The following is a 115,343-nucleotide window of genomic DNA, read 5'->3' as shown; positions in this document are numbered from 1 at the left end:
CCGTTGTGCATGATCACCCAGGCGGCGATGCCGGCAATGACGAATTCAAGCGCCAGCCGTGCCTTGCCGGAAAAGCCGAGATGCGACTGTTTGGTCACCTTCAGATAGTCGTCATAGAAGCCGATCGAGCCGAAGCCCAGCGTCACCAGCAGCACCACCCAGACATAGATGCTCGACAGGTTCGCCCATAGCAGCGACGACCCGATGATGCCCGACAGGATCATCAGCCCACCCATGGTCGGGGTACCGGCCTTCTTGAAATGCGTCTGCGGCCCGTCGGCGCGGATCGGCTGGCCCTTGCCTTGCCGCAACCGCAGCGAATTGATGATGGTCGGTCCGAAGATGAAGACGATGAGTGCCGAGGTGATCAGCGCTCCGCCGGTGCGGAAGGTGATGTAGCGGAAGACATTGAAGACCGAGATCTTGTCCGCAAAATCGACGAGCAGTGTGAACATGCGCTTATCGTCCCCCGACCTAGGTCTGTTTGCTTGTCGTTTGAGCCGGGAACTTGCCCAGCAGCGCATCGACCAGTTTTGCAAAACCGATGCCCTTCGACGATTTGATCATGACCACGTCGCCCGGCTTCAGCGCGGCAAGCAGCACCGGCTTCAGTTCCTCGACGCCGGCGCGGTATTCCGTCTTGATTTCGCCTGGCAGCCTCTCGGCCAGCGCCCGCATTTCCGGCCCGCCGAGAAAGACTGTCTGCGTCCCGGTGCCGACGATGAGATCGGCAAGGGCGGCATGCAGCTTGGCCGAATGGTCGCCGAGTTCCAGCATGTCGCCGAGGACGGCGATGCGGCGCCCCTCGCCTGTCACCGGCGTCGCATTGAGCAGCGCCATGGCGGCGCCCATCGACGCCGGGTTGGCGTTGTAACTCTCGTCGATCAGCGTGATCGGCCCGCCGGGGTGGCGTAGCACATGGCGCTTGCCACGGCCGCGCTCGGCCGAAAGATCGGCCAGCGCCAGCGCCGCTCTGTCGAGATCGGCGCCGACCAGATGCGCCGCACCCAGCACCGCCAGCACGTTCTGCACCATGTGGCGGCCGGGCGCACCGACCCGGGCCGTCACCTCGTGGCCGCCGATCCTGGCGGTGATGTCGGAATGGTCGGCATAGAGCTCGCATTTGACCAGCCTGAAGGTCGAGCGCGCATTCTCGCCGAAGCCGTACACGTGCTCGACTCCGGCGGCATGCGCCATCTTGTCCAGAAGCTTCCAGCGCCCATCGTCGCGATTGAGGACGGCTGCGCCGTCAGGCTCCAGGCCTTCGAATATCTCGGCCTTGGCCCTGGCGATCTCATCGAGATTGCGGAAGAAGCCAAGATGCGCCGCCGCGATCATGGTGACGATGGCGACATGCGGCCTCACCATCTTGACCAGTGGCCGGATTTCGTCGGGATGGTTCATGCCGATTTCGAACACGGCATAGTCGCAATCGACCGGCATCCGCGCCAGCGTCAGCGGCACCCCCCAGTGATTGTTGAAGGACTGCGCCGAGGCATGCACCTTGCCGACCGCCGACAGGACGTGGCGCAGCGCTTCCTTTGTGGTGGTCTTGCCGGCCGAACCGGTCACCGCGATGATCTTGGCCTCCGAGCGGGCGCGCGCAGCGACACCAAGCTTCTCAAGTGCCGCCAGCACGTCTTCGACGACGATGATCGGTGCCGTCAGCCGACCGAGCGACGGCAGCTTGCCTTCCGCCACCACCAGCACGCCGGCGCCGGCCTTGATGGCGGCAGTGGCGAAGTCATGACCGTCCATCACCTCGCCCTTGATGGCGAAGAAGGCGTCGCCCGGTTGCAGGCTGCGGCTGTCGATCGAAATACCGGATATGCCTTCCGGCATCGGCCCGAGCGGCCGGCCGTCCATGCCGGCAACCAGCGCCTCGGAGGTCCACAGCAAGCTCATGCGGCACGCTCCCGCAGCGCCGCGCGGACTTCCTCATGATCTGAGAAATGCAGCGTTTCGGTGCCGATCGTCTGGCCTTCCTCGTGGCCCTTGCCGGCCACGATCAGCGTGTCGCCGGCATGCAGCATGGCGACCGCCTCGTGGATCGCCTGGCGCCGGTCACCGATTTCGATGGCGTCTGGCGCGGCGGCAAGAATAGCGGCGCGGATCGTTTCCGGCACTTCCGAGCGCGGATTGTCGTCGGTGACGATGACGACATCGGCGAGCCGCGTCGCGATCTCGCCCATGATCGGCCGCTTGCCGCGGTCGCGGTCGCCGCCGCAGCCAAACACCACGATGACGCGACCGGTGGTGAACGGGCGCACCGAGGCCAGCACGTTTTCCAGCGCATCGGGCTTGTGAGCGTAGTCGACATAGACCGGCGCGCCGTTGGTGGTGGTGCCGACAAGGTCGAGCCGGCCCGGCGCGCCCTTCAGTTTCTCCAATGCCAGCAAGGCTTTGGCGACAGGTGTTCCAGTGGAAATGGCAAGCCCCGCGGAAACCAGCGCGTTCGATATCTGGAAATCGCCGGCGAGCGGCAAGTCGACCTCGTAGAGCGCGCCGCCGGCCTCGACCTCGGCGCGCTGGCGATGGCGCTCGTGCTCGACCCGCTTCAGCTTGAGGAAATCGCCATGGCGGCCAACCGTCAGCACGTCCAGCCCGGCAGCCTGCGCCGCCTGGATCGTCGGCGCCGACCACGGATCGTCGGCGAAAATGACGGCCGGCGCGCCTTTCGGCAGCAACGTGTCGAACAGGCGCAATTTGGCGCGGTGGTAGTCCTCGACGGTCGGATGATAGTCCATATGGTCGCGGCCGAGATTGGTGAAGCCGCCTGCCGCCAGCTTGACGCCGTCGAGGCGGCGCTGGTCGAGCCCATGGCTGGAGGCTTCCATCGAGGCGTGGGTGACGCCGGCATCCGCCAATTCCTTGAGCAGCTGGTGCAAGGCGACCGGATCGGGTGTCGTCAACGAGCCATACTCGTTGCGACCCGGCGCCACCACGCCGGTGGTGCCGATCGAAGCGGCGGCATAGCCGGCCTGCTCCCAGATCTGCCTGGTGAAGGCGGCGACCGATGTCTTGCCGCTGGTGCCGGTCACCGCGACCATGGTCTCAGGCTGCTTGCCGAAATAGCGGGCCGCGCTCAGCGCCAGCGCCAGGCGCGGATCATCGACCGCCAGCACTGGAACCGGCAACCCGGCGATGGCGCTGCCTGCGACGATTGCGGCGGCGCCACGCCGGGCAGCGTCGGCGGCATAGGTGGCGCCATCCGCCTTGGTACCGGCGAGCGCGAAGAAGACGACCCCGGGCTTTACCTGGCGGGAATCCGACGAAATCCCGGTAACCTCCAGATCGGCGGAAGCTGTTCCTTCGACTGGCAGGATACCGGCTAGATCTCTGAGCTTCATCGAGTCCCGTTCACCACAACAAAATAGCGCGCAGTTGCCGGCGCGCCCCAAGAATCACTGATAGGAAACCAGCGTTGCACCATTTTCATGGCTGAAATCTGGCTTCACGCCAAGCATGGCCGCTGATCGCTTGATGATATTGCCGGCGATAACCCCTGCATTCGCGGCCGCGACGTCGGTCATGCCAGGCTTTTCCGGGTGCGGGGCGTCGGCGATCGTAAACACGAGGTATTGCGGATCGTCCATCGGGAAAGCGGCGACGAAGGTATTGAAGTTCAATTCCTTCGAGTAGCGGCCATTGATGACCTTCTCGGCTGTTCCGGTCTTGCCACCAACGCGGTAGCCGGGGACCCTGGCGTTTCTGGCCGAGCCCTTCTCGGCGTTGAGCGTATAGAGGTAGCGCATGCCATCGACCGTCTTTTCGCTGACCACCTTCTTGGCCACCGCCATCGCTTCTTCCTGAGTGCGGACCAGGAAGGTAGGATTCATCAGGAAGCCACCATTCATCAGCGCCGCGCAGCCGACAGCCGCTTGCAGCGGCGTCGTCGACACGCCATGGCCGAACGCGATGGTGAACGAATTGACCTGTTTCCAGACCTTCGGTTCAGTCGGACGGGCGACTTCCGGCAGTTCGGTCTGCATCTTGTCCAAGATTCCAAGGCGATGCAGGAATTCGCGGTGCCCCTCGATGCCGACCATCTCGGCCTCCCTGGCCGACCCGATGTTGGACGAATAGAGGAACACCTCCGGCAATGACAGCACACGGTTCTTGCCGTGGAAATCGTGAATGGCCTGATGGCCGACCCGGATCGGATGCGAAGCGTCGAAGCGGCTCGCCATCGTCGCCTTGCCGGAATCGAGCGCCATGGCCGAGGTGAAACTCTTGAAGGTCGAGCCCATCTCATAGAGCCCCGCCGACATCCGATTCAGCCGGTCCTTTTCCTGTGCATTGTAAGGATTGTTCGGATCGAAATCCGGCACCGAGGCCATCGCCACCACTTCGCCGGTCTTGACGTTGAGCACAACGGCGCCAGCGCCCATGGCGCGATAGCGCTCCAGGCCGGCGGCGATCTCGTCGCGCACCACATGCTGGACGCGCAGATCGATCGAAAGCCTCACCGGCTTCAGATCCTTGGCCACCGCCAGGCCCGATGCCTGCAAGTCGCTCAAGCCCTGCTCATCGACATATTTCTCCATGCCGGAGATGCCCTGGTTGTCGATGTTGGTGAGCCCGACAACGTAGGACGAGGTCTCGCCGCTCGGATAGAAGCGGCGCTTTTCGGTGCGGAAGCCGAAACCGGGAATACCGAGCTGCATGATGTCGGACTGCTGCTTGGGCGTCAGCTGCCGCTGCAGCCAGACGAAGCCGGCGCCGCTTTTGAGCTTGTGGTAGGTCTGCTCGTAGTCGATCTCCGGCAGCACCGTCGACAGCTTCTCGATCGCCTCGTCGGCATCGACGATGCGCCGCGGCTCGGCGAACAGCGAGGCCGTCTTGATGTCCGTCGCCAGCACTTCGCCGTTGCGATCGACAATGTCGGGCCGCGATGCCGTCACCCGGCTCTGCGGGCCGCCCGACATGTCGGGGGTCTGGAAGCCGAGATAGACCAGCCGCCCGGAAATGGTCGCGAAGATGCCGAAGAACACCGCCATCGTCATCACGATGCGCGTCCTGCCCTTGCCGCCGGTCGCCTTGCGGGCGCCCTCGACCACGATCGATCCGCCTTCACCGGCCTTGGTGCTGCGCTTCAGCAGTTTGCCGATCATTGGGCGATGCCTCCGGTCACAACGGGATCCTTGCCGTCCGGGGACGCCTTGTCGGAATTGTCGGCCATGCCGCCCTCGCGTCCTTTGAGGATGTCCTGAATGTCCAGGGCTTTGGCCGGCAGGTCGCCGATGCCGACGATCTGGCGGGCGCTGACCGGCTGGAGTTCGAGCTGCGACTTGTAGAGGTCGGCCAGCTTCTGCAGCCGCGACGGCTGGGTGAGCAGGCTCCAGTCGGCCTTGAGCAGGTCGATCGTGTCCTCCTCATAGCGGATCTGCTCATGGATCTTCTGCACCGCTGCCAATTGTTCCTCGGCTTCGCGCTTGGTCTTGTAGGTAAGGGCCGCCGCCGAAACCATGACGGCGATCAGGACGATGTCGCTGGTACGAAACACGTGCTTACCTCTCCCCCGGCCGGTCGATGCCGGGAAGTTTTGGAAGGCCGAAGATCGAAAAGTCGCTGTTGCGGGCCGGTGCCTCGGTGCGGATGGCCGCGCGCAGCCGGGCCGAACGGGCGCGCGGGTTGGCTGCGACCTCGGCATCGCCGGCAGTCACGCCGCCGCCCGCCTTGCGGAAGGTCGCGGTGCGCGCCTGCGCCTCTGGCATATGGCGCGAGCCGGTCACGGCGTCGGCGCGATCGGCGATGAAGCGCTTGACGATGCGGTCTTCCAGCGAATGGAACGTCACCACGGCGAGCCGCCCGCCCGGCTTCAGCGCGCGTTCGGCGGCCAACAAGGCCTTCGCCAGTTCGCCAAGCTCGTCATTGACGAAGATGCGCAACGCCTGGAAGACGCGCGTGGCCGGATGGATCTTGTCCTTTGGTGCGCGGCCGACATGTGTCTCGATGGCGTCGGCCAGTTCCAGCGTGCGCTCGAATGGCCGCTTTTCGCGGCGAGCCTCGATCATGCGGGCAATACGGCCGGCGTGACGCTCCTCGCCGAGGAAGCCGAAGATGCGCGCGAGATCGCCCGGCTTGAAGGAATTGACGACATCGGCGGCGCTCAGGCCCGCTTGCGCCATGCGCATGTCGAGCGGCCCGTCGGCACGGAACGAGAACCCGCGTTCGGCCTGGTCGAGCTGCATCGACGACACGCCGATGTCGAGCACGACGCCGTCGGCGCTCTCGACATGCTCGTCCAGCGTCGAGAATGGCGCCTGCACCAACCTCAATCGGCCACCGGATTGCGCCTCGAGATCGCGCCCAGCGGCGATGGCATCCGGATCGCGGTCGATCGCCACGACGGAAGCGCCCGTCGCCAGAATTGCCTTGGTGTAGCCGCCGGCGCCGAACGTGCCGTCGATGATGGTGTCGCCCTCCACCGGCGCCAGCGCTTCGAGCACTTCGCCAAGGAGGACCGGAATGTGGCGGGCCGATCCGCCAACGGCGTGAAGGTCATCGCCGTGGCCCACCATCATTCCGGTCGCTCCCCAGGCTTCGTCCCCTGCCGAAGCTGCAAAAGCCGGGCACGCGCCTGCGCCCCATAGGCAGCTAGCCGTCCCGGCTCCCAGATCTGAAAGAAATTGCCGCGCCCGACAAAGGCCACCTCCGCCGAAATGCCGGTATGCTCGCGAATGAAATCGCTCATCGTGATGCGGCCGTCCTGGTCGAGCTTCAGGAAGGCGCCATCGCCATGGCAGAAGAACGACATGTCGTCCGCCGTCTGCAGGAAGGGATCTTCGAGCGCGATGCGCTCCTCGTAGCGGTCGAGCAGGTCGAGCCCCCCGACATCCATCGCCGGCTGGTCGAGGCAGCGCAGCCCATAGAGCTCCGAATAGCCGCGCTTCTGCACGACGGCACGGAAATGCGCCGGAACGGAAACTCGCCCCTTCGCATCGATCCTGCTCACCGTATTTGACAGAAACCGGTCCATTGAACGTCACAGCCGCTTGCGCCGCCGCACCCCTCTCCATCTTGTCGCACGCGCCGCCGCAACGCGCTCCCTGCCCCGTGTCAGCCTCGTCCATAAGGGCAAAAACCGGCAAACGCGCAGCCGCCGCGGCTGCCCGATTGGCGTACGCTTTACCCTGACGCGGAACGAAGGCTTGAGTATCGAAATGGGATATCATGGGGCACTATGGGCGTCAACGGGAATGGGTTCACAAACACGCGCGTCGCGACCAATGAAAGCAGCCTTGACGGCACGTCTCGTCTTTATGGTCCATTAAGCCTAACGAAGCGTTTAGACCCGCCTGGCCCAACCGGACGCGCCTTGCCGCAAGCCACCGCCCGGCATAGCGTCTCGCCGCATCTCGTCGGTCACCAAGAGGGTCTGAGAATCGATGTCTGAAACAGCGAACGCACGCGCTGCGGCACTTCCCCATCTGCGCGACAGGGGGTTCGCCAAGGGTGATCCGATCCCGCTGCCGCTGACCATGGCCGCGATCTATCACACCCCCGGCGACGCCAACGGTTTCGATGAGTATGGCCGCTTCAGCAACCCGACATGGGATGCGGTCGAACATATGCTGGCGCATCTGGAAGGTGCGCCCTGCGTCGCCTTTCCGTCCGGGATGGCTGCAATCTGTTCGGTGTTTTTCGGCCTGCTTAAAGCCGGCGACCGTATCCTGCTGCCTGCGGACGGCTACCACACGACAAGGGCCCTGGCCGACCGCTTCCTGAAGCCGTTTGGCGTCACCTACGATATGAGGCCGACTTCGACCTTCCTCGACGGTGGCTTTGAAGGTTACCGCCTTGCCTTCGTCGAAACCCCAGCCAACCCGGGACTGGACATCTGCGATATCGCGGCCGTTGCAAAAGCCGCTCACATGGCCGGTGCGCTCCTTGCCGTCGACAACACGACGATGACGCCCTTCGGACAGCGCCCGCTCGACCATGGCGCTGATATAGTCGTTGCCGCCGACACCAAGGCACCCAATGGCCATTCCGACGTTCTGTTCGGCCATGTCGCCAGCCGCAATGCCGATATCATCGCCGCCGTGACCGGCTGGCGAGAAATCTCCGGCAGCATTCCCGGGCCGTTCGAGGCATGGCTGGTGCATCGCGGCCTCGAAACGCTGGATGTGCGCTTCGACCGCATGTGCTCTTCGGCGGAAGTGATCGCACGGCGGCTGAAGAGCCACCCGGCAATCAGCGGCCTGCGTTTTCCCGGACTGGAGAGCGACTCTTCGCACAACCTTGCCTGCGCCCAGATGGAGCGCTTCGGCTTTCTCATCTCTTTCGAGCTTGCCTCTGAAGACAAGGCCGAGGATTTCATCAACAACTGCGATCTGATGCAGGCCGCAACATCCTTTGGCGGCGTCCATAGCTCCGCCGAACGCCGATCTAAGAGAGGCGATGCGGTTGCCGCCGGTTTCGTTCGCCTCTCGGTCGGTTGTGAGCCGGTGGAAGAGCTCTGGAAGGCGATCGAGGCGTCGCTGGACAAGATCAGCGGCTGACCGGGCGATCACGAACCGAGGTCGTCGGCTTCGATCCTGCGTTTGCCGTGCAGCACGCGGATGATTTCGATCGCGTCGTCACCGACCCGGTACAGAGTGAGGTAGTCGCCGACCACCAAATGACGGATGCCGGGCGAGATATCGTCGCGCGGCGCGCCTGAGAAAGGATCGGTAGCCCAGTTGCTGCCACCGTGCCTCGATGCGATCGAGCAACCGGTCGGCTGCAGCCTCGCTGCGTGCAATATGAAGCCAGATCGCGATCAGATCGTCTTCCGCGCGCGTTCCGAGCGACGGGCAGCAAATTCATGCTGCGTCGTCAGATCGCAAGCGCCTCCGCGCCTCAGCCTTGATGTCATCCATCGATGCAAATCGTCCCGGCCCGCTGTCGATCCCCTCCTGCACCAGCTTGCGCAACTTCCTCGACCGTGTAGCCATGCAGATCGCGCCGGTCCTTCCATTGCCGGAGCGCATCGCCGATCACCTCGCTCGCCGAAGCGTATTCGCCGGCCGCGACCACATCGTCCACCGCCTGCGCCAGTTCCGGCGACAGCGTGATGCTGCGTTTGTCGACCTGTCCCATGATAAGGCTGCTGATGCCGTTCGCTGGCGCATGGTACGATTTAATCGCACCAACTTCAAGCAACCGGTAGGCTCCCGCTACGACGGTAAGTAACTGAATAGCTTGAATCGGCAGGCGCGCCCGAGGGCGCAACCTGCTGATCTCAAAGACTTCTTTTCGATGTCGTGGAGAGAATTGCCAGCTGGCCTGTAAGCCGGGTTCTGTATGGCCCTCGCCCCGTGCGAGGCGAGAGCGTGGCGGCCATTCATCTTGGGCGCATGTTGCCATACGCCTCACGCAACCTACCCGGACGGTGAGCCGGAAACAGCCCTCGAGGGTTTCCCCTCGCACCGCCCCTATTCGGTCTTGCTCCCGGTGGGGTTTACCGTGCCGCTCCTGTTGCCAGTCGCGCGGTGGGCTCTTACCCCACCCTTTCACCCTTGCCACGATTAGATCGTGGCGGTTTGCTTTCTGTGGCACTTTCCCTGGGGTCGCCCCCGCCGGCCATTAACCGGCACCGTGTTTCCATGGAGCCCGGACTTTCCTCACCCGCGGCCTTTCGGCTGTTGCGGGTGCGGCCGCCCGGCCAGCTGGCAAGGCGTATAAAGGGGTTCACGCTCGAAAACGCAAACGAAAAAGCCGGCCGCTCCGGCCGGCTCCACGCAACCAGTCGGCTAAAGCGCCGCCATCTGCACCTTGACCTTGCTGCAATAGGCGGCCGACACCGGGTTCATCCGCGTTGCGGCGTGGCCTGCGTTATATTTCAGGATCGTGCCGCAGGTGCTGCCGCCGCCGAGGTCCTGCGCCATGGCGAGGTACTTCATCCCGTATTTGATGTTGGTGTCCGGGTCGAAGAGGCCCTTTGCCGAACCGTTGTAGCCCATCATCCGCGCCGTCGCCGGCTTGATCTGCATCAGGCCGATCTCGCCGGCGCTGCCGACCATGTTCGGCCGGTAGTTGCTCTCGATGCTGATGACTGCGTGAGCGAGCGAAACCGGTACGCCGTAGCTCGCGGCATAGCGCGCGACGATCGCCGAATACTGACCGCCGCCGGCCACTGCTGCCGTCGACGCAGCCGCGTTCCTGAGGTCGATCGACGCCGTTGTCGCCATGTCCAAGGTCTTGCGGCCGCGCTTCGTCTGCCTCTTGGCGGATTTCTTCGGCTTGGCAAAACTTGCCTTTTCCATTTTCACGGGAGACCGCTTCGTGGCCTTGGCGTCTTGGCCTGCCTTGCTGGGTTTTGCGGATACCGCGACGAGCCCTTGATCAGCCCGAGGGCTGGCATTCGCGGCACCGAAGGCAAAAGTCATTACGCCGGCAGCAACAGCTGCCGTTAAAACGGTCAATTTCTGCATGTGATCCTGTTCTGTCTGAACCGCGTAAAGGTGTTCACGCAGCAACGCTTAATCAATATCGGAACATCCGGGGGGCTGGGGGTCCGACAACTTGCACGCCAGCCGTTTGAAGCTCGAATTGGTGCCAAACAAGGCCAGGCAAGTCACTTTGAGTGACAGCTTGTAACTTAAGGACTGGAATGAGTACCTTGGGAACAGCTTCCCCCGAGATCAAGACCTTACGGAAGCAAGCAGCCTTTCTAGCGTCCGCTGTGTCGAGCCATCGGCAACACCATCCACTTTGCGCGGCCGGAAATGTCGCTGAAACGCTTCGACGACAATCTCCGTCTGCCGGTCGAAAATGCCTGATATCTCGACGCCATAGCCATAGAGCGCCAGCATCGACTGCAACGCCTCGACATCGGCGCCGGTGTCTCGGGTCTTGAGCACGGCCCCTCGCCTGACGGGTGCGGCCGCCACGAGATGGCCGACGCCGGCCGCAAACAGCGTCCGCCATGGAAACTTCTCGCCCGGATCGATCTTGCGCCCCGGCGCCACGTCGGAATGCGCCAGCACTCGCTCGGCGGCAATCGAGTGCCGACCTGCGATCCCGGCGCACAAGCCGATCACCGCATCGATCTGCCCTCTGGGAAAGCCGGGATAGCCCAGCGAATGTCCCGGATTGACGATCTCGATGCCTATCGAACAGGAATTGATGTCGGCGCGTCCGAACCACGAGCTCTTGCCGGCGTGCCAGGCGCGATCGCTTTCCCTGACCATCTGCACGATGTCGCCATTCTCATGCACAAGATAGTGCGACGAGACCTCGCTGGCCGGATCGCACAGCCATGCTTCGGCGCCGGTGCCGGTCGCCATTCCAGTGTAATGCAGCACGATCATGTCGGGCCGGAGCGTGTCGCGCCGCGGACCGAAATTCGGCGATACCCTGACCTCGGCGCTAGGCTCGTCGGGCAGGAAGCCGCTCATGCGTGCCGCAGGCCCCGCTCGATCATCTCATAGGCGGCGTTGATCGCCGCCACCCTGGTCGTTGCGATCTTGATGAACTCCTGCGGCAGGCCGCGCGCGATCAGCCGGTCCGGATGATTGTCGGAGACCAGCTTGCGATAACGCTTCCTGACCTCTTCGAACGGCTTGCCGCGCTCGATGCCGAGCACGACATAGGGATCACCTGCGCCGAGATTGACGTGGCGCGCCATGATGCTCTCGTAATGGGCCTCGTCGATGCGGAAAATCTCGGCGATACGATGCAGGAAGTGGCCTTCGCGCTCATGCACCAGCCCATCGGCCTTGGCGATGTGGAACAGACCGTCGAGTATGTCTTCCAGCATCACGCAGTTGGAATGGCCCGAGCCGCACAGTTGCGCCATCCGCTCGGCATAGGTTTCGAAACCGGCCACGTCGCGCTGGGCGAGATCGAACAGCCGCGCCACATTGCGCGTCTCCTTCGGCGGGACCTCGAATATTTCCTGGAACGCGCGCACCTCGTCCTGGGTCACGATGCCATCGGCCTTGGCCATCTTGGCCGACAGCGCGATCATCGCCACCGAGAAGGCGACACGCCGGCGCAGGTCGGCGTCGCCGGAGAATACCGTGCGCACGGCCTCAACGACGTCGGCAACGCCCGACGAGGTTGAGGATGAAACGCGCGTGATGAACTCGCCAAGGCGATCCCAAATCGACATGGCCTGCTTCTTAGGGCCACGGCCCCTTGCTATCAAGCCGGGACAGTGCCGCAGCCTTGGCGCAACCGATCGGCCTGACGCCGAGGGGATGTAGTCACGACGCGCAGACAATATGAGAAAGGCCAGCGTGAAGCCGGCCTTCCTCAATCATCACACGAGTACTGCTTTGTTGACTACTGCGCGGGCGCAGGAGCTGGTGTTGCCGGAGCCGGCTCGGCAGGCTTCTCGGGTGTGATGCTCTTGGTGGTTGAGTTATCGGTTGCCGGAGGCGTTGCGGCCGGCGGCGTGGCTTCCGGCGTCGCCGGCTTCATCGGCTGCTCGGCGGCCGGCGGATTGGTGCTCTGGGTGGTGGTGTTGTCCGTACCGCTGTCGCTGCAGGCAGCAACGCCGAGCAACGCCAAAGCGGAAACGGACGCAAGAATGAGCTTTTTCATAACATCTCTCCTTCACTACACGTTCACGTTGCGGTGAACGGTCGAAGGGGAATGCATCAGACGGCCATGAGTTTCGTAACGTTGCGTTTCCGTATGTAATATCATCTGGCCCGTTTGCGATTGCCCGTCAGACAACGGCGAACTAACAGGATGTGTTGAACAAATCGAACTGAAACTGCTGGGAGCTGCCATGACCGCGACGTGGGATTTCTGGATCGATCGCGGCGGTACCTTCACCGACGTCATCGGCCGCGACCCACAAGGCGGGCTGCATCCGCGCAAGCTTCTCTCCGAAAATCCCGAAGCCTATGCCGATGCCGCTATCCAGGGCATTCGCGACCTTCTCGGCCTGTCCTCCGGCGGCGCAATCCCGCCGGGCCTGATCGGCGACATCAAGATGGGCACCACCGTCGCCACCAACGCCCTTCTGGAGCGCAAGGGCGACCGGGTGCTGCTCCTCATCACCAAGGGGTTTCGCGACGCGCTGAAGATCGCCTATCAGGCGCGGCCGGACATCTTCGCCAAGGAGATCATCCTTCCCGAACAGCTCTATGAGCGCGTCATCGAGATCAACGAGCGCGTGCGCGCCGATGGCAGCATCGAACGGCTACTCGACATCGCCGCTTGCCGGCCGGCGATCGAGCAGGCGAAAGCCGATGGCATCGACGCCGTGGCCATCGTCTTCATGCATGCCTGGAAATACCCCGACCACGAGAAGGCGGTGGCAAAAGTCTGCCGAAAGCTCGGCTTCGGCCAGGTTTCCGTCAGCCATGAGGTGTCGCCTCTGATCAAGCTGGTCGGCCGCGGCGACACCGCCGTGGTCGACGCCTATCTGTCGCCGATCCTGTCGAGATATGTGCAGATTGTGGCGGGGGAATTGGGCGCGGCGCCCGGCCAATCTCCCCACCTCATGTTCATGATGTCCTCTGGCGGGCTGACCGCCGCCGACATGTTCCAGGGCAAGGACGCGCTGCTATCCGGGCCAGCGGGCGGCGTTGTCGGCATGGTCGAGACGGCGAAGCTTGCCGGCTTCGGCAAGGTCATCGGTTTCGACATGGGCGGCACCTCCACCGATGTCGCCCACTATGACGGCGAGTATGAGCGTGCCTTCGACACCGAGGTCGCCGGCGTGCGGATCCGCGCGCCGATGATGCGTATCCACACTGTCGCCGCCGGCGGCGGCTCGATCCTCCACTACGAGGCCGGCCGTTTCCGCGCCGGACCCGATTCCGCCGGCGCCAACCCCGGCCCGGCCGCCTATCGCCGCGGCGGACCGCTGGCCGTCACCGACGCCAATGTCATGCTGGGCAAGCTGCAGCCCGATTTCTTTCCGAAGATATTTGGTCCCGCCCAGGACCAGCCGCTCGACGTCGAGACGGTGCGCGAAAAATTCACCGCACTGGCCGCCGAAATCGGCGACGGCCGCACGCCCGAGGCTGTCGCCGAAGGGTTCGTCACCATCGCCGTGGAAAACATGGCCAATGCCATCAAGAAGATTTCCGTCCAGCGCGGCTACGACGTCACCGAATATCTGCTCAATTGCTTCGGTGGCGCCGGCGGCCAGCATGCTTGCCTGGTTGCCGACGCGCTCGGCATGGAAGCGGTGCTGATCCATCCCTTTTCCGGCCTGCTGTCGGCCTATGGCATTGGCCTGTCCTCGGTTTTTGCCTCGCGCCAACAGGCGCTGCTGAAGCCGCTGGCGGAAGAGTCCAGAACCGAGATCGGCAACCTGATCGCCACCTTGAAAAAGGCCGTCATCGCCGAATTCGCAGTGCAAGGCATCGCCGAGGACATGGTTGCCGCGAAGCCGGTACTGCACATTCGATATGACGGCACCGACACGACACTGCCGGTGAATTTCGAGGAAGACTCGATTTTCAAGGCCAAGCGCGATTTCGAAATTGCCCACAAGGCGCAGTTCGGTTTCGTCTATGACAACAAGCCGATGATTGTCGAGACCGTCGGCGTCGAGGGCACAGACACCGGCGGCACGGAACGCGACGAAACCGATTCAGCGGTCGAAGATATCGCCGCAAGTCCCTCGGAGGTTGGAAAAATCTTTTCCGACGGCATCTGGCGTGACGCCGACATCCTCCGCCGCGAAGGGCTCAAGCCCGGGCATAGAATTGCCGGTCCTGCGCTGATCATCGAGCCGAACCAGACCATCGTCGTCGAGCCGGGCTGGCAGGCCGAGATCACCGCCAAGAATCATGTGCTGTTGCGCCGCGTCGAGGAGAAGCAGCGGCAGGCAGCGCTCGGCACCGAGGCCGATCCGGTGATGCTGGAAGTCTTCAACAATCTGTTCATGTCGATCGCCGAGCAGATGGGCGTGACGCTGCAGAACACCGCCTATTCCGTCAACATCAAGGAGCGGCTGGATTTCTCCTGCGCCGTCTTCGACCACAACGGCGCGCTGGTCGCCAATGCGCCGCACATGCCGGTGCATCTAGGCTCCATGGATCGTTCGGTCGAAACCATCATCCGGCTGAATTCCGGCGACATCCACCCCGGCGACGTCTTTGCCCTCAACGCCCCCTACAATGGCGGCACCCATTTGCCCGATATCACCGTGGTGACGCCGGTTTTCGACGACGCTCAGCAGAAAATCCTGTTTTGGGCCGCCTCGCGTGGCCACCACGCCGATATCGGCGGCACGGCGCCCGGCTCGATGACGCCGCTCGCCACAACGGTCGACGAGGAAGGCGTGCTGTTCGACAATTTCCGCATTGTCGATCGCGGCCGCTTCCGCGAGAAGGAACTGGAAACGCTGCTCACCGACCACCGGTGGCCGGCCCGCAATCCGCACCAGAACATCGCCGACCTCAAGGCGCAGATCGCCGCCAACGAGAAAGGCGTCGCGGAACTGCGCAAGATGGTCGCGCATTTCGGCCTCGATGTCGTCGAAGCCTATATGGGCCATGTCCAGGACAACGCCGCCGAGAGCGTGCGCCGCGTGCTGGAGCGGCTGCCGGACGCTTCCGAATATGAATATCCGACCGATACCGGCCAGCTCATCAAGGTGAAGATCACGGTGGATCGGCAACGGCGCGAGGCGACTGTCGACTTCACCGGCACGTCGCCGGTCATGAAGAACAATTTCAATGCGCCCGAGCCGGTTGCCCGCGCGGCGGTCCTCTATGCCTTCCGCGTCATGGTCGAAGACATGATCCCGATGAATGCCGGCTGTTTGCGGCCAATCAACATCATCATTCCCGACGGCTGCATGCTCAAACCCGCCTACCCTGCCGCCGTCGTGGCCGGCAATGTCGAGACCTCGCAGCACGTCACCAATGCGCTGTTCGGCGCCATGGGCGCCATGGCCAACGCGCAAGGCACCATGAACAACCTGACCTTCGGCAACAAGCACTACCAGTATTACGAGACGATCTGTTCCGGCTCGCCCGCTGGCAAAATGAACTCAGGCCGCGGCTTCGCCGGCACTTCCGGCGTCCACACCCATATGACCAATTCGCGCCTCACCGACCCGGAAGTGCTGGAACTGCGCTTTCCCGTGCTGCTCGAGGATTTCCACATTCGGGAAGGTTCCGGCGGCAAGGGCAGATGGAGCGCCGGCGACGGCACAAAGCGCACCATCCGTTTCCTCGAGAAGATGGAATGCGCGATCCTGTCCTCGCATCGCAACCGCCCGCCGCAAGGCTTGGACGGTGGCGGCGACGGCGAAGTCGGCTCGACCAAGGTCCGCCGCAAGGACGGCGCGATCGACCTGTTGAAAGCCTGCGACCAGACCGTGCTTCAGGCCGGCGACGCCGTCATCCTGACGACGCCGACGCCGGGCGGGTTTGGCAAGGCCTGAAGCTACGTCAACAGGCTGTCACTGGCCTGTCATGACCCTGCGCTACCCGCTTGCGCCAAAGCAAATGGGGAATCACCTTGCCATGACGGACGTTTCCGCAGATCTGGTTTTTCGCCGCGGCAAGGAAGTTGGAAAGGCCGTCTACCAGAACCGCCCGCTGTCGAAAGCCGGCATCTCGGAGCGGCTGTTCGCCTTCCTGTTTTCCGGCCTCGTCTACCCGCAGATCTGGGAGGACCCCGATGTCGACATGGAGGCGATGCAGCTTGGCCAGGGCCATCGCGTCGTCACCATCGCCTCCGGCGGCTGCAACATCCTCGCCTACCTGACCCGTTCGCCAGCACAAATTGACGCCGTCGACCTCAATGCAGCGCATATCGCGTTGAACCGCATGAAGCTGGAGGCCATGCGCCACCTGCCTTCGCAGGGCGACCTGTTTCGCTTCTTCGGCGCCGCCGACACCAGCCACAATTCGCAAGCCTACGACCGTTTCATCGCGCCGCATCTCGACCCGGTCAGCCGTCACTACTGGGAGCGGCGCAACTGGCGCGGCCGCCGGCGCATCGCCGTCTTCGACCGCAATTTCTACCAGACCGGCCTGCTCGGCCTGTTCATCGCCATGGGCCACCGCACGGCAAAGTTCTTCGGTGTCGATCCTGCCGGCATCATGCAGGCCCGTAACATCGGCGAGCAGCGCCGCTTCTTCAACGAGAAACTGGCGCCGGTCTTCGACAAGCCGCTGCTGAAATGGGCGACGTCGCGCAAAGCCTCGCTGTTCGGCCTCGGCATTCCGCCGGCGCAGTATGATTCGCTGATCACGTCGGGTGACGGCACCATGGCCAGTGTGCTCAAGGCCCGGCTGGAAAAGCTCGCTTGCGATTTTCCGCTGGAGAACAACTACTTCGCCTGGCAGGCCTTCGCCCGCCGCTATCCGAATCCCGGCGAGGCCGCCCTGCCCGCCTATCTCGAAAAGCGGAATTACGAAGCCATCCGCGGCAATGTCGACCGCGTCGCCATCCACCATGCCAATCTGATCGAGTTCCTTGCCGGCAAGGATGCAGGCGCGGTCGACCGCTTCATCCTGCTCGATGCGCAGGACTGGATGACCGACGACCAGCTCAATGCGCTATGGTCCGAAATCACCCGCACCGCGTCGGCCGGCGCCCGCGTCATCTTCCGCACCGCGGCCGAGCCCAGCCTGTTGCCCGGCCGGGTTTCCAGCTCGCTGCTCGACCAGTGGAATTATCAGGACGAGGCGTCGCGCGAATTCTCGGCCCGTGACCGTTCGGCCATCTATGGCGGCTTCCATCTCTATGAGAAGCGCGCAGCATGAGCACCACCGAGCTGCCGGCCAGCCATGCCGAACTGATGGACGGCGTCTACCGCTGGCAGCGCCACATCTACGACCTGACCCGCAAATACTATTTGCTCGGCCGCGACCTGATGATCTCTGGGCTCGACGTACCGGCCGGCGGCACCGTGCTTGAACTCGGCTGCGGCACCGGCCGCAACATCATCCTGGCCGCCCGCCGCTATCCCGACGCCCGCTTCTTCGGCCTCGATATTTCGGCCGAGATGCTGGAGACGGCCGGCACTGCCATTGCCCGCGAAGGCCTGTCGGGCCGCGTCACGCTGGCGAGGGGCGACGCCACCGATTTCGACACAGACTCGCTTTACGGTGTCGAACGGTTCGACCGCATCTTCGTCTCCTATTCGCTGTCGATGATCCCTGGCTGGGAAAAGACGGTGTCGGCGGCACTTGCTGCGCTGTTATCGAATGGTTCGCTGCATATCGTCGATTTCGGCCAGCAGGAAGGCCTGCCGGGTTGGTTCCGGGCATTGCTGCGCGGCTGGCTCAAGAAGTTCCATGTCGCGCCGCGCTCAACCCTGCGCGAGGTCCTGGAATCGGAATCTCGTCGAGCCGGCGCAAGCTTCCGTTTCCGCACGCTTTATCGCGGCTATGCGTGGCTGGCCGTGATCGGGCCGCGTCCGTAGAAGCTAATGTAGCGCGGCCACCAGAGCCCCGACCATCGCCTGAGGGCGGTAGCCGAGCTTGGCCGGCGTCAGCCCGAGCCGCACCACCACCAGTTGCTCCGAGGGAATGATGGTCACCGTCTGCCCGTCATGGCCTTCCATCCAGTAGGTGTCCTTGGGCAGGCCCGCCGCCACGCCAGCGCCGGGCTTTTTCTCGTCGCCCGGTGCCTCGATCCACAACTGGCCCTTGCCGTAGACTTTCGAGGCCGGCGCCGGCTCCCGCATCCAGTCGACGAAGCCGGCCGGCAGCACCTGGTTGCCGTTCCACACGCCACGTTGCAGCAGGAACTGGCCGAAGCGAGCCCAGTCACGCGCCGTGGCATAGAGATAGGACGAGCCGACGAAGGTGCCCTGTTCATCGGTCTCGAGCACCGCGCTGTGCATGCCGAGCGGCTCGAACAGCGCCGTTCGTGGCCACGTCAGCGCCTTGCCCTTGTCGCCCATCGCATCCTGCCAGAGGCGCGACAGCATCACCGCCGTGCCGCTCGAATAGGTAAACACTTTGCCGACCTCGGCCACCAGCGGCTTGGCTTCGGCGAAGCCTGCCATGTCGGGTTCGAGGTAGAGCATGCGCGTGACGTCGGCAACGTCGCCATAGTCCTCGTTGAACTCCAGTCCGCTCGACATCGCCATCATGTCGGCAAGGCTGATCGCGGCGCGGCCGTCCGCCTTCCATGGCGAGAACAGGCCTTTGTTGTCGACCGCCATCTTGCCGTCCTTGACCAGCGTGCCGACGATCGCGGCGTTCACCGTCTTGGTCATCGACCAGCCGAGCATCGGCGTCTTTGCCGAGAATCCCGCGCCATAGCGCTCGGCGACGACGCGGCCATTCTTGACCACCACCACCGCACGCATGCCGGTGCCGGTCAGCGCCGCATCGTCGAGCAGCTTGGCAATCACCGGGTCCTGTGATGGCTCGACCCGCTCGCCCTCCGGCCACAGCGCGTCCTGGCTGACCGCCGACGGTTCGGCATAGACCGCCGTCCGTCGCGCCTTGCCGACATCGCCATCGGGAACCGAGGCGCAGCCCAGCCCATCACGGGCGACAGCGAGGCTCTTGCCAAGGAAGCCGAGCAGGCCCGCCGAGACCGTTCCCCTGTTCTTGTCCACCGAGACCCGCATCAGCCGCAGCAGCGGGTGCCCAGGCGCCTGCACGTCGACCGCGAGCACCTCATTGGCGTCGCGACCGGCGATGAAGACGTTCGAGCAGACAATCTTGGCCGAATAGCCCGAACCGACACGGATCAATTCCGGCGGTGCGATGTAGAGCCAGGCGAAGAGCGCGGCGATCGCCAGCACGACCAGGCCAAGCAGCCATCTGACGATCTTGGCGACGGTCCGCATTTGTTTCCTCCCAGGCCCCTGCCTGACGCTTATGTCATCGATTTGCCGCCATTGCTTCCGCAAATCGCAGTGCTTGTCGAGCGCCGTCAACCTGATATCAACCATGTTCGGCGATCAATGCATGTCGCCCAAAACTGCGCAGCGGTTTTGGGACAACGACATGCACGAAAGCGAAGATACCGGGCGATGCTGTGGGGCGATCGCTCGTCGGGGGCCAGACCAAGCGCCGGCCATCAGTGCACAGACCCATCAGCGACCGGCTGAATCCGGCTCGGGAGTTGCGATGCGCCGTCTTGCGGGCCTCATCATGCTTACACTGCTTAGCGCCTGCTCGACGGTGGACGATCTCTCGCCGCTGTCGCCGTCTGCGTCCAGCAGCCCGACGACGGTTGCCGTGCGCGCGCCGCGCTTCGCCGATTCCAAGCCGCATGAATGGGACAGCGGCGCGCCGTGGAACTATGCCGTCCACGGCACCGATGTGTCCAAATACCAGACATCGGTCGACTGGCCGGCTGCCAAGGCCAGCGGCATCTCCTTCGCCTTCATCAAGGCGACCGAGGGCGGCGACCGCTTCGATGAATATTTCAACGAACACTGGGCCCGCACGAAAGCCGCCGGCGTTCCGCGCGCGGCCTACCACTTCTACTACTTCTGCACGCCCGCCGCCCAGCAGGCGCGCTGGTTCATCCAGAACGTCCCGGTCGATCGCTCGGCGATGCCGCCGGTCCTCGACATGGAGTGGAACCCGAAGTCGCCAACCTGCAGGTTGCGTCCCGATGCCGCCACGGTGCGCTCGGAGATGACCACCTTCCTCGAAATCGTCGAACGGCACTACGGCAAGAAGCCGATCATCTACACCTCGGTCGACTTCTTCGACGACAACCAGCTATCGACCTTCCGCGGCTATCCCTACTGGCTGCGATCCGTCGCCGGCCATCCGCGCGAAAAATACGGCAGTCACCCCTTCACCTTCTGGCAATACACCGGAACCGGCGTCGTTCCGGGCATGACCGGCAAGTCCGACATCAACGTCTTCAACGGCAGCGAAGCTGCGTGGAACAAGTGGTTGCGGCAGAACACCCGTTGAGCCCGGTTCAACGGCAACGAAGTCGCCTGGAAAAGGGGGCTGTGGCAGAACACCCGTTGACCCCCGGTTTAACCGCAGCGAAGCAGAGCAGTATAAGGGGCTGCGGCAGAACACCGTTGACACCGGGCCTGCCGCTTGCTTTTCGACACAGCCGGCGGCAAAGAGTGCAACCGGCCGTAATCAAGGGCGTTGGGGCTTCCGAGGGGGGGCACGACAAATGCCCTCATTCGTTCGAAAGGAAGCTGATGCGACTGCGTTCCCAAGCCCTCGCGGCGCTATTCTTGTGCGCCACGGCCTTGCCGGCGATGGCGCAGGAATGTGGCGGCGACTTCGAAGCCTGGAAACAGGGCGTAGCGGCGGAAGCCAAGTCGGCTGGTGTCGGTGCAGTGGGTCTGGACGCGCTGGAGGATGCCACCATCGACGACAAGGTCCTGGCGCGCGACCGCGCCCAGGGCGTCTTCACCCAGACCTTCACCGAATTTTCCAATCGCATGATCTCGGCCTACCGGCTGAAGCAGGGCGCGGCGAACATGAAGAAATACGCCGATGTCTTCGCCCGTGCCGACCAGCAATTCGGCGTCCAGGCACCGATCATCGCCGCCTTCTGGGCACTGGAGACCGATTTCGGCGCCGTGCAGGGCGATTTCCACACGCTGAGCGCCCTGGTGACGCTGTCCCATGATTGCCGTCGCCCGCAACTGTTTCGGCCTCAGCTTGTGCCACTTCTGGAATTGATCGATCGCGGCGTCGTGCCGGCCGATGTCAGGGGTGCCTGGGCCGGTGAGATCGGCCAGACGCAGATCCTGCCTTCCGACTATCTGGCGCGCGGCGTCGACGGCGATGGCGACGGAAAGGTCGACCTGCGCGGCAACGTACCGGATGTGATCATGACCACCGCCAACAAGGTGCTGTCGCGTGGCTGGAAACGTGACGAGCCCTGGATCCAGGAAGTCCGCGTGCCCGACGACATGCCGTGGGACCAGACCGGGCGCACCAACAAGCTGCCGCTGACGCAATGGGCGCAATGGGGCGTCACCTACCCCAGCGGCGCCCCGTTGGTCGACAATGGTCTGAAAGCGGGCCTCGCGCTGCCGATGGGCCGCAAGGGGCCAGCCTTCCTCACCTACGACAATTTCGACGTCTATCTCGAATGGAACCAGTCCTTCACCTACGCGCTGACCGCTGCCAACCTCGCCGCCAGGCTGGCGGGCGCGCCACAGTTCGATCCGCGCAATCCCGAGACCGGCCTCAACAACGAGCAACTGAAGGCGTTGCAGACCAGGCTGGAAGCCAGGGGCTACGATGTCGGCACGGTCGACGGCATCCTCGGCACCAACACCCGCGAAGCCATCCGCAAGGAGCAGATGCGCCTTGGCCTGCCTGTGGACGGCTGGCCGACGCCGGAGCTTTTGGCGAGGCTCTAGTGAGTGCGAATAGTAAGTAGTGAATAGAAGGGCTGCTTCTACTCACCACCTCACTAATTCGCCATCGTCTCCAAACTCGCAAACCCTTGCGGCGCGTCGCCTTCGTCGAACGGCGTCGTCACCTCGACGAAGGTGTCGGGGTAAAAGCCGTTGAAGCGGGTCCTGAGCGACAGCGAATAGGCGCCGATATGGCCGATCTCGATCCAGTCGCCGGTGTCGACCGTTTCAGGCAACCAGAACGGCCGCGACAGGATGTCGACGGAATCGCATGTCGCGCCGCAGACCTTGAACGGCACGATGTTCTTTTCCTCCCCATTGCGCGAGCGGATCGCCGGATCGGGGATGAAACGCGCCGGCAGCGTGATCTTGCCGGTCCAGGAGTCCGACAGCGACGCCCAGATGCCGTCATTGATGTAGAGCCGCTTGCCCTTGCGCAAGAGCACCCGCACGATCAGCGACAGGCAGCGCGCCACGATCACCCTGCCCGGCTCGGCCACCAGCGGTATCTGGTCGAATTGGTATTCCTTGAGGTCGCCGGAAAGCCGCGACATGATCTGGCCGAGCGACGGCATCTCGATGTGCTTGCGGTTGGGATCATGCCCATACTCGGCCGGAAAGCCGCCGCCGACATCGAGCCCGGCAATGTCGAAGGTCAGGCGGTTGCGCACCCAGTCGGCCGAGGCCAGCGCCCGCTCATAGGTATCGGGATCCTCGATCTGGCTGCCGACATGGAAACACAGGCCGACCTTGTAGCCAGTGCGGTTCAGCCGCTCCGCCAGCTCGACCGCATAGGCCGGCCCGGCGCCGAACTTCTTCGACAGTTCGTAGGCGGCAAGCCCCTTGGTCTGCACCCGCACGAAAACGGCTATCGCGCCCGGATCGATGTCAAGCGCCCGCACCACCCGTGTCAGCTTTGTGATCTCGTCCTCATGGTCGAGCGAAATGACACGGATGGCGTACTTCTCCAGCGCCAGCTTGATGTCCGACTGCGCCTTGACCGGGTGCATGTAGAGCATCTCGGCATCGGGTGAGACCGCGCGCACGGCGGCGAACTCGCCTGGCGAGGCAACATCGAAAGCAGTGACGCCGGCCTCAACCAGCGCCTTGAGTACGATCGGCTCGCCATTGGTCTTGACCGCATAGGCGGTCTTGCCGGGGAACATGCCCATGAACTGCCTGGCATCCGCCATCAGCACCTGCGGGCGGAAGCAATAGACCGGATCGTCCGGGCGAAGCGCCAGTGCCGCCTCGCGGGCATTCTCGAATCGCTGCATGGACGAATCCTCATGTCGGCTGCGCACAATTAATCCAAGCTAGCGGCTAATGAAAACAATTCTGTGTCTCGTGGCACTGACGCAGCTGCGCTAGGTCCAAGTGGCAGAGTTTGCCATCAGTCAGGTTTCGGGTGGCCCTTGTCGCCAGACCCGATATGCGTTCTGGCTGACCGGCTGGCATTCAGGCCATCTGGGGAGGACGATTGACATGGCAATGGCCGCGACATCAGCGCCACGCGGGCCGATGGTGCTCAAGGACTGGGGACAGCTCCTGCTGCTCGGTGCGATCTGGGGTGGCTCGTTCTTCTTTGCCCGCATCGCGGTGGCGGAACTTCATCCGCTGGTGCTGGTGCTGTTTCGCGTCGCCATCGCGGCGATCGCGCTGCAGCTCTATCTCGCCATTCGCGGACCGTCTTTCCGCCTCGCGCTTCCCCATGCCGGCCTGTTCTTCCTGCTGGCATTGACCAACAATGTCGTCCCTTTCTCGCTGATCTTCGCCGGCCAGACCCAGCTTGGCGCCGGCGTCGCCTCGGTGCTCAACGCAACGACGCCGTTCTGGACTTTGATCCTCGCCAACGCGCTGACATCAGACGAAAAGCTCTCCTGGAACAAGCTGGCCGGCATTGCGCTCGGCGTCGCCGGCACGGCGGTGATGATTGGCCCCGGCCTGCTTGCCGGGCTCGGCGGCCCGGTCTGGGCCAAGTTCGCGCTGATCGGCGCTTCGCTTTCCTATGGCGTGGCGCTGATGGTCGCCCGCCGCTTCAAAGGCGTCCCCTCGCCGGTCATCGCCACCGGACAATTGACCGCCTCGACCATCATCATGATCCCGATCGTGCTCTTCACTTATGGCCCTGCCGGTCTGTTCTCCGCCTCGCCTCCGGTCTGGGCGGCGGTGCTGGCGCTGGCGCTTTTGTCCACCGCCTTCGCCTACATCCTCTATTTCAACCTCGTCGCCTCGGCCGGCGCCACCAATGCCTCGCTGGTCACGCTCATCGTGCCGGCAAGCGCCATGCTGCTCGGCTTCCTGTTCCTCGGCGAACGGCTCGAACTGTTCGAAATCGGCGGCGTGGTGCTGATCGCACTTGGCCTCGTCACCATCGACGGGCGGCTGTTCGGAAGGCGTTAGAGCGCCGCGGTAGCGCTGCCATGACACGATAGTGACACATCGCCGCCACATTTTGTTCACAGGTCTGAAGCGGGTTTTTGCCGAAGAGTTTCAATGCCTAACGGCAAAAGGCGGGTCGCAAATCTGGCAATCACGTCGCAATGCAGCACATTTTTCGCTTGCCTGTGGCACAAATGAACCTAGTCTCTCAGACATAGCTCTTTAAGAGGAGGCTATGTCATGGGACTTACGAGGCCTATCAACGCATTGATGATCTGTGCTGCGTTCGCCTTCATCGGAGCCCTCATTATGGGCTTTCTTCCCTGACCCGCCAAGACGGGGAAGACCAGCACCACATAGTCGAAACCATCGAAAAAGGCCGGGTTTTTACCCGGCCTTTTTGCATTTCGGAAGCTCTTTGACGCAATTCCGAACGGGGAATTGCTCTAAGCCGCAGCCGAACCCGTCGCCTCGGCTTCGTGTGAGCGGATGCCGATCATGTGGCAGATGGCAAATACCAGATCGGCTCGGTTCATCGTGTAGAAATGGAAATCCCCGACCCCGCGCTCGACCAGGTCCATGACCTGTTCGGCCGCCACCGCCGATGCCACCAGCGCGTGCGTCTGCGGATCCCGGTCAAGGCCCTCGAACCGCTCCGCCAGCCAGCCGGGCACATGCGCGCCTGCCCTCGCGGAAAAGTTTGCGACCTGCTTGAAACTGTGAACCGGCTGGATGCCCGGCACGATGGGGATGTAGATGCCGGCGCGGCGGACGCGCTCGACATAGCGCTCGTAGAGATCATTGTCGAAGAAGAACTGGGTGATGGCGCGCGTCGCACCATTGTCGACCTTGCGTTTCAGCATCTCGATGTCGGTGGCGAAATCGGGGCTCTGCGGGTGCTTTTCCGGATAAGCCGCGACGGAGATGTCGAAATCCGCGATCTTCTTGAGTCCGGCGACCAGTTCCGCACCATTCTCGTAGCCACCGGGATGCGGGCGATAGGGTTCGCCGACACCCGAGGCCGGATCGCCGCGCAGCGCCACGAACCGGTTGATGCCGATCGACTTATAGTCCTGGATGACCGCGTCGACCTCGTCGCGCGTTGCACCGACGCAGGTCAGATGCGCCGCGGCCGGAATACCGGTTTCCGTCAGGATGCGCTTTACCGTGCGGGCGGTGCGCTCACGCGTCGAGCCGCCGGCGCCATAGGTCACCGAGACGAATTTCGGCTTCAGCGGCTCCAGCCGGGTCACCGTGTCCCACAGCCGTGCCTCCATCTCGTCGGTCTTGGGCGGGAAGAACTCGAAGGAAACCCGGACCTTGTCGCCAATGTCGGGGCGGCGGGAAAAGCGGAACTGGTTCATCAGGCAATTTCCCTTATCTGCCTTGTGTCGTTGGAAGGATCGGCGATCAGCAGGCGCCGGTCGCGCCCAAGCCAGAGTTTTACAGTGAGCCTGGCTTCGTTGCCGCCGCGTGGCTCGAACTCCTGGCTGTCTTCGAGATCGAGGCCGGCTTCCGCAAACCAGTCGGCGATCTGCCGGTCGGAAAAGCCGAGCCGCATATGCGCGTGTTCGTCGCGCAGGAATTCCAGCGTGTGCGGCGCGAAGTCGACGATGACCAGCCGCCCGGCCGGCCGCAAAAGCCGCGCCGCCTCGTGGATGGCGCGCGCGGGATCGTCGAGATAGTGCAGCACCTGGTGGATGGTGACGAGATCGAAGGCATCGCGCTCGACCGGCGGCGCGAAGATGTCACCCTGCCGCACCTGAGCATTCGAAACGCCTGCCTTGTCGAGATTGGCACGCGCCACGGTCAGCATCTCGCGCGACATGTCGATGCCGACGCCGCGCCGGTATAGCGGCGAAAAGATTTCGAGCAGGCGCCCGGTGCCGGTGCCGAGGTCCAGCATCGACTGGAACGGCCGCTTGCCGACCAGCTTCAGCATCGCGGCTTCGACGGCGCGGTCCGGCACATGCAGCGAGCGGATATGGTCCCAGCTTGCCGCATTCACCGAAAAATACTCGGCTGCCCGGTCCTGCCGCTTGCGTTTGACCGAGCCCAGCCGCTCGAGATCGCGCTCGACCTGCGGGTCGGCGCCGCGAATGCTGGAAACCAGCCCCATGACGAAGCCGCGCGCGGAATCCGCATCAGACAGGCGAAAGAAGGCCCACGACCCTTCCTGGTAGCGGCCGATTAGCCCGGCCTCCAGCAGCAGCTTGAGGTGCCGCGAAACGCGCGGCTGCGATTGACCGAGAATTTCGGTAAGATCGGAAACGGTGAGGTCGCCGCGCGACAACAGTGCCAATATGCGCAGGCGGCTGGATTCGGCCGCCGCCTTCAATGTGTCCACCATGGTGTCGAGCGAGACATGCATCAGAGTATTCTCTTTGAAAAAGATATAAACATATGTTTATGTCGATTTTCGCATCCTTGCAAGCGCTATGTCGCTTCCGGACAAGAAAATGCCGCTTGCGTGATCCCTTGGTGCATCTCGCCCAAAAGTGTGTAGCGGTTTTGGGGCAACGACATGCACGTCCAAAGATGCGAGGGCGCAATGACCGGACCACGTGAGATGTTCGAGGCGCGCGACGGCGAGCAGAAGCTGGAAAACGATCCGGCACTGATGCCGGCCGACGGCGGCATCGTCTTCATCGGCCGCATCACCTCGCCATGGACGACACGGGAGACCTGCCCCAAGAACATGCGCGCCGCGCGCGAGACCGGGCAGCCGGCCGTGGTGACCATCGACGCGCCCTATCGCAGTGGCCTGCAGGGGCTGGAGCGCGCCAGCCACATCATCATCCTGTCCTGGATGCATCATGCGCCGCGGACTCTGATTGTGCAGAAACCTCGCCATGCGGCTGAAGCAAAAGGCGTATTCGGCCTGCGCTCCCCTGCCCGACCGAACCCGGTCGGCCTGCATGTGGCAAAACTCGTCGGGCTCGACATCGGCACCGGCCGCCTCGATCTCGACGCCATCGACGTGCTCGATGGCACGCCGGTCATCGACATAAAACCCTACTTCGCCTCGACCGATGCCTTCGCCGAGGCGACCATTGAAGGGCGCGACGAGCCCAATCGGATTCGGCGATGAGAACAGCGCCGACCGGCCGCCGCCGCGCCATCGCCAAGGCGCTGACAGCACTGCTGCCGCTGGCGCCCTATGCCGACATGGAGAAGATCCGCGCGGATGCCGGCTCGGTTCACATGAAGACGTTGCCACCGACCATCGCCGTGTGGTTGGCGACCATTGCCCACATCCGCCACGTGCACACCGATTATGAAAAACTGCTGGGCGAAGGCTATGACCGCGACTCGGCGCGTTTCTTCGTCATCGAACAGACCAACATCATGCTCACCCGCTGGCGAGCCACGCGACTGCTCGATGCCGACGACGAGGAGGAATGAGGCAGAGCCTGTTATTGCCGCGTCAGCACGGCGACCGCATTGTAGGGCTGGCCGTCCGCCTGGCCGGTCCATGTCCAGGACAGATTTCCCTTGAAAAACCTGACGGTGACGTTGCCGCCGTCGATGCACTTGTCCTGACCGTAAGTGATGCTCTCATGGTATTCCGCTGATGTCTCGTCGCTGGACGTCTGGGACAGGGATCCGCCGCAGCCAAGTGACGGATAGTCGATCGATGCGCCGCTATCATTGATCGTCATAGCGATCGACCAGTCGGCACCGGTGGCCCCGGCCGGGCTCTGGTGGCCGCTGCCGACCCAGGTGCCGCTCAGCGTCGGCGCATTCACCGCGCAAGGCACGTTTTGGAAGATCGGCGTCAATTCGCTGCCGGTTTTCTCGCAGCGATAGGTCTGGCCGCTCTGGCACAGTTCCTCGCCTTCGCGCGCGCATTGGGCACTGGCTTGGCCTGTGGCGGCGAAAATCATCATGGCTGCGATGACGGTCCCGAACCTGCCCATGTCCCCTCCCGGTCAGAGCCCGCAACATAGGGCAATTCCAGTCCAATGTATCGGCCGGATCGCCATCGAGGACGAACGGCGCCTGTCGGCTGGCTCTATGCCTTCCGCGTGGCGCCGATAGCCTGCTGATCCCGCCTTGTGCGAGAGGACGCCCCGATGCGCCAGACGATCGCAAGACCGAATGAGAAGCCACTGCCAACGGTCAGCGACAGCCACGTAGACCCGCATTCCTATCCCGACGGGGTTGCCTTCCTCGACGGCCAGTACCTGCCGATGTCGCAAGCCAAGGTCTCGGTGTTGGACTGGGGTTTTCTGCATTCCGACGCTACCTACGACACCGTGCATGTCTGGAACGGCCGCTTCTTCCGCCTCGACCTGCATCTCGACCGTTTCTTCAGCGGGCTGGAAAAGCTGCGCATGACGATCCCCTTCGACCGTGAACGCGTGACCGAAATCCTGCACAATTGCGTGGCGTTGTCGGGACATCGCAGCGCCTATGTCGAAATGCTGTGCACGCGCGGCGCCTCGCCGACCTTCAGCCGCGACCCACGGCAGGCGGTCAACCGCTTCATGGCGTTCGCGGTGCCGTTCGGCTCGGTCGCCAATGCCGAGCAGTTGCAGCGCGGCCTGCGTGTCGCCATCAGCGACAAGGTGCGTATCCCGCCGGCCTCGATCGACCCGGCGATCAAGAATTACCACTGGCTCGATCTGGTGCGCGGCCTCTATGATGCCTATGACCGCGGCGCCGAGACCGCGCTGATTCTCGATTTTAGCGGCAATGTCGCCGAGGGCCCGGGCTTCAACGTCTTCTGCGTCAAGAACGGCAAACTGTCGACGCCGGCCATTGGCGTGCTGCCCGGCATCACCCGGCGCACCGTCTTCGATCTCTGCGCTGAACAAGGTCTCGCCGCCGTTGCCACCGATGTCAGTGTCGCCGCTTTGCGCGAAGCTGACGAGGTCTTCATCACCTCGACCGCCGGCGGCATCATGCCGGTGACGGAGATCGACGGCGACCGGATCGCGGGCGGCAAGGTCGGGCCGATCACCCGCCGCCTGATGGCGCTCTATTGGCAAAAACACGACGACCCGGCATGGTCGAGCCCGGTGCAATACCCCTGATCAACAAGGCGGCTTGTTCAAAAAGATATCCTTCGCCTCTGGAAAAACGCGCGATCGTCCGTATATGCCCGAAAGCGGAGAAGCCTCCGCTTTCACACGAAATCACGCCCGCAGGGGCAAGGACTCCACATCATGACAAACAAGGTTTGGTTCATCACTGGATCGTCGAAGGGCTTTGGCCGCGTCTGGGCCGAGGCTGCACTCGCCCGTGGCGATCGCGTCGCCGCGACCGCCCGCGATGCCGGCACGCTCGCCGATCTCGTCGAGAAGTATGGCGACAATATCGCCGCGATAAAGCTCGACGTCACCGACAAGACGGCCGTCGACGCCGCGATCACCGAGGCGCACAAGCGCTTTGGCCGGCTCGATATCGTCATCAACAATGCCGGCTATGGCCATTTCGGCGCCATCGAGGAAGTCAGCGAACAGGAAGCCCGCGACCAGATCGAAACCAATGTCTTGGGCGCCCTATGGGTCACCCAGGCCGCGCTGCCGATCATGCGGGCGCAGCGCTCCGGCCACATCATCCAGATCTCGTCGATCGGCGGCGTCAATGCCTTTGCCTCGCTTGGCCTCTACCATGCCTCGAAATGGGCGCTGGAGGCCTTCAGCCAGTCGCTCGGCATCGAGGTCGCGGAGTTCGGCATCCATGTGACACTGGTCGAACCGGGCGGCTTCTCCACCGACTGGGCCGGGCCGTCGGCCAAGGTCTCCAAGCCGATCGAGGCCTATGCGCCCGCCCGCGCCAAGATGGCCGAGCGCCGCGCCAATTCGGTCGCCGGCGATCCCGAGGCCACCGGACCGGCGATGCTGGCCATTGTCGATGCCGCCGAACCGCCACTGCGCGTGTTCTTCGGCGATGGCGGCCTGCCGATGATCAAGCAGGAATACGCCAACCGCATCGCCACCTGGGAAAAGTGGGACGACGTTTCCATCATGGCGCAGGGCGCGAAGAAGAACCGCAAAGCCTGAGGCCAGTTCGGAGATATCGCTACGCCGCCTCGGCGGCGTAGCCCCTACCCTATGCGGCATTTCAATACGGGCGAGAGTCTAGCTCAGATAGATCCACTGCTCGGGCACCCGCACCGATATCTCTTCGCCGGCCTTGATCGTTCCCGGCTTCTCGACCCAGGCGACGAGGCCGCGCAGCCGCTTCGCCGATTTCGGGAACAGCAGCGCGCCGGCCTCGATGTCGGCCATCCCGGCATGCTCGGCGATCGATCGGCCGGCGATGCGGCAAGGTCCGTTCTGCGCGTCGACCTTGATGGTGACGCCGTCCTTGAAGAACAGCAGCGTGCCGGCCGGCAGCATAGACAGACGCGGCACACCTTCGATCAAAAGATTGGCGCCGATCCACTCCGGCTTGATCTCGGCCAGGCCCATCCGGTCGGCAACGATGGCCAGCTCGTCCGCCGCCACGACCGACAATTGCCGCTCGTTGCGCATTTCGGTGCCTCGCGGATACCAGGGCTCGCGCCCGCCGGAGCGCCGTGTCGCGCCGGCGTGGAAATCACCTGATATGCCATCGAAGCTCAGCCGCAACGCGTCGACCGGGCGCGTCTCGAAATGATCCGACGGCGCCAGATAAAGCGCGGCCACCTTGGCGACCAGCTTACGCGCCGGGACGATTTCGACAGGCTTTTCAGCCTCGGGGAAGAGATCCAGCATCGGCTTCATTCCTTGGATGATGCGCCTGTTTTTGCCCTTCGATTGCGAACGCCGCAAGAGCGGTTTGGGCCAAAGTGCGCAACTCTTCGACCGAAGCGCCGTCGCGCGCCTGGATCGACATGCCGTTCATGACGCCGGTCAGGTATTTGGCGAAGCCCTCGACGGCGAGGCCGTCCGGTAGGTCACCGATTGCCCGGCCCTTGGCCAGCCGCTCGGCGATCGCCGCTTCACTTGCCTTGCGATAGGCCTTGAGTTCATCGGCAATGGCTTGCGCCTGCGGCGAGGCGGCGAGCGCACCGCTGACGAACAGACAGCCACCCGGCTTGCCGGGTCTGGAATAGGCCTCCGCCGCGCCGAGCAGCAACCGCCGGATCGCCTCCCCCGTCGGCACCGGCGCGCTCAGCGCCTCCAGCGCAAAGCCGATCTCGGTCTGGTGGTAGCGCGTCAGCGCCTTGCGGAACAAACTCTCCTTGTCGGTGAAGGCGTTGTAGATCTGCGGCGGCGTCAGCCCCATCGCCTCGCGCAGCATGGCCAGCGACGTCGCCTCATAGCCATGCTCCCAAAACAGATGCATCGCCGCATCCAGCGCCCGATCGAGGTCGAACGCGCGTGGCCGGCCGCCCCGAGGCTTTTCCAAATTATCCATGTGATCGATACGAAACCTATTGACTCACCTTCTCCGCATAACGTAACAATTGATACGAAACATGGCAAGCCGGAACACATGTCTGCCGTCTTGCCATGGAAACCAGCGAAAAAGGAGAGCCAAATGCCAATCACCGTGACCGCGCCCGAAGGCGTACTGACACCGGCGGGAGAGCGCGAGATCCTGCCGCGTCTGAGTGCCGCCCTCATCGAAGCCTCCGGCGCCACAGGCAATGCGTTCTTCACAGCGATCGTCGGCGGCACGGTCCACGTCCTGCCGCTGCATCGCATCTATGCCGGAGGTGCCAACCGGCCGGTGGTCATGGTCGAACTGAAGCTGCCGAACATCGGCCTTGGTTCGATCGAAGCCCGAAATGCGTTCATCAATGCGGCCGCCGGGATTGTCGCCGCGCTCTGCGTGCCCGGCCACCGGCCTGAAAACACCTGGATCAACATCGTCAATGCGCCCGACGGCGGCTGGGGTATCGGCAGTCGGCAATATTCAGGCGAAGCACTTGTCGCTGCCGCGACCGCCGCCGCGCAGTGATCTGGCGGCCGCGATGAACAGTAGCGAACCGATGCGGCTCTCACCTTCGCTGTTCTTCACCACCAATTGCGAGCCGGCACTGGCCTTCTACGAACAGTGCGGTCTTGGCCGGGCGACTATCCTGCTGCGCTGGGGCGACAACACCATGCCGGTGCGGACCGAAGCCATGCGCGGAAAGGTGTTGCATGCGCGATTCGAAGGTCCGGGCGTTCTGTTTCATGCCTCGGACAATGACGATGCCGAGCCGATGAAAGGCTCCGCCCTTTGCCTGGAATTCGACAGCCTGTCGGCGATGCGGCAGCTTTTCGCCCGCATGGCCGCGGGCGGCCGGATCACCGTCCCTATGGCGCGGCAATATTGGGGAACCAGCTTCGGCATGCTGGTCGACGCCTTTGGCGTGCAATGGATGTTCAGCTGTCCCAATGAATGAGGTCCGGCGCGGATCACGATCTTCTTACCTGAAAGTGGAACCAGTCCACGCAACGCCGCATTGCTGCCGCGCCGCGCCGGCTTCATGGTGACGCCAGACCAAGTCTGCGGAGGTTCTTATGCGTCCCGGGACAGCAATCGCGCTGCTTTGGCTGATCTGGGTGGTGACCTGGGCCGCCGCCGCGCTCTGGGCCGACCCTGCCCAGAAACGCGCCGGGTTCAGGGTGGAGGTTCGCTATCGGATTCTCTGGCTGGTCGGCGCGGCGTTGCTGTTCATTCCAGCGCACGGCTATGAAGGCCGACTCAGGTTGTGGATGCCGAACTTCGCCGAGGCATGGATTTGTGTCGTCCTGATCGCCATCGGCATCGCCTTTGCCTGGTGGGCGCGCCTGCATCTCGGCAGGCTGTGGTCAGGCACCATTACCGCCAAGGCCGGACACCACGTCGTCGACACCGGCCCCTATAGGCTGGTCCGGCATCCGATCTACACCGGACTGCTGGTGGCGATCCTGGCCACAATGGCGGCAAAAGGTACGGTTTGGGGCATTGTCGGAACCGCTTTGCTCATCATCGGCATCGTGACGAAGGCAAAACTCGAGGAACACTTCATGCGCGGCGAACTGGGCAGCGCCTATGACAACTATGCCAGGCAGGTGCCGATGCTGGTGCCGTTCGCGCCAGCCCGATACGGCAGGTGAGCGCCGTCTCAGCCTGATTTTCTTGCCGCACTGCTTTGCTGGAAGTGTTCGACAGCGCCATCGATTTTAACCCAATCATGTTTCGACTGCTCAAAAACCGACCTGACGGGGGGCGGGTAGTTCGGGTCTGCCAGCGCGCCGACCGCAACGCCGATGAAAGACGGCAGCTTGTCGGCCTTCCAATAGATCGTCGATCCGCAGTCTGGACAGAAGTAGGTGTGGACTTTGCCGCCGCTTGCTGCGTCGCGAGTGAACTCTTTCGCGGTTCCGGAGATGGCAACGGCGTCGACCGGATAAAAGGCGCCGACGCCAAATGGCGCGCCAGTCCTGCGTTGGCAGTCAAGACAATGACAGGCGACGACCAGTTTTGATGGTCCTGGAAGCGTGAGCGTCAGAGCACCGCAACTGCATCGGGCATCACTCATTGCAAAACTTCCTTTTTCAGAAGCGTTGATTTCAAACCGAGACACTCCCGAACGTGGGGAGCTGTTGAGATCGAGGTCAGGCTGAGGGGAATAGAAGATCGGCGCGAAGCGACTGGAATGGTGGATTCCGGGAACCGCAACGGGGCGCGCTTTGGGGTGCGGGAGCACCGAATCCGCAGGCCGGCTGAATATCGAATGCCCGAGTCTACAGCATTCTGAGAAGCGCACCGCCTATCGAATATCCGGCGCCAAACGCGCAGATCAAGCCGAAATCCCCGGGCTTCATATCGGCATGGTTCTCCGACAGCGCCACGATCGCGCCGGCGCCCGCCGTGTTGCCCAGCCGCTCCAGCACCATCGGCGCGCGATCGTGGTCGACCTCATGGCCGAACGACAGTTTCAGGATCATGGCGTTCATGCGCGCATTGGCCTGATGCAGCCAGAAGCGCCGGACTGCCTGCGGCGTCAGCCCATGCTCGGCGAGGAATTCGACGATGAATTTGTGCCCGGCGACGGTGACTTCCTTGAACACCTTGTTGCCGACCTGCTTGATCAGGTTTCCCTCCAGATTGATCATGTAAGGATCATCCTGGGCGGTGCGGGTGTGGTAGCCCAGATTGGTGCGGATGTTGTTCGACATCTGCGTCCAGGTACGCGTTTCCAGCACCTCGAAGCGGCCCGGCCGCTTCTCGCCTTGCGCCAGCCCTTCGACCACCATCGACACCGAGGCGTCGCCGAAGATGAAATGCGTCTGCCGGTCGCGGAAATTGAGATGGCCGGTGATGATCTCGGGCGTCGTCACCAGAATGCGCTTGTGCGCGCCAGACCGCACCAAGCTGACGGCGATGTGCAAGGCAGCAGCAGCCGAAGAGCAACCAAGCCCCATGTCGAATCCGGCGCCCCTGGTGCCAAGCGCCGCCTGCATTTCGATGGCGATCGCCGGATAGGGCCGCTGATGATGCGAGGCCGAGCAGATCACCAGGTCGATATCGGACGGCTTCAGCCCGGCATGGTCGAGAGCCTTTCGCGCCGAGGCAATGCCGAACTCGGCCTGAAGCGACAGCGCGTCATCGGCCCGTGCCGGAATGCGCGGCGCCATGCGGGTCGGGTCGAGAATGCCTTCGCGCTCGATCACGTGGCGTGTGCGTACGCCCGAGGCGTGGACGATGAAGTCGCTGTCCGATTTCGCCAGCGGCGGCTCGTCGGTGCCCTGGCGGCGCGCGTTCTCCATGTCGACCCAGGCATTGAAGCTGGAGACCAGTTCTTCATTGCTGATCTTGGGTTCGGGTATTTCAACGCCAATGCCGCTGATGATGACGCGATGCATGTGTCCAGTCCGTCCCATCCGCAGGCGCTGCGGGCTTCATGTGGGCGCCGAAACGCTCGGGCGCAACACTTTTCTCACCGAGGCGGTTGACGCCGGCTTAAATCTGACTTCACCAGGCGCACAGCTTGGTGTTGGTCTGCGGGTTGTTCCAGCAGGCGCCGTCGTCGCGACTGCGCACGAACTGTCCCGGCAGCGGCACATTGCGGCGGCCGAGATTGACATAGCCATAGGCAAAGCCCGGCCCGTCGATCTCCAGGACATAGGTCGGGTAGCCCGGCGCCGAGATGCGGAAGCTGCCCGCGTCGTCGATCGCCCTGTAGCTGCATGAGAAATAGCCGTCATCGCTGGTATAGCAACGCGCCCGCTTGGCCTCCGCCGAGATCGAGAACGCCAGAAGCACTGCCGCGCACACGCCGCCGCCGAAAAGCATCTTTTTCAGTGTCATCACCCACCCCTGCCATGGGCCATCGTGACCCCAACGCGATGAAATGCGCACGGCGGCGAAACCGGGTCAAGCGGCCGCAACTGGCGCGACAATCAGGCCCGCTTGGCGACGATGAAGATGCGCGGAAAGCGCAAAAGCACCTTGCCGTTCGCCGTCTGCGGATAGGCCTTGGCGATCTTCGCCGTGTAGCTGTCGAGGAACATTTTGCGCTCGTCCGCCTCGAGCGGATCGAGGAACGGTTTCAACCCGGTCGATTTCACCCATTCAACGATCGCCTCTGCGTCGGCAAGCGGATGGTTGTAGATGGTGTGCCAGATGTCCAGCCGATCGCTGAGCGGCGACAACAGATCATAATAGAACGAAACCGGCGGCAGCGGAGCGCGCGCCGCACCCTTGATCTTGTCGGCAAACGGCATTTCGGCCGCGGTCGCCCGCATCAGGCGATGCGAGTCCTCGTCCATATTGTCGGGCATCTGGACGGCGAGCGCGCCGCCGGGGGCCAAAAAACCCATCAGCCGCTGGAAGACCGCCGGATGCTCGGGCAGCCACTGGAACACCGCGTTGGCGAAGATCACATCGACCGGCACTGCCGGCTGCCATTTGGAGGCATCTGCAAGGTCAAAGGTGACGTCAGGCAGGCGCGCCCTCGCCTTCTCGATCATGTCGGGCGACGTGTCGAAGCCGCTCACCTGCGCATCCGGCCAGCGCTCGACAAGCAGCTCGGTCGAGTTGCCCGGACCACATCCGATGTCGACGACCCGGCGCGGGAAATCCACCGGTACCTGCGCCGCGAGATCACGCGCGGGTCGCGTGCGCTCGTCCTCGAATTTCAGATATTGGGCGGCGGACCAATCAGCCATGTGAGCTCCTCATGTCGCTTGAGAATTCGCCGCCGAAAAACCCTTACCGCGTCAGCCTCTTGTAGGTCATGCGGTGCGGGTTGACGGCATCCGGCCCGAGGCGGCGGATCTTGTCCTGCTCGTAATCCTCGAAATTGCCCTCGAACCATTCGACATGGCTGTCGCCCTCGAAGGCGAGGATATGCGTCGCCAGGCGATCGAGGAACATGCGATCGTGCGAGATGATGACCGCGCAGCCGCCAAAATTCTCCAGCGCGTCTTCGAGCGCCGCCAGCGTTTCCGTATCGAGGTCGTTGGTCGGTTCGTCGAGCAGCAGCACGTTGCCGCCGGTCTTCAGCATCTTGGCCAGATGCACGCGGTTGCGCTGGCCGCCGGAGAGGTTGCCGACCTTCTGCTGCTGGTCGCCGCCCCGGAAGTTGAACGACGCGCAATAGGCGCGCGTATTGGCTTCGAACTTGCCGAGCTTGACCACTTCGGCGCCGCCGGAAATCTCTTCCCAAACCGTCTTTGACGGATCGAGCGCATCGCGGCTTTGGTCGACATAGCCGAGCTTGACCGTCTCGCCGACGCGGACCGTGCCGGCATCCGGCTTTTCCTGGCCGGTGATCATGCGGAACAGCGTCGTCTTGCCGGCGCCGTTCGGGCCGATGACGCCAACGATGCCGCCGGGCGGCAGCTTGAATTCCAGGCCGTCGATCAGCAGCGTGTCGCCAAAGCCCTTCGACAGGCCGTCGACCTCGATCACCACATTGCCGAGCCGCTCGCCATGCGGGATGACGATCTGCGTGTCCGTCGGCCGCCGCTTGTCGGCTGCATCCAGGAGATCCTGGAATGCCTGGATACGCGCCTTGGACTTGGTCTGGCGGGCCTTGGGGCTCGACTGGATCCACTCGCGCTCGCGGCCGATGGCGCGCTGGCGGGCATCGTCTTCGCGGCCTTCCTGCTTGAGGCGCTTGGCCTTGGCTTCGAGATACTTGGTGTAGTTGCCCTCGTAGGGGATGCCGCGGCCGCGGTCGAGTTCCAGGATCCAGCCGGTGACATTGTCGAGGAAGTAGCGATCGTGGGTGATGATCATCACTGCGCCGGGGTAAGCGCGCAGATGCTTTTCCAGCCACGCCGTGGTCTCGGCGTCGAGATGGTTGGTCGGTTCGTCGAGCAGTAGCAGGTCGGGCTGGCGCAGCAAGAGCTGACAGAGCGCGACACGGCGGCGCTCGCCGCCCGACAGCTTGGTGACGTCGGCGTCCTTGGGCGGGCAGCCCAGTGCTTCCATCGCCATCTCGACCTGCTGTTCGAGGTCCCAAAGGTTCAGCCGGTCCATCTCGTCCTGGAGCTTGGCCGACTCGTCGGCCGTCTCGTCGGAATAGTTCATCATCAGTTCATTGTAGCGTTCGATGATGGCGGTCTTGGCTGCGACGCCTTCCATGATGTTCTCGAACACGGTCTTCTTCGGATCGAGCGCCGGCTCCTGCGCCAAATAGCCGACGGTGGCGCCTTCGGCGAGCCACGCCTCGCCGTTCCACTCCTTGTCGAGCCCGGCCATGATCTTGAGGATCGTCGACTTGCCGGCGCCGTTAGGGCCGAGAATGCCGATCTTGGCATCTGGATAGAAGGACAGATGGATGTTCTCGAGCACCTTCTTGGTGCCATAGGCCTTGTTGAGGCCGGCCATGTGATAGATGAACTGGCGTGCCACGCGCGCTTTCCCWGAAAAACTGACTGGCCCAGAGAAACTGACTGGATTTGTCAAATTGAATGGAGGTTGGCCGCTATGTAGGCGATGCGGCGGCGAACGGCAATCGCTTTTGCCGCTTCTGGCCGGTCACACGCGGAAGTGTCCGCCAGGCCTGAAGTTTTCCGCTGGGGGCCGGACGCGATGAAAGCTCCGGTTAACCCTTCGGCGTCAAAACAGGATCGGGTGGAATCGCCGGCTTGTCGCGATTCAGGAGAAAGATCGGATCGACGGCATTGCTGAACAGTTTCCTGCTCCTTGCCGAAGCGGTCGTCTACTTCAGCGTCATGGTGACGCTTTTCCACTTCAGGAAGCGCATCGGCCTCGGCGTCTTTGTCTGCGCGCTTGGCGTCATGCACTTCCTCGAGACCTACCTCGCCAGCGTCTTTTACGTCGCATTGCCGTTCGGCATGGTCTCGCCGGGCTCGGCGGTGCTGTTTTCTGGCAAGCTGGTCATGCTTTTGCTGCTCTACATGAAGGAGGACGCCGCTACCGTCCGTCAGCCGATCTATGGCCTGCTGCTTGGCAATGCGCTGATGATCGGGCTGGTGCTGCTGTTGCGCCTGCATGCCATCGCCCCGCTGTCCGATGGCAGGCTCCCCGACATCGGTTTCATCGATGAGATGGGCTGGCTGATGGTGTGGGGCACGACGCTGCTGTTCGTCGACGCCATCCTGATCATCCTGCTTTATGAAAAGCTCGGGCGATACCTGCGCAAGGCACAGTTCGCGCGCATCCTGATTTCGGTCGCCTGCGTGCTCACCTTCGACCAGGCGGGGTTCTTCACTGCGTTGCATTTCGTCGCCGGCGCGCCGATCGCAGTGTTTTTCGGCGGTTGGTTTGCCAAGATGGTCGCCGCGCTGACCTACAGCACCATGCTCGTGGCCTATCTCAGATGGTTCGAAGAACGCCAGATCGCGCTACCGCGTGGACTGACCGACATCTTCGACACGCTGACCTATCGCGAGCGCTACGAAGCGCTGGTCGAACATGTCGGCCGTGACGGCCTGACCGGCCTGCTGCACAGGGGGCGCTTCGACAGCGATGGTGAAGCCGCCGTTCAGGTCAGCCTGCAAACGGCGAAGCCGCTCAGCCTTCTGATCATCGACGTCGACCATTTCAAGTCGATCAACGACCGTTTCGGCCATGCCGAAGGCGACAAGGTGCTGAAAGCCGTTGCGACCCTGCTTGGCGAGGCGGCAAGCGCGGAAGACAAGGTGTTCCGGATCGGTGGCGAGGAATTCGCCGTCCTCAGTTCGCGTCCGCACTCGGTCGCCAGGCTGTTCGGCGAGAGCATTCGCTATGCGGTCAAGGCCTCCGCCAACACCAGCCGCTTCGACCTGACCGTCAGCGCCGGCGTCTCCAGCGTCGGCGAAACGACGCGCTGCCTTGCCGATCTGTTCGCGCTCGCCGACCAGCGTCTCTACAAGGCCAAGTCGACCGGACGCGATCGCGTCGTTGGCGAGCCGGACGGCTACGAGGCCGATGCCGCCGTTGCATGGACCAAATCCGCTCAGATCTAGAGCACGGTCCCGTGAAGCTTACGACGACTTTTTCTGCCGCCGAATGCCGGCCAAAGTAGAAACCGCCATCAGCGCGATCGCCAGCCATTTCAGCGCGGTGATGACCGGTCCGGCTTCGATGTCATAGGCTATGAACAGCAGTATGCCTGGCACCAGCAGGCCGCACATGATCAGCATGATGCGATTGATCTGCCAGGACACTCTTGAGGCTAGCGCCTCGTCGCCGGGCGCAGCGACAAGCGCCACACGCACCGCCCTGCTGGCCGCCAGCACTGCCGAGAGGCGCATCGAAATCGGCAGGCCAAGACCGATGATGAGGAAAGCGCAGGCCGCCAGCAGCAGCGAAAACTTCAGCGCGCTGGTCTCGGCCGGTACGGGGAACAGCACTGTCGCCAGCGGCAGGAAGACGCCGATAATGCCGAGCGCAGCAATGGTGATGAAGATCACCGCATTGACGATCGTGAACAGCTGGTAGGTGCCGGCGCCGATCGGTTCGGAGAGCGTCCGCATGCGCGCCCATTCGGAGTCTGTATAGGAAAAACCCGGCCATTCCATGCGCCCGTCGCTGATCGCGACCATGCCCTTGGCCCAGAAGGCCAGCCGCGCCAGCGCGCTGCTCGTCATGCCAACCATTGAGACCCCCGCCCGAATGATGCTCGGCGCAGCATAGCACCACGACGAGGCAAGGCGACAGTCCGGCGTCGGCGTTCAGCCAGTGCTTACTGGAACCCGATCGCGTCAACGGTGCCGGTCGGGCACCCGGCCTTGTTGGTCGGCACCGAAGCCAGCAAGAGGTCCTTGAGCGAGCTGTCGGGCCCGATCGGGCCGGCAAGGCCGAGCGTCAGTTCGCCGATCAGCCGCCTCCCGCTCGAAGGATCGATGACGCAGGAGACGCGCACCCGGTCCCCTGCCCCAGCGCCAAAGGCGCTGTCGAAGGCGCCGCGGATCTGGTCCGCCGTCAGCTTGCCGCCGATGTTCTTGGCAAAGAGATCGCGCACCGGCGAGCTGTTCACCGCGCGCATCAAATTGAGCGCGTCGGAGAAATAGTCCTGCTGGCTCTTGCCGTAGCAGGTGCCGTGCTTGATCCATTCATGCCGCTCGAGATGGGAAGCGGTACCCGGCATCACCTGGTCGAGTTCCGTGCGGGTGCTGGCATCCAGATTGACCGGTGGCAGGTCCTTCCAGTGGGCCGGATTGTCATTGGCCTTGTCGCTCGCTGTCGCCTGGCAATAGAAATTGCCGTTCGGCTGCGGCCACAGCCCGTGCAAGGTGAAATGCGTAGCGTCGAAATCGCCGGCGCTCTGCGCCTTGCATTCGGTCTTGCTCGACTTGGTCTCGCAGAAAGCCGGCTGCCAGCTCAGCGCGAAGACATATTCAGGCTTTCCCGACGCCGCCGGCTTGCCTTGCCCGCCAGGTGCTGCCGGCACCGTCGCGGCGCTGCTGCCGGAGACGTGGCCGCAGCTGACCTTCACCCAGCGACGCTCCGGATCGGCGCCCGGCACCAGGATGAGATAATGCGTCGGTGCATCCTTGTTACCGGCAAGCAGCTGGTAGCTCTGTCCGGCATCGGTCGACACATTGCCGGGATTCTTGCCATTCTTGATGGCTTGCGTTGCCGGACAGGCCGCATCGGCGACGAAGGTGCCCCTCATCTTGACGTCGGCACGCGCCGCACCGGCCAGCGAGGCCGCCAGCATGGCCAATCCGAAAACAACACCAATGCGCATAGGAATCCCCGGCTGAAGAAAGTGGGCGACAGACTGCCGCTGTCTCCATGTCAGAATTGCGATATTTTGCTGGCCAAAGGCAAGAAACATCGTCGCGGAAAGTCAGGCACGGCGGATTGACGCAAAACCGGTGCCGGCGCAAACAAAGCCGGCGCCACGATGGCGGTCAGAACCAGGAGACCGAGCGGCATGTCATTCAGCCAGCAGCGCGTGGTTCGCTCGCCGACGGGTGCCGACCTCAATCTCTTCGTCAGGCAGGCCGATGGCAGGCCGCGTGCCGTCGTGCAGATCAATCACGGGCTGGCAGAGCACGCCGCGCGCTATGGCCGCTTCGCCGATTTTCTTGGCCCGCGCGGCTACCACGTCTATGTCCACGACCATCGCGGCCATGGCGCCACCAAGGCGCCCGATGCGCCACTCGGCAAATTCGCCGACCAGGATGGCTCAGCCAAGGTGATCGCCGATGTCGGCGCCGTCCATGATCTCATCGCCCGCGAACAGCCGAACTTGCCGGTCATCCTTTTTGGCCATTCGATGGGTGCGTCCGTGGCGCTGAACTTCCTGTTGCACCACTCGCCACGCGTTCATGCGGCCGCGATCTGGAACGGCAACTTCTCGCAAGGCCTGCTCGGCCAGCTGGCCCTGGGCATTCTTGGCTGGGAACGGATGCGGCTGGGCTCGGATGTCCCATCGCGCCTGCTGCCGAAACTTACCTTCCGGGCCTGGGGCAAGGCCGTGCCCAATCACCGCACGCTGTTCGACTGGCTGTCGCGCGACGAGGCTGAGGTGGCGAAGTACATTGCCGATCCGCTCTGCGGCTGGGATGCCTCGGTGTCGATGTGGCGCGACGTCGTCGGCATGGCGCTGAATGGTGGCAGGGACGCCGGCTTTGCCGGCATCAGGCGCGATCTCCCCGTAAACATCGTCGGTGGCGAGAAGGATCCCGCTTCGGATTACGGCAAAGGGATCACTCATCTTGCCAATCGCATGCGCAAGATGGGGTTTTCGAATCTGGTTTCAAAGGTTTACGCCGACACCCGCCACGAAAGCCTGAACGAGGTCAACCGCGACATCATCATGGACGATTTCGCGGCCTGGGCCGACGGGGTGCTAAAATGAGAACCTGGCCAAAGCGGTGCCAATCCGCGTCGAACTGGCACTTGGCCYATTGCAAGGGCCGTGACAGCCACCGCCGGGCTTGATAGAGGCTCTGCTTTCGCAGCAATCAAAGTGATTGCAGCAACCACGGTGATTTATGGCCGAACCCCCGCTGAAAGGCGTCCGCGTCGTCGAACTCGCCCGCATCCTTGCCGGGCCCTGGGCCGGGCAATTGCTGGCCGATCTCGGCGCCGATGTCATCAAGGTCGAGAGCCCCGATGGCGGCGACGACACCCGCAAATGGGGCCCGCCCTTCGTCATGGGCAAGGACGGCGAGAACCTGTCGGCCGCATATTACCATTCCTGCAATCGCGGCAAGCGCTCCATTGCCATCGACTTCTCGACGCCCGAGGGTGCCGAGACGGTGCGCCGGCTGGTCGCGACGTCGGATGTGCTGATCGAGAACTTCAAGCTCGGCGGCCTCAAGAAATATGGCCTCGACTACGACAGCCTGAAGACGATCAACCCTCGCCTCGTCTACTGCTCGATCACCGGCTTCGGCCAGGATGGTCCCTACGCGCCGCGCGCCGGCTATGATTTCATCATCCAGGCAATGGCCGGCATGATGTCGATCACCGGCGAGGTCGGCCGCGAGCCGCAAAAGGCCGGCGTCGCCATCTCCGACATCTTCACCGGCCTTTATTCGGTCATCGCCATCCAGGCGGCATTACGCCATGCCGAACAGACCGGTGACGGCCAGCACATCGACATGGCGCTTTTCGACACCCAGATCTCGGCGCTCGGCAACCAGAACCTCAACTATCTCGTTTCCGGCAAGTCGCCGGTGCAGATGGGCAATGCGCATATGAACATCGCGCCTTACGAGGTGGTTCCGGTCAGGGATGGCCATATCATCCTGGCGGTCGGCAATGACGGCCAGTTCGTTAAATTCTGTGCCGCCGTCGGGCTCGACGATTTGCCCGCAAATCCCGACTTCGCCACCAACCCTGCCCGCGTCACCAACCGGGTCAAGCTGCGCGAGCACATGATCGAGGCGCTGAAGATTTTTGATCGCGACCCGCTGCTGGCAAAGCTGGAGGCGGCCAGCGTGCCGGCGAGCCCGATCAACACGATCGGCCAGATGTTTGCCGACCCGCAGACCATCGCACGCGGCATGCGGCTCGACCTTGACGACGGCCAGGGCAATCTTCTGCCATCGGTGCGCGCACCGATGGTGATGTCCGGCACGCCGCTCGTCTATGAGCGTCCCTCGCCGCGCCTTGGCGAGCACACGCAAGAAATCCTTGCCGAACTGGAGAAGTCTGGACAATGAAGACTGGCGGACAACTGATCGTCGACGCACTCGAAGCCAACGGCACCGACCGCATCTATTGCGTGCCTGGCGAATCGTACCTGGCGGTGCTCGACGCGCTGCACGATTCAGCGATCCGCACCATCGTCTGCCGCCAGGAAGGCGGCGCCGCCATGATGGCCGATTGCCATGGCCGCCTGACTGGCAAGCCCGGTATCTGCTTCGTCACCCGCGGGCCCGGCGCCACCAACGCGTCCGCCGGCATCCACATCGCCATGCAGGATTCGGTTCCCGTCATCCTGTTCATCGGCCAGGTCGCCAGCCACGCCAAGGAGCGCGAGGCCTTCCAGGAAGTCGACTACAAGCGTTTCTTCGGCGACATCGCCAAATGGGTGGTCGAGATCGACGATGCCTCGCGCATCCCGGAATTCGTCACCCGCGCCTTCGCGGTGGCGACATCGGGCCGCCCCGGCCCGGTGGTCATCTCGCTTCCCGAAGACATGCTGACCAGTGTCGTCGAAGCGCCCATCGCCTTGCCGCACACATCGGTCGAAACCCGGCCTGGCGAAGCCGAACTCGACGCGCTGGAGGCATTGCTGGCCAAGGCCAAGCGGCCATTCGTCATCCTCGGCGGCACCCGCTGGGATGCCGAGGCCGTGCCGCAGATGCGCACGATCGCCGAAGCGTGGTCGCTGCCGGTCGGCTGTTCCTTCCGCCGCCAGATGCTGTTCGACCATCTGCATCCGAACTATGCCGGCGATGTCGGCATCGGCATCAATCCGAAGCTGGCCACCGCGATCAAGCAGGCCGATCTCGTGCTGCTGATCGGCGGCCGCATGGGCGAAATGCCGTCGTCCGACTACACGCTGCTGAAAAGCCCCTACCCCGACCAGACGCTGGTCCATGTCCATGCCGATGCCGGCGAACTCGGCCGCGTCTACCGGCCGACACTGGCAATCAACGCCTCGCCTTCGGCCTTCGTTCAAGCCTTCGCCAAGCGCGGGCCGGCCGCCGCGCCCGTCTGGGCAGCCGAGACGCCAAAGCTGCATGCGGCCTATCTCGACTGGTCGACGCCGCCGGAGAGCGGTCCCGGCCCGGTCCAGATGGGGCCGATCATGAACTACCTCGAAAAGGTGTTGCCCGACGACGCCATCCTCACCAACGGCGCCGGCAATTACGCCACCTGGGTGCATCGCTTCCACCGCTCGCGCCGCTTCGCCACGCAGGCAGCCCCGACGTCAGGCTCGATGGGCTATGGCACCCCTGCCGCGGTCGCCGCCAAAGGGCTGTTCCCGGATCGCATGGTGGTTGCCTTTGCCGGCGACGGCTGCTTCCTGATGAACGGGCAGGAGTTCGCCACCGCCGTCCAGTATGACCTGTCGATCATCGTCGTCGTCGTCAACAATGGCATCTACGGCACCATCCGCATGCATCAGGAGCGCGAATATCCCGGCCGCGTCGTTGCCACGGATCTCAAGAACCCCGACTTTGCGGCCTTGGCCCGCGCCTATGGCGGCCATGGCGAGACTGTCGAGAAGACCGCGGATTTCGCTTCCGCCTTCGAGCGTGCCCGCGCCAGCGGCAAACCGGCGATCGTCGAGATCAGGCTCGACCCCGAGGCGATCACGCCGACCCGGACGATGACCCAGATCCGCGACAAGGCCTGAGCACCAACGGCATGGGTCGAACAGCGTCGCGTCCCCTCCATCCTACCGGACGGAGGGGACGCTGTTCCTTAAGTTCGAGGTAATTCAGTCCCCCAGTCCCCCGGGGCGACGTTATCCTACTTCGCCTTTTCGATCTGGCCGCGGATCTCACCGTCCTTGTTGGCGGCGGTGTGGACGTTGACGTAGTATTTGCCGGCCTCGAGGTCAGCGGCCTGCGCATCGGTCAACGTCTCCGATCCCTTGATCGGGCTCTTGAGCTTTTTGAACGGGATGACGGGTCCGGCGTTTTCACCCATCGCCGCCGGGCCGTGAATGTGCGCGGCCGTCGCCGGCCCGCTGAGACCGGAATATTTGACGTTCCAGCTGAGCTTCTTCTTGGCCGTATCGAACGTAAGAGTGGCCGTGCCTTTGCCCTTCGTTGTGACGGGCGGGCTCTGCTGGCCGCCATCGAGCGTCGCAGTGAACTTTTCCGTGTCGGCCAAGGCCGGCGAGACAAGGAAGATAGAAACAGTGACGGCAAGTGCCGAAACGATCGGCGAAATGGACTGCATGCGCATTTTAGAAACCTCCGTTGGATGAAACACCCTGCGGCCCCCCAGCGCATGGATACATCACCACAACGATCTACCGGCCAAAAGTATCCTCGGCGCACGCATATGTGATGACGACCGATAAAGAGAGAGGCGGTTGCCCGCCCCTCCTGGGATTATCCAACTCAAAGCTGCGACGGCGCCTCCGCCTCGCTGCCGAGGCGCGCCTCGGAGACGGTCAGACCGCTGCCAGCGCCTGCGTCAGGTCGGCGATCAAATCGTCCGGATGCTCTACACCGATCGACAGCCTGACCGTGGTCTCCAGCACGCCGATACGTTGGCGCACGTCGAAGGGTATCCCCGAATGGGTCATGGCCGCTGGGTGGCTGGCCAGCGATTCCGTTCCGCCGAGGCTTACAGCCAGCTTGAATATCTGCAGGCCGTTGAGAAAGGCGAAAGCCGCCTTCTGTCCGCCGCGTATGTCGAAGGAGAAGGTCGAGCCGGCGCCGCTGCACTGTGCCTTATAGGCGCGGCCGGCCGGCGTATCCTCGCCCAGGAAAGGCAGGTAATGCACCTTCTCGACCTTGGCATGATCGCGCAGGAATTCAGCGACCATGCGCGCATTGTCGTTCGCCCGCTCCATGCGGATCGACAGCGTCTCCAGCGAACGGCCAAGCATCCAGCAGGAATGCGGGTCGAGCTGCGTGCCGATCGCGCCGCGCAGCGCCTTGATCGGTTTGGTGACGGCCTTGCTGCCCATGGCGGCGCCCGCGATCAGGTCGGAATGGCCGCCGACATATTTGGTCAGCGAATAGACGGACACATCGGCGCCGTGTTCGATCGGCCTCTGGAACACCGGACCAAGCAGCGTGTTGTCGCAGACGATGATCGGCGCCGATCCCTGGCTTGCGCCGATCTCGTCGGCGATTTTCCGCATCAGTGCGATGTCGACGAGGCTGTTGGTCGGATTTGACGGCGTCTCGATCAGGATGACCGAGACACGGCCCTTCGCGACTGCAGCGTCGGCTGCCGCGCGCACCGCCGTCTCGTCGACGCCATCGGCGAAGCCGACAGCGCCGATGCCGAAGCCGGAAAGCGTGCGCGTCAAAAGCGTCTCGGTACCACCATAGAGCGGCTGCGAATGCAGGATGACGTCGCTCGGACGAGCATAGGCGAGAAGTGTCGTCGCGATCGCCGACATGCCTGACGAAAACAGGATGCAGGCATCCGTCCCCTCATAGATCGCGAGCCGGTCCTCGACGATCTCACTGTTGGGATGGTTGAAGCGCGAATAGACCAGACCGGACGCCGTACCGCTCGGCGGCTCCTTGCGGCCGGACGTGTAGTCGAAGAAGTCGCGTCCCTCTTCCGCCGACTTGAACACGAATGTCGAGGTCAGGAACACCGGTGGCTTGACCGCGCCCTCCGAAAGCTGCGGATCGAAGCCATAGCTCAGCATCAGCGTCTCCGGATGGAGCTTGTAGTTGCCGATATGGGTTTTCGAGGGGCGTGGCGCGGGCATGGCTTTTTCCTGCTTCTTCGAGGAGTGTCGCACGGCAATTTATGCGATCCCCATCGCGCAGTCCTTGCTATTTTTGGGCGCACATGGCTGCAGCCTCGCAACAAATTGCCGGGAGAGGCCGAAAGTGCAGCAAAAGATAGCCGATGATTTCGACCGCAGGATTCTGCAGGAACTGCAGGCCGACGCCCGCATCACCAACAACGAGCTTGCCGAACGGATAGGCCTGTCGCCGTCGCCCTGTCTGAGGCGGGTGCGGCGGCTGGAGGAGACCGGCGTCATCAGAGGCTACACCACGCTGGTCGATCCGGCCGCCTTCGGCTGGAGCATGGTCGCCATCGCGACCGTCCGGCTCAGCCGTCAGAACGAGGACGAGATCGTCATGTTCGAGGACGCGATCCGCGGCTGGGAAGAGGTGCTGGAATGCCACCTCGTCACCGGTTCGCGCGACTATGTGCTGAAGGTGGTGACTGGCAGCCTCGAACAGTACGAGCGCTTCATCAAGGAAAAGATCGCGCGGCTGAAATGCGTCGCCTCGATCGAGACCAGCTTCGTCATGAACACCATAAAGGAACGGCGCCTCTGACAGAGGCGCCGTTCGTCAATATCAAGATATTGCCGGCTAGGCTTACTTGACCGCCTTGTCGGTGATGGCGGTGGTGTAGGCGCCTTTCGGCTCCTTGGTGATGATCTTCTGGTCGAGCAGCGCCTTGGCGGTGCGCTCGTAGGTCGCGGGATCGAGCTTGCCGTCGGCATTGTCGATCAGCTTGGCGACTTCGCTCATCATCCGCTTCTGGTGGTTCTCGTCCTGGCCGCCACCGTCCATGACGATGCCTGCGGCCTCGTCATTGTTGTCGATGGCGTATTTCCAGCCCTTCATCGATGCGCGCACGAAACGCACCATCTTGTCCTCGAACGCCGGATCCTTGAGCTTGTCTTCCGACGCATAGAGCCCGTCCTCGAGGAGGTCGTTGCCCATCGCCGAATAGTTGAACACGGTCAGCTGTTCCGGCTTGTAGCCGGCGTCGATCAGCTGCCAGTATTCGTTGTAGGTCATGACCGAGATGCAGTCGGCCTGCTTCTGGATCAGCGGCTGCACGTCAAAGCTCTGCTTCAGAACGGTGACGCCATCCGGGCCGCCTTCGGTCTTCAGGCCAAGCTTGTTCATCCAGGCGTAGAACGGATATTCGTTGCCGAAGAACCAGACGCCGAGCGTGTGGCCCTTGAAGTCGGCTTCGGTCTTGATCGGGCCGTCCTTCGGGCAGACCAGTTCCATGCCGGCCTTCTTGAACGGCTGGGCGATGTTGACCAGCGGCACGCCCTTTTCGCGGGCAGCCAGCGCACCACCCATCCAGTCGACGATGACATCGGCGCCGCCGCCGGCGATCACCTGCTCGGGCGCAATGTCGGGACCGCCCGGCTTGATGTCGACGTCGAGACCTTCGGCCTCGTAGAAACCCTTGGCCTTGGCAACATAGTAGCCGGCAAACTGGGCCTGCGTGACCCATTTCAGCTGCAACGTCACCTTGTCGGCGGCCATTGCCTGGAAAGCGGCTAGCGACATTGCGCCGGCCAGGACAGGAATAATCAGTCTTTTCATCTTTTTACCCTCTGAAGTTAGTACCCTTAAACCCACCGCCCTATCCACCACGGACAGAGGGATGCCAAAACGTGACGGCTCTTTCGACAAGAGCGACCACACCATAAAAGACCGAACCCGCAAGTGCTGCAACTGCGATTTCGGCCCAGACCATGTCGATGTTCATCCGCCCGACCTCGGTCGAGATGCGGAAGCCCATGCCGACGACAGGCGTACCGAAGAACTCGGCGACGATGGCGCCGATCAGCGCCAGCGTCGAGTTGATCTTCAGCGCATTGAAGATGAAGGGCGCTGCTGCCGGCAGCCGGAGTTTCAGCAGCGTCTGCCAGTAGCCCGATGCGTAGGTGCGCATCAGGTCGCGCTCCATATGGCCGGACGCGGCGAGCCCAGCCACCGTGTTCACCAGCATCGGGAAGAAGGTCATGATGATGACGACGGCCGCCTTGGATTGCCAATCGAAGCCGAACCACATGACCATGATTGGGGCGACGCCGATGATCGGCAGCGCCGAGACCATGTTGCCGATCGGCAAGAGCCCGCGGCGCAGGAACGGTACGCGATCGGCGAGGATCGCGGTGATGAAGCCGGCACCGCTGCCCACGACATACCCGAAGATCACCGCCTTGAAGATCGTCTGCCGGACATCGGCGCCGAGCACCGGCAGCGAGTTGGCGATCCGCGCGCCGATGGCGCTTGGCGGCGGCAAAAGGATGAAGGGAATGCCGGCGCCCCGCGTCACGGCTTCCCAGATGATCAGGATCCAGGCGCCGAAAATGGCGGGGATGATCAGGCGCAGCGCGCTCCGGGCCCAGTTCGCCATCGGGCGAAGCTCCGACAGGACGGCGACGCAGCGCCAGCCGAGCAGCCAGGCAGCAGTGAGCAGCAAAAAGTACGGCGCCAGTGCCGTGCCTTCAAAACCGGTTATGCCCGATATCAGCAACCATGCGACGAGGTGGGCGCCGGCAAACAGCACCACCGCCTCTGCAAGGGGCGGAATCCTGGTCATCGAGATCAGCGCCGCCAGCACGGCCAGGCCGAAGATCAAGCCCTTCGTTGTGAGGTAGGGGTAGTTGAAGCTGACTGCCGGGTCGGCAAGCGCTGCCGCTTCGGGCTTCGACATCGCGCCGAGCGCCACAGCGATCAGGCACAGTGCGATGGCGAGCACCGCTTGCCACGAGGGTTTCAGCCAGTTCATGCCGGCCTCCCGCCCATGGCGCGGTCGACGATGCGCCCAGCTATGCCGACCACCATGACAAGTAGTGCGGCCACCACCGAACCTGCGACCAGCGCCGACCAGATGTCGATAGACTGGCTGTAATAGGCGCCGGCCAGTAGCTTGGCACCGATGCCGGCGACCGCACCGGTCGGCAGTTCGCCGACGATGGCACCGACCAGGCTCGCCGCCACGGCCACCTTCATCGATGTGAACAGGAACGGCACCGAGGCCGGCACGCGCAACTTCCAGAAGGTCTGCGACGCGCTGGCATTGTAGGTGTGCATCAGGTCTAGATGCATGATCTCCGGCGAGCGCAGGCCCTTCACCATGCCCACGGTCACCGGGAAGAACGACAGATAGGTCGAGATCATCGCCTTCGGGATGAGCCCGGTGATGCCGACCGCCGCCAGCACGACGATGATCATCGGCGCCACCGCCAGGATGGGAATGGTCTGCGAGGCGATGATCCACGGCATCAGGCTGCGGTCTAGCGTCGCCACATGCACGATGCCGACGGCGATGATAATGCCGAGCCCCGTGCCGAAAGCAAAGCCAAGCAGCGTCGACGACAGTGTCACCCAGGCATTGTAGACGAGGCTGCGGCTCGACGTGACGGGGCGCAGAAAGGTATTCTCGAAGAAATTGACCGCCACCTGATGTGGCGCCGGCAGCGTCGGCTTCGGCTGCGACAGCGTCTTGCCGATGAATTCGCTCAAGGCAGGGGTTTCACCGGCGCGCCGGTCGAGATCGCGCTGGAACGGCGTGTTGAGGATAACGGCGAAAACGTACCAGAGCACGACCACGCCAGCGAGGATCGAGGTCACCGGAACGAGCTTGTCGCGGAAGCTGTCCATCTAGCGCACCGCCTCAATCTTCATAGCTGTGCCCTGCCCGCAGACCATCCCGGACGCGGGCTGCGATCGCCAGGAATTCCGGCGTCTCGCGGATGTGGAGCGGCCGCTCCTTCGGCAGCRTCGATTCGATGACATCAGTAACGCGGCCCGGACGTGGCGACATGACGACGATGCGTGTCGACAGATACACGGCTTCGGGAATGGAGTGGGTGACGAAGCAGATGGTCTTGTTGGTGCGTCCCCACAGTTCCAGCAATTGCTTGTTGAGGTGGTCGCGCACGATCTCGTCCAGCGCGCCGAATGGCTCGTCCATCAACAGAAGGTCGGCGTCGAAGGCCAGGGCCCGGGCGATTGACGCGCGCTGCTGCATGCCGCCAGAAAGCTGCCAGGGATATTTCTTCTCGAAACCTGAGAGGTTGACGAGGTCGAGCGTGCGATTGATGCGCTCCGCCTGCTCCGCCTTGGACAGGCCCATGATCTCCAGCGGCAGCCCCACATTGCGCTCGATGGTGCGCCACGGAAACAGCGCCGCGGCCTGGAAGACATAGCCATAGGCGCGTTTCTCACGCGCCTGTTCGGGCGTCATGCCGTTGACCGAAATCGTCCCCGAGGTTGGCTTCTCCAGATCGGCGATGACGCGCAGCAAGGTGGTCTTGCCGCAGCCCGACGGCCCGATGAAGGAGACGAACTCACCCTTGCCGATGGTCAGGTCGACATTGGACAGCGCCTCCACCGGCCCGTCATTGGTCTGGAACGTCAGTCCGAGTTGGCTTGCCGCGACGACGGCTGGCGAAATCCCCGTCATCGCTTGCTGCCTGCCTGTTCCCGCCACAGCGGCGCCGACCGGAATCCGATTGCTTTTATTGTGATGTTGTTTTCCACTCGCCCCTGTCCCATTGGCCCCAGTCCCACTAATTTTGTCCCGCTCAATCGACGCCCGGAGTTTCCCCGATGTCGCCCACTTGTCATCTTATCCGCCCTGAAACCACTTATGAAGGCAAGCAGGGATTGACCTATTTTGCCGGCATCGCCACGGAAACCGTCGGTTCCTCCGGCATCTGCATGCACATACTGACGATGCCGCCCGGCGCCCGCGCCAAGGCGCACATGCACGAGAACCATGAAACGGCGATCTACGTGCTCTCCGGCGAAGTCCATACCTGGTATGGCGACCGGCTGGAGCACCATATCGTCGTCAAGGCCGGCGACCTCTTCTACATTCCGGCCGGCGTGCCGCATCTGCCGGCCAATCTCAGCGGCGCCCCGTCTTCTGCCGTCATTGCCCGCACCGATCCCAACGAACAGGAAAGCGTCGTCCTGCTGCCGGAACTGGATGCGCTGGTCGCTTGAAGCCGATGGGAACTTGATTGTCATCGGCACCGGGAGACTTCCCCCATGACATTACCGTCCGCATCGGTGATCTCCAGCTTCTTGGCGCTCTTGGGGCTTTGCTTGACGGTGAACTCTGCCGGCGACTGCCCATCCTCGCCTTCGGCCTCGCATTGCGCCTTGATGACCAGAGAACCGTCCGATTTCGCCTGCTTGTCGGTAAAGGTGCAGGCGCTTGCCACGGTGACCAGATCCGTGTCCGTCAGCAGCAGCATGTCCTCGGCATAGACTTCCTGGCCGTTCTTGTTGATGCTGCCGGACTTGTTGCCATAGGGCTCGGACAGATCAATCCCCTTTGCCGAAGCCTGACCGGCAGCCAGCACGAGCGCCATTGCAACAGACAGACCAAAACCGCGCATGCCAACGCCCCAAGTCACGAACATGATTGCAGCGGCCCCATTTCTTCAAGGCCCGGAATGGAGACGAAGAAACCATCCTCCCCCTTGTTGGTGACCACGATTGTTTCGATCGTCGTCCCCGCCTCGCCCTCGGCGGAACAGGTCGAAGTCAGCGATTGGGCGCCCAGCACCGACGTCAATTGCTGCGCGAACCGGCAGCCGCTGCCATAGGTCTCGATGCCCTCGGCGGTCAGCACGATATAGGCATCGCTGTCCTGATAGCCGGCCTTGACGCCGGCGCAGCCGACATCATTGCCCCAGGAGCCGGCCAGCACGCCGCTCGCTGATGCCGGACCAGCGACAACTGCCGCCAGGACCAACGAAATGAGCGCGGCCGAGCGCGCCAAGCTCAAACCCCGGTCGCCGGGATGCCGGTGCGTTCGACCTTGCGCGGCGCGGAAATTTCCTTCCACGTCGACAGCGCCCGGTTGACCGCCGCGTTCGGCTCGCGGGCCACAAACTCGCCGTGCCCCGGCTTGGCCTTGACCTCAGCCTCCTGGATCGACAATTCGCCGCGCGAGAACACGAAGCGCGGCAGGCCGGTCACCTCGAACCCTTCGAAGACATTGTAGTCGATGACAGATTGCTGCTTCTTCGACGAGATCTTCTTCTTGCGTTTCGGATCCCAGACGACGATGTCGGCGTCAGCACCTTCGACGATGGCGCCCTTCTTCGGGTACATGTTGAGGATCTTGGCGATGTTGGTCGAGGTCACGGCGACGAACTCGTTCATCGTCAGCCGGCCGGTGTTGACGCCTGTGGTCCACAGCACCGGCATGCGATCCTCAAGCCCGCCGGTGCCGTTCGGGATTTTGGTGAAATCACCGACGCCGTTGCGTTTCTGCTTGGTTGTGAAGGCGCAATGGTCGGTCGCCACCACCTGCAGCGATCCCGCCTGCAGGCCGGCCCACAGCGAATCCTGGTGCAATTTGTTGCGGAAGGGCGGGCTCATGACGCGGCGCGCCGCATGGTCCCAGTCCTTGTTGAAATACTCGCTCTCGTCGAGCGTCAGGTGCTGGATCAGCGGCTCGCCGAACACTCGCATGCCCTTCTGCCGGGCCCGGCGGATCGCCTCGTGGCTCTGCTCACAGGAGACATGCACGACGTAGAGCGGCACGCCTGCCATGTCGGCGATCATGATGGCGCGGTTGGTCGCCTCGCCTTCCACTTCCGGAGGCCGCGAATAGGCGTGACCCTCGGGGCCATTGTTGCCGGCCGCCAAAAGCTTCTGCGACAGGGCGGCAACCACGTCGCCATTCTCGGCATGAACCAGCGGCAGCGCGCCAAGGTCGGCGCAGCGCTGGAACGACGCATACATCTCGTCGTCGTCGACCATCAGCGCGCCCTTGTAGGCCATGAAATGCTTGAACGACGTGATGCCCTTGTCGACGACGGTGGCCATCTCGTCGAACACCTGCTTGCCCCACCAGGTGATCGCCATGTGGAAGGAATAGTCGCAGGATGCTTTCGAGGTTTTGTTGTCCCACATCTGCAAGGCTTCCAGCAGCGACTGCTGCGGCGCCGGCAGGCAGAAATCGACCACCATTGTGGTGCCGCCGGCAAGCGCCGCGCGTGTGCCGGATTCGAAATCATCGGCCGAATAGGTGCCCATGAACGGCATTTCGAGATGGGTATGCGGATCGATGCCGCCCGGCATGACATAGCAGCCGGTGGCATCGAATTCGTGGTCGCCATGCAGGTCCGAACCGATGGCGACGATCTTGCCGTGCTTGACCAGCACATCGGCCTTCCACGTGCGGTCGGCAGTGACGATGGTGCCGTTCTTGATGACTTTGGTCATTTTCTTGTTCCCTTGTTCTCTTCGCGCTTCTTTGCGAGCGGCGTTTGGAATGCGGATTTGAGGCTCACTCCACGATGACAGCCGTCTCCACCACGGCATGGAACAGCACGTCGGCACCAGCCGACGCCCATTCCTTGGAGATGTCCTCGGCCTCGTTGTGGCTGAGCCCGTCGACGCAAGGGCACATCACCATCGCGGTCGGCGCAACGCGATTGATCCAGCAGGCATCGTGGCCGGCGCCGGAGACGATGTTGCGGTGCGTATAGCCGAGGCGTTCGGCGGCATCGCGGATCGCCTTGACGCAGCCGGCGTCGAAGGTGACCGGGTCGAAAGCGCCGACCTGCTCGATCTTGTACTGGATGTCGAGCGCCTCGCAGATCGTGTCGATGCCTTCGCGGATGCGGCCGTCCATCGCATCCAGCACTTCCTTTTCGGGCGAGCGGATGTCAATGGTGAAGACGGTGCGGCCGGCGATGATGTTGCGCGAGTTGGGAAACACCTCCATATGGCCGACCGCGCCGACGGCGTCGGGCTGGTAGTCCATGGCGATCTCGTGCACCAGTTCGATCACTCGCGCCATGCCGAGCCCGGCATTGCGGCGCTTCGGCATTGGCGTCGAGCCGGTATGCGCCTCCTTGCCGGTCAGCGTCACCTGCAGCCACTTCAGCCCTTGCCCGTGGGTGACGACACCGATGTCGATGCCCTCGTCCTCGAGGATCGGTCCCTGCTCGATATGGAGTTCGAAGAAGGCATGGATCTTGCGGTCGCCGACCTTCTCGGCACCCTTCCAGCCGATGCGTTCAAGCTCCTCGCCGAATTTCTTGCCTTGCTTGTCTGTATGCTCATAGACATCGGCCTGGTCGAGCACACCGGCAAACACGCCGGATGCCATCATTGCCGGGGCAAAGCGCGCGCCTTCCTCATTCGTCCAGTTGGTGACGACGATCGGATGTTTGGTCTTGATGCCGAGATCGTTGAGCGACCGCACCACTTCAAGCCCGCCCAGCACGCCGAGCACGCCGTCATACTTGCCGCCGGTCGGCTGCGTATCGAGATGGCTGCCGACATAGACCGGCGGCAGGCTGGGATCGGCGCCTTCGCGGCGGGCAAACATCGTGCCCATCTCGTCGACGCCCATTTCGAGCCCGGCCGCATCGCACCAGCGCTTGAACAGATGCCGGCCCTCGCCGTCCTCGTCGGTCACGGTCTGGCGATTGTTGCCGCCGGCAATGCCGGGGCCGATCTTCGCCATCTCCATTATCGAATCCCACAAGCGGTCTGAATTGATTCGCAGATTCTCGCCGGGTGCGGCCATGCCAAGTCCTCTCATTTCATGTCCTGGACGGGCGGCGGTTCCCGTCGCCACCCGTCCAGGTATAAGCAGATTAGTCTATCGAGCGTAGAACATCCCGCACGTGGTCGATCAATTCGCTGATCTGGCCCTTAGTGATGATCAGCGGCGGCGACAGCGCGATGATGTCGCCGGTGGTGCGGATCAGAGCGCCGCGCTCGAACGCCTTGACGAAGGCCGAGAAGGCCCGCTTGGTCGGCTGGCCGGCGATCGGCGCCAGCTCGATCGCGCCGATCAGGCCGATGTTCCTGATATCGATGACGTTCGGCTCGCCCTTCAGCGAATGCAGTGCGTCTTCCCAATAGGGCGCCAGCTCCTCGCCACGGGTGAGCAGGCCCTCTTCCTTGTAGGTATCGAGCGTGCCCAGGGCCGCCGCGCAGGCGATCGGATTGCCCGAATATGTGTAGCCGTGGAAGAACTCGATCATGTGCTCGGGGCCGGTCATGAAGGCGTCGTGGATTTCCTTCTTCACGAACACCGCGCCCATCGGGATGACGCCGTTGGAGACGCCCTTGGCGGTGGTCATGATGTCGGGCGTGACGCCGAAATAGTCGGCGGCGAACGGTGTGCCGAGACGGCCGAAGCCGGTGATGACCTCGTCGAAGATCAAAAGGATGCCGTGCTTAGTGCAGATTTCGCGCAGCTTCTGCAGATAGCCCTTGGGCGGCAGGATCACACCGGTGGAACCGGCGACCGGCTCGACAATGACGGCGGCGATGGTCGAGGCGTCATGCAGGGCGACGATACGCTCAAGCTCGTTGGCCAGTTCCGCGCCATGCTCCGGCACGCCTTTGGTGAATGCGTTCTTCTCGGGCAGATGCGTGTGCGCCATGTGGTCGACGCCGCCGAGTAGCGTGCCGAACATCTTGCGATTGGAGACGATGCCGCCGACCGAGATGCCGCCGAAGTTGACGCCGTGATAGCCGCGCTCGCGGCCGATCAGACGGGTGCGCGAGCCCTCGCCCTTGGCGCGGTGATAGGCGATCGCCATCTTGAGCGCCGTTTCGACCGATTCCGAGCCGGAATTGGTGAAGAAGACATGGTCCATGCCCTTGGGCGCGAGGTCGACCAGGCGGTTGGCCAGTTCGAAGACGATCGGATGGCCCATCTGGAAGGCCGGCGCGTAGTCGAGCTCGGCGGCCTGATGCTGGATGGCCTCGGTGATCTTCGGCCGGCAGTGGCCGGCGTTGACGCACCACAGACCCGCGGTGCCGTCCAGCACCTTGCGGCCATCGCTGGTGGTGTAATGCATGTCCTTGGCGGACACCATCATGCGCGGTGCCTGCTTGAACTGCCGGTTTGCCGTGAATGGCATCCAGAATGCACTGAGATCGTTCGGCGTGACTTTCAGCCGGTTGGACATGACCAAGACTTCCCCTTGTAACTTGTTTCGGTGCGCCCAACGCTTGGTCTTCGTTGCGATTTCGTGCTACGCAAATTTTTGACCGATTGGACAAACGTTAGCACCGCCCTGTCGGCGGTCAAGGGATTACTAGCGGAAATGCGGCACATGAAGTGCGTTCCACAGGCCAAGGAAAAACTGGTCCAGAGAATTGGTCCAGATGACCTTGAACGCGAGGTTTGGCAAAGCGGGAGCTGGCAACGGTGACCACCAGCACGGACGCCCCTCGCCGCACCCGCATACAGCAGGAAAAGCGCGAACTCATCCTGGAGGCGGCGCTCGAGGTTTTCTCCACCAACGGCTTTCGCGGCTCGACCATCGACCAGATAGCCGAAGCCGCCGGCATGTCGAAGCCGAACCTGCTATATTATTTCCGCCGCAAGGAGGACATCCACGAGACGCTGATGCAGCGGCTCCTCGACACCTGGCTGGCGCCGCTGCGCGAGCTGGACGACATCGGCGATCCCATGACCGAATTGCGCAACTACATCAGGCGCAAGCTGGAAATGGCGCGCGATTTTCCGCGTGAGAGCCGGCTGTTCGCCAATGAGATCCTGCAAGGGGCGCCGCGCATCATGCCGCTGCTGGCGGGTGAACTGAAAACGCTGGTCGATGAAAAAGCCGCCGTCATCAAGAGCTGGATGCGCGCCGGCAAGATCGCCAGGACCGACCCCTGGCATCTGATCTTCTCGATCTGGGCAACGACGCAGCACTATGCCGATTTCGACGTCCAGGTCCGAGCCGTGCTCGGCCCCGACCGCGGCGGCGATGGCCGTTTCGAGGATGCCGCCCGTTTTCTGGAGCAATTGTTCCTCGACGGGCTGAAGCCGAAAAACTAACTTTCGGCGCTTATCAGGCGCTGCGCCGTTCGGCCGGCAGCGCATCCAGCAATGTCTGCAGCTTTGCGATCGAGTTCTGCTCGGCAAGCGGCGTGTAGACGATCAGCTTCATGTCGGAGCCGTCGCCCACCGACAAGCTCATATGCTCGAACGTCATGCCGCCAGCGCTTGGATGCCTGACATGCTTCACCCCCGACAATCGGTGCGCCACGTCGCGCTGCGGCCACCAGGCGCGAAACTCCGGGCTTGAGCGCGTCATCAACTCGATCAGCCGCTCGAAATCCGGATCGCCGACATATCTGGCGCTTGCAGCCCGGAACGAGGCCAGCACGATGCGCGCCAGTTGCTCCCAGTCGACCAGCAGCCGCCGGTGGTGCGGATTGGTGAAGACCATGTGGACGATGTTGCGGGCATCCCCCTCCAGCAGACCATAGTCGCCGAACACCGCCACCGCCGCCGGATTCCAGGCCAGCACATCCCAGCGCCGACCGACGACATAGGCCGGCTGCAGCACCAGGCTTTGCAGCATGTGCAGCAAGGGGCCGTCGACCTTTTCCGGCGCCACGGCGCGACGCTCCGGCTGCTGGCGGCCGGCGAGGATGAACAGATGCTGTTTTTCGGCGGCATCGAGGCGCAGCGCCTCGGCAAGCGCCGTCAGCACCTCGACCGAGGGCCTGACCTCCCGCCCCTGCTCCAGCCATGTGTACCAGGTCGTGCCGACGCCGGCGATCATCGCTACCTCCTCGCGCCGCAGCCCGGGCGTGCGCCGCCTGAGGCCGGTGGCAATGCCKGTGGCCGCYGGCGTCAGCCTTTCGCGGCGCGAGCGCAGGAAAGCGCCCAACTCGCGCCGGCGGCTGTCTTCGGCGGAGTGCGTGGGAGCAGAGTGAGGTTGGGATTCCATGAGGCTAATATAGCAGTATTGATACCAGGATAAAGTTTGAACTGTTTGACGCGCGCTGGCTGTCCCATCTTCCGTTCAGAGCAACAGAACGGAGGCTCCGAACATGGAACTCAAAGACAAGACAATCCTCGTCACCGGGTCGACCGACGGCGTCGGCCGCGTCGTCGCGCAAAGGCTCGGCGCTGATGGCGCCAGCGTGCTGGTGCATGGCCGCGATGCGACGCGCGGTAAGGCGACCGTCGCCGACATCGAAGCCGCCGGCGGCAAGGCCGAGCTGCTGGTCGCCGACCTCTCCTCGCTGGCCGAGGTGCGCCGTCTCGCCGAAGCCGTGCGCGCCAGGACGGACCGGCTCGACATCCTCATCAACAATGCCGGCATCGGCACCGCAGGCCAAGGTGCCAAAAGGCAGGTCAGCGCCGACGGCTACGAACTGCGCTTTGCCGTCAACTATCTCGCCGGTTTCCTGCTGACATCGGAACTTCTGCCATTGCTCAAGGCGAGCGCGCCGGCGCGCATCGTCAATGTCGCCTCGGCCGGGCAGCAGGCGATCGACTTCGGCGATGTCATGCTGACCCGCAGCTACGACGGCGTGCGCGCCTATTGCCAGAGCAAGCTGGCGCAGGTCCTGTTCACCGTCGACCTTGCGCAGGAGCTGAAAGGGACAGGCGTTACCGTCAACGCGCTGCATCCGGCCAGCTACATGAACACCACCATGGTCCGCCAGGCAGGCGTCACGCCATGGAGTTCGGTCGAAACCGGCGCCGACGCCATCCTCAACCTCGCGACCTCATCGGCGCTGGAAGGACTGAGCGGCCTCTATTTCGACGGCCTGCGGGAATCCCGCGCCGACGCCCAGGCCTACGACGCCAAGGCAAGACAACAGTTGCGAGCCTTGAGCCTCGACCTCGTCGGCCTCGCCTCCCCAACATCGAAGGAACAGCACTCATGACCACGACAATCCAGCACACCGTCGTCATCGACGGCTCGTCCGGCATCGGCCTGGCGACGGCGCGCAAGCTGATTGGCCCCGGCATGAAGGTGACCATCACCGGGCGCAACCAGGATAGGCTCAACGGCGCGTGGAAGAGCCTCGGCGGGGCCGTCGAAAAGGCTGCCTTCGATGCCTCGAAGCCGGACGAAGTCAGCCAGTTCTTCGAACGCCTCGGCCCCTTCGATCACCTGGTCCTGGCGGCCAGCGGCGGCAAGGGCCTTGGCCCCTTCCAAACGCTCGACCTGACCGACATTGGCAGCGGCGTCGACGAGAAAGTCCGCCCGCAACTGTCATGCCTGCAGGCCGCCTTGCCGACGCTGAACAAGAGCGGATCGGCCACCTTCATCTCGGCAGTCTCGGCTCAGCTCGCGACGCCGGGCGTCGCCGGGATCGCCGCCATCAACGGCATGCTTTTGACCGTCGTGCCGATCCTGGCCGTGGAGCTGAGGCCGCTGCGCGTCAATGTCGTGGCGCCTGGCGTCATCGACACGCCCTGGTGGGATTTTCTGGCCGAGGAGCAGCGGCAGGCGCTCTTTGCCGAATATGCCGGCAAGACCCCGGTCGGCCGCATCGGCCGCGCCGACGACGTCGCCGACGCAATTGCCTTTCTCGTCTCCAACGGCTTCATGACCGGTCAGGTGCTGACCTGCGACGGCGGCCTGCGATTTGCGGCTTGATCCATATCGCCCCAAGCCCCGGTTACGCCCCTCGGCTGGATCTAAAGTTGACCCCTCAGCCAGGCGAGCGTTTCGGCAACGCCGTCAAGGCCGTACCGTGCGGCGGTATGGGCGGGTGGTTTGACCCGTATCGATATGCCGCCGGCATCGTTGACGGCTTCGAAGCCGTTTTCGTCTGGCGTGTCGTCGCCCAGGAAGACCGGGCGGCGGCCTGTGAAGGGCGCTATGCCCATGAACCGCCGGATCGCGGCACCCTTGGCTGCCTCGAGCGGCAACAGTTCCACGCCGGCATTGCCGGCAACCACCCGGTAGCCCTCGGGCAGGCTGGCCAGCGCCTGCTCCACAAGCTGCGTCGCGCGCGGAAGCAAATGCGGGGCAGCGCGCGTGTGGATGGCCAGCACCCGGCCCTTGCGTTCGATATAGGCTTGCCCACGACCGAGCTCGGCCTCAATCTCGTCGGCAAGGGCCGCAATATCCGCCGGCTCTCCAGCGACTTCGACTTGGTCATCCGGCAGGAGCCTGTGTTCCAGGCCATAAAGCCCGGCCGCGCGCAGCTTCAAAGGCTGAAAAAGCTCATCCACGGCCGCAACCGTGCGGCCCGTGATAACAGCCAATGCCCCGTTTAACTTGTGATCCAGGCCTTGCAGCAAAGAGCGAAGGTCGGCGCTGACCGAGACGGCGTCCGGGTGTTCGGCATGTTCCAGCAGGGTGCCGTCAATGTCGAGGAACAGCGCCCATTCGCCGGCCAGCACAGTCTGTGGCTTTCGCAAAGTCTCGCTCATGACATTGCCAGCCGTTTGCGCTCGAACATGGAAACGACATTGTCGGCACTCGGAGGCTGTCGGTCGCCAGTGCCGGTTGCCCGATCGACGTCACCGCGCTTGCGCAAGCGTGCCGCATCCAGAAGCATGCTGCCGGCCCAACGATAGACGTTGTTGTCGCGGACCATCTGCCGCATCGGCCGCATGCGCTCGCGCTGCTCATCAGGCGTCATCGTCAGCGCCTGCAGCAGGGCCTCGCTCATCATGGCGGCATCGTAGGGGTTGACGATCAGGGCCTCCAGCAATTCGCGCGAGGCACCGGCGAATGTGCTGAGCATCAAGACGCCCTGTTCGTCGTTGCGCGCCGCAACGAATTCCTTTGCGACCAGGTTCATGCCGTCATGCAGGCTGGTGACCATGCAGATGTCGGCGGCACGATAGATCTCATAGATCTGTTCCTGCGTGTGATGTTCGGCCACCATGATCACCGGCCTGTAGCCGTCGCTGCCATAGCGCTCGTTGAGCTCTTCGGCATAACGGTGGCATTCGTCGTGGAGCTGCCTGTAGGCCGGGAGCGTGCCGCGGCTCGGTGCCGCGATCTGCAGAAAGACCAGCTTTCCGATCCATTCCGGGTATCGCTTGAACAATTCGTCCAGCGCTTGAAAGCGATCCAGGATGCCCTTGGTGTAGTCGAGACGCTCGACGCCGACGCCCAACTTCACATCCGCTTTCAATCCGAACCTGGCGCGCAGGCGGGCACGGCAGTCATCGACATCAGGCAATCTTGCCAGGAGGTCCGCCGGCCACTCTATCGAGATGGGATAGGCGTGCACCAGCGTCGTCTGCCCGCCATAGGAGATGGCCGCATCCGCCCGCTCGATGCGGCTTTCCAGGAAGCGATCGACACTCTCGGTGAAATTGTTGGCATGGAACTGGGTGTGGAAACCGATGATCGAGCTGCCGAGCAGCCCTTCGAGGATGCGCTCACGCCATGGACAAATGCTGTAGACTTCCGAGTTCGGCCACGGGATGTGCCAGAAGGTGATGACGATCGCCTCGGGCAGGCGCTCGCGGATCATCCGCGGCAGCAGCGCGAAGTGATAGTCCTGGACCAGCACGATCGGCCGCTCGTTGCGTGCTTCGGCCACCACCGTATCGGCGAACTTCCGGTTGACGGCTTCATAGGCCTCCCAGTCCGAGGCGCGAAAGATCGGCCGGGTGAAGGCGATATGGCAAAGCGGCCACAGGCCCTCATTGGCAAAGCCGAGATAGTAGCCCTGATGCTCCTCCTCCGTCAGCCAGACCCGGCGCAGCGTGTAGGACGGATTGCCGGGCGGCACCTGGACCCGGTCGTCCTCGTCGACCATGAGACGGTCTGCGGTGCCGCCGCCATAGGCTATCCAGGTGCCGGCGCAGGCGCGGGTGATCGGCTCCAGCGCCGAAACCAGCCCGCTGGCCGGCACGAGCAGTTCGACGCCATTGCCTCTGACGTTGTGGATGTATGGTTCGCGGTTGGAGACCACGATGACCTGCGCATCGGGCAGATCGTCAGCCAGGATCTTGCGCAATGTCTCGGGCGACCACGTCACCAGGGCGGCATCGGCTGATTGGCCGTTCTTTTCGAACTCCCGTATCACCTTGCGCGCCGCTTCCGCGGCCACGTCCTCGCCGGCTGGATGTGCAACCGTTGGAGGGTGGCTGCGGCGTTGCCGCGATATGGAGAAGAAAACGGCAAGAGCGGAAAGACAAAGGCTCGCGAGGATCAGAACCCAGAGCAGGTCCGCACCATAATCTGTCATTGGAATGCCAACTCACCTCAGGCCGTTCGGCGGCCTTTTTTGTTCGTGTTTCCGACTAGAAACTATCCGCCGGCAACCTGGTCGGCGCCCGGACCTGTATTGTGCAACGCACAAGGCAGCGATCGGTTCCAGCCAATCTGGATCGGATCATGTTCTGACGATGAGCGGCACAAGGCCTTCATGCCGGTCGGCCAGGAAAGCGACGACCCGGTCGCCGACACGCTGGAACGTGAGATCGACCACCCTTTCGCCGACGCCCAGATGTCGCAGCGTGAGTGTGTCGATGCCGATCGGCAGCCTCGGACGGGTGACGCGGATTTCGCCATCCCAGCCATCGATTTCCAGGCCGAGGCAGGCCTGCATCAGCATGAAGGCGGATCCCGCCGACCACGCTTGCGGCAGGCAAGCGACGGGATAGGCGATCGGTGCTTCGCCCGGCGCGCGGGTAAAGCCGCAGAACAGTTCCGGCAACCGCATGTTGAAATGGACAGCGGATTCGAACGTACCGCTCATCAGGCGCACCACGCTGTCGCGCTCGCCATAGCGCGCCAGCCCGGCGCCGCACATGGCGGTGTCATGCGGCCAGATCGAGCCATTGTGGTACGACATCGGGTTGAAGAACACGGCATCGTCGGCAAGCGTCCTCAGCCCCCAGCCGGAATGGAAGGAGGCGGAAAGCAGCTGATCGGCGACCATTTGCGCCCGCGCCGGCTCCGGAAGCCCGACAAGGAGGAGATGGCCCGCATTCGAGGTTCGCACCTTGCAGGGCTCGCCGGCACCGTCGATCGCAAGGGCATAGAAGCCGAGGTCGTCGAGCCAGAAATCGCGTTCCACCGCCGCCCGAATGGCCTCGGCGAGGCTGTCCCAGTGATCGGCTCTCTCGTCCTCGCCACGGCGACGGGCAAGCGCCGCCAGCCCCCGGAAGGCGGCAAAGACATAGCCTTGCACCTCGACCAGCGCGATCGGACCCTTGGGGATACGGCCATCGGCATGAAAGACGGAATCGAAGCTGTCCTTCCAGCCCTGGTTGGCGAGGCCGGACTCGGCAGCCCGCTGGTAGGTCACGAATCCGGTCTCGCGGCCCGCCTCCTCCGTCCATTCGGCCGCCGCGCATAGCGACGGCCACAGGCTGTCGATGAACGCCATGTCGCCAGTACGATCTGCATAGGCACAGGCGAGATGGATGTAGAGCGGCGTCGTATCGACGCCGCCATAGTAGCGACCGAATGGAAGCTCCCGCAGCGCCGCCATCTCGCCCTTGCGGGTCTCGTGCATGATCTTGCCCGGCTGCGAATCGCTGAACGGCGACGTCTCCGTCGCCTGATGCTGGGCCAGGAAGGCCAGCACCCCCCGCGCCAGGCCGGGATTGAGCCACAGCATCTGCAGCGCCGAGATGACGCCGTCACGGCCGAACGCCGTCGAGAACCAGGGGATGCCGGCATAGGGATAGGGTCCGGTCGCAAGCTCGGTGGTCAGCAGCGCGACATCGGCGCGGGCGCGCTCGACCCAGTCGTTGAAGACGCGACCGGAACTGTGCACCGTCGCGCCATGGCGGCGCTTGGCCCGCATGCCAAAGCGGGCCCGGGCGGCTGCGGCGCGGAAACGGTCACGATCGGGCGCATCCGCCACCTCGGAACCGACCTCGACATAGAGCACACTGCTGCTGCGCTTGGTCACCGCAAGCAAGAAATCGGCGCGGTCGGCTGTCAGTTGATCCGGTGCCTGCGAGAACGAAATCGCCGATGCGCGCGCCAGTCCGTCCAAGCCGTCGTAGCGCAGCAGGACGGACGTCGCATCCATCTCGGCCACATGCGTCATGCCGCGCCGCAGCCGTGTCGAGCCGCGCACTTCGAACATGTCACGGAAATCAGCAGCAAAGTGCAGAGAAACGCCGATCGTCGAGGTTTCCCGGCTGTAATTGGAAAGGGTGATGCGTTCGAACAGTCTGTCCTGCCAGAGCAGCCGGACGCGTTCGACATGAATTGCGCCCTGCGGAATGTCGCGACCGCTGGCGCTGAGCATCGGCAGATTGGTCAGGTTGGTGGTGAACAGCACATTGTCCTGGCTGAGCGAGGCGCCAAGCAGCGATGTCTGCCTGCCGCCGACGGTCAGCCGGAACTCGGACAGCACCCGTGTGTCGTCGCGGAAAAAACCGTCGCCGGCGCCGCGTATATCGCCATAGGCATCGGCAACCGCAAAGCAGTCGCCCTGTTTGAGCGCAAACAGCCGGTGCGGCTCACGAGGCGCTGTCGCGTCGAGCGAGGCAAGCGCGACGGCGGGATCGAGCTGGCGCTCATCGAGTTGGGCCATTCGTCACAAATCCCTGTCGTTTCATTCCCATAGATCGAGCGCGTCGCTGCTCACGACGCCTTCGCCTCGCTCGGGACACCGAGCAGGCGCGCATAGGCTGCCAAATAGTCGCCGGCCATTCTTCTGGCGGAAAACCGCTTTTCGAAGACGCCCCTCACCTTTCGCCTGTCGAGCTGCAGCAAGTCCGGCACCGCGGCGACCGCGCCATCCAACGAATCCGCGATAAAGCCGGTGACGCCTTGATCGATGATCTCGGGCAGCGCGCCGCAATTCCAGGCGATCACCGGCGTGCCGCAGGCCATTGCCTCGATGGCGGCAAGGCCGAACGGCTCCGGCCAGTCGATCGGGAACAGCAGGCCGGCCGCGTTGCCGAGAAATTCCGCCTTCTGGTCCTCCTCGATCTCGCCGACATAGTCGATGCGATCGCCGTCGATCAAAGGCTCGACCACTTCGTGGAAATAGGCTCGGTCGTCGTCGCCAATCTTTGCCGCAAGCTTCAGCTTGAGCCCGGAGCGCAAGGCGATCTCGATGGCGCGATCCGGGCGCTTGTCGCGTGAAAACCGACCGAGGAAGGCAAGATAGGGTTCTTGCGCCTTCGTCTCGAACGTCGGTTCGTAAATACCGGTCGGCAGTCCGTGGTGGATCGTTGCCAGCCAGTTGGCCCTGGCAAGGCCTGTCTTCTGGCTGCGCGAAATGGAAATCATCGGGAAGCGCGGGAAACGCTCATAGGCCGGCGCCAGGTCGACATAGTCCAGCCTGCCATGCGGTGTCGTCACCGTCCTCTCCGCCATGTCCTCGAAGAAGGAAAAGTGCAGGAAATGGCTGAGGTGGAAGTGGATGACGTCAAACTCTCGCGCCCGTCTTCGCACCTCGGCAAGCATCGAAAGATGCGCCGCAATCTCGGATTTGAGCGGGCGCAGATCGAGGCGAAGCGCGCATTCCCTGCCGGCGACCAGCTTCGCGGAGGTCTGGCTGTCGCCACTGGCAAACAGGGTCACCTCATGGCCAAGGTCAACCAGCGCTTCGGTCAGGTACGAGACGATGCGTTCGGTGCCACCATAAAGTCTGGGCGGCACCGATTCAAAAAGCGGCGCGACATGGGCAATTTTCATATTTCGTCCCGGGATGCTCGGCATACAGGTGCGAAATGCATCAGCGGCTCGATTGGTTCCGATATAACATCGATGCCGTCGGAGGCGACGAGCGGCTGCGGGTCGAATGCCATGCCACGCAGGCAGTGGCTGCGATCACATGAAACCAGGATTGCGGGGCAAATACTGAGACCAATCGCCAAGATCCCGCGTCGACATCAGAACCATGGGAAGCGTGATGCGCATCCCATGCTCGACGGCGGTGCTCAGAGCTGTTTGCGTCGTGCCAGGCAGAAACGCCGACACCTGCGAAGAGCCAATCTCCGCGGCGAGAGTCAGTGCGGTTCTGAAGGCAGCGTCGAGCTGATCCGGCCGCACGACCGCAAGTGGCCCGATGTGGCCGTTGGTGCCTATGTAGACGTAGCCGACGCAGTCCTCCCCGGCATGGAGAACGACACCCCTCGTCTGCTCGTCGTTGATCAAATACCGATGGTGCTTTTCGCGTGATACGCCCAGGGCCCGATCGTCAATATAGGCAAGGCTATGCAGGTGCGAAGCTGTTTCCCTCAGAGGCACACTGCGGAGCTGCCCGGCCTTCAATCGACCTTTCAGGACATCCTGCGCAACGCTGAGATTGTAGATCGGGAATCGCGGGAACAGTCCGTGCCTGATGTAGAGACCTTGCGATACGGTGTTGAAGCTGAAGGTGATCAAAGCCTTGTTGGTCGCTCCCGACTGCCGCGCATGCTCCAGCGTTCGTTTCAACAGTTGATTGCCGATCCCGCTGCCCTGATGACTGGAAGAAACGAACAGCTGCGCGAGAAACCACAAATCCCCGCAGACCCAACTCCAGGCGAAGCCGAGGATTTCACCGGCGTCTTCCGCCACCCACAAGCCAGCGGCGTCGTCGTTCAAGGAAAACAATTGAAAATTGGTCGGGCGCGGCACGGCTATGGGGCCAAAGCCATGGCGCTCGGTCAAATCGTTGATGCTGGCAACGACAAGCTCGTCAGCTCGTTTCAGATCTTGCGCGCCGGCAGGTCGATACACGACTGACACGGGGCCACTCCTTGACAAGAAGCCGCCGGCGCACGTTAGAGCGTCCGGTGCCGAAGTCAAACAGCACCGCCGTTACCTGCAATCCCCGTCGTCTGTCGATCTTTCTGCGGGAAAACCTGATCGCTTGTTCTTTTCCTAGACAGACTGTGCGATCAGCGTCAGAAAACCACCGCTCAGTGCGACATTGCCGACGAAGCCGTTGATGCGCGACGCCCGGTCCGGGCCCTGATGATCCCAGAAATTGTGGAACATCGGCGTTGCAACAATTAGGAACACGACCAGCACCGCACAGGCAATTGCGATCCAGAAGCCCGCCATTACCAACACGCCGGCAATGATCTGCAGGACAACGCCGGCCCATAGCGCCAACCGCGCCTGCGGCACGCCGCGCGCGGCCATCAGATGGGTCAGGAAGGCCGCGTTCTGGATGTTTCGCAGGCCGGCGAAGACGAAGGCGCCGCCGAGCAACAACCGGCCGAGAAACAACAAGCTCGAAGGCAAATCGATCGGCATCAAACTCCCCCTTCAAAACAGTTGGAGCGCCGCCTCCTCGACGGCGCTCCAAGACAAAACCTGTCAATCAGGCAGCCTTGGCCGCCGCCACTGGATGAATGGCGTGGAACGGGATGCAGAGCCGGTTCCAGGTGTTGATCATGCCGAGCGCGACCGACAGCTTGACCAGTTCCTCTTCCGAGAAATGCTGGAGCGTCTTTGCATAGAGTTCGTCCGACACGCCATGGTCAGCGATCAGGGTAACGGCCTCGGTCCAGGCGAAGGCGGCGCGCTCACGCTCGGAAAACAGCGGCGATTCCTTCCAGGCCGAAACCAGATAGAGCCGTTGCTCGCTCTCGCCGTCGCGCCTGGCCTCGCGGCTGTGCATCTCGACGCAGTACGAGCAGCCATTGATCTGCGATGCACGCAATTTGATCAGGTGCAGCAGGCCCACCTCAAGCCCGCATTCGTCGACCGCCTTGTTGAGCGCCGACACCGCCTTCATGATCTCCGGCGCCTTGGCGAAAAATTGCAGCCTCTGTTTCATCTTGATGTCCTTTACGCTTGCTTGGTTGAACTGGATTTCTGAGGCCTCTGATGGCGCGCTACGAAAGCGCAGCCGGCAGCGACCGAACGCGGATCGGCATCGGTCACGTATTCCGCCACGATGTCGGACAGCTTTGCCTCTGCGAGTGCGGCGCGGTAAGCCTTCTCGGCCTTCAGCATCGCGATATTGATGCCGCAGGGTTTGACATAAGCCGAGGCGTCTAGCCTGGTCGGACCGTTGCGGCGGATCTCGCCGCAACGGAAGGCCGGTTCGCGCCCTTCGACGGCCAGCACGATATCGAGCAGCGTTATCCGCTCGGCCGGCCGCGCCAGCCGGTAGCCGCCGGCCGGGCCCGGCACCGATTCCAGGATGCGCGCAGCGCTCAGCATGTTGAGATGCTTCAGGAGGTAGCTCGGCGACAGGCCAAAGGCCTCCGCCAGCGCGGCGCCCGGCATGGTCGCCTCGCCCTCGACGCCGGCCAGCATGGCGGCGCAGTGGATGGCTGCTTCAACGCCTTCGCCCAGCTTCATTGTGTCGATCTCCAATTCATGGATAAGTCTTATCGTGGATAAATTTTATCTGCAATAGAAAAATGAAAAACGGCGCCCGAAAGCGCCGCTTTTTTTCGACGAATGCTGCCCCTACTCCGCCGCCACCTTGGCCATCGGGTTGTTCGGGTGCGTCGTCCAGTTGGCATAGATCGGCGACACCGGCTTGCCGGTGCGCTGGTCCATTGCGCCTGCCGCGAGCGGCTCCATGGTGATGCAGTTCTCGACCGGGCAGACATTGACGCACAGATTGCAGCCGACGCATTCGGCCTCGATCACCTCGAAATGCCGCTTGCCGTCGACCATGCTGGTGATCGCCTGATGCGAAGTGTCCTCGCAGGCGATGTGGCAGCGGCCGCATTGGATGCAGGCGTCCTGGTCGATACGGGCCTTGGCGACATAGTTGAGGTTGAGGTACTGCCAGTCGGTGACGTTTGGCGTGGCGCGGCCGACGATGTCGTCAAGCGAGGCATGGCCCTTCTCGTCCATCCAGTTTTCGAGACCGGCGATCATCTCCTGCACGATCTTGAAGCCGTAGGTCATCGCCGCCGTGCAGACCTGAACATTGCCGGCGCCGAGCGCCATGAATTCGGCCGCGTCGCGCCAGGTGGTGATGCCGCCGATGCCGGAGATTGGCAAGCCGTGGGTTTCGGGATCGCGCGCGATCTCGGCCACCATGTTCATGGCGATGGGCTTCACCGCCGGGCCGCAATAGCCGCCATGCGAACCCTTGCCGTCGATGGTCGGCTGCGGCGCGAAACTGTCAAGGTCGACGCCGGTGATCGAATTGATGGTGTTGATCAGCGACACCGCGTCGGTGCCGCCGGCAAGCGCGGCGCGCGCGGGCTTGCGTACATCGGTGATGTTGGGCGTCAGCTTGGTGATGACCGGCATGCGGGTGTTGGCCTTGCACCAGCGCACCACCATTTCGATATATTCCGGCACCTGGCCGACGGCGGCACCCATGCCACGTTCCGACATGCCGTGCGGACAGCCGAAATTGAGCTCGATGCCATCAGCTTCCGTCTCCTCGACCACTGGCAGGATCGCCTTCCAGCTCTCCTCGACGCACGGCACCATCAGCGAGACGACAATGGCACGGTCGGGCCAGTCCTTCTTGACCTGCTTGATCTCGCGCAGATTGACCTGCAGATCGCGGTCGGTGATCAACTCGATGTTGTTGAGACCGAGCAATCGCCGGTCGGCGCCCCAGATCGCGCCGTAGCGCGGGCCGTTGACGTTGACCACCGGCGGGCCTTCCTCGCCAAGCGTCTTCCAGACAACGCCGCCCCAGCCGGCCTTGAAGGCACGGATGACGTTGTAGGCTTTGTCGGTCGGCGGCGCCGAGGCCAGCCAGAACGGATTGGGCGATTTGATGCCGACGAAATTATTGCGGATGTCTGCCATGACAGGTCCCTTTCAACCGAGACGAAGGAGCAGTTCGACGGGTGCAAGAATGCCGCCTTCAAGTGCGGCGGTGAGATTGGCGATCTTGGTGCGGGCGTCGTCGCCCATGACGAGGCCAACCCCGGGCGGCGGCTTGCTGCCTTCCGCTTGCGCGGCTGCCAGGCGCGCACGCATCGTGGCGAAGAACTCGATGGCAAAGGCGCCGCGCGGCCGCTCGGCGATCACGGAGAACCCGGCGGCGACGGCCGCCGAGCGATAGTCGTCCGGGGTAGCAACGAAGGACATGGTTTCATCAGACGCCCATGGCAGCGGATAGGTCAGCGCGCCGTCCTTCAGCCGCATCACATCGTAGACGGCGAAAACGCCGCCCGGCCGCAGCACGCGGGCAGCTTCGCTCATCAGTCCCGGCTTGTCGGGCAGGTTCATGCCGACATGCAGGATGACCGCCGCATCGAAGCTGGCATCCGCGAATGGCATGTCCAGCGCACTGCCTTGCACGAACCGCGTCTTGCCCGCCATACCGGTTCGCTCGGATAGGCTGGCCGCGATATCGACATAGCTTTGCGTGAGGTCGATGCCGGTAATATCGGCGCCAAAATTGTTGGCGACGAAGCGGGCCGGCCCGCCGACGCCAGACCCGATATCGAGAAGCATTGTCCCCGGCTTCAGCCCCATCTGCCCGACGAGTGCCATGGTCGCGGCGACGCCGCCAATGTGAAATTCGTCGACCGCTTCAAGATCGCTTGCACGCAGATTGGCAACGTCCACGCCGCTATCGGCGAGCGCGGCAATGATCCGCTCCTCCAGGCCCGATATGTCATAGTGACGGGCGATGCCCGGTTCCACCGCGGCCATGATCCTATCCCTGAGCGAGGCTCCTGTGGATACTCTCCGCCGCGTCGCGGCCTTGCGCCACGGCCGAAACGGTGAGGTCGTCGCCGCCGAAGATGCAGTCGCCGCCGGCCCAGACCTTCGCGAGCGAGGTGCGGCCTTCCGCATCGACCTTGATGCGTCCGGCTTCGAGCTCGATCTCGGCACCGCTGCCGTTAAGCGCGGCCGGCACGAAACTCTGGCCGATCGCCTTGAACACCTGGTCGGCGACCAGTGTCAGCCTCTCGCCGGTGCCTGCAAGCTGTTCGCCGTTCATAGCGGTGTATTCGAGTTCGATGGCCGACACCTTGCCGCCTTCGGCAATCACCCGCTTCGGCTGCAGCCAGTGGCGGATGGTGACGCCGTTGGCGGCCGCCAGATCCTGTTCGAACCCGGAGGCGTTCATCTGCTCGTGGCCGCGCCGGTAGCAGATCGTCACTTCCTCGGCGCCAAGCAGCTTCGACTGCACCGCCGCGTCGATCGCCGTCATGCCGCCGCCGATGACGACGACACGCCGGCCGACCGGCAGGCTGGCGAGATCACTGGCCTGGCGCAGCTCGGCAATGAACTCCACCGCATTGGTGACGCCGTCGGCATCCTCGCCATCGGCGCGCAGCGCATTGACGCCGCCAAGGCCCATGCCGAGGAACACGGCATCGTAATTGCGCATCAGGTCGGACAGATGGTAGTCGCGACCAAGTGCCTTGCCGTTTTGAATGTCGATGCCGCCGATGGCGGTGACGTAGTCGACTTCGGCCTGGGCGAAATTGTCGACGCTCTTGTAGGCGGCGATGCCGTATTCGTTGAGCCCGCCGGCCTTCGGCCGCGCTTCCAGGATGGTCACGTCATGGCCGTGGCGGGCGAGCCGATGTGCGGCGGCGAGGCCTGCCGGCCCTGCCCCGACCACGGCGACCGTCTTGCCGGTGGCAGTGGCGCGTTGGTAAAACTGCTTGTTCTCGCTCATCGCGACATCGGTGGCATAGCGCTGCAGGCGGCCGATCTGGACCGGCTTGCCTTCCGCCACCTCACGTACGCAGACCTCCTCGCACAGCGTCTCGGTCGGGCAGACGCGGGCGCACATGCCACCCAGAATGTTCTGGTCGAAGATCGTCTTGGCCGAACCGATCGGATTACCGGTCGATATCTGGCGGATGAACAGCGGAATGTCGATCGAGGTCGGGCATGCATTCATGCACGGCGCGTCGTAGCAGAAATAGCAGCGGTCGGATTCGACCAGTGCCTCGTGGTGATCGAGCGGCGGGTGCAGGTCGGAAAAATTGTCCGCATACTGGTCGGCTCGGAGCCGGCCGCCGGCAATGCCTTCCTTGAACTGGCCTTCTGGCATCGTCAGTTCCCCATGTTTTGTTTTGGGGAAGGCTAGCACGTTTTATTTTTTTATCAATTGGTCAATTTTCGGTGCAAGGCCCTGAAAAGGCTGGATAAAACATGATCTTTTTACTCATGTTATGGCGTTTGCAGTGCGAGCGGATGGCTGGGCTCGACAGCATGGCCATGGATAGCCCGGACCTCGTCCGCGACCAGTTCCTGCAACCGCCACAGATTGCGGTCGTGGATGCCGAACGCTTCGAGATGACTGACCGTGTTGTAGAGATATTCGGCGCCGGACCCGATATGCCCGCAGGCTCTGGCCAGCACGCTCGCCACTTTGTCCAGTGGCTGGTTCAGTGACGTTCCCCTGCCCTTCACGCCAACCCAGAAGCCAAGCGCGCGCAGCGACCCTTGTGCCGTATGCACCGGCAGCCACCTGACCGTGTCGATACTTTCATGGTCGCTGATCTCGCGCCGCAGCAGGCGTTCGATCTGGGCCGGTTTTTCGCCCTCCGGCAAGCGGTAGATGACGCCGTTGCACCGTCCGCCCCGTTCGAGCGCCATCATAAGCCCCGGCTGCTCGGCGCTGCCACGCCAACGCACCATGTCGAGGCAGAAGGACCGGTGCCAGCCAAAGGCCGTGGCGAGTTGCTGCTCGACCGACTCGAACTCCGGCTTCCAGATCAGCGACCCATAGGCGAACACCCATAGCGGCCCCTCGTCGGCTTCATCGGACAGCCGCAAGGCAAGGGGCCGGAAATCCTCGTCTTTCAACTCCGTCCAGCTCGGGTCAGGCCCGGGATCGGCCTCCTCCCGGTGGCACAGTGCGACAAGCTCAGGCGTGAGCGACATCCGGCGCATGAAACGACATCCCCTCTCCACCGCAGAGAAATCGAAAACCGGTGGGCGCGCAACCCCGGGAACGCTTGTCATGGACCGACATTCTTGTTTGCGCGATTGTCGGATTTCCGTCGTGAAGATCGTCCTAGGATGGATCGACCGACGATCGATGCATAACCGGTGAGGAGACCGACCATGCCAAAAACCCCGATGCCCTTTTTCTGGTACGAATTGTTGACCACAGATCTCGACGCCGCCGAGGCGTTCTACACCAAGGTGGTCGGCTGGACTGCGCAGCCTTTCGACAAGGCCCCCGGCATGCCGCGCTACATCGTCATGAATGTCGGCGAGCGTGGCGTCGGCGGGCTGATGACGATGCCCGAGGACGCCGCCAAGATGGGCATGCCGCCCGCCTGGCTCGGCTACATCCATACAAAAGACGTCGATGTCGCGACGGCATCGCTGGAGAAAGCCGGCGGTGCGGTTCACCGGAAGCCCGACGACATTCCGGGCGTCGGCCGCTTTGCCGTCGTCGCCGATCCGCAAGGCGCGACCTTCATGTTCCTGCAGCCGAACGGCCCGGACCAGCCCATCGTGCCGGCCAGCACACCGGGCCATATCGGCTGGCACGAGCTTTACACCTCGGACTGGAAGGCCGCGTTCGATTTCTATTCCGACCAGTTCGGCTGGGCCAATGCCGGCGATTTCGACATGGGCCCGATGGGCACCTACCAGACTTTCACGGCCGGCCCCGAATCCGGCGGCGGCATCATGAACAAGCCGCAGCAGATCCCGGTGCCGGTCTGGCAGTTCTACTTCAATGTTGCGGCCATAGATGCGGCCGCCAAGCGGGTCACCGACAATGGTGGCAAGATCCTGATGGGCCCGATGGAGGTCCCCGGCGGCAGCTGGATCGTGCAATGCCAGGACCCGCAAGGCGCCCATTTCGCATTGATGGCGCCGGTGCGGTAAGAGGCCAGGCCCGGTTTCTCCGCCCCTCTGTCCATCTGGACAGAGGGGCGCTGTCTCGCTGACTCTGGCGCTCTTTGAGAATTACTCGGGCGTCAGCACCGCGACCTTCAGGTCTGCCTTTTTCGCGCCGCTGAACTGGACGGTGGCCGGGCCGGCCGCAAGCTTGAAACGCACGCTCTTGCGGATGCCGGGGCAGGTTTTCACACCGCTATAGCCCACTGACTTCATGGCGTGGCCGTCCTGAATGACATCGATCCAGGCCTCGCCTGACAGACTTATCTGAATGGCGCCCTCGGCCGGCACCTCGACGCTGGCGACGGCACCGAACGTGCCTGATGCGGGGGCATGTTCGGGCGGCAGCGCAAAACCGGCTTTCTCCGCCGGCACCAGTGCCAGATCCGCAGCAGCACCCACCACCAGCGTCGCTCCAGACGGCGTTGCAGGCGCTGCGGCAAACAACGCCTGTTCCCGCGTCACCGGCCATTTGAAGGCCTCGCAGCCGGCATCCTCGGCCATGGCGAAGCTGGTCCCTGCAAGGATTGCGAATAGACTGATGGCGACTTTTTTCATAACCAAGGGAACCCACCTGTTCGGAATGTCCATATTATGGATACAACCATAGCGATACAAATGCAACCCATACGAGAACAATATGAAAGGTCAAACCGGGGAACATTTCCAATCACCGATTGTTGATGGCATGCCATGGGAAGTGAATGGTCCGTTACCCAGCGACAATCTATGGCCGGTCGGGAAGCGACAAATGGAGCCATTTATGAAGCTTTTCGAAAGCCTCGCCAAGTATCAGCCGCAGGCCTTGGGGGTGCTGCGCATCATGACGGCGCTGCAGTTCATCGAGCACGGCAGCCAGAAATTGTTCAATTTTCCCATAAGCGACCAACCCCATACCCTTACCGGGCTGACACTCGCCGCTGGAATTCTCGAATTCGCCGGCGGCATCCTGCTGGCGCTGGGGCTGTTCACCCGCCCGGTCGCGTTCCTGCTGGCCGGCGAAATGGCGATCGCCTATTTCATGGCGCACATGCCGCGCGACTTTTTCCCCGTCAACAACGGCGGAGATTTGGCGATCTCGTTCTGCTTCATCTTCCTCTATCTGGTGTTTGCCGGCGCCGGCGCTTTTGCGTTGGACAACCGCCGTAGCGCCTGACCACCTTGGGAGGGATGCGTGCTCAAGCGCGCATCCTCTCGAAATTGGCATCGAACAGTGGCGCCGGCTGCACGCGCGCCGCATGCCGCTTGCCCAAAAGCTCGATCTCGAAGCCGTCGCTCTCGTCGGCGATCTCCTTCGGCACATAGCCCACGGCGACGGATTGTTTCGAGTGATGCGCGTAGCCACCCGAAGTCACCCAGCCACGCACCGCGCCATCGAACCAGATCGGCTCGTCGCCGATGACATCGGCGTCGTCGGCATCGACGATGAAGGCGCGAAGGCGCAGCTTGCCGCCCTGCTTGCGCTCGGCGAGCGCCGCGGCCTTGCCGATGAAATCCGCATCCTTGCTATACGCAACGAAGCGGTCGAGACCGGCTTCCAGTGGCCCATAGATCGGCCGGTACTCGCGCGCCCATGAACCGTAGTTCTTCTCCAGCCGCAGCGCGTTCAGCGCCCGCGAGCCAAACAGGCCGATGCCGAATTCCTCGCCGGCCGCCATCAGGGCCTGGAATGCAGCGCGCTGATACTCCGGCGCCACCCAGATCTCGTAGCCGAGGTCGCCTGTGTAGCTGACGCGGCCGACCAGGCAAGGCGCCATGCCGATGTCCATTCTTGCAACCGCCATGAAGGGAAACGCGGCGTTGGAGACATCCGCGCGGCTGACCGTGGCCAGCACTTCGCGCGCTCTCGGCCCGGCGATCGCCAGGCCGGTGAGTTTTGGCCCCAGCGCCTCGATGCGAACCGAACCATCGGCAGGCAGGTGCTTCTCGAACCAGCGCATGTGGTATTGCTCGGCGATGCCGGAGCCGGCGAGGAACCAGCCTTCGCTGCCGATATTGGCCAGTGTGAAGTCGCCGATCAGCTTGCCGTCATCCTTCAGCATCGGCGCCAGCGTCATGCGGCCGGGCCTGGGCAGCTTGCAGGCGAGCATCCGGTCGAGCCAGGCGGCCGCCCCCTCGCCCGCCACCTTGTATTTGGCGAAGCTCGAAATCTCTGACAGGCCGACGCCGTCGCGAACGGTCGCGACCTCCCTGGCGACCTGGGTGAAATCGCTCGAGCGGCGCCACGAGAACTCGTCCTTGACACCTTCGGGCGCATACCAGAGCGGCACCTCGAGCCCATAGGCGACGCCCCATTGCGCGCCCTTGGCCGACAGCAGGTCATAGACCGGCGTCGTCTTCAGCGGCCGCCCGGCGGGCAGTTCCTCATTGGGGAAGCGGATCGAAAAGCGCCTGGAATAGTTCTCGCGCACCTTGGCGTTGGTGTAGGCCATCGTCGCCCAGTCGCCATAGCGCGTGACGTCCATCGCCCAGATATCCGCGCCGGGATCGCCCTCGATCATCCAGTTGGACAGCGCCAGGCCGACGCCGCCGCCTTGGCTGAAGCCGGCCATGACTCCACAGGCAACCCAGAAACCCGGCAGGCCGCGCACCGGCCCGACCAGCGGGTTGCCGTCCGGCGCGAAGGTGAAGGGGCCGTTGATGATCTGCTTGATGCCAGTGTTCTGGAACGCCGGGAAATGCCGGAAGCCGACCTCGAGCGACGGCGCGATGCGGTCGATGTCCGGCGCCAGCAATTCATGGCCGAAATTCCACGGCGTCTGGAACTCGGACCACGGCTTGTTGGCCTTCTCATAGGTACCCATCAGCATGCCGCCGCGTTCCTGGCGCAGATAGAGCTCGCCATCGAAATCGACCGCGTGGATGATCTCCGTGCCGGTCTTGGCGTTCCAGGCAGCGACCTCCGGCATGTCCTCGGTGATCAGGTACATATGCTCCATCGCCAGCACCGGCAGTTCGAGCCCGACCATGCGGCCGACCTCGCGCGCCCACAGGCCGCCGGCATTGACGACATGCTCGGCCACCACCTCGCCCTTGTTGGTGATGACGCGCCACATTCCATCGGCGCGCCGCACGATGTCCTCGACCTTGGTGAAGCGCTCGACCTCGGCGCCGAGTTTGCGCGCCGCCTTGGCATAGGCATGGGTCACCCCCGACGGATCGAGATGGCCGTCCTCCTTGTTTCTGACAGCGCCGACGAACTGCTTGGGATCGAGCAGCGGCATCAGTTCGGCCGCCTCGCTGGGCGAGATCTCCTCAAGCTCGATGCCGAGATAGCGCCCCTTGGCGACGACGCCGCGCAGCCAGTCCAGCCGCGCCTCGGTCGCCGCCAGAAGCACACCGCCGGTCAGGTGCACGCCGGTCGCCTGGCCGGAAAGCTCCTCGATCTCCTTGTAGAGGTTGATGGTGTATTTCTGCAGCTTGGCGACGTTGGGGTCGCCATTGATCGTGTGCATGCCGCCGGCCGCGTGCCAGGTCGAGCCTGAGGTCAGCTCGTCACGCTCCAGAAGCACGACGTCGGTCCAGCCATGGCGGGCCAGATGGAACAGTACGGAGCACCCGACGACGCCGCCGCCAATGACCACGACCTTTGCATGCGATTTCATGGATTTTTCTCTGATATCAGTGTGTTGAATGGGTGAGATGAATCGAAACGCAAGGCATCACGGCTCGCCCTGCCCGATCGCTTCGCGCCGCTTGGCCATGTAGGCCTCGAGCGCCTCGCGCACGGCGATATCCATCACCGGCTCGACATAGTCCTCGAGCGCCTTCTTCCACAGCCGCGTCGCCCGCGCCGTGGCGTCGAGGCCACCGGCTTCCTGCCAGGCTTCGTAATTCTGCCAATTGGACAGCATCGGCTGGTAGAAGGCGGTGGCGTAACGCTCGAGCGTATGCGGCTCGCCGAAGAAATGGCCGCCGGTCGGCACCGCGCCCAAAGCCTCGACGGCAAGCTCCGCCTCGTTGACCTCGATCGGGCGCAGGAACTCCATCATGTGCTGGATCATCTCGACATCGATGATGAGCTTCTCGAACGAAGCGGTCAGTCCGCCCTCCTGCCAGCCGGCGGCATGGTAGACGAGATTACCATGGCCGAGCACCGCGCCCCACAGCGCCATCAGCGTCTCATACGCGCCCTGCGCATCGGCGGCGTTGGAGGCGGAACCCGGGGTGGTGCGGTAGGGCAGATTGTAGCGTCGCGCCAACTGCCCCGACGCGATGTTGGCCTTGGTATTCTCCGGCGTGCCGAAGGCCGGCGCGCCCGACTTCATGTCGACATTGGAAGTGAAGGCGCCATACATGACCGGCGCACCGGGGCGCACCAACTGCGTCAGCACCACGCCGAACAGCGCTTCGGCATTCTGTTGCGCCAGCGCGCCGGCCAGCGTCACCGGGCTCATCGCCCCCATCAGCGTGAACGGCGTCACCGCCACCGACTGGCCGAACTCGGCCATGGTCATCAGCCCCTCGGCCATCATCTCGTCAAAGCGGCGCGGCGAGTTGACCGAGATGATGGTGGTGATCCCCGGATCGTCGCGCATCTGGTCCAGCGTCAGCCCGCGCGCAATCGCCATCATCTCGATGCCGTCCAGCGCCCTACCCCTCCCGATCGCCGAGACATGGAAGCTCTTGTCGGTCAGCGTCAGATTGGTGAAATAGGTGTCGAGATGGCGGGAATTCGCCGGCAGTTCCACCGGCGCGCAGACCTGGTTGCCGAGCATGTGGATGCAGTTGAAGTGCTGCGCCAGCCGGGTGAGGTCGGAATAGTCGCGCAGATTGCCGGCGCGGCGGCCGCGTTCCATGTCATGCACATTGGGCGGYCCGGCGACAAGCGTGAAATTGATGGTGTTGCCGCCGAGATGAATGGCGTTGGCCGGATTGCGCGGCGTCAGCACATAGCTGGACTGCGTGGTCTTCAGCGCCTCGGCGACGAGGCCGCGATCGATGCGGACATTCGCCGAGGCATGATCGACGCTGGCGCCGGCCTTCTCGAACAGCGATAGCGCGCGCGGGCTCATCACCTCGATGCCGAAATTCTCCAATATGTGCATCGACGCCTGATGGATCTGCTCGATCTGGTCGGCCGAGAGCATTGCCATTGGCGGATAGGGATTGGTCACGCGCCGGAGCGGCAATTGCGGGATGGCCGATGGCCCCCTGTTGCTGGTGCGCTCGGCGCCGCGCTTGCGTCTTGGTTCGTTCATGCCTGACATCAAAGCCCCGGCAAACCGGGCAAGCTGTCAGAAATACGCCGTTTGCGGACGTGATTTTAGCCACGGCGGCATTTCTGCAGTGTCCGTTTAGGAAAAACGACAAAATGCGTCGTGTTATTGGCAATGGATTTTGTCGAGCAGCTACGCCGGTGAGGCATTAACGAACGTCGCAAGATTCCTTTTATGTTTTCGCCCTATTGCTCCTCCAATGCGTAGTTCGAGTTTTAGTAAAATTGGTGCGGTTTGCGTGCTGCTGGCGCTTTCGGCCTGCGCCACGGCGCCCAGTCATATCAACAATGTCTGCGCCGTCTTCGACCAGAACGATGGCTGGTTCGACAACTGGCAGTCGGCCGCCGAGCACACGCAGCAGAAATACGGCGTGCCGGTCCCCGTGCTGATGGCGACGGTGCGCAAGGAATCCGGCTTCAAGAGCAACGCCCGGCCGCCGCGCACCAAGCTGCTCGGCTTCATTCCATGGAAGCACGTCTCGTCGGCCACCGGCTTCTCGCAGGCACTGGATGGCACCTGGTCGCAATATCAGAGAGAGACTGGCAACTGGGCGGCGCGGCGGACCAAATTTGCCGACGCCGTCGATTTCGTCGGCTGGTATCACTCCAAGACGGCAGACAGCTATGGTGTCGCCCGCAACGACACCTACAATCTCTATCTCGCCTACTATCTCGGCTGGACCGCCTATGGCCGCGGCAACCGCGGCGATGCCGGCGTCCAGGGCTATGCGAGGGCCACCGAAAAGATGGCGCGGGACTATGCGCAGCAACTGAGCCAGTGCGGCAACTGAACGCGCCGCTGCGCTAACTCCGACTGCGCCCGTCAGTTCGGCTTTTTGCCGCGTGGGGGCTTGGGCGTAGGCGCCTCCGAAACACGCGGCGCGTCTTCCGGCACGCCCTCATGCGCGGCGTGTTCCTTGTCGAACTTGATCACCGGCTCCATTTTGGCCAGCACGTCGTCCGCCAGCCAGCACAGGCTCATATGGCCGTCGCCCAGGTTCTTGACCGGCGGCACCTTGGTCTCGCACAGATTGTCCGGCACAAGTTTCTTGTAGCCGCAGCGTGTCTGGAACGGACAGCCCGACGGCGGGTTCATCGCCGAAGGAATGTCGCCCTCCAGCACGATGTGCCGCTTCACCACGCTGGTGTCGGCGATCGGGATCGCCGACAGCAGCGCCTCGGTATAGGGGTGATAGGGCGGCGCGAAGATCTGGTCGGTCGTGCCTTGCTCGACGATGTAGCCGAGATACATCACGACGACACGGTCGGCGATGTAGCGCACGACCGACAGATCGTGGCTGATGAACAGCATCGTCGTCTTGTTCTTGCGCTGGATGTCCATCAAGAGTTCGGTCACCGCCGCCTGCACGGACACGTCGAGCGCCGACACCGGCTCGTCGGCCACCACCACCTTGGCGTCGCCGGCAAAGGCCCGCGCCACGCCGATGCGCTGCTTCTGGCCGCCGGACAACTGGCGCGGCTTGCGGGTCTCGAACGCCCGCGGCAGCTTCACCAGGTCGAGCAGTTCCAGCATGCGCTTGCGGCGGTCGGCAACCGTCTTGCCGACGTTGAATTTCTCCAGCGTGCGGATGATCTGCGAACCGACCGAATGGCTGGGATTGAGCGTGTCGAACGGGTTCTGGAACACCATCTGGATCGACGACACGGTGTCGACGCTGCGCTTCTCGATGCCGGTCGACTGGATTTCCGTATTGCCCAGCGTCACGCTGCCGGAGCTTGCCGTCTCAAGCCCGAGCAGCACCTTGGCCAATGTCGACTTTCCACAGCCGGATTCACCGACGATGGCGACCGTCTCGGATTCGCGCGCCATGAACGAGATCGTCTCGTTGGCCTTGACGACGCGGCCTTCGCTCGAGCCGAACACCTCACTGCCGCCGACCTTGTAGTATTTTCTCAGATCCTCGATCTTGAGCACCGGCGCGCCGGGCACGACGCGCTCATTGACCTTCTTGGCGCCGGGCGGCAGGGCCTCCCAGTCGATCTCGTTGAAACGCACGCAGCGCGAGAAATGGCCTTCGTGGCCCGCGACCTCGATCATCGGGATCTCGGCGGCATTGCAGACGCCCTCGACGAAATGGTGACAGCGCGGGCCGAAATTGCAGCCTTTGGGCCGCTCATGCGGCAGCGGCAGCTGTCCGGGAATCGAGATCAGCGGCCGTGAATTCTTGTCAGCGCCGGGCAGCGGGATCGAGCGGAACAACCCTTGCGTATAGGGATGGCGCATGCGGTCGAACACGTCCTTGATCTTGCCGGTCTCCACCGCCTCGCCCGAATACATCACCGTGATGCGGTCGCAGGTCTCCAGGATGAGACCCAGATTGTGCGACACGAAGATCATCGAGGTGCCGAACTTCTCGCCCAGCCCCTTGACCAGGTCGACGATGCCCGCCTCGACTGTCACGTCGAGCGCCGTCGTCGGCTCGTCCAGCAAAAGCAGCGCCGGCTTCGACAGAAGCGCCATGGCGATGACGATACGCTGCTGCTGACCGCCGGAGAGCTGGTGCGGATAGGAGCGCATCATGCGCTCGGGGTCGGGAAGCTTGACCGAACGCACCATTTCGAGCGCCCGTTTGTAAGCCTCTTCCTTCGACACCTTGTCGTGGATCAGCGGCACTTCCATCAATTGCTGGCCGACCTTCATCGCCGGATTGAGGCTCGCCATCGGTTCCTGGTAGATCATGGCGATCTTGTTCCCGCGGATGGCGCGCAGCTCCTCATCGGAGAGCTCGCCCATGTCCTTGCCCTGGAACTTGATCTTGCCGCCGACGATCTTTCCGATGTTGGAGAGGTCGCGCATGATGCCGAGCGACACGGTCGACTTGCCGCAGCCGGATTCGCCGACGATGCCCATCGCCTCGCCCGGCATGACCGTGCAGGAAAAATCCATGACCGCCGGGATTTCGCCCTTGCGGGTGAAGAAGGAGATCGACAGGTTTTCGATCTCGATGATCGGCCCATTGGTCGGCTTGGCGGGATTTCGAACTGCCTCATTCATGGGTCGCTCCAATCCTTGTTTCAGGCCGGCTCTTCGCTCTTGGGGTTGAAGATCCGTCCATCAGTCTTTCATCGATTGTTCGCGCAGCGAGTCGGCCAACAGGTTCAAGCCCAGCACGAACGACATCAGTGCGATCGTCGGCGGCAGCGCCGGGTGGATGAAGGAGCGCAGCAGGCGGCTGGCGTCCTTGATCGCGGTGCCCCAGTCCGGACTTTCGGGCGCCAGGCCAAGGCCGAAATAACCGAGCGTGCCGAGCAGGATCGTGGTGTAACCGATGCGCAGGCAGGCATCGACGATCAGCGGCCCGCGTGCATTGGGCAGGATCTCCCACAGCATGATGTACCAGGGCGATTCACCCCGCGTCTGTGCCGCCGCCACATAATCGCGCGTCTTGATGTCCATCACCAGGCCGCGCACGATACGAAACACGCCGGGGCTGGAGGCGAACACCACCGCCACGAAGATGTTGAGCTGGTTGGGGTCGATGTGCACGATCTTCAGCGGATCGGCGTCGAACACCAGGCCGGCATAGATCCAGCCACCGACGATCAGGGTGATGCCGAGCAGGATGTAGAGCCGATCGGGCCGGTTCTTGTAGCGCGTCCAGAACAGCACGCTGAAGAAGATGATCGGAAACAGGAAGAACACGCCGGCCATCGCATAGGGGATCGGCGTGTCCATGATGCCCGGCGTCACCAGCAGGTAGAACAGCAGGATCACCGGGAAGGCCAGCACCAGATTGGCCAGGAACGACAGCACTGTGTCGATCTTGCCGCCGTAGTAGCCGGCCGGCAAGCCGAGCGTGATGCCGACCATCAGCGCGAAGCCCGTCGCGGCAGGCGCGATGATCAGTACGATCTGGCTGCCATAGACCATGCGCGAAAACACGTCGCGCGCCAGCTTGTCGCCACCGAACAGATAGGTCAGTCCCGATTGCGGTTCGATGGCGCCCGGCAGCACGTCCTTCATGATCGGGACCTGGGCCAGCGGATCGAAGGGCGAGATGGTCGCGGCGAAGATTGCCGTGAACAGCCAGAACAGGCAGATGCCGACGCCGACTATGCCTACGCCGCTGTCGAACAGCTGGCCGTAGAGCGCCAGCTTCTTCTTGTAGGCGAAGCTCGCTCCCATGACGATGAGGAGCGCGATCCAGACCGGCCAGAAGCGCGACAGCACTTCGAGAACGACGGTGAACGCACTGATGTATTGGATCGGCATCCGCTTCGCCCCCTACTGAACTCTGATACGCGGATTGAGAAACGCGTAGCCGACATCGGAAATGAGCTGCGTGATCAAGACGATGAACACCGAAACCAGCGAGCAGCCGAGCAGCAGGTCGATGTCGTTGTTGCCGGCCGCCTCGACCAGCGTGTAGCCGAAGCCTTGGTAGCGGAACATCACCTCGACGATGACGACGCCAGTGAGCAGCCAGGGAAACTGCAGCATGATGACGGTGAATGGCGCGATCAGCGCATTGCGCAGCGCGTGCTTCACCACCACGCTGCCGAAGGAGAGACCCTTCAATCGGGCGGTCCGGATATATTGCTGCGTCATCACCTCGACCATCGAAGCGCGCGTCATGCGGGCGATGTAGCCGATGCCGTAGATCGCCAGCGTCATGACCGGCAAAGTGAAATTGTAGAAGGTGATGCCCTGGCTGGCCGAKGCCGCCGARCCGTTCAACCAGCCRAGCCAYGAGGCGAAGATGACGGTGAAGATGACGCCCGACACATATTCGGGYGTCGCSGTCGASGCRATCGAGGCCACCGAYAGCACSCGRTCGGTTCGCGACCCTTCGCGCATGCCGGCCAGAATGCCGATCAGCAGCGAGATCGGCACCATTACCGCCAGCACGCAGAGCATCAGGGTGCCGGTCGCGCCAAGGGCGGGAAACAGTTTCGAGGCGACGCTAGCCTTGAATTTGGTAGAGCAGCCGAAATCGCCCTCGAGAACGCCAGCGAAGGTCGGCACGACCGGATCGTTGCAGAAGGAGAAACGCTGCGCCGGCTTGCCGGTCGCCGGGTCGGTCACCGGCTGCTTGGGCACGACGCCCAGCCACTGCCCATAGCGGACGAAGAAGTTCTGCCGGTAGCCATGGTTGACCAGCCAGCTTTCGAGCTGCTCGGCCGAGGTATGCATTTCGGTCTGGCTGATCGCCAGCTTCTTCAGATTGGGTTCAAGGTTGATCAGGAAGAAGACGATCATGGTCAGGCACAGCATCGTCAATGCCATGGTGCCAAGGCGCCTGATAACGAAAGAAAGCATGGCGGTCCCCTGCCGATGGGTTGGGGTTTGAGCCGGCTATGAAAGCCAACCCTGCCGTGACCGGCGGGGCTGGCTGTCAAACAGGCCTTCGGATGCGATCAACCCTGTTTTTGTTGCATGACCTTGCCCGGGAGTCCGCAACTTTTTTGAGAAGCGGACCTACAGGGACGGATGATGCCAACAGCGAGGGAAGGGGCTGATGCCCCCTTCCCCTTGTCCGTGCGATCAAGCCTGGTCGAGCCAGACCTTGCCGTAGTCGCGCTCGAAGGTCGGATGCATCTTGTAGTTCTGCACCGCCTTGACCGAGTGGCTGTAGAGCTTGCGCCAGTACGGCTGGATCAAGATGCCGGAATCCTGCAGGATCTGCTCGATGTCCTTCATCATTTCCTTGCGCTTGGCGGCGTCGGCAACGGCGAGCGCTGCATTGAGCTTGGCGTCCCAGTCGGGGTTCGACCAGGCCGTCTCGTTCCAGGCCTCGCCTGTGCGATAGCCGATCGCAAGCACCTGGACGCCAAGCGGCCGCATGTTCCAGTTGGTCATCGACAGCGGATACTTGGTCCAATCGTTCCAGAACGTCGAGCCAGGCAGCACGGTGCGCTTCACCTTGAGGCCGGCGTCGCGCATCTGGGCGGCGATCGCATCGCCGGTGTTCTTGTGCCAGTCCTCGTCGACGGTGATCAGATCGTGCTCGAAGTCAGCCTGGCCTGCCTCCGCCATCAACGCCTTTGCCTTGGCCGGATCGCGGGCGACCTTCGCAAGCTCGAAATATTCCGGGTGAATCTGGCAGACATGGTGGTTTTCGGCAACGGTGCCGGCATTGCCGTAGCCGAGCTGAAGAACGACATTGTTGTCGACCGCAAGCTGCAACGCGTTGCGCACCTTCTGATCGCCATAGGGCTTGTTGTTGACGTTGGTGCGGCAAACGATGGTCGACGCCGTGACGATTTCCGACTTGACCAGGTCCATGCCGTCAAGGATCGACACATAGTCGGCCGAGGTCTCGAAGTTGGTGTGGACTTCGCCGGCTTCGAAAGCGCTGACCATGGCTGCCGGATCGGTGCCGTAGTCGATGAATTCCAGGCCATCGAGGAACACTTCGCCGTCCCACCACTTGTCGTCGGCACGGCGCTTGTAGACCACCTTCTGGCCGACATCGTAGGAGACGAGTTCGAACGGGCCGGTGCCGATCGGGCAGGATTTGAAATCGCCGCCCTTCTCATCGAAGCTCTTGTGAACGATCAGGCCGGGATAGTCGCACATGTTGGGGATGAGTGCGATATCGGGCTTGGAGAGCTTCAGCACGACCGTGTGGTCGTCCGGCTTGGTGACGGCGCTTTCGTCGAGCTTGTCGTCCTTGACCAGCGAGCCGAGACGGCCGGGCATGGAATTGCCTTCGGCCTTCTTGTCGGCCCAGCGCTTGAGATTGAAGATGACGTCATCGGCGGTGAAGGGGTCGCCATTCGACCAGGTGACGCCCTTGCGCACATGCAGCGTGTACTGCGTGGCGTCGTCGTTCACGTCCCAGCTTTCCAGCAGATAGGGGCGGAACGTGTATTCGGATGTGTACTTGACCAGCGGCTCGAGCGCCTGGCGCTCGGCATTAGCGATTTCCGACCAGTCGGCTTTGCGCGGGTCCTTCGGATCCTTGATCCACTGGGCGATCTTCAGCGTGCCGCCCTTCTTGCCTTTTACCTCTTCGGCCTTCGCCGGCGTCGGGTCGGCGAGGCCGAGCAAGCCGTAAGCCATTGCCGTCGACGCGCCGAACACGCTGGCCATGGCCAGGAATTCGCGGCGATCCACCGTGCCTGCCTTGGCGTCTTCGGCCATGGCCAGGATGTGATCGGGAACGCGATCGCCGTTACTCTTATAAATTGTCATGACTTAACTCCCATTGTTGGCTTTCCGCCTTTTAACATTCCGCATCCAGGCCATGATGTCAAAGCCGGTATGGATTGGAACATGTTAGCGAATGTGCAACTTTGGAAAGCGGGCGGTTCGCGTGATAACGACAGTCTTGGCGCAAAATTGCTACTGCCCGACTGATTCCTCTGGAATCTCGATAGTCGAATAAACTGAGACATTTACTGAAGGCCGAACAGCGCCAGCCTTGGGCCGTCATGGGGCCAAAAGCCCCGTCGAATATCAGTATTCTTTCTCGTAGAAGATGCCGCCCTTGGCCTCGCCGGCATCATTGGCCTCGCCGCGCAGTTTGACGCCGCGCCCGACATTGAGGTCGATGGTCGCCTTGCCGGAACCGGGCTTGTCGCCTTTCTGGATCGTCACGTACGTGCGGTCGTTCAGATACTTGCCCGCCGAAACCGCCGTGCCGCCCTGGTCGTCGGTGGTGACGTCGAGATCGTCGACGCCGATCGCACTGCGCAGGTTTTCAAGCAGCGACGTCGAGCCGCCGACCCCGGCCAGTTGCCCGGCCGCTTCGGCGAGCTGGGCGATCTGCAGCGGCGACAGGTTGGACATCGAGCGCCCGAAGATCAGCTGCGCCAGCACCTCATCCTCGGGCAGCGCCGGCACCGAGGAGAAGGTGAATTTCGGATTGGTCGCCTCACCCGACACCACGATGGTGACGGTGGTGGAGGTCGTCGTCGTTGTCGCCGTCAAATTAAGGTAAGGCACCAGCGAGCCGGAGAAGCCGACCGTGCCTTCGGTGAAGGTCAGCCGCTTGCCGAGAATCGACAGCCGCCCGCGCTGCAGGGTGAAGGTGCCGACCGCTTGCGGCGACGAAGCCGGGCCGGTCAGCCGGAGCGAGCCGCCGAGTTCGGCATCGACGCCCCTGCCCTGGATGAAGATCTGGTTCGGCGCGTTGACCGTGACATCGAGGACGAGGCCGCTGCCGCCGCCACCGCCACTGGTCGTCGGCGGGCGCAGCGCCTTGTCCTGCGCCCGCACGGCACCCGGCGCATTCTTGTGCTTGACGTCGAGTGCCGCAAGCGAACCTGGCAGCCTGTCTGGAACCGTGATCACCGTCTTGGCGAGATTGATGGTGCCGGCAATCACCGGTGCGGAGGTCAGCGGCCCCTTGATCGTCAGGTCGCCGCCGAGATTGGCGGTCACCACCCGGCCGTCCGTATAACGGCCGTCGACCAGCTTGATCGACAGATCGGCCGGAAACCCTTGCGCCGGGTTGATGCCGACCGTGCCGCTGGCCGACAGGCTGCCGCGCGTCGACAGCGTGCCGGTCAGCCGGTTGATCCTTGCGACGCCGCCGGCGATCGATACGTCGGCGGCGATATCGTTGACCGCAAGGCCCGAGCGCGCGTCGACCAGCCGCGCGCCGGAGGTGCTGACCGAGCCGCCGATGACAGGCGATGTCGCCGGACCGCGAACCTGCACATTGACATTTGCCGTTCCAGACAGGGACAGCCCCTGCGCGGCAAGCTTCTGGCTGAGCAGGCCGAACGGCACGGCGCCATTGAAATCGAGCACCAGCGCCGGCGTGCCTGCCGTCGTCACGGTGCCGCCGCCCTTGAGGCCAAGGCCGGCTCCATCACTGACATTGGCGTTGAAGGTCAGCTTGTTGGCGGCGAAGGTGCCGGACGAAGAAACACTCACCGCACCGACACCCGCACCCCGGGTCTGCGACGTCTGCACGCCGGTCGCATCGATGTTGAAGGCAACAGCGGGGCTCGCCGGCGCACCCGTCACCTTGGCTGTGCCCGAGATCGAACCGGCGGCATCGAGGCCCGGCGAGAAACTGTTGGCAAGTGACATCGGCACTCGCGCCAGCGTCGCGTTGATGTCGAGCGCCGTGCCGACCTTGCCGGTCACCGTCGCCGTGCCGCCGCCCAGGTTGAGCACCAGCCGGTCCAGCGTCGTCGTGCCATTGGCAATGCTGACGGTCGAGGCCTGGGCTATGGCCGCCTTGATGCCCTTGACCGTGGCCTGGCCGGAAGCAAGCTCGATGGTGGTCGTGCCGTTGGCCACTTTCACCCGGCCAGCGGCCTGCGCCGGGATGCCTTTTACGGTGGCGCCACCGGAAAAGCCGGTCCAGTCGCCATCGCGCTTCAAATCCACATTTATGCCGCTGATCACGGTGCCGCCTGATGTGACGGTGTCGGCGCGGATCTTTCCGGAAATCACCGGAGCAGCGAGATAATTGGCGATGAGCGCATCGACGGAAACGGCCTTTGCCTGCAGATCGCCGCGCGAGATCGACGCCGTCGCCGCCTTGATCGCGACTTGCGGCGCGGTGCCATTCTTGGAAAAGGCGATGGTGCCACGCACGTCGCCTTCCGCCTTTTCCAGCGCAAGTGCCGCCAGTGGGCCGATATCGGGCAGGTCGAGCGCGATGGTGCCGACCGGCACGAACTTCTCGTCCAGCGCCAGATCGCCGGAGATCCTGTTCTTGCCGAGCGACAGCAGCAGGCCGTTGATGGCGCTTTTGCCATCCGCCGTCGCCAGCACCGCACTGCCTTGCAGCGCCTGGCCGGCCACATTGCCGGTGAGCTGCACATTCGCCGCTGGGTTGGCGGCATCGGCCTTGCCGGTGGCGGTGAGCTTCAGCCCGGTGATCTCGCGCGCGGCCACCAAAAGCCGATCGCTGTCGACCGTTAGCGACAGATCGGGCGCGGTCGCGGGGCCCTGTGCGTTCAAGGCGAAGCCGATGGCGCCCTTGGCGTCTTTCGAGAGCAGCGAGATGTCGCTTAGCGCGCCCTTGATGTCGGCGGCGACCTTGTTGTCGGCAAGGCTTGCCTGCCCCTCGGCAGTCAGTGCACCGGAGGCCAGCTTCAATCCGTCGACATTGACATTGCCCGACGCATCGCGCTTCAGCGCAGCACTCAGTTCCGCGCGTTCGGCAAGCACGCCGCGCACCGCCGCCGGTAGCGCCGCGGAGGCGGCGTCGGCTTTCAAATTGAGCTCGATGGCGCCGTCGGCCAGCGATACCCGGCCGCTAAAGCCGCTGTTCAGCGCATCGCTCGTCACCGAGCCGCTGTCGATGGTGATGGCATCCTTGGCGAGGCTGCCGGCAACCTTGGCCGTGACCTTGCCGGCGATCAGTGGCGCGATGGTTGGGTTGTCGAGGCCAATCTGGTCGGCCGACACTGTACCGGAGATCGGTCCCGTCCGGGCCTTCAGATCGAAAGCATCGGAATGCAGGGCGACAGCGACGCCCTCGACCTTGGTCAGCTTGGTGGCGACCGACGGCAGCGCCGCCGAAATATCGAGCCGCGGCTGCGTGCCCTGCCCCGCTGCCCTTGCCGACAGCGTCTGCAGTTCGAGCCTGATAGGGCTTTCCGCGCTGCCCAGCGTCAGCGGCAGGCTGGTTCCGGCCGAGGCGAGATCGAGGGCAAAATCGCTGGCGCCGTTCGGGTTGAGGGTGCCCGCCGCCTTGCCGGAAATCTTGTCGCCTGTGAGCGTCGCATGATCGAGCACGACGCCGCCGGCCATGGTGTAGCTGCCGGCTGCATCGACGGCGAGCGGCCCGAGCCCGGCCTGCCGGGTCTGGCTGGTTTCGACGCCGGCCAGTTGTGCGTCGAACCGAACCTCGGGCGCAGATGGCGACCCGGTCACTTCAGCGGTTCCGCCGAGCGTGCCCACGGCATCGAGACCGGGCGAAAAATCATTGGCGAGCGCTGCCGGCAGTGCCGAAAATTGCGCCGCGAGATCGAGAGCCTGGCCGGCGGTGCCGGATAGCGTCACCGAGCCGCCACCGACATCGAGCGCCAGTTTTTCGATGCTGGTTGTGCCATTGGCAATGCTCAACGTCGATGGCTGCGCGATAGCGGCCTTGATGCCGCGAACCGTGGCTTCACCCGAAGCGATCTCAATGCTGGTCGTCCCGTCCGCGATCTTGACCCGGCCGGCAGCGGTCGCCGGAATGCCCGATATGGTGGCACCACCGGTAAAATTGGTCCAGTCGCCATCGCGCTTCAGGTCGACGCCGATGCCGCCGATTTCCGTGGTTCCCGAGGTGACGCTGTCGGCCTTGATTGAACCGGCGATCGCCGGCGCCTTGAGATAATTGGCAATCAGCGCATTGACGGTGATTGCCTTGGCCGTCACTTCGCCGCGCGCGATCGCCGTGCTCTTGGCGTCGATAGCCACCGAGGGCGCGTCGCCATCCCTGGCGAAGCGGATGGTGCCGTCGATGTCGCCCGTCACCGCCTGGCCGGCGAGCGCGGCCAATTGGTCGATAGCAGGCGCGGCGAGCGTCAGCGTGCCCAAGGGCATGAATTTGTCATCCAGCGCGAGGTCGCCCGAGACCTTGTTGTCGCCAAGCGAAACCAGGAACCCATTGATCGAACGCTTGCCTTCGCTGGTCACCAGCGCCGCCTTGATGTCCAGCGGCTGGTCGTTGACGGAACCGGTCAGCGAGACATTGGCGGAGGGGCTGGCAATGTCGGCCTTGCCGCTTGCCGTCAGCTTTATGCCCTTCACCGTGCGGCCCGAGGCCGTCAGGCTGTCGCTGTCGGCGGAGACCGTGAAATCCGGCGCCGTCCTGGCGCCGCTTGCCGACAGTGCAAAATCGACGCCGCCGGCCACCGGCACGCCAACCATTGGCGACAGCACCGAAACGTCGCCCAGCTTGCCCTTGATATCGGCCTGGATGTCGGCGCCTTGCGCGCTGGCGGTGCCGCTGGCGCTGAGCGTGCCGGAGGTGAGTGAGATCGAGTTGGCGGCAAAGGATCCCTGCGGATCGCGCGTCGCCGCGGCCGAGAATTTCACCCGGGCGCCGAGCACCGAGGCGATCTGCGGCGGCAAGGCCGTCGCCACCGCATCGGCATTCATCTTGAGCTGCATCGACAGGTCGGCAAGCGCCACCGTGGCGGTCAGCGAGGCGTTGACCGCGTCGGAGCGCAGCGTGCCTTCGTCGATGGCAATGGCGTCCTTGCTGACCGACCCGGCCAGATCGACATTGACCTTGCCGGTGACCAGCGGCGCCAGTGTCGCCACGTCGGTTTTGAGGCCGCCCGCCGCCAGCCTGACGGTGACCGGCCCGGCGCGATTCTGGATATCGAAGCCGTCCGAATGGATCTGCGCCGCCAGATCGTCCAGCCGCGTGCCGCCGGCGACGATCGAAACGAAGGAGGCGCCGATGTCGATGATCGGCGTCTTGCCGTCGCCGAACGCGCGCGCGGTGGCGTTGTTGATCGCCAGCATGATTGGCTGCGCCTTGTTGCCAACGCTGATCACCACAGGCGGGCCCTTGGCGGCGAGTTCGACCGCGAGATCGCTGGCACCGGCAGGATCGACGATGCCGGATGCGGTGCCGTGCACCGCATCGCTGTCGATGCTGGCGCGGTCGACACTGACACCGCCGGCCGATGTGGCGGTGCCGGCGACATCGAAGCTGGTCTTGCCGGCAAACAGCGGCTTCAAATTCTCCGGCAGGAAGCGCGCGAAATCACCGTCGCCCTTGGCCTCGATGTGATTGCCCTTGTCGGTCAGTTGGTGGCGCCCGGTGAGCTGGGTGACGATCTGGCCGTCGACAACGAAGGTCCCGATGCCGCTCCAGTTGGCCAGCGGGCCCGTCCCCGAGACAATGATGTCGACCGGCGGCGTATCAGGCAGATTGAGCAGGTTGGCGATGATGCCGCCCGCCGGCTCCGATGCCTTCAGATCGAGGTCGAGCTTGTTGTCGGCTGGCGCGAAATGGACTTTGGCGTCGACATTGCCTTGCTTGCCGTCATGGCGGGTGACGTTGAGCGTCGTCTCGACCGCCAGCGGCGCGGCGTCGACCTTGAGCATGCCCTTGGCGGCAAGTTCGGCGATGCCGCTGCCGGCCAGATCCTGGCCGAGCGCGATTTCGGGAAGGTCGATCTGCTTGATGTCAAGCGAGACCGGCAGCGTCGTCGTGCCGCCACTCTGCGCCGGCTGCGTGCTGGCCACCGGCAACCGGGCCAGTTCGATGCGTCCGGCGGCGATGCGGTCGGCGCTGAAGCTTTTCGACAGCAGCGCCAGGGGCGACCAGTCGACGGCGACCTTGCGCGCCACCAGCCAGGCGCCTTCACGGTCTTCCAGCACGACATGGTCGACGCTGAGCGCGCCCGACCAGATGCCGTCGATACCGCTGACGGTGATCTTGCGGTCATCGCTCGAGGCCAGCCGCGAAATGATGCCGGCAAGATTGTCGCGTCCGCGCTCGGTCTTGGTCAGCACCACCAGCGCGCCGATCGCCCCGGCGACAGCGATGAGCAGCGTGTAGAGGACAATGCGAAGGATGCGCCTGAATATCTTCATCGCTCAGAACGCCTGTCCGATGCCGGCATAGATGCCGAAATGCGGATCGTCTGGATCTCGATTGAGCGGTATGGCCGCGTCGATGCGCAGCGGCCCGAATGGCGTGACATAGCGCAAGCCGACACCGGCGCCGACTTTGACATCGGAGAAATTGGGCACCGATTTGGTCGACACCGTGCCAGCATCGACGAACGGCACGATACCTATCGTGTCGGTGATGGCGATGCGCATTTCGACCGAGGTCTCGAAGAAAGACAGACCACCGATCGGCTGGCCGGTGAAATCCTTGGGGCCGATGCCTTGATAGGCATAGCCGCGCACCGAACCACCGCCGCCGGAATAGAAGCGCCGGTCGGCTGGTACATTTTCGAGGCTGGTGCCAACTATCGAGCCGACGGCCACACGCTCGGCCAGCACGAACTTCGAAGCCGAATCCAGCGACTGATAGGCTGAACCCTCGCCCTTGAGCTTGAGGAAGGCCGCACCGTTCAGAATGTCGTAGCTCGGCTCGGCATAGGCCAGCACCCGGAAGCCGCCAGTGGGGTTCAGCCGGTTGTCGCGGTTATCGTAGACATACTGCAGCGGAATGCTGGCGATCAGATATTTGTGCTTGCCGAAAGCATCGTGGATTCGCGAATAGTCGAGCGACACTTCCGCCGAAACCGTCTGCTTCTTGGTGAGTTCGTAGGACAGGCCGGTGCTGCCTTTCACGGAGAAATGGTCATAGGCGTCCGGATGCTCGAGCACGGTCTTGAACCTGGCGAAGAACTTCGAGGCGGGCCCGATTACGCCCGGTTTTTCGAACATGATGCCAGCATTGTAGTTGAGCTCGCTGAGGTCGTTGCTGCCGATACCGCTGATGGCCCCTTCGATGCGCAGMTTTTCGGCCCGGCCAAACAGGTTGCGGTGGCCCCAATAGCCCTCCAGGCCGAGGCCATCGGTGTTGGAGAAGGTGCCGCCGACACCGAAATAGCGTGGCTTGCGCTCGCTGACCTGGACGCCGATCGGAATGTTGCCGTCGGCATCGAGCTTGTCGGCTTCCTTGAACGTCACGCTGTTGAACACCTCGAGCGCCAGCAACCGGTCGCGCGCATCGCTGATCTCGTCGGGTGAATATTGCCGGCCGCGCTTGAGGCCGGTCATGTATTCGGTGAAGTCGCGATCGACCTTCTCGGTGCCTTCCACCGTGGTGTCACCATAGCCGGCGACCGGCCCGGCGGCGACCGTCAGCGTCACGTCGAGCGTCGAGGTGGCATGGTCGGCGACGATCTGGCGTTCGGTCACCTTGGCCAGCGGCCTGCCCTCCTGCTTCAGCGCCCGAACGATCAGCGCCTCGGCCTTGAGCACGGCGCCGGACCCGGCGTCACCGCCGGCGATCAGGCCATAATCAGCGCTCATCAGCCCCGCCGCGTCACCCTCCAACCGGATATCGCCGAGAGTGAATTTCGGCCCGCTGGCGATATCGATGACCACAGGTACCGGCTGCGGGCCCTTGAATTCGGCATCTGGCGGCAAATCGTCGAGCGGCTTGCCGTCGATGGTGATGGTGACGACGCCTTCATAGCGGGCATCGGCATAGAGCGCCGCGACCAGCTGCTCACGGTCGCTACGCGCCTTGGCCATCAGCCCGAGCGAGCCGGAAACCGGGTGTTCCTCGTCACTGTTTAGGGCCGAGGCATTTTCGAGCTTCTTGACGAGATCCTTGTCGGCATCTGGCGCGGAAATGGTGACGGCATAGCGCAGGGGGTCGACGATGTCGGCGTCCTCGTCTTTCGACGATCCCCACAGCTTGATGCCGAAAAGCTCGAAAGCAGCAGCATTTCCGGCCTCGGCGACAAGCGCGGTTGAGCAGATCATGGCCAAAAGCAGGGCGCGCGAAAGCACACGCCCTGGCGCGGTACCTCCTGACATCTGCTCTTCATGCGCCGGCATTAAGACAACCTAGAATGAAAACCTAAAATTGGAATGAAGTTCTGAAGCGCTCGTAAAGGGGCCACAATCCAATTGTCTGAAATAGGACGGGCTTGGAATTCACACCTTCTGCGTCGCCGCAAGAAAGCGTGATCCCCTGTCCTATGGAGCTACTACCGGCGATCGGCCGGAAAGGAAACCGTTGGCAGGCGGAACCCTGCCGCGTCCTTGTGTTGACAAGCATGACTGATGCTTGATCATGCCTGGACGTTAGCAGTGTCTGGGAGGGTGTAATGGCAATGCGCGCGGCTCGTGGTCTGTCGATCCTGATTCTTCTCTTTTTTGCCTGGAATGGTGTCGCGCAGGCGGCTGAAGCCCGGCGAATCGCGACATCGGACAATTCCGATTATTTCGGCTTTGATCTCAGGTCCGACCAGAATGTCACGCTCGACCAGTGCAAGACGACATGTCTGGGTGATCCGGTCTGCCGCGCCTTCACCTACAACACCAAGGCCAAATGGTGTTTCCTCAAATCCGACTACAATCAGCTGAAGCCGTTCAACGGTGCGGTCGCCGGCAAGGTCGTCAACATCGATGGCGACCCCGACATCGGCGCGCCGCCGGAACTTGCCTTCTTCCCCAACTGGATGGCCGATCAGGCCCAGCAATACCGCAACAAGCTGTTGGGTCCGGCCTATGTCAAGCCGACGGAAGGGCTGACGGCGCTGACGAATGCCGCCGAACAGTCCATGCTTACCGGCGATCACCGCTCCGCCATGCTGAGATATGAAGGTGCCGTGTCCGTCATGCCCGATGATGGCCAGCTCTGGCTCGCCCTGGCGCGCGCAACGCTGGCCGTGCAGCCTGCCGCCAACACGTCCGAGGCTTCCACTTTGCCGGCAAACGGCACCTCGGCCGCCTTCAACGCCTACAAGCTCTCGCGCACCACCAAGACGCGCGCCGAAGTGCTGGCGCTGCTCGGCAACGGCCTCGACAAGCGCGATCTCTACCGCCCAGCCCTGCAGGCCTATGAGGCCAGCCTTGCGCTGGTCCCCTCGCCGGCGGTCCAGGCCGACTATGCCGATCTGAAGGCCCGCAAGGGTTTCCGCGTCATCGACCACACGGTCGATGCCGACACCAGCGCGCCGCGCATCTGTGCACAATTCTCCGAGGATCTGGTCAAGACCGGCGTCGACTACGCCCAGTTCGTCACCGTCGACAACGCGCCTCCCAAGGGCGTCGAGGCCAAGGACAAGCAGATCTGCGTCGAAGGTCTGGAGCACGGCCAGCATTACGAGGTCACCTTCCGCGCCGGCCTGCCGGCCGCCATCGGCGAGGTAACGGCCGCCCCCGTGGTGCTGTCGATCTATGTGCAGGATCGGGCACCATCGGCCCGCTTCACCGGCGACAGCTTCGTGCTGCCGGCCGGCGCGCGCCGCGGCATTCCGGTCGTCACCGTCAACATGAACGCGGCCGAGATGAAGCTCTACCGTATCGGCGACCGTTCGCTGGCGCAGCTTCTTTCGGGCTATCAGTTCCTCCACCAGCTCGACAGCTATGATATCTCCAACATTTCCGAGCAGATGGGCGAGCCGGTCTGGCACGGCCAGCTCGACATCGCCAATGATCTGAACAAGGAGGTCACCACCTCCTTCCCGGTCGACGAGGCGCTGCCGCAACGCAAGCCCGGCGTCTATGTGCTGACCGCCCAAGCCGTCAACGACAAGAGCGACGACTACAATTCGATGGCCACGCAATGGTTCGTCGTCTCCGACATCGGCCTGTCGACCTATACCGGCCAGGACGGGCTCAATGTCTTTGCCCGTTCGCTGGGCAGCGCCAAGCCGGTCTCGGGCGCCGAACTGACGCTAGTTGCCCGCAACAACGAGGTTCTCGGCACCGCGACCACGGATGCCGACGGCCACGCCGTCTTCAACCCCGGTCTGACGCGAGGCGACGGCGGCATGGTGCCGGCCGTGCTGATGGGCAAGCAGGGCGACAATGATTTCGTCTTCCTCGACATGGGCCGGGCAGGCTTCGACCTGTCCGACCGTGGCGTCACCGGACGCGCGGCGCCCGGCGCGCTCGATGTCTATGCCTGGACCGAGCGCGGCATCTACCGCGCTGGCGAGGATGTTCATGTCGCGGCCCTTGCCCGCGACGGCGCTGCCAAGGCGGTCGAGAACCTGCCGCTGACCTTCATCTTCTCGCGCCCCGACGGCGTCGAGGACCGCCGCATCGTCAGCGACGGCGCATCGGCCGGCGGCCACGCCGTCGACCTGCCGCTCGAGCCCAACGCCATGCGCGGCACCTGGTCGGTGTCGATCTACACCGATCCCAAGCAGCCGGCCGTCGCCAGCCAGATGTTCCTGGTCGAGGATTTCGTACCGGATCGCATCGAATTCGACATGAAGGCCGACAAGCAGGAGATCGCACAGGGCGAAACCGCCAACATCAACATTGACGGCCGCTTCCTGTACGGCGCGCCGGCAGCAGGCCTGGCGCTGGAAGGCGAGTTGACGCTGTCGACGTCCCGCGATTGGGACCGTTTCCAGGGCTTCTCCTTCGGCCTCGCCGATGAGCAGTCGGCCGAACCCACGGTCACCCCTCTCACCGATCTGCCGGTGGTTGGCGATGACGGCAAGGCGACCTTCCCGGTCTCCGTCGAGCAACTGCCCTCGACCACCAAGCTGGTCGACGCCAAGGTGACGGTCCGGATGCGCGAAACCGGCGGACGCGCCATCGAGCGTTCGCTCAACATCGGTATCCGCCCGCAAGGCCATATGATCGGGATCCGTCCGGATTTCGCCGACAATGAAGTGCCGCAGGGCGGCACGGCGAAGTTCAGCCTGATCGCCGTCGATCCGGACGGCAAGCGTGAGGCGCTGAAAGGCGCCCAATGGACGCTGGTCAAGGTCGAACGCAATTACCAGTGGTACCGCTCCAACAACTCGTGGAACTACGAGCCGGTCACTTTCACAAAGTCAATCGCCAACGGCCAGGTCGACCTCAGCGCCGACGGCGACGCTACGGTCTCCGTGCCGGTCGACTGGGGCCAGTACCGCCTCGAGGTCGAGACATCGGATCCCGAGGGACCGGCGACCAGCTACGAGTTCGACGCCGGCTGGTACGTCTCCTCGACCACCACCGAAACGCCTGACGGCCTGGAGATCGCCCTCGACAAGGACACCTATGCCGCTGGCGAAGTGGCCAAGCTCAAGGTCTCGCCGCATTTTGCCGGCGAACTCCTGATCAACATCGGCTCGGACAAGCTGTTGAAGACCGTCACGGCAACCGTGCCGGCCGGCGGCAGCACAGTCGACATCCCGGTCGGTGACGACTGGGGCGCCGGCGCCTATGTCACGGCAACCCTGTTCCGGCCTGGCGACGCGCAGGAATCGCGCATGCCGGCCCGCGCCATCGGCGTGAAGTGGCTGAAGGTCGATCCGGGCTCGAAGAAGCTCGCCGTCACCCTCACGCCGCCGGACAAGACCATGCCGCGCCAGCAGCTGTCGATCCCGGTCGCGGTGGCCGGCGTACAGCCGGGCAGCAACGCCTATGTCATGGTTGCCGCCGTCGATGTCGGCATCCTCAACCTGACCAACTACAAAGCGCCGGATCCGGAAAACTGGTTCTTCGGCCAGCGCATGCTGGGCATGGAAATCCGCGACCTCTACGGTCGCCTGATCGACGGCTCGCTGGGCAACACCGGCAAGCTCAGGACCGGCGGCGACGGCGCCAACATGCAGACGCAAGGCAGCCCGCCGACCGAAAAGCTGGTCGCCTTCTTCTCTGGTCCGGTTCAGCTCGACGCCGACGGCAAGGCTCGGATCGACTTCGACATCCCGCAGTTCAACGGCACCGTGCGCGTCATGGCTGTCGCCTGGACCAAGGAAGCGGTCGGCCATGCCCAGTCCGACGTCATCGTGCGTGATCCGGTGGTCATCACCGCCGGCCTGCCGCGCTTCCTGGCGCCTGGCGACGCCGCAGCCATGCGCCTCGATGTCGCCGACACCGATGGCCCGGCCGGTGACTATGCGCTGTCGATAAACACGACCGGCGACCTGTCGACCGGCGACAAACCTCTGCCTGAGAAGCTGACGCTGGCCAAGGGCAAGCGGCAGACACTGACCGTGCCGCTGATCGCACAGACGGCGGGCAATGCCTCGATCACCATCAAGCTTGCCCATGCCGACGGCACCGCTGTCGAACAGACGCTGTACGTGCCAGTGCGTCCGGCGCAATTGCCGATCACCACCCGCCTGGTCGTCGACCTCAAGGGCAATGGCGGCGCTTTGCGCGTCGACAAGGAGCTCCTGGCGGCAAGCCTGCTCGACGGCGCTTCCGTCAGCGTCGGCGTTTCGCAGGCCGCAGCCTTCGACGTGCCGTCGCTTTTGATGACGCTCGACCGCTACCCCTATGGTTGCGCTGAGCAGACCACCAGCCGCGCCATGCCGCTTCTCTACGTCAATGAATTGGCGTCCGGCATCGGCATGGCCAGTGACCCTGACCTGCACGGCCGCATCCAGGATGCCATCTACAAGGTTCTGAGCTACCAGGCCTCTGCCGGCAGCTTCGGCCTGTGGGGTCCGGGCTCCGGCGACCTCTGGCTCGACGCCTATGTCACCGACTTCCTGACCAGGGCGCGCGAGCAGAAATACGACGTGCCGAGCCTGGCCATGAACCAGGCGCTGAGCAACCTGCAGAACTCGCTCGGCTACGACCAGAGCGTACAGGACCGTGGCAGCGAGATCGCCTACGCCCTCTACGTCCTGGCCCGCAACAAGAAGGCTTCGATCGGCGACCTGCGCTACTATGCCGACACCCAGCTCGAGGCTTTCTCGAGCCCGATGGCGGTTGCCCAGTTGGCGGCGAGCCTGGCGCTCTACGGCGACACGCCGCGCGCTGAAGCGACGTTCAAGACTGCGCTCCAGCTCGCCAAGGCGACAACCGACTATGACTACTACCGCTCCGACTATGGCTCGCCGCTGCGTGACGGCGCGGCGATGCTGGCGCTGGCGGCGGAATCGAAGCCGGTGCCGACGATCGTACCGGAGCTTATCAAGCTGGTGACGAAAGAACGCGCCGAAGCCGATTGGACCACCACCCAGGACGAATCCTGGATGCTGCTGGCGGCCCGCGCATTGAAGGAAGGCAATGATTCGATCACGCTGACCGTCAATGGCGCGCCGCATTCAGGCGGTTATTCCAACCAGATCAACGGCAGCGACCTGGTCGACAGCCCGCTCGCCATCGCCAACACCGGCAAGACCCCGCTGCAGGCCGTCGTCACCACCGTGGCGTCGCCGATCCAGCCGCTGCCGGCCAGCGGCGACGGCTTCACCATCGGCCGAACCTACTACAAGCTCGATGGCACCGAAGCCAACGTCACCGAGGCGACGCAGAACGAACGTTATGTCGTTGTGCTCAAGATCTACGAGCAGAACCGCTGGCCTTCGCGCCTCCTGATCACCGACTTGTTGCCGGCAGGCTTCGAGATCGACAATCCGGGCCTGGTCTCCAGTGCGCAATTGTCGAACTTCTCCTGGCTCGCCCAGACCGACGCGGCCCATCTCGAATTCCGCGACGACCGTTTCGTCGCGGCGTTCAACCCCAATGACGGCGATGGCGACCGCAACATCACGCTGGCCTATGTCGTGCGCGCGGTGACGCCGGGCACCTACGCCCATCCGGCGGCGACGGTGGAGGATATGTACCGGCCGCAATATTCGGCCCGCACCGCCACCGGCATGATGGAGGTCAAGGCGCCGTAAGGCGCCGATGGTGGCGATCATGAACAGAACGATGGCGCCAGCGACATCCCCCCTCTCCCCGTCACCATACGGGGAGAAGGTGCCGGCAGGCGGATGAGGGGCAGCGCCATGCTCTCCAGAAAAGTCCTGCGCCGGGCAGCCGTAACCGCAGCTTCCTGCGCCGGCATCCTTGCCCTTTCCGTCGCCTCCCTCTGGGAACTCGACCGCGCCTTTCCGCCGCCGCTCCCGGCCGAGCTCACGGTCTCGACGGAAGTCCAGGACCGCGACGGCCAGCTGTTGCGCGCCTTCGCCACGCCGGACGGTTATTGGCGGCTCGAAACCAGGCTCGACCAGGTCGACAAGCAGTTCGTCGACATGCTGGTCACCTATGAGGACAAGCGCTTCTGGGACCATGAGGGCGTCGACGTGCTGGCGCTGACCCGAGCCGCCGGCCAGTTCGCCACAAGCGGCCATATCGTCTCCGGCGGCTCGACCCTGTCGATGCAACTCGCCCGACTGATCGAGCCGCGCGAAAGCCGCAGCCTCGGCTCCAAGATCAAGCAGATGCTGCGTGCCATCCAGATCGAGCGGCGGCTGTCCAAGCGCGAGATCCTCGAACGGTACCTGACGCTGGCGCCGTATGGCGGCAATCTGGAAGGCGTGCGCGCCGCCTCGCTGGCCTATTTCGGCAAGGAGCCGAAGCGGCTCACCGTTTCGGAAGCCGCCTTGCTGGTTGCCTTGCCGCAGCTGCCGGAAAAGCGCCGGCCCGACCGCAACCTCCAGATCGCCCACGCCGCTCGCGACCGAGTGCTGACCCGCATGGTCTCCTCCGGTCTGCTCGGCGAGCGCGAGGCGGCGCGTGCCGCCCTCGACGATGTGTCAGGCCTGCGCCGCACCTTGCCGGCGCTCGCCGCGCACGCCGCCTATGCGATGCTGCCCAAGGCCGTGCCCGGCCAACCCGTGCAGCTGACGATCCGCAAGAGCGTCCAGGAAGGGCTGGAGCAGGTCGCCAGGGACGCCGCCACCAAGCTTGGGCCTCGCCTCTCCGTTGCCATGGTGCTGGCCGACGCCCGCACCGGCGACATTCTCGCCGAGGTCGGCTCGGCCAATTTCTTCGATGCCAGCCGCTCCGGCTGGATCGACATGACCAAGATCGTCCGCTCGCCCGGCTCGACGCTGAAGCCGTTCATCTATGGACTTGCCTTTGAGCAGGGCCTGGTGGCGCAGGAAACGCTGATCGACGACAGCCCGGTCGATTTCTCCGGCTACCGGCCGAAGAATTTCGACATGGGCTACCAGGGCGACGTCAGCATCCGCCAAGCGCTGCAGCTGTCGCTCAACGTGCCGGCGATCCGCGTGCTGGACGCGGTCGGGCCAACGCGGCTGATGGCGCGCTTTCGCCAGGCTGGCGTCAGCCCCACGCTGCCGGTCAACGAGTCGCCGGGCCTGGCCATCGGCCTCGGCGGCGTCGGTGTGTCGCTGCGCGATCTCGTCCAGCTCTACACAGGCCTCGCCAATGGCGGCAAGACGCACACGCTGCATGACGGCACCGAGCCGGCCAATGCCGAGCGCACCACCGCCACCATCCTCGACGGTCAGGCCAACTGGCAGATCATCGACATCCTCTCTGGCGTCAAGCCGCCCGAGGGCGCCTCGCAGCGCGGCATCGCCTACAAGACCGGCACCTCCTATGGCTACCGCGACGCCTGGTCGGTTGGCTTCGACGGCCGCTACGTGCTGGGCGTCTGGGTCGGCCGCCCCGACGCCGGCGCGGTTCCCGGCCTCTCCGGCTACGTCTCGGCCGCCCCGATCCTGTTCGAGGGCTTTGTCCGTTCCGGCCTCGCCACCGTGCCCTTGCCGGGCAAGCCTCCCGGCGTCTTCAGTCCCAAACGCGAGGACCTGCCTATGACGCTCGCCCGTTTCGGCACCGGCTCGGACGGCCTGGTGCAGGCGACACCGACCGAACCCGCGCCGACCATCATCTTTCCGCCGGACGGCGCTCGCGTCGACCTCGGCACCAACTCAGCCGCTGCCTCGCCGCTGGTGCTGAAGCTGCAAGGCGGCCGGGCGCCGTTCCGCTGGCTGGCCAACGGCAAGCCGCTGACCGGCATCGACCGCCGCCGCACCGCAACCTGGCAGCCGGATGGCGCCGGCTACTCGACGCTGACCGTGATCGATGCCGCTGGACGCGCAGCAAGCGTGAAAGTGTTCGTCGAGTGAAAGCGTTCCTTGAATAGAATGCGCCAGGCGATTCAGTGCATTGGCTTTTGCGCACTGATGGTGGCGGCTTTCGCTCTGCCGACACATGCCGACACCCTGCCCGCCGGCTTTGTTCACCTCACCGCCATCGACCCTTCGATCCGCCAGGACATCCGTTACGCCGGATCGGGCAATTTCCTGCGCCGCAAGGTGAACGGCTATGAAGCGCCGGCCTGCATCCTCACCGAGCAGGCGGCCAAGGCACTTTCGGACGTCCAGAAGGCGATTGCCGCCAATGGCCTGACGCTGGTCGTGTTCGATTGCTACCGCCCTGCCCGTGCCGTCACCGACATGGGGCAATGGTCGCGAGAGGGCGGGCCGCCCGATCCGCAGTGGTATCCGTGGGTCAAGCGAGGCGACCTCATCGCCAAGGGCTATGTCGGTGAACTGTCCAGCCATTCCCGTGGCTCGACGGTCGATGTCGCCATCGCGCGAGCCGACAGCAGATCCGCCTCGAAACCGGCCTGCGGTGCTGTCGAAGCCGACACGCTCGATTTCGGCACCGGCTTCGACTGCTTTGACCCGATAAGCGAGACCGCACACCGCGGGCTCGCCGGCGAAGCCGCGGTAAACCGCAAGATGCTTCTCGATGCCATGCGCACCGGCGGCTTCAAAAACTATGCGCGCGAATGGTGGCATTTCACGCTGGCAAATGAACCGTTCGCCAAGCAGCGATTCGACTTTCCCGTCACCGCCAGGTGAGACAGCCACCAAACCGGTGGAACTGCTGTTCAGCGACCTGATACTTCAACAAGTTGTTGTATAAATACAACTTAAATTGCCCGTCACTAGTGATTGCCCTGAAATCACGCAGACTCGAATTGCAATTCCCTTCCGCAAGGATACGCATGGCCGCTGGAGGGCTTCCAATGGGTTTTACGTCGGGTTTTGACGTCGTGTTCGTGCGCGACGTCGTTCAACTATGTCCAAAGCGTCGCCGCTCGCTGCTTTTGGGCACGGCGCTCGGCTCGACGCTGGTAGCGCTCTGCGCGTCCCCGTCATTCGCGGCAAACTGCACGCAGCCGGCCTCGCCCTCGCCGATCACGGTCAACGGCGCTGCAACGCCGATCTCGTGCACCAACACCGTCGCACGCAGTGCAACCGTGGCTGGCGACAACGCCATCGGCATTGTGACGACCGGCAATGGCAACATCGTCGACATCACCAACAGCGGGCCGCTGACCACGACTTCGACTTCACTCATTCCGGGGCCGACTTTCTCGCAGTCTACCGGCGCGCGTGGCATCTATGCCGGCACCAACGGCATTGGCGCTGACATCACCATTAACAACACCGGCACCATCAACTCGTACAGCGACAGCATCAAGGCGACCGACGCCGCCACGAGCGGCACCGTTTTCAGCAGCGACACCCACATCACCATCACCAATTCAGGCAACCTGACCGCAGGCCCCAACGCCGAGGGCATCTACGCCAATGCCGGCTACGGGTCCAACAACGTCGTGACGATCAACAACAGTGGCGTCATCCAGACCGGCGCCAGTGCCTCTCAGATCGGCACATCGTCCGGCATATTCGCCACCGTCGACGGCGACAACAGCCAGATCAACATCGCCAACAGTGGCGCCATCAGCACGATCGGCGACACCGCTTCGGGTATCTCGGCGATCGCCAACTACTACAATGGCGACAATGGCAGCATCGTCATCGGCAACAAGGCAACCATCACCACGACGGGCGCCGGCGCCGATGGCATCCTCGCCAAGGCAGGCAATCCGGACCATGGCGGCACGGTGAAGATCACCAACGCCGCCACCGTCAGTGCCGGCAAGATCGGCATCGCCAGCTCTACCTATGGCGCAGGCGGCAACATCACCATCGACAACAAGGGCAATATCACGGCCGGCACAGGCGGCGCCAATGCCTCCGACGGCATTATGGCCGTCGCCTACGGCAGTGACGCGACCATCACCATCACCAATGGTGGTGCCATCGACACGACCGCCGGCGGTCACCGGTCTGTCGGCATCGAGGCGACGGCTGGCTACTACGACTACAGCAACGCGCACATTTCAGTGACCAACACCGCCAGCATCACCACTGGCGCCTATTCCGAAGGCATCCTCGCCCGCTCCTATGGCACCGGCGCCACGGTCACCATCGACAACAGCGGCGCCATCAACGCCGGCTCGCTCGGTATCGTCGCCAACGTCTACGGCGACAGCAGCCAGATCAGCGTCACCAACAGCGGGGCGATCACAACCACGGATCCGAACGCCAATGGTATTACGGCGGTCGCCATTTCCTATGGCAGCAGCGGCGACAGCATTGTCATCGACAACAAGGCCGGCGGCACCATCGACACCAGCACCGGTACGTTCGGCATCTTCGCGCTGACAGGGAGCAACGGCAATACCGACCCCGACAATGGCGGCACCATCACTATTACAAATGCCGCCACGATAAGTTCCGGCCACACCGGCATCGCCGCCATTACCTATGGCAATGGCGGCGACATAACGGTTTCAAACTCGGCCGCGATCACAGCCGGAAAACTGGGCGACAACGGTTCCTACGGCATCCTCGCTGTTGCCATTGGCAGCGACATAGCCATCGATATCACCAACAGCGGCGCCATCGACACGACCGCCGGCGGTCCTAACGCGAGGGGCATCCAGGCCTCGGGCACCTATTCCTCGGCCAGCAACGTGCACATTTCGGTCACCAACAGCGCCAGCATCACCACGGCAGCCAATTCCGAAGGCATATTCGCCCAGGCCTACGGCGACGGCGGCATGGTTACCGTCGAGAACAGCGGCGCCATCAAGACCGGCGACAGCACCTCGACGAACGGTCGTTCGTCCGGCATCGCCGCCAATGTCAATGGCGACAACAGCCAGATCAGCGTCACCAACAGTGGCGCGATCACAACCATCGGCGTCGGTGCGAACGGCATCACCGCGATCGCCAACCTCTATGGCACCTGCAGCTGCCAGGGCCCCCTTTTCCCGGCCACCAGCAACGGCAGCATCGTCATCAGCAACAAGGCTGGCGGCACGATAACCACGACAGGAAGCTATGCGTCGGGCATCTTTGCACAGGCCGGCAACAAGGATCCGTCCGACCCGGGCAATTCCAATCCCGACGATGGCGGCACGATCAACATTACCAATGCCGCCGTCATCAAATCGGGGGGCAAGGGTATCGCCGCCGGCACTTACGGAGCCGGAGGCACCATCAGCGTCACCAACAGCGGCGACATCGCCTCGACGGCCGGCGAAGGCCTCTATGCCAAGTCCATTGGCGACGACAGCAGCATTGCCGTCGCCAATACGGCATTCGTCAATGCCAAGGGCGGCGTTGCCGGGCTGGCTGCCTACACGAGCGGCGCCGGCAGCAACATTGTCATCGGCAACACCGGAAACAATGCGGAGCTGTTCAGCAGCGTGGGCTTCGGCGCAATAGCTGGCGCGACCGGCACATCGAGCACGATCCTCGTCACCAACGATGGCAAGATTCACGGCCAGCTTGGCGGCCTGCAGGTCAGTTCGACCGGCGGTTCCACGGTCACCATCGGCACGTCCGGCTTTGTCGGCGCCAACAACAACCTGGCCATCAAGTCGACCGCCGGAACAACCAGGATCGACGATGCCGGCGTGATTGCCGGTCGCGTCGAATTGAGCGACGCCGGCAATGTCATGAACGTCAATGACACCGGCGTCTTCAGGGCATTCACCGACAGCAAATTCGGCGCCGGTAGCGATACGCTCAACAATAGCGGCACCCTCTACGCATCGGGCAGCTTCTTTGGCTCTCCACCGGGCACCGTCAGCTTCATCGGCCTCGATAGCTTCGTCAACGGCAGCCTGGGCTCCGGAGCCGGCCTGACGACGATGATCGATGGCGTGGCCGGCGACAGACTGACCACCAGCGGCAACTTCACCGGGCAGGGCAATTCGAAGCTCGGCGTCGACGCCAACTTTACCACCGGCGTCGCCGACACTCTGACGATCGGCGGCAATTCGTCCGGTCATACCGGTTTGGTCGTGAATGTCGTCGGCGCCGGCGCGCCGGCGGTCTTCATCCCCGTGGTCACGGTGACCGGAACAACCGCCGACAGCGATTTCGATCTGGCTGGCCCCGTCAATGCCGGCTTCTTCACCTACGGCCTGTTCCTGCAGGGCAACACACACGGCCTGCGTTCCATCGGGCTTGACAATGCCGGTTTCGAACTGCCAGCCGGCGTGACCGGAGCACAGGATGTGTGGCTGGACACGACCGGCTTCTGGCAGGACCGCATGGCGGATCTGCGCACGCAGGAAAGCGGCGTCCACAACGCGGATATGCCGGAGGAAAAACTCGCCGCGCGCATGGGCGGCCTCTGGGCGCGGGCGTCCGGCGATTGGTCAAATCGCGACAGCAGCGCCAGCTTCACCGATCCGGTCTCGCTGCAGGCCGAGACCCTCAACCTCGATCGCAAGCAGCGCACCGGTGCCTTCCTCGGCGGCATCGACATGGGGCTCGAAGGTGTCGCCGGCGCCGATATGCTGTTCGGCGTCATGGGCGGCTATGTCACCTCCAGGCTCGACTTCAAGGCGACGGACGACAGCTGGAACTACAAGGGCGGCACGGTCGGCGCCTATGCCACCTATCTGAATGGCGGCTTCTACCTCGACGGCCTCGTCAAGGCCGACTTCCTCGATGTCGACATCAACGACGTCGGCGGCAAGGCAAGCACCAACGCCACCAATATCGGCGCACGCCTCGACGCCGGCTACCGCGTCGCCATGGGCTGGGGCTTCATCGAACCGCAAGCCAGCCTGGAATGGGTCCGCACCAATATGGATTCCGTATCGCTGTTTGGCGGCGACATCGACTTCCAGAACGGCAGCAGCGGCCGCGCCAGGATCGGCGTGCGCATCGGCACCGATATGCAGATGAACGGCATGACCGTCAGTCCGGACCTGACGCTGAGTGTCTGGAACCATTTCGGCGACAGCAACGCCGTCGACATCAACTTCCCCGGTAGCGCCTTCTCCGCCACCGACAGCGCCGGCAACGGCACGTTCGGCGAGGTCGGCGTCGGCGTGAACGTGGCCAGCGCCAGCAACTGGTCCGGCGTGGTCCGCGGCAGCGTCCGCTTCGGCAACAATTACAGCGCCGGCTCCATTGGCGCGGCACTCCGTTACGGCTGGTAGTCCAGCGGATTGCATCTGAACTTCTTGCGCCGGCCCTCGCGGCCGGCGTAGTCATGACCAGGTCCACCCATGGAGCAAGCGTGAGCACATCCAAGGCCACTGACGAGGCCCCGGCGAGACCGGCTGAAACCCCGCCTGCCGGCCCGGCCGAGCAGCAGACCAACGTCTCGCTGTCGCGCGGCTTCATCAACTGGATGGAGACGGCACAGTGCTCGCTGGCCTTCACCTCCTACCAGACCGGGCAATTGTTCCTGGTCGGCATTACCGGCGACAGGAAGGCCTCCATCCACCAGACCAGTTTCGTCAGGGCCATGGGCGTGACCGTTGCCGCGCAGCGCATTATCCTTGCCTCCGACACGGCGGTGTGGCGGCTGGAAAACATCCTCGGACCCGACCAGGTCGCCAACGCCATTTACGACCGCATGTATATGCCGCGCGCCGCTTCTTACACAGGCGACCTCGACATCCATGAACTGGCTGTGCGCGAAGACGGGCAGATCGTGTTCATCAACACCAAGTTCTCTTGCCTGGCGACGCTGAGCCCGACGCATTCCTTCCGGCCGTTGTGGAAGCCCTCCTTCATCAGCAAGCTGGTGCCTGAGGACCGCTGTCATCTCAATGGTCTCGCCATGCAGAACGGGCGCGCCCGCTATGTCAGCGCGATCAGTCGGTCGGACTCGGTCGGCGGCTGGCGCGACCGCCGCTGGGAAGGCGGCATGATCATCGACATCACCGAGGACAAAGTGGTGGTCGACGATCTGTCGATGCCGCATTCGCCGCGCGTCCATGACGGTGCGCTGTGGGTGCTGGATTCCGGCCGCGGCTTCCTGGTCCGCATCGATCCCGGAACCGGACAGCGGCAGAACATCGCCTTTTGCCCCGGCTTCCTGCGCGGCCTGAGCTTTCATGGCCGCTTTGCCATCGTCACCACGTCGTTGCCGCGCGATGGCCTGTTCAAGGACCTGCCGCTACAAGACAATCTGCAGACGCGCGACGCCGAGCCGCGCTGCGGGCTCTACATCATCGACCTGCATACCGGCGGCATAGCCGAGTGGATCGAGTTGAAGGGACACATCACCGAGCTGTTCGACGTCACCGTCATTGCGGGCTGCCGCTGCCCTTCGTCCGTGCCGCTCAACAGCCCGAACATGGCTTCGCTGATCACCATCGACAGCGAAGGCTGAGCGAATCGGGCCCACCTGCTAAGTCCTTGTCCCGGCCTGTCCAAAGCCTAGATCAAACGTCAGGCAGGCTCGGAATTCGTTCAGCGCAGCCATGAGGAAGAAATTTCTCCGCACAGCGAAATATCGTCGAACATTTTCTTCAGGGGGCCAAAAAAGGCAACATTGAATGCATCTAATTTCTATCAATTCGGTAGATTTGGCGCCGGTTCAACGGAGGCAGAAATGACCAAACCTCATTTCAGGAAACTGCTCGGCGCACTGGTCGCCACATCTGTCCAGTTCGGCACGCTCGGTTTCGCGTTTGCCGACACCACCATCCTCAACGTGTCCTACGATCCGACGCGCGAGCTCTACAAGGCCTATGACGAAGCCTTCGCGGCGCACTGGAAGGCCGAGACCGGCGAGACGGTCACCATCCAGCAATCGCATGGCGGATCGGGTGCCCAGGCCCGCGCCGTGATCGACGGCCTCGACGCCGATGTGGTGACGCTGGCGCTCGAAGGCGACATCAACGCCATCGTCTCCAAGTCGAAGAAGATCAATCCCGACTGGCGCACCAAATTCGAAAACAATTCAGCGCCTTACACCTCGACCATCATCTTCCTTGTCCGCAAGGGAAATCCCAAGGGCATCCATGACTGGAACGACCTGGTCAAGGACGGCACCCAGGTGATCACGCCCAATCCCAAGACCTCCGGCGGCGCGCGCTGGAACTATCTCGCCGCCTGGGCCTACGCCAACGCCAATGATGGTGGCGACGAGGCCAAGACCAAGGAATTCGTCGGCAAGCTCTATGCCAATGCCCCGGTGCTCGACACCGGCGCCCGTGGCTCGACCGTGACCTTCGCGCAAAAGGGCATCGGCGACGTGCTGATTGGCTGGGAAAACGATGCCTATCTGGCGCTCGACGAATTCGGCGCCGACAATTTCGACATCGTCTATCCTCCGACTTCGATCCTGGCCGAGCCGCCGGTGGCGGTGGTGGACGCCAATGTCGACGCCAAGGGCACGCGCAAGGTCGCCGAAGCCTATCTGGGCTGGCTCTATTCCAAGGAAGGCCAGACAATCATCGCCAAGAACCACTATCGTCCGGCCAAGCCCGAACTTGTGGCTCCGGCTGATCTTCCCAAGACACCCGACATCAAGCTGATCTCCATCGACGATCCGCTTTTTGGCGGCTGGAAGAAAGCACAGCCTTATCATTTCGGCGACGGTGGTATATTCGACCAGATCTACAAGCCGGCCCAGTGAGCTAGATCTAGATCAGGACGATATGACCACAGCACCCGCGCAGGCGGGGTGGCGGTTCAGACAGCCGAGTGTCATTCCGGGTTTCGGACTGACGCTCGGCTTCTCGCTTGCCTACCTCACCCTCATCATCCTCATCCCGCTGTCCGGGCTGCTCTGGCGCTCGGCCGCCCTTGGCTGGCCTGAATTCTGGGCCATCGCCACCGATCGCCGCACCATCAAGGCGCTGGAAATCAGCTTCGGCACCGCCTTCATCGCGGCCGCCGTCAACGTCGTCTTCGGCACGCTGGTCGCCTGGGTTCTGGTGCGCTACCGCTTTCCCGGCCGCCGCATCGTCGATGCCATGGTCGACCTGCCCTTCGCGCTGCCGACGGCGGTGGCCGGCATCGCGCTGACCACGCTCTACGCGCCGAACGGCTGGATCGGCAAATTGCTGATGCCGCTCGGCATCAAGGTTGCCTATACGCCGCTCGGCATCGTCATCGCACTGGTTTTCATCGGCCTGCCTTTCGTCGTGCGTACCGTGCAGCCGATCATGGAGGAGATCGACAAGGAGGTTGAGGAAGCCGCAGCCACGCTTGGCGCCAGCCGCTTCCAGATCATCACCCGCATCCTGTTTCCAGGGCTGGCGCCAGCCATCGTCACCGGCTTTTCGCTGGCCTTCGCCCGCGGCGTCGGCGAATACGGCTCGGTCATCTTCATCGCCGGCAACCTGCCCTACAAATCCGAGATCGCGCCGCTGCTGATCGTCATCCGGCTGGAGGAATACAATTATCCGGCCGCGACCGCGATCGCGGCGATCATGCTGGCTCTGTCGTTCGTCATGCTGCTGGTCGTCAATCTCGCGCAGACATGGAGCCGCAAGCGCTATGGCTGATCCCGAGATCAAATCCTACGAGCCGCATCACGAGAGCCAGTCAGCGGCCGTCACGGAAAGCCGCCCGGCGCGCGTGGCGCTGATGACCGTTGCCTTCACCTTCCTCGGCATCTTCCTGCTGCTGCCGCTGATCATCGTCTTCAACGAGGCACTGGCGAAAGGCGTCGGCGCCTATACGCAATCGCTGAGTGATCCCGACGCGCGCTCGGCGATCCGGCTGACGCTGCTTGTCGCAGCGATCTCGGTGCCGCTCAACATCGTCTTCGGCATCTCCGCCGCCTGGGCGATCGCGAAGTTCGAGTTCAAGGGCAAGGCCTTCCTGACCACGCTGATCGACCTGCCCTTCTCGGTCTCGCCGGTCATATCGGGTCTGGTCTATGTGCTTTTGTTCGGCGCCCAGGGGCTGCTCGGCGGCTGGCTGAAGGCGCATGGCATCGTCATCCTGTTTGCCGTGCCGGGCATCGTGCTGGCCACCGTCTTCGTCACCTTTCCCTTCGTCGCCCGCGAACTGATCCCGCTGATGCAGGAACAGGGCAATGGCGACGAGGAGGCAGCCCTGTCGCTCGGCGCCAATGGCTGGCAGACCTTCTGGTACGTGACCTTGCCCAACGTCAAATGGGGGCTGCTCTATGGCGTGCTTCTGTGCAATGCACGTGCCATGGGCGAGTTCGGCGCGGTGTCGGTGGTGTCGGGCCACATACGCGGCCTGACCAACACCATGCCGCTGCATGTCGAAATCCTCTATAACGAGTACAACGCCGTCGGCGCCTTTGCCGTCGCTTCATTGCTTGCGGGCCTGGCGCTCGTCACGCTGGTCTTGAAAACACTTCTCGAGATGCGCTACGGCGCCGAGATCGCCGCGACGCGCGGACACTGATAGAGGGGTTTGCATGGAAGTTCGCGTTGCCAACGTGCGCAAGGAGTTTGACCGGTTTCCGGCGCTTCACGACGTGTCGCTCGACATCAAGTCGGGTGAGCTGATCGCGCTTCTGGGGCCGTCCGGTTCCGGCAAGACGACGCTGCTCAGGCTGATTGCGGGGCTGGAGCGGCCGACGCGAGGAAAAATCTTCTTCGGCGACGAGGACGCCTCGCAGAGGTCGATTCAGGAGCGCAATGTCGGCTTCGTCTTCCAGCATTATGCGCTGTTCCGGCACATGACGGTGGCCGACAACATCGGCTTCGGCCTCAAGGTCCGGCACGGGCCGTCGCGACCGCCGGCGCAGGAGATCCGCCGCCGCGCTTCCGAACTGCTCGACCTCGTCCAGCTTTCAGGGCTGGAAAAGCGTTATCCGGCTCAGCTCTCCGGTGGCCAGCGCCAGCGCGTGGCGCTGGCGCGCGCCATGGCGATCGAACCCAAGGTGCTGCTGCTCGACGAGCCGTTCGGCGCGCTCGACGCACAGGTGCGCCGGGAGTTGCGCCGCTGGCTGCGCGAAATCCATGACGCCACCGGCCACACCACCGTCTTCGTCACCCATGACCAGGAAGAGGCGCTGGAGCTTGCCGACCGCGTCGTGGTGATGAGCCAGGGCCGCATCGAGCAGGTTGGCACCGCCGACGACATCTACGACACGCCGAACTCGCCCTTCGTCTATGGCTTTATCGGTGAATCGAGCTCGCTTCCCGTCAAGGTCGAGAATGGCGAGATCTGGCTTGCCGACCGCCCGATCGGACTTGCCGCGCCACACGAGCCCTCGGGCGACGCGACGCTGTTCTTCCGCCCGCACGATGTCGAGCTGCTCGACGGCTGCAGCGGCTGCATCGCCGGCACGGTCGCGGCCAGTCGCCGCGTCGCCGGCACGCGGCGAGTGGAACTCGAGATCGGCGGCGAGCGCAAGCGGGTCGAAATCGAACTGCCGGTCGATCACCCCGCGGCGCAGAAAAGTCGGGTGGCCTTCCGCCCCGGTCGCTGGAAGCTCTTCCCGACCGCTTGATCCAATCCGCCTGCCCATCGTTCGGGAAGGATTGTGCGCGCACGCAGCGTCGTTGTGCCGGCTGGGGCATCGAAAATATCCATGCCAGAAAAGAGATCCTAACAGCCGGCCGTTTTGGCGATATCTTTTCTCGTGGCTAGGGCACGGGCCGCTGCGCGTGCCTCGTCCCGTACCCTGCGCCACGGCTATGGTTCGACCATAAACACATTGCATCGGAGCCCGTTTCATGAAGCGATTTTTCCTTGGCGTCGCCGCCATAGCCGGCCTGTTCCTCGCATCCTCCCAAGCCTGGTCGGCCGACAAACTGCTCAACGCATCCTATGATGTCGGCCGCGAACTGTTCGTCCAGGTCAACAAGGCCTTCATCGCAGGGCATCCAGGCGTCACCGTCGACCAGTCGCATGCCGGCACCTCGGCGCAGGCGCGCGCCATCGCCGAAGGGCTCGGCGCCGATGTCGTCACCTTCAACCAGGTCACCGACATCGATTTCCTGGTCAAGAAGGGCCTCGTTTCGGCTGACTGGCAGAAGGATTTTCCCGACAACGCCTCGCCCTTCTATTCGCTGCCGTCCTTCCTCGTGCGCGCCGGCAACCCCAAGCACATCAAGGACTGGAACGACCTCGTGCGCGACGACGTCCAGGTGATCTTCCCCAACCCGAAAACCTCGGGCAATGCGCGCTACACATATCTGGCGGCCACCGCCTACGCCAAGGAAGCCTTCAAGGGCGACGACGCCAAGGTGAAGGAATTCATCACCAAGCTGTTCAACAACGTTCCGATCTTCGACACAGGCGGCCGCGCCGCGACCACCACCTTCGTGCAGCGCGAGATCGGCGACGTGCTGATCACCTTCGAGTCCGAGACGCGCGGCATCCGCAAGGAATATGGCGACGACAAGTTCGAGCAGGTCACGCCCTCGGTTAGCCTGCTGGCCGAATTCCCGGTAGCGATCGTCGACAAGGTGGCCGACGAGCATGGCACCCGCGATCTGGCCAAGACCTATCTCGACTTCCTCTACACGCCGGAAGGCCAGGACATCCTCGCGCAGAACGGCAACCGGGTCCGC

Annotated in this window: 95 protein-coding genes, 1 other RNA gene and 1 pseudogene (2 of these 97 running past the window's edge); 36 read left to right on the top strand and 61 right to left on the bottom strand. The window is 63.4% G+C overall.

Annotated elements, in window-relative coordinates:
- The 7 genes in view from mraY to mraZ are tightly spaced (at most 54 nt apart) and all read right to left on the bottom strand, a layout consistent with a single transcriptional unit that may run on beyond the window.
- Positions 1-455: the start of a phospho-N-acetylmuramoyl-pentapeptide-transferase gene (gene mraY / locus AC1DZP_RS10295; RefSeq protein ID WP_023765130.1), read on the bottom strand. It extends 628 nt beyond the left edge of the window; only the first 455 of its 1,083 coding nucleotides appear in the window; the start codon lies at positions 453-455; its stop codon lies off the left edge, out of view.
- A 19-nt stretch (positions 456-474) separates the two neighbouring features.
- Positions 475-1,905, bottom strand: coding sequence for a UDP-N-acetylmuramoylalanyl-D-glutamyl-2,6-diaminopimelate--D-alanyl-D-alanine ligase (locus tag AC1DZP_RS10290; protein WP_477302029.1), 1,431 nt, complete (start codon positions 1,903-1,905; stop codon positions 475-477).
- Positions 1,902-3,350, bottom strand: coding sequence for a UDP-N-acetylmuramoyl-L-alanyl-D-glutamate--2,6-diaminopimelate ligase (locus AC1DZP_RS10285; protein WP_477302027.1), 1,449 nt, complete (start codon positions 3,348-3,350; stop codon positions 1,902-1,904). The genes AC1DZP_RS10290 and AC1DZP_RS10285 overlap by 4 nt, the downstream gene beginning before the upstream one ends.
- Positions 3,351-3,404: 54 nt before the next feature.
- The gene (locus AC1DZP_RS10280; RefSeq protein WP_477226987.1) at positions 3,405-5,114 is read right to left on the bottom strand and encodes a peptidoglycan D,D-transpeptidase FtsI family protein; all 1,710 of its coding nucleotides are present in this window, start codon (positions 5,112-5,114) and stop codon (positions 3,405-3,407) included.
- Positions 5,111-5,506, bottom strand: coding sequence for a cell division protein FtsL (gene ftsL, locus AC1DZP_RS10275; RefSeq protein ID WP_095086918.1), 396 nt, complete (start codon positions 5,504-5,506; stop codon positions 5,111-5,113). Before ftsL ends, AC1DZP_RS10280 begins: the two co-directional genes overlap by 4 nt.
- A gap of 4 nt (positions 5,507-5,510) precedes the next feature.
- Positions 5,511-6,527: a 16S rRNA (cytosine(1402)-N(4))-methyltransferase RsmH gene (rsmH, locus tag AC1DZP_RS10270; RefSeq protein WP_477302024.1), complete on the bottom strand. Its 1,017-nt coding sequence runs from the start codon at positions 6,525-6,527 to the stop codon at positions 5,511-5,513.
- On the bottom strand, positions 6,524-6,982 hold the full coding sequence (gene mraZ / locus AC1DZP_RS10265) for a division/cell wall cluster transcriptional repressor MraZ (protein WP_095086912.1): 459 nt from the start codon (positions 6,980-6,982) through the stop codon (positions 6,524-6,526). Before mraZ ends, rsmH begins: the two co-directional genes overlap by 4 nt.
- Positions 6,983-7,391: 409 nt before the next feature.
- Here mraZ and AC1DZP_RS10260 point away from each other — a divergent pair, with 409 nt between their 5' ends.
- Positions 7,392-8,507 carry a cystathionine gamma-lyase gene (locus tag AC1DZP_RS10260; protein ID WP_477302022.1) on the top strand — a complete coding sequence of 372 codons (1,116 nt, stop codon included), beginning with the start codon at positions 7,392-7,394 and terminating at the stop codon, positions 8,505-8,507.
- Between the two features lie 8 nt (positions 8,508-8,515).
- Here the strand turns inward: AC1DZP_RS10260 and AC1DZP_RS10255 are convergent, their stop codons facing one another.
- The 7 genes and pseudogenes from AC1DZP_RS10255 to AC1DZP_RS10225 form a co-directional block, all read right to left on the bottom strand.
- Complete coding sequence (locus AC1DZP_RS10255) at positions 8,516-8,749, bottom strand: type II toxin-antitoxin system RelE/ParE family toxin (protein WP_477302020.1); 234 nt, start codon at positions 8,747-8,749, stop codon at positions 8,516-8,518.
- A 61-nt stretch (positions 8,750-8,810) separates the two neighbouring features.
- Positions 8,811-9,087 (bottom strand): annotated as a pseudogene (locus AC1DZP_RS10250) (type II toxin-antitoxin system ParD family antitoxin).
- 173 nt (positions 9,088-9,260) lie between these two features.
- An RNA gene (gene rnpB / locus AC1DZP_RS10245) (RNase P RNA component class A) lies at positions 9,261-9,660 on the bottom strand.
- An 80-nt stretch (positions 9,661-9,740) separates the two neighbouring features.
- Positions 9,741-10,421 carry a lytic transglycosylase domain-containing protein gene (locus AC1DZP_RS10240; protein WP_477302018.1) on the bottom strand — a complete coding sequence of 227 codons (681 nt, stop codon included), beginning with the start codon at positions 10,419-10,421 and terminating at the stop codon, positions 9,741-9,743.
- A 210-nt stretch (positions 10,422-10,631) separates the two neighbouring features.
- Complete coding sequence (locus tag AC1DZP_RS10235; protein ID WP_477302017.1) at positions 10,632-11,387, bottom strand: N-acetylmuramoyl-L-alanine amidase; 756 nt, start codon at positions 11,385-11,387, stop codon at positions 10,632-10,634.
- A complete protein-coding gene (locus AC1DZP_RS10230; protein WP_477302015.1) occupies positions 11,384-12,103 on the bottom strand; it encodes a TerB family tellurite resistance protein in 720 nt (239 codons plus the stop codon). The genes AC1DZP_RS10235 and AC1DZP_RS10230 overlap by 4 nt, the downstream gene beginning before the upstream one ends.
- 173 nt (positions 12,104-12,276) lie before the next feature.
- The gene (locus AC1DZP_RS10225) at positions 12,277-12,537 is read right to left on the bottom strand and encodes a hypothetical protein (protein ID WP_109668284.1); all 261 of its coding nucleotides are present in this window, start codon (positions 12,535-12,537) and stop codon (positions 12,277-12,279) included.
- A gap of 190 nt (positions 12,538-12,727) precedes the next feature.
- Between AC1DZP_RS10225 and AC1DZP_RS10220 the strand changes: the two genes are divergently transcribed.
- Genes AC1DZP_RS10220 through AC1DZP_RS10210 form a run of 3 tightly spaced genes read left to right on the top strand, consistent with a single transcriptional unit; the run spans position 12,728 to position 18,343 of the window.
- A complete protein-coding gene (locus AC1DZP_RS10220; RefSeq protein ID WP_477302013.1) occupies positions 12,728-16,351 on the top strand; it encodes a hydantoinase B/oxoprolinase family protein in 3,624 nt (1,207 codons plus the stop codon).
- Between the two features lie 31 nt (positions 16,352-16,382).
- Complete coding sequence (locus tag AC1DZP_RS10215) at positions 16,383-17,681, top strand: BtaA family protein (protein WP_477302011.1); 1,299 nt, start codon at positions 16,383-16,385, stop codon at positions 17,679-17,681.
- Positions 17,678-18,343, top strand: a complete 666-nt coding sequence (locus tag AC1DZP_RS10210; RefSeq protein ID WP_477302009.1) for a class I SAM-dependent methyltransferase — start codon at positions 17,678-17,680, stop codon at positions 18,341-18,343. Before AC1DZP_RS10215 ends, AC1DZP_RS10210 begins: the two co-directional genes overlap by 4 nt.
- A gap of 3 nt (positions 18,344-18,346) precedes the next feature.
- Here AC1DZP_RS10210 and AC1DZP_RS10205 read toward each other — a convergent pair whose 3' ends face one another.
- The gene (locus AC1DZP_RS10205) at positions 18,347-19,726 is read right to left on the bottom strand and encodes a serine hydrolase domain-containing protein (RefSeq protein ID WP_477302007.1); all 1,380 of its coding nucleotides are present in this window, start codon (positions 19,724-19,726) and stop codon (positions 18,347-18,349) included.
- Positions 19,727-20,009: 283 nt separating this feature from the next.
- Between AC1DZP_RS10205 and AC1DZP_RS10200 the strand changes: the two genes are divergently transcribed.
- Both AC1DZP_RS10200 and AC1DZP_RS10195 read left to right on the top strand, forming a co-directional pair.
- Positions 20,010-20,813 (top strand): glycoside hydrolase family 25 protein, encoded by an 804-nt coding sequence (locus AC1DZP_RS10200; RefSeq protein WP_477302005.1) that lies wholly within the window; start codon positions 20,010-20,012, stop codon positions 20,811-20,813.
- Between the two features lie 245 nt (positions 20,814-21,058).
- Positions 21,059-22,237, top strand: coding sequence for a lytic murein transglycosylase (locus tag AC1DZP_RS10195; protein ID WP_477302003.1), 1,179 nt, complete (start codon positions 21,059-21,061; stop codon positions 22,235-22,237).
- A 53-nt stretch (positions 22,238-22,290) separates the two neighbouring features.
- Here the strand turns inward: AC1DZP_RS10195 and AC1DZP_RS10190 are convergent, their stop codons facing one another.
- On the bottom strand, positions 22,291-23,511 hold the full coding sequence (locus tag AC1DZP_RS10190; RefSeq protein ID WP_095086875.1) for an alanine racemase: 1,221 nt from the start codon (positions 23,509-23,511) through the stop codon (positions 22,291-22,293).
- Positions 23,512-23,719: 208 nt separating this feature from the next.
- Here AC1DZP_RS10190 and AC1DZP_RS10185 point away from each other — a divergent pair, with 208 nt between their 5' ends.
- A complete protein-coding gene (locus tag AC1DZP_RS10185; RefSeq protein WP_477302001.1) occupies positions 23,720-24,637 on the top strand; it encodes a DMT family transporter in 918 nt (305 codons plus the stop codon).
- A 425-nt stretch (positions 24,638-25,062) separates the two neighbouring features.
- Here AC1DZP_RS10185 and metF read toward each other — a convergent pair whose 3' ends face one another.
- Together metF and AC1DZP_RS10175 are read right to left on the bottom strand one after the other, a co-directional pair.
- A complete protein-coding gene (gene metF / locus AC1DZP_RS10180; RefSeq protein ID WP_095086870.1) occupies positions 25,063-25,980 on the bottom strand; it encodes a methylenetetrahydrofolate reductase [NAD(P)H] in 918 nt (305 codons plus the stop codon).
- On the bottom strand, positions 25,980-26,987 hold the full coding sequence (locus AC1DZP_RS10175) for an ArsR/SmtB family transcription factor (RefSeq protein WP_095086868.1): 1,008 nt from the start codon (positions 26,985-26,987) through the stop codon (positions 25,980-25,982). The genes metF and AC1DZP_RS10175 overlap by 1 nt, the downstream gene beginning before the upstream one ends.
- 180 nt (positions 26,988-27,167) lie before the next feature.
- On the opposite strand from AC1DZP_RS10175, the gene tsaA reads away from it, so the two are divergent.
- A complete protein-coding gene (gene tsaA / locus AC1DZP_RS10170) occupies positions 27,168-27,707 on the top strand; it encodes a tRNA (N6-threonylcarbamoyladenosine(37)-N6)-methyltransferase TrmO (protein WP_457154110.1) in 540 nt (179 codons plus the stop codon).
- Positions 27,704-28,021: a DUF2293 domain-containing protein gene (locus AC1DZP_RS10165; protein WP_477301999.1), complete on the top strand. Its 318-nt coding sequence runs from the start codon at positions 27,704-27,706 to the stop codon at positions 28,019-28,021. The genes tsaA and AC1DZP_RS10165 overlap by 4 nt, the downstream gene beginning before the upstream one ends.
- An 11-nt stretch (positions 28,022-28,032) precedes the next feature.
- Here the strand turns inward: AC1DZP_RS10165 and AC1DZP_RS10160 are convergent, their stop codons facing one another.
- The gene (locus tag AC1DZP_RS10160; protein ID WP_477301997.1) at positions 28,033-28,536 is read right to left on the bottom strand and encodes a hypothetical protein; all 504 of its coding nucleotides are present in this window, start codon (positions 28,534-28,536) and stop codon (positions 28,033-28,035) included.
- Between the two features lie 156 nt (positions 28,537-28,692).
- On the opposite strand from AC1DZP_RS10160, the gene AC1DZP_RS10155 reads away from it, so the two are divergent.
- Positions 28,693-29,655, top strand: a complete 963-nt coding sequence (locus AC1DZP_RS10155) for a D-amino acid aminotransferase (RefSeq protein WP_477301995.1) — start codon at positions 28,693-28,695, stop codon at positions 29,653-29,655.
- Between the two features lie 132 nt (positions 29,656-29,787).
- Positions 29,788-30,627, top strand: a complete 840-nt coding sequence (locus tag AC1DZP_RS10150) for an SDR family oxidoreductase (RefSeq protein ID WP_477301993.1) — start codon at positions 29,788-29,790, stop codon at positions 30,625-30,627.
- A gap of 78 nt (positions 30,628-30,705) precedes the next feature.
- On the opposite strand, the gene AC1DZP_RS10145 is transcribed toward AC1DZP_RS10150, so the two are convergent.
- The gene (locus AC1DZP_RS10145) at positions 30,706-31,323 is read right to left on the bottom strand and encodes an MOSC domain-containing protein (protein WP_477301991.1); all 618 of its coding nucleotides are present in this window, start codon (positions 31,321-31,323) and stop codon (positions 30,706-30,708) included.
- Complete coding sequence (locus AC1DZP_RS10140) at positions 31,298-31,897, bottom strand: TetR/AcrR family transcriptional regulator (RefSeq protein WP_477301989.1); 600 nt, start codon at positions 31,895-31,897, stop codon at positions 31,298-31,300. Before AC1DZP_RS10140 ends, AC1DZP_RS10145 begins: the two co-directional genes overlap by 26 nt.
- Before the next feature lie 195 nt (positions 31,898-32,092).
- On the opposite strand from AC1DZP_RS10140, the gene AC1DZP_RS10135 reads away from it, so the two are divergent.
- The 3 genes from AC1DZP_RS10135 to AC1DZP_RS10125 all read left to right on the top strand — a co-directional run bounded on the left by AC1DZP_RS10135 (position 32,093) and on the right by AC1DZP_RS10125 (position 33,642).
- Positions 32,093-32,515 carry a tautomerase family protein gene (locus AC1DZP_RS10135; RefSeq protein ID WP_477301987.1) on the top strand — a complete coding sequence of 141 codons (423 nt, stop codon included), beginning with the start codon at positions 32,093-32,095 and terminating at the stop codon, positions 32,513-32,515.
- A gap of 31 nt (positions 32,516-32,546) precedes the next feature.
- On the top strand, positions 32,547-32,945 hold the full coding sequence (locus AC1DZP_RS10130; protein WP_477302223.1) for a VOC family protein: 399 nt from the start codon (positions 32,547-32,549) through the stop codon (positions 32,943-32,945).
- A gap of 118 nt (positions 32,946-33,063) precedes the next feature.
- Positions 33,064-33,642, top strand: a complete 579-nt coding sequence (locus AC1DZP_RS10125) for a methyltransferase family protein (protein WP_477301985.1) — start codon at positions 33,064-33,066, stop codon at positions 33,640-33,642.
- An 8-nt stretch (positions 33,643-33,650) separates the two neighbouring features.
- Here the strand turns inward: AC1DZP_RS10125 and AC1DZP_RS10120 are convergent, their stop codons facing one another.
- The 5 genes from AC1DZP_RS10120 to ettA form a co-directional block, all read right to left on the bottom strand.
- Positions 33,651-34,067, bottom strand: a complete 417-nt coding sequence (locus AC1DZP_RS10120) for a GFA family protein (protein WP_477301983.1) — start codon at positions 34,065-34,067, stop codon at positions 33,651-33,653.
- Positions 34,068-34,272: 205 nt separating this feature from the next.
- Positions 34,273-35,394 carry a beta-ketoacyl-ACP synthase III gene (locus AC1DZP_RS10115; RefSeq protein ID WP_477301981.1) on the bottom strand — a complete coding sequence of 374 codons (1,122 nt, stop codon included), beginning with the start codon at positions 35,392-35,394 and terminating at the stop codon, positions 34,273-34,275.
- 109 nt (positions 35,395-35,503) lie between these two features.
- Entirely contained in the window at positions 35,504-35,839 is a 336-nt protein-coding gene (locus AC1DZP_RS10110) for a hypothetical protein (RefSeq protein WP_477301980.1), read from the bottom strand.
- Positions 35,840-35,931: 92 nt separating this feature from the next.
- Positions 35,932-36,699, bottom strand: coding sequence for a trans-aconitate 2-methyltransferase (gene tam / locus AC1DZP_RS10105; protein WP_477301979.1), 768 nt, complete (start codon positions 36,697-36,699; stop codon positions 35,932-35,934).
- Positions 36,700-36,742: 43 nt separating this feature from the next.
- Positions 36,743-38,392: an energy-dependent translational throttle protein EttA gene (gene ettA / locus AC1DZP_RS10100; RefSeq protein WP_477301977.1), complete on the bottom strand. Its 1,650-nt coding sequence runs from the start codon at positions 38,390-38,392 to the stop codon at positions 36,743-36,745.
- A 272-nt stretch (positions 38,393-38,664) separates the two neighbouring features.
- On the opposite strand from ettA, the gene AC1DZP_RS10095 reads away from it, so the two are divergent.
- Positions 38,665-39,951 (top strand): GGDEF domain-containing protein, encoded by a 1,287-nt coding sequence (locus AC1DZP_RS10095; protein WP_477301975.1) that lies wholly within the window; start codon positions 38,665-38,667, stop codon positions 39,949-39,951.
- Between the two features lie 18 nt (positions 39,952-39,969).
- Here the strand turns inward: AC1DZP_RS10095 and AC1DZP_RS10090 are convergent, their stop codons facing one another.
- Both AC1DZP_RS10090 and AC1DZP_RS10085 read right to left on the bottom strand, forming a co-directional pair.
- Positions 39,970-40,584, bottom strand: coding sequence for a hypothetical protein (locus tag AC1DZP_RS10090; protein ID WP_477301973.1), 615 nt, complete (start codon positions 40,582-40,584; stop codon positions 39,970-39,972).
- 86 nt (positions 40,585-40,670) lie between these two features.
- Positions 40,671-41,678 (bottom strand): ribonuclease T2 family protein, encoded by a 1,008-nt coding sequence (locus tag AC1DZP_RS10085; protein WP_095086821.1) that lies wholly within the window; start codon positions 41,676-41,678, stop codon positions 40,671-40,673.
- Positions 41,679-41,867: 189 nt separating this feature from the next.
- On the opposite strand from AC1DZP_RS10085, the gene AC1DZP_RS10080 reads away from it, so the two are divergent.
- The 3 genes from AC1DZP_RS10080 (at position 41,868) to AC1DZP_RS10070 (ending at position 45,755) form a co-directional block, all read left to right on the top strand.
- Entirely contained in the window at positions 41,868-42,797 is a 930-nt protein-coding gene (locus AC1DZP_RS10080; RefSeq protein ID WP_477301971.1) for an alpha/beta fold hydrolase, read from the top strand.
- Positions 42,798-42,933: 136 nt separating this feature from the next.
- On the top strand, positions 42,934-44,109 hold the full coding sequence (locus AC1DZP_RS10075) for a CaiB/BaiF CoA transferase family protein (RefSeq protein WP_477301969.1): 1,176 nt from the start codon (positions 42,934-42,936) through the stop codon (positions 44,107-44,109).
- Positions 44,106-45,755, top strand: a complete 1,650-nt coding sequence (locus AC1DZP_RS10070) for a thiamine pyrophosphate-binding protein (RefSeq protein ID WP_477301967.1) — start codon at positions 44,106-44,108, stop codon at positions 45,753-45,755. The genes AC1DZP_RS10075 and AC1DZP_RS10070 overlap by 4 nt, the downstream gene beginning before the upstream one ends.
- Positions 45,756-45,871: 116 nt before the next feature.
- Here the strand turns inward: AC1DZP_RS10070 and AC1DZP_RS10065 are convergent, their stop codons facing one another.
- On the bottom strand, positions 45,872-46,312 hold the full coding sequence (locus AC1DZP_RS10065; protein WP_477226963.1) for a CHRD domain-containing protein: 441 nt from the start codon (positions 46,310-46,312) through the stop codon (positions 45,872-45,874).
- A gap of 211 nt (positions 46,313-46,523) precedes the next feature.
- The gene (locus AC1DZP_RS10060) at positions 46,524-47,807 is read right to left on the bottom strand and encodes a cystathionine gamma-synthase family protein (protein WP_477301965.1); all 1,284 of its coding nucleotides are present in this window, start codon (positions 47,805-47,807) and stop codon (positions 46,524-46,526) included.
- Positions 47,808-47,931: 124 nt separating this feature from the next.
- Here AC1DZP_RS10060 and AC1DZP_RS10055 point away from each other — a divergent pair, with 124 nt between their 5' ends.
- Complete coding sequence (locus AC1DZP_RS10055) at positions 47,932-48,390, top strand: Lrp/AsnC family transcriptional regulator (RefSeq protein WP_457152357.1); 459 nt, start codon at positions 47,932-47,934, stop codon at positions 48,388-48,390.
- 42 nt (positions 48,391-48,432) lie between these two features.
- Here the strand turns inward: AC1DZP_RS10055 and AC1DZP_RS10050 are convergent, their stop codons facing one another.
- The 4 genes from AC1DZP_RS10050 to AC1DZP_RS10035 are packed head-to-tail and all read right to left on the bottom strand — an operon-like array spanning position 48,433 to position 52,279.
- Complete coding sequence (locus tag AC1DZP_RS10050; protein WP_457152356.1) at positions 48,433-49,404, bottom strand: ABC transporter substrate-binding protein; 972 nt, start codon at positions 49,402-49,404, stop codon at positions 48,433-48,435.
- 40 nt (positions 49,405-49,444) lie between these two features.
- On the bottom strand, positions 49,445-50,599 hold the full coding sequence (locus AC1DZP_RS10045) for an ABC transporter permease (protein WP_477301963.1): 1,155 nt from the start codon (positions 50,597-50,599) through the stop codon (positions 49,445-49,447).
- Positions 50,596-51,474: an ABC transporter permease gene (locus AC1DZP_RS10040; RefSeq protein ID WP_477301961.1), complete on the bottom strand. Its 879-nt coding sequence runs from the start codon at positions 51,472-51,474 to the stop codon at positions 50,596-50,598. Before AC1DZP_RS10040 ends, AC1DZP_RS10045 begins: the two co-directional genes overlap by 4 nt.
- A gap of 13 nt (positions 51,475-51,487) precedes the next feature.
- Positions 51,488-52,279, bottom strand: a complete 792-nt coding sequence (locus tag AC1DZP_RS10035) for an ABC transporter ATP-binding protein (RefSeq protein WP_477301959.1) — start codon at positions 52,277-52,279, stop codon at positions 51,488-51,490.
- A gap of 146 nt (positions 52,280-52,425) precedes the next feature.
- On the opposite strand from AC1DZP_RS10035, the gene AC1DZP_RS10030 reads away from it, so the two are divergent.
- Positions 52,426-52,824: a cupin domain-containing protein gene (locus AC1DZP_RS10030; RefSeq protein ID WP_477226957.1), complete on the top strand. Its 399-nt coding sequence runs from the start codon at positions 52,426-52,428 to the stop codon at positions 52,822-52,824.
- Between the two features lie 20 nt (positions 52,825-52,844).
- Here AC1DZP_RS10030 and AC1DZP_RS10025 read toward each other — a convergent pair whose 3' ends face one another.
- The 5 genes from AC1DZP_RS10025 to aptA form a co-directional block, all read right to left on the bottom strand.
- Complete coding sequence (locus AC1DZP_RS10025) at positions 52,845-53,222, bottom strand: hypothetical protein (protein ID WP_477301957.1); 378 nt, start codon at positions 53,220-53,222, stop codon at positions 52,845-52,847.
- A gap of 14 nt (positions 53,223-53,236) precedes the next feature.
- Positions 53,237-53,608, bottom strand: coding sequence for a hypothetical protein (locus AC1DZP_RS10020; protein ID WP_477301955.1), 372 nt, complete (start codon positions 53,606-53,608; stop codon positions 53,237-53,239).
- A 2-nt stretch (positions 53,609-53,610) separates the two neighbouring features.
- Positions 53,611-55,062 (bottom strand): dihydropyrimidinase, encoded by a 1,452-nt coding sequence (gene hydA / locus AC1DZP_RS10015; RefSeq protein WP_477226954.1) that lies wholly within the window; start codon positions 55,060-55,062, stop codon positions 53,611-53,613.
- A 64-nt stretch (positions 55,063-55,126) separates the two neighbouring features.
- A complete protein-coding gene (locus AC1DZP_RS10010) occupies positions 55,127-56,377 on the bottom strand; it encodes a Zn-dependent hydrolase (protein WP_477302221.1) in 1,251 nt (416 codons plus the stop codon).
- 70 nt (positions 56,378-56,447) lie between these two features.
- Complete coding sequence (gene aptA, locus AC1DZP_RS10005; protein ID WP_477301953.1) at positions 56,448-57,776, bottom strand: omega-aminotransferase AptA; 1,329 nt, start codon at positions 57,774-57,776, stop codon at positions 56,448-56,450.
- A gap of 242 nt (positions 57,777-58,018) precedes the next feature.
- Between aptA and AC1DZP_RS10000 the strand changes: the two genes are divergently transcribed.
- A complete protein-coding gene (locus tag AC1DZP_RS10000) occupies positions 58,019-58,654 on the top strand; it encodes a TetR family transcriptional regulator C-terminal domain-containing protein (protein WP_095088913.1) in 636 nt (211 codons plus the stop codon).
- A 13-nt stretch (positions 58,655-58,667) separates the two neighbouring features.
- On the opposite strand, the gene AC1DZP_RS09995 is transcribed toward AC1DZP_RS10000, so the two are convergent.
- A complete protein-coding gene (locus AC1DZP_RS09995) occupies positions 58,668-59,555 on the bottom strand; it encodes a helix-turn-helix transcriptional regulator (RefSeq protein ID WP_477301951.1) in 888 nt (295 codons plus the stop codon).
- A 103-nt stretch (positions 59,556-59,658) separates the two neighbouring features.
- On the opposite strand from AC1DZP_RS09995, the gene AC1DZP_RS09990 reads away from it, so the two are divergent.
- Both AC1DZP_RS09990 and AC1DZP_RS09985 read left to right on the top strand, forming a co-directional pair.
- Positions 59,659-60,504, top strand: coding sequence for an SDR family NAD(P)-dependent oxidoreductase (locus AC1DZP_RS09990; RefSeq protein WP_477301949.1), 846 nt, complete (start codon positions 59,659-59,661; stop codon positions 60,502-60,504).
- Positions 60,501-61,223: an SDR family oxidoreductase gene (locus tag AC1DZP_RS09985; RefSeq protein WP_477301947.1), complete on the top strand. Its 723-nt coding sequence runs from the start codon at positions 60,501-60,503 to the stop codon at positions 61,221-61,223. Before AC1DZP_RS09990 ends, AC1DZP_RS09985 begins: the two co-directional genes overlap by 4 nt.
- 41 nt (positions 61,224-61,264) lie before the next feature.
- Here the strand turns inward: AC1DZP_RS09985 and otsB are convergent, their stop codons facing one another.
- From otsB to AC1DZP_RS09925, 12 genes are all read right to left on the bottom strand, one after another.
- The gene (gene otsB / locus AC1DZP_RS09980) at positions 61,265-62,005 is read right to left on the bottom strand and encodes a trehalose-phosphatase (protein WP_477301945.1); all 741 of its coding nucleotides are present in this window, start codon (positions 62,003-62,005) and stop codon (positions 61,265-61,267) included.
- Positions 62,002-63,783 carry an alpha,alpha-trehalose-phosphate synthase (UDP-forming) gene (locus AC1DZP_RS09975; protein ID WP_477301943.1) on the bottom strand — a complete coding sequence of 594 codons (1,782 nt, stop codon included), beginning with the start codon at positions 63,781-63,783 and terminating at the stop codon, positions 62,002-62,004. Before AC1DZP_RS09975 ends, otsB begins: the two co-directional genes overlap by 4 nt.
- Before the next feature lie 147 nt (positions 63,784-63,930).
- A complete protein-coding gene (locus AC1DZP_RS09970; RefSeq protein ID WP_477301941.1) occupies positions 63,931-66,093 on the bottom strand; it encodes an amylo-alpha-1,6-glucosidase in 2,163 nt (720 codons plus the stop codon).
- A gap of 50 nt (positions 66,094-66,143) precedes the next feature.
- The gene (locus AC1DZP_RS09965; protein WP_477301939.1) at positions 66,144-67,205 is read right to left on the bottom strand and encodes a glycosyltransferase family 4 protein; all 1,062 of its coding nucleotides are present in this window, start codon (positions 67,203-67,205) and stop codon (positions 66,144-66,146) included.
- 135 nt (positions 67,206-67,340) lie between these two features.
- Positions 67,341-68,243 (bottom strand): N-acetyltransferase family protein, encoded by a 903-nt coding sequence (locus AC1DZP_RS09960; protein WP_477301938.1) that lies wholly within the window; start codon positions 68,241-68,243, stop codon positions 67,341-67,343.
- 135 nt (positions 68,244-68,378) lie between these two features.
- Positions 68,379-68,756 (bottom strand): DoxX family protein, encoded by a 378-nt coding sequence (locus AC1DZP_RS09955; RefSeq protein WP_477301936.1) that lies wholly within the window; start codon positions 68,754-68,756, stop codon positions 68,379-68,381.
- 67 nt (positions 68,757-68,823) lie between these two features.
- Positions 68,824-69,282 (bottom strand): carboxymuconolactone decarboxylase family protein, encoded by a 459-nt coding sequence (locus AC1DZP_RS09950; RefSeq protein ID WP_457151187.1) that lies wholly within the window; start codon positions 69,280-69,282, stop codon positions 68,824-68,826.
- An 11-nt stretch (positions 69,283-69,293) separates the two neighbouring features.
- The gene (locus tag AC1DZP_RS09945) at positions 69,294-69,812 is read right to left on the bottom strand and encodes an RrF2 family transcriptional regulator (protein ID WP_457151188.1); all 519 of its coding nucleotides are present in this window, start codon (positions 69,810-69,812) and stop codon (positions 69,294-69,296) included.
- Between the two features lie 111 nt (positions 69,813-69,923).
- A complete protein-coding gene (gene preA / locus AC1DZP_RS09940; RefSeq protein ID WP_457151189.1) occupies positions 69,924-71,237 on the bottom strand; it encodes an NAD-dependent dihydropyrimidine dehydrogenase subunit PreA in 1,314 nt (437 codons plus the stop codon).
- 12 nt (positions 71,238-71,249) lie between these two features.
- Positions 71,250-72,092 (bottom strand): class I SAM-dependent methyltransferase, encoded by an 843-nt coding sequence (locus AC1DZP_RS09935; RefSeq protein ID WP_477301934.1) that lies wholly within the window; start codon positions 72,090-72,092, stop codon positions 71,250-71,252.
- 4 nt (positions 72,093-72,096) lie between these two features.
- A complete protein-coding gene (locus tag AC1DZP_RS09930) occupies positions 72,097-73,452 on the bottom strand; it encodes an NAD(P)-dependent oxidoreductase (protein ID WP_477301932.1) in 1,356 nt (451 codons plus the stop codon).
- 119 nt (positions 73,453-73,571) lie between these two features.
- Positions 73,572-74,297: a gamma-glutamylcyclotransferase gene (locus tag AC1DZP_RS09925; RefSeq protein ID WP_477301930.1), complete on the bottom strand. Its 726-nt coding sequence runs from the start codon at positions 74,295-74,297 to the stop codon at positions 73,572-73,574.
- A gap of 174 nt (positions 74,298-74,471) precedes the next feature.
- Between AC1DZP_RS09925 and AC1DZP_RS09920 the strand changes: the two genes are divergently transcribed.
- Positions 74,472-75,248 (top strand): VOC family protein, encoded by a 777-nt coding sequence (locus AC1DZP_RS09920; protein WP_477301928.1) that lies wholly within the window; start codon positions 74,472-74,474, stop codon positions 75,246-75,248.
- An 81-nt stretch (positions 75,249-75,329) separates the two neighbouring features.
- On the opposite strand, the gene AC1DZP_RS09915 is transcribed toward AC1DZP_RS09920, so the two are convergent.
- Positions 75,330-75,818: a hypothetical protein gene (locus AC1DZP_RS09915; RefSeq protein ID WP_167392384.1), complete on the bottom strand. Its 489-nt coding sequence runs from the start codon at positions 75,816-75,818 to the stop codon at positions 75,330-75,332.
- Between the two features lie 205 nt (positions 75,819-76,023).
- Between AC1DZP_RS09915 and AC1DZP_RS09910 the strand changes: the two genes are divergently transcribed.
- Positions 76,024-76,416 carry a DoxX family protein gene (locus AC1DZP_RS09910; protein ID WP_477227089.1) on the top strand — a complete coding sequence of 131 codons (393 nt, stop codon included), beginning with the start codon at positions 76,024-76,026 and terminating at the stop codon, positions 76,414-76,416.
- Between the two features lie 22 nt (positions 76,417-76,438).
- On the opposite strand, the gene AC1DZP_RS09905 is transcribed toward AC1DZP_RS09910, so the two are convergent.
- Together AC1DZP_RS09905 and AC1DZP_RS09900 are read right to left on the bottom strand one after the other, a co-directional pair.
- The gene (locus AC1DZP_RS09905; RefSeq protein ID WP_477301926.1) at positions 76,439-78,865 is read right to left on the bottom strand and encodes a GcvT family protein; all 2,427 of its coding nucleotides are present in this window, start codon (positions 78,863-78,865) and stop codon (positions 76,439-76,441) included.
- Between the two features lie 57 nt (positions 78,866-78,922).
- Positions 78,923-80,461 carry a trimethylamine methyltransferase family protein gene (locus AC1DZP_RS09900; RefSeq protein WP_477301925.1) on the bottom strand — a complete coding sequence of 513 codons (1,539 nt, stop codon included), beginning with the start codon at positions 80,459-80,461 and terminating at the stop codon, positions 78,923-78,925.
- A 217-nt stretch (positions 80,462-80,678) separates the two neighbouring features.
- On the opposite strand from AC1DZP_RS09900, the gene AC1DZP_RS09895 reads away from it, so the two are divergent.
- Entirely contained in the window at positions 80,679-81,269 is a 591-nt protein-coding gene (locus AC1DZP_RS09895; protein ID WP_095091475.1) for a transglycosylase SLT domain-containing protein, read from the top strand.
- A gap of 32 nt (positions 81,270-81,301) precedes the next feature.
- Here the strand turns inward: AC1DZP_RS09895 and AC1DZP_RS09890 are convergent, their stop codons facing one another.
- The 6 genes from AC1DZP_RS09890 to AC1DZP_RS09865 form a co-directional block, all read right to left on the bottom strand.
- Positions 81,302-83,494 (bottom strand): dipeptide ABC transporter ATP-binding protein, encoded by a 2,193-nt coding sequence (locus AC1DZP_RS09890; RefSeq protein ID WP_477301923.1) that lies wholly within the window; start codon positions 83,492-83,494, stop codon positions 81,302-81,304.
- 60 nt (positions 83,495-83,554) lie between these two features.
- A complete protein-coding gene (locus AC1DZP_RS09885; protein WP_457151197.1) occupies positions 83,555-84,712 on the bottom strand; it encodes an ABC transporter permease in 1,158 nt (385 codons plus the stop codon).
- A 12-nt stretch (positions 84,713-84,724) separates the two neighbouring features.
- Positions 84,725-85,759 (bottom strand): ABC transporter permease, encoded by a 1,035-nt coding sequence (locus AC1DZP_RS09880; protein ID WP_477226940.1) that lies wholly within the window; start codon positions 85,757-85,759, stop codon positions 84,725-84,727.
- A gap of 225 nt (positions 85,760-85,984) precedes the next feature.
- Entirely contained in the window at positions 85,985-87,637 is a 1,653-nt protein-coding gene (locus tag AC1DZP_RS09875; protein ID WP_477301921.1) for an ABC transporter substrate-binding protein, read from the bottom strand.
- 264 nt (positions 87,638-87,901) lie between these two features.
- Positions 87,902-93,955 carry a translocation/assembly module TamB domain-containing protein gene (locus tag AC1DZP_RS09870; RefSeq protein WP_477301919.1) on the bottom strand — a complete coding sequence of 2,018 codons (6,054 nt, stop codon included), beginning with the start codon at positions 93,953-93,955 and terminating at the stop codon, positions 87,902-87,904.
- Positions 93,956-93,958: 3 nt separating this feature from the next.
- Positions 93,959-95,887, bottom strand: coding sequence for an autotransporter assembly complex protein TamA (locus AC1DZP_RS09865; protein WP_477301917.1), 1,929 nt, complete (start codon positions 95,885-95,887; stop codon positions 93,959-93,961).
- Between the two features lie 272 nt (positions 95,888-96,159).
- Between AC1DZP_RS09865 and AC1DZP_RS09860 the strand changes: the two genes are divergently transcribed.
- The 10 genes from AC1DZP_RS09860 to AC1DZP_RS09815 all read left to right on the top strand — a co-directional run.
- Complete coding sequence (locus tag AC1DZP_RS09860; protein WP_477301916.1) at positions 96,160-101,640, top strand: alpha-2-macroglobulin family protein; 5,481 nt, start codon at positions 96,160-96,162, stop codon at positions 101,638-101,640.
- A 108-nt stretch (positions 101,641-101,748) separates the two neighbouring features.
- Positions 101,749-103,839, top strand: a complete 2,091-nt coding sequence (pbpC, locus tag AC1DZP_RS09855) for a penicillin-binding protein 1C (RefSeq protein WP_477301914.1) — start codon at positions 101,749-101,751, stop codon at positions 103,837-103,839.
- Between the two features lie 18 nt (positions 103,840-103,857).
- On the top strand, positions 103,858-104,580 hold the full coding sequence (locus AC1DZP_RS09850; protein ID WP_477302219.1) for a M15 family metallopeptidase: 723 nt from the start codon (positions 103,858-103,860) through the stop codon (positions 104,578-104,580).
- A gap of 167 nt (positions 104,581-104,747) precedes the next feature.
- The gene (locus AC1DZP_RS09845; protein ID WP_477301912.1) at positions 104,748-109,037 is read left to right on the top strand and encodes a beta strand repeat-containing protein; all 4,290 of its coding nucleotides are present in this window, start codon (positions 104,748-104,750) and stop codon (positions 109,035-109,037) included.
- A gap of 80 nt (positions 109,038-109,117) precedes the next feature.
- Positions 109,118-110,221, top strand: a complete 1,104-nt coding sequence (locus tag AC1DZP_RS09840) for a TIGR03032 family protein (RefSeq protein ID WP_477301910.1) — start codon at positions 109,118-109,120, stop codon at positions 110,219-110,221.
- Between the two features lie 222 nt (positions 110,222-110,443).
- A complete protein-coding gene (locus tag AC1DZP_RS09835; protein ID WP_477226931.1) occupies positions 110,444-111,472 on the top strand; it encodes a sulfate ABC transporter substrate-binding protein in 1,029 nt (342 codons plus the stop codon).
- A 22-nt stretch (positions 111,473-111,494) separates the two neighbouring features.
- On the top strand, positions 111,495-112,346 hold the full coding sequence (cysT, locus tag AC1DZP_RS09830) for a sulfate ABC transporter permease subunit CysT (protein WP_095091462.1): 852 nt from the start codon (positions 111,495-111,497) through the stop codon (positions 112,344-112,346).
- Complete coding sequence (gene cysW, locus AC1DZP_RS09825; protein WP_095091461.1) at positions 112,339-113,223, top strand: sulfate ABC transporter permease subunit CysW; 885 nt, start codon at positions 112,339-112,341, stop codon at positions 113,221-113,223. Before cysT ends, cysW begins: the two co-directional genes overlap by 8 nt.
- A gap of 13 nt (positions 113,224-113,236) precedes the next feature.
- Positions 113,237-114,277 carry a sulfate/molybdate ABC transporter ATP-binding protein gene (locus AC1DZP_RS09820; protein WP_477301908.1) on the top strand — a complete coding sequence of 347 codons (1,041 nt, stop codon included), beginning with the start codon at positions 113,237-113,239 and terminating at the stop codon, positions 114,275-114,277.
- A gap of 226 nt (positions 114,278-114,503) precedes the next feature.
- Positions 114,504-115,343 carry the 5' portion of a sulfate ABC transporter substrate-binding protein gene (locus AC1DZP_RS09815; RefSeq protein WP_477301906.1) on the top strand. Its footprint extends 147 nt past the window's final position, so 840 of the gene's 987 nt are visible here — the first part of the coding sequence; the start codon lies at positions 114,504-114,506; its stop codon lies off the right edge, out of view.

The sequence above is a fragment of the Mesorhizobium sp. P2_F8 genome (assembly GCF_056403655.1).
This window is presented reverse-complemented; position numbering and strand designations above follow the sequence as displayed.

Bases quoted from the DNA above. Each gene is read 5' to 3' on its own strand.
- AC1DZP_RS10210 (WP_477302009.1), top strand. From the start codon at position 17,678: ATGAGCACCACCGAGCTGCCGGCCAGCCATGCCGAACTGATGGACGGC.
- AC1DZP_RS09990 (WP_477301949.1), top strand. From the start codon at position 59,659: ATGGAACTCAAAGACAAGACAATCCTCGTCACCGGGTCGACCGACGGC.
- AC1DZP_RS09890 (WP_477301923.1), bottom strand. From the start codon at position 83,494: ATGAATGAGGCAGTTCGAAATCCCGCCAAGCCGACCAATGGGCCGATC.
- AC1DZP_RS10220 (WP_477302013.1), top strand. From the start codon at position 12,728: ATGACCGCGACGTGGGATTTCTGGATCGATCGCGGCGGTACCTTCACC.
- AC1DZP_RS09860 (WP_477301916.1), top strand. From the start codon at position 96,160: ATGGCAATGCGCGCGGCTCGTGGTCTGTCGATCCTGATTCTTCTCTTT.
- AC1DZP_RS09835 (WP_477226931.1), top strand. From the start codon at position 110,444: ATGACCAAACCTCATTTCAGGAAACTGCTCGGCGCACTGGTCGCCACA.
- AC1DZP_RS10045 (WP_477301963.1), bottom strand. From the start codon at position 50,599: ATGAACTGGCTGAAACCCTCGTGGCAAGCGGTGCTCGCCATCGCACTG.
- aptA (WP_477301953.1), bottom strand. From the start codon at position 57,776: ATGTCCAACCGGCTGAAAGTCACGCCGAACGATCTCAGTGCATTCTGG.
- AC1DZP_RS10110 (WP_477301980.1), bottom strand. From the start codon at position 35,839: ATGACACTGAAAAAGATGCTTTTCGGCGGCGGCGTGTGCGCGGCAGTG.
- AC1DZP_RS09850 (WP_477302219.1), top strand. From the start codon at position 103,858: ATGCGCCAGGCGATTCAGTGCATTGGCTTTTGCGCACTGATGGTGGCG.
- AC1DZP_RS10165 (WP_477301999.1), top strand. From the start codon at position 27,704: ATGAGAACAGCGCCGACCGGCCGCCGCCGCGCCATCGCCAAGGCGCTG.
- AC1DZP_RS10140 (WP_477301989.1), bottom strand. From the start codon at position 31,897: ATGCATCTGTTTTGGGAGCATGGCTATGAGGCGACGTCGCTGGCCATG.
- AC1DZP_RS10235 (WP_477302017.1), bottom strand. From the start codon at position 11,387: ATGAGCGGCTTCCTGCCCGACGAGCCTAGCGCCGAGGTCAGGGTATCG.
- tsaA (WP_457154110.1), top strand. From the start codon at position 27,168: ATGACCGGACCACGTGAGATGTTCGAGGCGCGCGACGGCGAGCAGAAG.
- AC1DZP_RS10120 (WP_477301983.1), bottom strand. From the start codon at position 34,067: ATGAGTGATGCCCGATGCAGTTGCGGTGCTCTGACGCTCACGCTTCCA.
- cysT (WP_095091462.1), top strand. From the start codon at position 111,495: ATGACCACAGCACCCGCGCAGGCGGGGTGGCGGTTCAGACAGCCGAGT.
- cysW (WP_095091461.1), top strand. From the start codon at position 112,339: ATGGCTGATCCCGAGATCAAATCCTACGAGCCGCATCACGAGAGCCAG.
- preA (WP_457151189.1), bottom strand. From the start codon at position 71,237: ATGGCAGACATCCGCAATAATTTCGTCGGCATCAAATCGCCCAATCCG.
- AC1DZP_RS10185 (WP_477302001.1), top strand. From the start codon at position 23,720: ATGGCAATGGCCGCGACATCAGCGCCACGCGGGCCGATGGTGCTCAAG.
- AC1DZP_RS09945 (WP_457151188.1), bottom strand. From the start codon at position 69,812: ATGAAGCTGGGCGAAGGCGTTGAAGCAGCCATCCACTGCGCCGCCATG.
- AC1DZP_RS10025 (WP_477301957.1), bottom strand. From the start codon at position 53,222: ATGCGCGGTTTTGGTCTGTCTGTTGCAATGGCGCTCGTGCTGGCTGCC.
- metF (WP_095086870.1), bottom strand. From the start codon at position 25,980: ATGAACCAGTTCCGCTTTTCCCGCCGCCCCGACATTGGCGACAAGGTC.
- AC1DZP_RS10130 (WP_477302223.1), top strand. From the start codon at position 32,547: ATGCGGCTCTCACCTTCGCTGTTCTTCACCACCAATTGCGAGCCGGCA.
- AC1DZP_RS09935 (WP_477301934.1), bottom strand. From the start codon at position 72,092: ATGGCCGCGGTGGAACCGGGCATCGCCCGTCACTATGACATATCGGGC.
- AC1DZP_RS10195 (WP_477302003.1), top strand. From the start codon at position 21,059: ATGCGACTGCGTTCCCAAGCCCTCGCGGCGCTATTCTTGTGCGCCACG.
- AC1DZP_RS09955 (WP_477301936.1), bottom strand. From the start codon at position 68,756: ATGCCGATCGATTTGCCTTCGAGCTTGTTGTTTCTCGGCCGGTTGTTG.
- tam (WP_477301979.1), bottom strand. From the start codon at position 36,699: ATGGCTGATTGGTCCGCCGCCCAATATCTGAAATTCGAGGACGAGCGC.
- AC1DZP_RS09910 (WP_477227089.1), top strand. From the start codon at position 76,024: ATGAAGCTTTTCGAAAGCCTCGCCAAGTATCAGCCGCAGGCCTTGGGG.
- AC1DZP_RS10060 (WP_477301965.1), bottom strand. From the start codon at position 47,807: ATGCCCGCGCCACGCCCCTCGAAAACCCATATCGGCAACTACAAGCTC.
- AC1DZP_RS10150 (WP_477301993.1), top strand. From the start codon at position 29,788: ATGACAAACAAGGTTTGGTTCATCACTGGATCGTCGAAGGGCTTTGGC.
- AC1DZP_RS10075 (WP_477301969.1), top strand. From the start codon at position 42,934: ATGGCCGAACCCCCGCTGAAAGGCGTCCGCGTCGTCGAACTCGCCCGC.
- AC1DZP_RS09820 (WP_477301908.1), top strand. From the start codon at position 113,237: ATGGAAGTTCGCGTTGCCAACGTGCGCAAGGAGTTTGACCGGTTTCCG.
- AC1DZP_RS10280 (WP_477226987.1), bottom strand. From the start codon at position 5,114: ATGATCGGCAAACTGCTGAAGCGCAGCACCAAGGCCGGTGAAGGCGGA.
- pbpC (WP_477301914.1), top strand. From the start codon at position 101,749: ATGCTCTCCAGAAAAGTCCTGCGCCGGGCAGCCGTAACCGCAGCTTCC.
- AC1DZP_RS10240 (WP_477302018.1), bottom strand. From the start codon at position 10,421: ATGCAGAAATTGACCGTTTTAACGGCAGCTGTTGCTGCCGGCGTAATG.
- AC1DZP_RS10215 (WP_477302011.1), top strand. From the start codon at position 16,383: ATGACCCTGCGCTACCCGCTTGCGCCAAAGCAAATGGGGAATCACCTT.
- AC1DZP_RS09885 (WP_457151197.1), bottom strand. From the start codon at position 84,712: ATGCCGATCCAATACATCAGTGCGTTCACCGTCGTTCTCGAAGTGCTG.
- AC1DZP_RS09845 (WP_477301912.1), top strand. From the start codon at position 104,748: ATGGGTTTTACGTCGGGTTTTGACGTCGTGTTCGTGCGCGACGTCGTT.
- AC1DZP_RS10040 (WP_477301961.1), bottom strand. From the start codon at position 51,474: ATGGACAGCTTCCGCGACAAGCTCGTTCCGGTGACCTCGATCCTCGCT.
- AC1DZP_RS09905 (WP_477301926.1), bottom strand. From the start codon at position 78,865: ATGAAATCGCATGCAAAGGTCGTGGTCATTGGCGGCGGCGTCGTCGGG.
- AC1DZP_RS09950 (WP_457151187.1), bottom strand. From the start codon at position 69,282: ATGAAACAGAGGCTGCAATTTTTCGCCAAGGCGCCGGAGATCATGAAG.
- AC1DZP_RS10160 (WP_477301997.1), bottom strand. From the start codon at position 28,536: ATGGGCAGGTTCGGGACCGTCATCGCAGCCATGATGATTTTCGCCGCC.
- AC1DZP_RS10175 (WP_095086868.1), bottom strand. From the start codon at position 26,987: ATGCATGTCTCGCTCGACACCATGGTGGACACATTGAAGGCGGCGGCC.
- AC1DZP_RS10155 (WP_477301995.1), top strand. From the start codon at position 28,693: ATGCGCCAGACGATCGCAAGACCGAATGAGAAGCCACTGCCAACGGTC.
- AC1DZP_RS10010 (WP_477302221.1), bottom strand. From the start codon at position 56,377: ATGGCCGCACCCGGCGAGAATCTGCGAATCAATTCAGACCGCTTGTGG.
- mraZ (WP_095086912.1), bottom strand. From the start codon at position 6,982: ATGGACCGGTTTCTGTCAAATACGGTGAGCAGGATCGATGCGAAGGGG.
- AC1DZP_RS10065 (WP_477226963.1), bottom strand. From the start codon at position 46,312: ATGCGCATGCAGTCCATTTCGCCGATCGTTTCGGCACTTGCCGTCACT.
- AC1DZP_RS09895 (WP_095091475.1), top strand. From the start codon at position 80,679: ATGCGTAGTTCGAGTTTTAGTAAAATTGGTGCGGTTTGCGTGCTGCTG.
- AC1DZP_RS09975 (WP_477301943.1), bottom strand. From the start codon at position 63,783: ATGACAGATTATGGTGCGGACCTGCTCTGGGTTCTGATCCTCGCGAGC.
- AC1DZP_RS09965 (WP_477301939.1), bottom strand. From the start codon at position 67,205: ATGAAAATTGCCCATGTCGCGCCGCTTTTTGAATCGGTGCCGCCCAGA.
- otsB (WP_477301945.1), bottom strand. From the start codon at position 62,005: ATGAGCGAGACTTTGCGAAAGCCACAGACTGTGCTGGCCGGCGAATGG.
- AC1DZP_RS10230 (WP_477302015.1), bottom strand. From the start codon at position 12,103: ATGTCGATTTGGGATCGCCTTGGCGAGTTCATCACGCGCGTTTCATCC.
- AC1DZP_RS10290 (WP_477302029.1), bottom strand. From the start codon at position 1,905: ATGAGCTTGCTGTGGACCTCCGAGGCGCTGGTTGCCGGCATGGACGGC.
- AC1DZP_RS09970 (WP_477301941.1), bottom strand. From the start codon at position 66,093: ATGGCCCAACTCGATGAGCGCCAGCTCGATCCCGCCGTCGCGCTTGCC.
- AC1DZP_RS10050 (WP_457152356.1), bottom strand. From the start codon at position 49,404: ATGAAAAGACTGATTATTCCTGTCCTGGCCGGCGCAATGTCGCTAGCC.
- AC1DZP_RS10115 (WP_477301981.1), bottom strand. From the start codon at position 35,394: ATGCATCGCGTCATCATCAGCGGCATTGGCGTTGAAATACCCGAACCC.
- AC1DZP_RS10145 (WP_477301991.1), bottom strand. From the start codon at position 31,323: ATGCTGGATCTCTTCCCCGAGGCTGAAAAGCCTGTCGAAATCGTCCCG.
- AC1DZP_RS09875 (WP_477301921.1), bottom strand. From the start codon at position 87,637: ATGACAATTTATAAGAGTAACGGCGATCGCGTTCCCGATCACATCCTG.
- AC1DZP_RS09925 (WP_477301930.1), bottom strand. From the start codon at position 74,297: ATGCGCCGGATGTCGCTCACGCCTGAGCTTGTCGCACTGTGCCACCGG.
- AC1DZP_RS10080 (WP_477301971.1), top strand. From the start codon at position 41,868: ATGTCATTCAGCCAGCAGCGCGTGGTTCGCTCGCCGACGGGTGCCGAC.
- AC1DZP_RS10200 (WP_477302005.1), top strand. From the start codon at position 20,010: ATGCGCCGTCTTGCGGGCCTCATCATGCTTACACTGCTTAGCGCCTGC.
- AC1DZP_RS09985 (WP_477301947.1), top strand. From the start codon at position 60,501: ATGACCACGACAATCCAGCACACCGTCGTCATCGACGGCTCGTCCGGC.
- AC1DZP_RS10285 (WP_477302027.1), bottom strand. From the start codon at position 3,350: ATGAAGCTCAGAGATCTAGCCGGTATCCTGCCAGTCGAAGGAACAGCT.
- AC1DZP_RS09930 (WP_477301932.1), bottom strand. From the start codon at position 73,452: ATGCCAGAAGGCCAGTTCAAGGAAGGCATTGCCGGCGGCCGGCTCCGA.
- AC1DZP_RS10205 (WP_477302007.1), bottom strand. From the start codon at position 19,726: ATGCGGACCGTCGCCAAGATCGTCAGATGGCTGCTTGGCCTGGTCGTG.
- AC1DZP_RS10260 (WP_477302022.1), top strand. From the start codon at position 7,392: ATGTCTGAAACAGCGAACGCACGCGCTGCGGCACTTCCCCATCTGCGC.
- hydA (WP_477226954.1), bottom strand. From the start codon at position 55,062: ATGACCAAAGTCATCAAGAACGGCACCATCGTCACTGCCGACCGCACG.
- AC1DZP_RS10125 (WP_477301985.1), top strand. From the start codon at position 33,064: ATGCGTCCCGGGACAGCAATCGCGCTGCTTTGGCTGATCTGGGTGGTG.
- AC1DZP_RS10070 (WP_477301967.1), top strand. From the start codon at position 44,106: ATGAAGACTGGCGGACAACTGATCGTCGACGCACTCGAAGCCAACGGC.
- AC1DZP_RS09915 (WP_167392384.1), bottom strand. From the start codon at position 75,818: ATGAAAAAAGTCGCCATCAGTCTATTCGCAATCCTTGCAGGGACCAGC.
- rsmH (WP_477302024.1), bottom strand. From the start codon at position 6,527: ATGATGGTGGGCCACGGCGATGACCTTCACGCCGTTGGCGGATCGGCC.
- AC1DZP_RS10135 (WP_477301987.1), top strand. From the start codon at position 32,093: ATGCCAATCACCGTGACCGCGCCCGAAGGCGTACTGACACCGGCGGGA.
- AC1DZP_RS09920 (WP_477301928.1), top strand. From the start codon at position 74,472: ATGCCAAAAACCCCGATGCCCTTTTTCTGGTACGAATTGTTGACCACA.
- AC1DZP_RS10190 (WP_095086875.1), bottom strand. From the start codon at position 23,511: ATGCAGCGATTCGAGAATGCCCGCGAGGCGGCACTGGCGCTTCGCCCG.
- AC1DZP_RS10030 (WP_477226957.1), top strand. From the start codon at position 52,426: ATGTCGCCCACTTGTCATCTTATCCGCCCTGAAACCACTTATGAAGGC.
- AC1DZP_RS10090 (WP_477301973.1), bottom strand. From the start codon at position 40,584: ATGGTTGGCATGACGAGCAGCGCGCTGGCGCGGCTGGCCTTCTGGGCC.
- AC1DZP_RS09870 (WP_477301919.1), bottom strand. From the start codon at position 93,955: ATGAAGATATTCAGGCGCATCCTTCGCATTGTCCTCTACACGCTGCTC.
- AC1DZP_RS10085 (WP_095086821.1), bottom strand. From the start codon at position 41,678: ATGCGCATTGGTGTTGTTTTCGGATTGGCCATGCTGGCGGCCTCGCTG.
- AC1DZP_RS10225 (WP_109668284.1), bottom strand. From the start codon at position 12,537: ATGAAAAAGCTCATTCTTGCGTCCGTTTCCGCTTTGGCGTTGCTCGGC.